The organism is Aquabacterium sp. (genome assembly GCF_016234775.1).
Lineage (GTDB): Bacteria > Pseudomonadota > Gammaproteobacteria > Burkholderiales > Burkholderiaceae_C > Aquabacterium.
This window is the reverse complement of record NZ_JACRAH010000009.1, coordinates 1-115,343: the sequence shown is the minus strand read 5'-3', so window position 1 is coordinate 115,343 and position 115,343 is coordinate 1. Positions and strand designations below refer to the sequence as shown.

Sequence of the window (115,343 nt, the reverse complement as noted above, 5' to 3'; positions counted from 1 at the left end):
CTTGGCTGGCCTGGGCCTGGCGGCTCGCCGCCGTCGCGCCCGTTAACCCAGACTGGTCTGCCTGCGGCCGCCAATGGCGGCAGGCAGACCGGGCTGAATATTCGCTGACACCGGCGACCTGAGCAGGCAAAAGCATGGCCATTCGAGCACACCATTGGCCGATAAGGTCAAGTCGCCATCCTTAGCATCACGCCATCATCCGCCCGCACCTCGACAGGACCACCATGAGCCTTGCCGCCGATACCCCCATCTCCACCCCCGCCATGAAGGGCGCCTGGCTGGTGCGCGCCATCGCCGTCGTGCTGGCGCTGGCCATGCTGCTGTATGGCGTCGTGGCCATCGACACGGGCATCGTGAACTACAAGGGCGCCGGCAACGCCGAGGTGGCGGCCAAGCGCATCGAGATGCAGCGCGCCGCCGAAGCAGGCGACAGCAGCGGATCAGCGGCCGAACACAGTGGCATCGGCTTTGACTTCCTGCGCAAGCACAGCTCACCCCAATACAGCTTTGGCAAGGACGGTCTGAGCGAGCCGGCCATCCACTACGCGCTGATGCCCAAATTCAACGGCATCACCTTGTCCATCCACAACGCGCTGGGTGGGGTCTGCATGCTCTTCGGTGCCCTGCAGTTCTGGCCGGCTTTCCGCCGCCGCTTCCCGCTGTGGCACCGTGCCTTCGGTGGGCTCTACATCCTGGCTGCGCAATCGGCCATGATCGCCGCGATGATCTACCTGTCGCGCACAGCCGTGGTGGACATCTATGACCACCTCACCTTTTACGTGGGCCTGTGGGCGCTGGCCATTGGCGTGACGGTGACCTTGTGGATGGCGATCTACTCGATGCTGCAAAAGCGCATTGCCCAGCACCAGGCCTTCATGTGCCTGAACTTCGGCCTGCTGCTGACCGCACCCATCCAGCGCTACGGCTGGCTGGCCTTCGGCATGTTCGGCCCGCAGGACATGCGCCAGCTGGAAGGCAACTACGCTGTCACCGGCGTGCTGGTGCCGCTGACGGTGATGATCGGCTACGGCCTGTTCACGATCAACCGCTGGCTGCAGGCTGACCGCTCGGCCGCCTCCGCACAGAAGGTGGCGCAGCCCTTTGGCCTGTACGCCAGCGCGGGCCGCCTGCTGGCCATGCTGAGCCCGCTGGTGCTCCTGGCTGCCGGCGCCACCACCGTTCAACACTACCTGTTGCAGCCTGGCCTGCAACACATCGAACACGCCGCGCAATGGATCCCTGCTGGCGTCATCCAGCTGGAAGACCAGGTGATCGTGGCGCAAGCCGCCACACGCCAACTGTTCACGATCGCCACCTTGCTGGGCCTGATCGCTGGTGCGCATCTGATGTGGACGGCCTTTGTGGCCAAGGCCTCACCGGCCCGCTACATGGGCCTCAGCGGCTGGGCACTGGCCGCCGCAGGCGGTGCTGTGGGCGCGGTGTTGGTGCAATGGGGCGTGCAGATGGGTCTGCCCAGCTTTGCCACCCTCGCTGGCGGTGCCATCTACCTGTTTGGCGGCAGCGTGACGCTGCTGTTGTCCGCCCTGCTGGCCTTTGCACTGGTCACAAAGCGCCATGTCTGGGTCAAGGAATGGGGCGTGTTCGTGATCGCCTGCCTGGTGGCCACACCCAGCTTCTACTGGGCCCTGCCGCTGATTGGCGCGCAGCCCATCGACCCGCAGTTCGTGCAGGAGGGCCACGTCTTCCGCATGGCCAGCTATGGCGAATGGATGCTGCTGATGGGCGCTTTCGTGTACGCCCTGTTCAGCGAAGCCACGCACAGTAAACTGGCCCGATAAACACGCATCGGCCCATGGTGAGTTCAGACCGCATACTCAAGAGCCTGACCTTCCCCATCCAGTACATGGAGATCGGGGAAGCGCTCGCCCGCGACCTGCATCAGGACGTGGAGGAGCTGTACCGCTATTGCGGCATCGAGCTGCCCCGGCCCTTCATGCCCTGGCAGACCATCAATGGCCTGCAGATGCAGCGTGCACTGGCGCACTTCCTGGCCCAGTGCCCGCCCGGTCCGCCGCCGCTGGTCACCTTCATGGCCCACTTCCCGGTGACCACACATGGCCCGGTGGGCATGCTGGCCATCACGTCGGCCAACCTGGGTGAGGCCTTGCAAGGGGCGCTCAAGTATTCGTCACTGGTGATGCCTGCGTTCGAGATGCGGCGCCAGGATGTGGGCGATGAGGCGCACGTCATCATCGAGCGCAAGTACGACTTCGGCCCCGTCAACGACTTCTTCACGGAAACCGTGGTGCTGGCACCGCTGAAGATCATGCCCTTCCTGACCCGGCCCATCTCCGGTGGCACGGTCTACCTGATGCACAGCCCCATGGGCGATCCGGCCGAGTACGAAGCCGCCTTCGGCGTGAAGTTCGTGTTCAATGCCAGGCAGAACAAGTTCGTGGTGCCCAGGCAGGATCTGAACATCCCGCTGATGGCCCCCAGCCGCGCCTCGCACCTGCTGATGAAAGCCACGCTGGAGCAGCAAAGCCAGGCTCGCCAGGACACGAAACCCACATCGCGCGAGGTCAAGCGCCGCCTGCAGACCGCCGTGCGCCAGAAGCAGTTGCTGGACGCCGATGCCCTGGCTGAAGCGCTGGCCATGTCACCCCGCACCTTGAGCCGCCGCCTGAAAGACGAAGGCACCACCTTGCCGCAACTGCGCACGGAAGTTGGCATCGAATACGCCGAGGTCTTGCTGCTGGAGACCGACAAGACCATCGCGCAAATTGCTCACGCAGCAGGCTTTGCCGATGCCGCCGCCTTCACGCGCGCTTTCAAACGCGCCACAGGCAAGACGCCATCGCAACTGCGCGGCGGCCCCGGCAACGCTGACACCCCCATCCACACAGAATCCACGCAAGGGTCCGACACATGAACAGCAAACAGACCGCCCTGTGCGTTTTCTACGGCCTGATCGCCGTGGCCGCTCTGACCGGCACGGCCGCCCAACTCAAGCCCTACCTGTCGCTGGGTATCGTGCAAGGCAATGTGCACTTCTGGCAGGATACGTTGGTCAATGCGGCCAGCCGCTTCATCACGGTGGACATCATGTTCGTGTTCGCCGTGGTGTGGCGCTGGATGCTGACCGAAGGCCGCCGCCTGAAGATGGGCGGCTACTTCTGGTACTTGCCAGCCTCCCTGCTGATCGCCTTCAGTGCCGCCCTGCCCGTGTTCATGATCCACCGCGAAATCGCCCGCAGCCGCCTGAACCCGGCCGAGGTCGATGACACCGGTGCCGCTGGCGCGCTCAGCGTGCTGCTGGTGACGGCAGTAGCTTTGGCCTACACCTGGCGCGCACTGGCTGCCATCATCTGATGGGCGCGGCGAAGCTCGGCACCAGGCTGGAGGACGCCGCACCAGCCACCTACCAGCGGCCCACCGCCATGGCACCCGCACGCACGCCCTGTGAACGCGCCATATAGGCCAGGGCCTCGGCGGTGTCGCCCTCATCCACGGGCTCATAACGTGGCTTCAGGTAACGCAACTCCTCCTTGAGGAACCAGCCGATGCCAGGCAGAAAGCCGCCCTTGCCAGCTCGGCGCCATTGCCGCCAGAACGACAGGCTGAAGGGCCCGGCCCCACGTCCCTTGAAGGCAGGATCCTGACGCACGATGTGCTCCACACCACGCGCATACACGTACAGAAACCAGGGGATCCAGATCAATTTGTGCACCCAGCGCGTGGCGTAGTGGCCACCCAGATGGCGGTACAGATCGAAGGCCACGCAGCGGTGCTCGACCTCTTCGGCGCAATGCCAACGCAGGATGTCCAGCACGGTCTCGTCAGCCCCCACCTCATCCCATCGCTGATTGCGCAGGATGTATGTGCCCACCGTGCAGGTCGTGTGCTCGATGTTGGCGATGATGCCCAGGCGGAAGATCAGCCACCGCCGAGCCAGCCACTTGGGCAAGGGCCGGCCAAAGGGCTCATCTGACAAAGGCCCCTCCTGAAACAGCCAGGTCACACGATCGATGAAGCTTTGCGTCTCGATGCCATGCGCACCCAGATAATGTTTCGACGCGCCCTGATGGGATCGCGCATGCACGGCTTCCTGGCGAATGAAGGCATTGACATCTTCAGCCAGGCGCTCGTCGCGCACCAGCGGCAAGGCCTGGTTGAACAGCTTGCAGAACCAGAACTCGCCAATGGGCAACATCATGTGCAACTGGCTCAGAAAATGGCTGGCAAAGGGCTGATCGGGGATCCAGTGCAAGGGCACGTCAGACCAGTCGAACTGCACCTTGCGAGGTGCCAGGTGGGTCGGTGAAGTGGAACCGGTAAGTGCGTTCATGGCAGGCAGGTCAAGCTGTACTTGGGGCAAGAAGTGACAGCCTTCAGCGTAAACAGCGCCCCCCTCGGCGAGAATGGCGTATGCGGCCCCAACTTGACATTTGAGGCCACACGTTTCAACCGCCATGGCCATGTCACCCAACCGCCCCCGCTGGGATTTCCCACGCAACATTGCCAGCACCCGCATCCTGTTCGGCCTGGGGCGCGAACATGGCTTGAGCGCGCGTGACTGCCTGGCCGGCACGGGCCTGAGCGAGCTGCAACTGGCCCAGCCCGAGCGCATGGTCGAGGCCATGCAGGAAATGCAAGTCGCACGCAATCTGCTCAGGCACCTGGGCCCCGACATCGGCCTGGGCCTGGACGCCGGGCTGCGCTACCACCCCACCACCTTCGGCATCTGGGGCTTCGCGCTGCAAAGCAGCCCGAGCGCGTGGAAGGCGGTGGAGGTCGGCATCCGCTACACGCGCCTGACCTGTGCGTTCTGCCAGCCCGTCATGGCCGACACGGCCGACGAGGCCCTGCTGATCTGCGAAGACAAGGACGTGCCCGAAGACGTGCGGGACTTTTTCGTTGACCGCGACAGCACCATGATCCTGCAACTGCAGCGTGACGTGCTGCCCATGCAACTGCCCTTGACGCGGCTCGAACTCAGGCGACCGCGCCCGGCTTACGCGGACCGGATCGAAGCGCTCTACGGGCATGCGCCGGTTTTCAATCAGGCCCAGAACCGGGTAGGCATCAGCCAGGCTTTGGCGCAACTGCCGCTGCCTCAAGGGGATGCGGCCGCACTCCAGCTGTGCGAGGATGAATGCCAGCGGCTGCTGACCCGGCGCAAGCTGCAAGGCGGTCTGGCCGGGCGCATCCGCGATCAGCTGATGATGCACAGCCGCGCCATGCCCACCATGCTGCAAGTGGCCGATTCAATGCAGATGAGCGTGCGCACCTTGCGGCGGCGGCTCGCCGATGAGGGCGTGGTGTTTGAAGCGCTGGCCGATGATGCGCGCCGCGTGCTGGCGGAAGAGTTGCTGCACACCACCGACATGACCGTGGAGGATATCGCCGAGCGATTGGGCTATGCGGAGCCTTCGTGTTTTTCCAGGGCGTTCAAGCGCTGGAGCGGCTTGTCACCGCGGCACTTCCGACAAGGGCGGGTGACGCGCCGGTGAGCATCAGCGCTGAACAGCGTCAGAGGCTGACGGACCGGACCCCGGCACTGCCCCGCCCCACAAGCGCCGCAATCGCGCCAGTTCGGCGTCATACAAGGCATTCACACGCGCAATCTCGGCGGTCTGCTGCGTGATGATGTCCTTTTGAGCCTGCTGCTGGGCGTCATTGGCTTCCAGCCGGGTCTTGAGCTTGAACGGCAGACGCTTGCCCTTGTAGAACTCGGCCTCATCCAGCAAGGGCTTGCGGTCAGATTGCAATTCCTTGAGATGCAATTCGGACGCATCAATGCCGCGACGCAGATCATCGATCACGGCCTCGCGCGCCTTGTTGTGCGCAGCCTCATTGGGATAGCGCAGCATCAGGTTGCGATCGCGCCGGATGGCATCCTTCTGAGCAGCATCTGCCAGCGCCTTCTGGTGCTGGCGCTCTTCAGCCAGCGCGCGCTCTTCCGCGTTCATGCGTGGCGGCACAGTCTGCTTCTGGGAACCGTCCTTGTTGAGCACGCGCTGCTCGCGATCCAGGCACTCCCGGATCGGCCGATCGGAGGTGTACTTCTTGCCGGATGAATCCACACACGAGTAAATGCCAGGCGCAGCCCAGCTTGCCGATGCCACCAGGAGCAGAACGCCACACGCCGCAGCCTGGCGCACCACCTTGCCGGTGATGGCCATGCGCTCAAGGGCTCCCAACTCAAACGTCATCGTGGCTCCGTGTGTGGCGCGCTCCAGCACGCCGCATTCTGATCAGTTCAATTGTCAATATTAGTTCTAAACGGATCAGACGCCATAACGTTGACGATAAGCCAGCACCGCAGGGTGAAATGCTGTCAAGGCAGGGTCGGACTCCGTCTGCAGATACTGCAACAAATCACCCAGCGTGGCGATGGCAACAACGGGCAAGCCGTAGTGCTGTTCCACCTGCTGCACAGCGCTCTCCGCGGCGTCCTGTCCGTTGGCCGTGGCTTTTTCCTGGCGGTCCAGGGCAATGGTGACGCCAGCCGGCTTGGCACCCGCCTTGATGATCAGGTCGATCGACTCGCGCACCGAGGTGCCGGCGGAGATCACATCGTCGATGATCAGCACGCGGCCCTGCACGGGCGCGCCCACCAGGGTGCCGCCTTCGCCGTGGTCCTTGGCTTCCTTGCGGTTGTAGGCAAAGGGCTTGTTGTGGCCCAGGCGCGCCAGTTCGATCGACACGGCCGCCGCCAGGGTGATGCCCTTGTAGGCAGGCCCGAACAACATGTCGAACTCGACGCCGGACGCGATCAGCCGACGTGCATAGAATTGCGCCAGACGGCCGAGCTTGGCGCCGTCATCGAACAAGCCGGCGTTGAAGAAATAGGGCGACAGGCGCCCCGCCTTGGTCTTGAATTCCCCGAAACGCAGCACCTTGGATTGCACTGCGAAGGCCACGAAGTCCTGGGCCAACGTGTCATTGGAAGAGGTGTTGCTCATGATTGATTGGGTATTTCGTCGTGTTTCGTCTGGTCTCACTGAACCTCAACGGCATCCGTTCTGCCGCCACCAAGGGCCTCGTGCCCTGGACTGAAACCATGTCCGCCGATTGTATGGGCGTGCAGGAGCTCAAAGTTCATGTCGACGACATGCCCGAGCCTCTGAAAGCCTTCGCCGGCATGAATGGCCATTTCCACCATGCAGAAAAGAAGGGTTACTCCGGCGTCGGGCTTTACACGAAGCACGAACCTTCTGACGTGATCATCGGCCTGGGCGGCAAGGACCCCAGCGGCGAATTCGACCCGGAAGGCCGCTACGTGGAGCTGCGCTTTGACAAACCGGGCCGCAAGCTGTCGCTGATCAGTTGCTACTTCCCCAGCGGCTCCAGCTCGGAAGAACGCCAGGAAGCCAAGTACCGCTTTCTGGACATCATCCAGCCGCATCTGGCCGCCCTGCGTGGCGAGCGCGAGTTCATCCTGATCGGCGACGTCAACATCGCCCACAAGGAAGCCGACCTGAAGAACTGGAAGGGCAACCTCAAGAACAGCGGCTTCCTGCCCGAGGAGCGCGCCTGGATGACCAAGCTGCTGGATCCGGCCGGCGAGACGCGCCTGGTGGATGTCTACCGCACGCTGCACCCCGACACCACGGACGAGTGCTACACATGGTGGAGCAACCGGGGCCAGGCGCGCGCGAAGAACGTGGGGTGGCGCATTGACTACCATTTGGCGACGCCTGGGCTGGCGGCCACGGCCAAGCACGCCAGTGTGTACAAGGACAGCTGGTTCAGCGACCATGCGCCGCTGACCATTGACTACGCCTTCAGCCTCTGACCGGCGACGAGTCCTTCACTCAGCATAGGGCTGGGGCAAGCGATTCACATGCCTCATCAGGGCTGAAGTGCCTTCTCGTCCAGCAGTTGCTGAACGATGTCCGCCTGAAGCTTGTCTCTGCGGCGTTTGCCAGGCGGCCTATTGTCGAGTTCGGCCATCCAGCGCTTGAACGCCACGAACACGGCAGGCGACACGGTGCGCATCAGCGCCATGCGGCCCGTGACCGAGAACACCACCCGCTCGTACCTCGGCGCATTGAGGAAGGCTTCCGCACGCTGCGCCTGAACGGGCCACAGATCGCCTTCGTCCTCGGTAAAACGAAAGGGGTGCGGGTCGCCCTCGGTGGCCATGCGGCGAAGGAAATCCACCATGAACCCCTTGTCGTTGACGGCCGACTCAATCTGTCCTTCCATGCGCTGAAAGGTGGGATCCGCACGCTGCAGCAGCTTGAGCAAAGAGCTGTCCAATTTGGCCATCGTGCTGACGAACTGGACGCGCTTGCGCGCATCCCACAGAAGGTCGACATCCTGTGTGGCCAGCGCACCCGCCTCGATGCGCATGGACGCCGCCGCCTCGTAGGCATACAGGGCATGGGTGCCCACCACCGTGAAGTGCGCGCCAAGCCCCGCTAGCTCCAACTCGTTGAGCACGTCCACAACCGGGTTGGGCACCCTCCCCACGCGCAAGGCTTTATTGAGCCGTTCAGATTCGCGCAGGCTCGCCCGCAAGGACCTTTGCCGGGCTTCCATCTTCTGCTTGCCTTCGGTGAAGGCTCGCAGCGTCTCCTCCGTCTTCTCGTCGCGGGGCCCCAACCTGCTTTGCCGATTGTCAGGCGAGGTCTTGACCAAGTACTCGTACGAGCCCTCTCGCTTGAAATACATCCCGCCCGCAAATTTTTTGGCTTCCTTGACCACGCGCAGCCACTCCAAGAAGATCGCCTCGGAGTCGATGGCTTGCCGCGCGGCGCTGTCAGGCAATGGGAGATGGTTCACAGCGTCATCACCTTATAAAAATACAAACGTGATTTTATACGGTGACTCTTTTAAAATCAATGACTTGCATTACACGGCATCGCGGAAAGGCGTGATTTCCGTCGGCGATGTCATCACTGGGCATTGCGAGGCACGGCTGGTTCAGCGACCATGCGCCCTTGACGGTCGATTACGACTTCCAGCTCTGAAAAGCAAAAGGGGCGACCCAGTCGCCCCTTCTTCTTCATGGCTTGCGAGCCATCCCTGCCCTATATCAGGGCGTGTACACGATCGGCGTCAGCGCGTTGCCCACGGCAATGCTGGAGCAGTTCTGCGGTGCGGCCTTGCCGGCAAAGCGGTCGTCCACCCAGGCGGTTGCCCAAGGCAGCCAGTTGGCGATGGACAGGAAGTGGCTCGAACCCCACTCCTTGTGCTGCACAGGCACGCCCTTGCCGCAGTACTGGCGCGCCAGTGTGCGAACGTCACCAGCCAGCATCACGCCGTCACCCTTGCCCCAGATCGGCGAGGTCTTGGTCAACTCCAGGGTGCCGCCGGTGCCTTGACCGATCTGCAGCGGAATGGTCGGCGTGCCGCCCGTGCCCATGATGACCTTGTTCACGGCTTCCACATACTCAGGGATCTTGGTGCGGTCCTGGAACTCGGGCTTGACGAGGTCCTTCCAGGTCACCTTGCTGTACTGACCCAGCACGTAGGCGATCGACGCCTTCTGCATCCTGTCAAAGACTTCCAGACCACGCGGGGTCAGGTACTTCTTGATGTCGATCTCGTAAGAGCGCGAAACGCCCAGCACCGCCATGGGCATCACACCACCCCAGATGGGTGCGCCTTCGACGTAGGTCAGGTTGTGCTCAGGGCTCACCAGGGTGCCGCCGAACGCCGCGCCGATCAGGTTGTCATTCAGATCAGGTGCGTAGCTTGGCGCCAGCTCGGCCGCCCACTCGGTGGCAATCGCGCCGCCCGAGTAGCCCATCATCACGACCTTGGCGCTGCTGGCCAGACCGATCTGCGAAGAGCTGAAAGCCGCACGGATCGAGTCCAGCGTGTTGTAGCCGTATTCAGGGCCGGCGGCGAAGTTGGCCTTCTGGCCTTCGGTATCAGAGATGATGACCGTGTAACCCTTCTTCACGTAGCTGCCAAACAGCACGGCTTCAACAGCAGGCAGGACCTCCGGCAGGCGGGTGCCACCAGCATAGGCGCGCGAGGGGCCATCTTCCGGGTTCAGCGAGTCATAGAACGACTGGTACGAGATCACCTTGTTCTTGTTGGCGCAACTGACCTTGCTGCAGTCGGGCGAGAAGATGGTCGTCACGTTGGCGGCAGGACGCTGCAGGGCATCAGTCGAGCGGTAAACGATCTGGGTGGCCTGGTACGACGTCTTGATGCCCGCGAGGTAAGCCGTGATCGTGCGGCTCTTGAGGATCGTGCCTGGTGCGGCGGCCGCCAGTTGAGCGCTGTCCGTGTACTGGAAGAAGGGGTCGGTTGTAGTGGCAGCGCTGGACATGGCCGGCACCATGAGTGCGGCTACTGCGACCTGGGTTGCTGTCAGCAAGTTTCGGGTGCTGGGGCGAATGGGCATCAATGTCTCCTGGGGTCTCTCTTGCGAGATGCGTTAAACCGAATGGGGCAATCTTTTTGTTTGCCTTGGCAGCGCTTGTCATGAGCTGATACGTTGCATCGTGCCCGTGCAACCCTGCCCAATATGTCCGGCACCAGACAGATCCAGGGTTTGTGATAACGGTGGTTTCCTCAATGGCGCCACGGCTGCAAGCCCAGTTTTGGCGCCATCTGCGCACCATGTGAGTGCATCAACACCCAAAATACACTGGCACACCTATTGCTTAACTATCTGCACCCGCAGGTATCGTCGCCTCGGTGCACGCTTTTTGTTCTCCGCTAACGACGGCGGAATGCAGTCAGGGCCACTTCACGGTGGCGTGATCTGGCTGTTCTTTCATTGGTTTCGGCTCGCCGGCATTGGCCGGGCAAGCGCACCTCTACCGTCGCAGGAGTTCACATGAAGATCGTCGTCGTTGGTCATGGCATGGTTGGCCACAAGTTCCTCGAAAGCCTGGCCGAATCCGGCCTGAAGGATGCCGAGGTCACGGTACTGTGCGAAGAACCCCGCCCCGCTTACGACCGGGTTCACCTCTCCGAATACTTCTCTGGCAAGACGGCTGAAGACCTCTCCCTGGTCGAGCCTGGCTTCTTCGAGCGCACCGGTTTCAAGCTGCGCCTGGCCGCCAAGGCCGTGGCCATCGAGCGGCGCACCAATACGGTGACCACGGCGGACGGTGAGGAGCTGCAGTACGACAAACTGGTGCTGGCCACCGGCTCGGTGCCTTTCGTCCCCCCTGTTCCAGGCCGTGAGCGCAACAAGTGCTTCGTCTACCGCACGATTGAAGATCTCGAAGGCATGAAGGCCGCGGGCGCCAAGGCCAAAAACGGCGTGGTGGTCGGCGGTGGCCTGCTGGGTCTGGAATGCGCCAAGGCGCTGCGCGACATGGGCCTGGACACCCACGTCATCGAGTTCGCTCCTCGCCTGATGGCAGCACAAGTGGATGACATGGGTGGCCGCGTGCTGCGCAACAAGATCGAGGCCTTGGGCTTGCACGTGCACACCAGCCGCAGCACGGTCAAGATCACCGATGGCGCAGAGCACCTGCACCGCATGGTCTTTGAAGATGGCAGCTACCTTGAAACCGACATGATCGTGTTCTCGGCCGGTATCCGCCCGCGCGACGAACTGGCCCGCCAATGTGTACTGGCCATCGGCCCACGTGGTGGCGTCGTGATCGACGATCACTGCCGCGCCAGCGACCACCACATCTACGCCATCGGCGAATGCGCATCCTGGAACGAGCAGACCTTCGGTCTGGTGGCGCCTGGTTATGACATGGCCCGCATTGCCGCCAAACACATCGCGGGTGACGCTGCCGCCAGCTTCGCGGGCGCCGACATGAGCACCAAGCTCAAGTTGATGGGTGTGGATGTCGCCTCCATTGGCGACGCTCATGCCAAGACGCCTCATTGCCACAGCTTCCAGTACATCGACGAGATCAAGCAGATCTACAAGAAGATCGTCGTCAGCCAAGACAGCAAGAAGCTGCTGGGCGCGGTGCTGGTGGGCAATGCCGATGAATACGGCACGCTGCTGCAGATGGCGCTCAATGGCATCGACCTGCCGGCCGACCCCGAGTTCCTGATCCTGCCGTCCAGCGACGGCAAGGCCAAGCCCGGCCTGGGCCCCGACGCCCTGCCCGACAGCGCCATGATCTGCTCGTGCAACAGCGTGACCAAAGGCCAGATCTGTTCGGCCGTGGGTGAAGGCGCCACGTCCATCTCGCTGCTGAAGTCCTGCACCAAGGCTGGCGCCACCTGCGGCGGTTGCGTGCCCCTGGTCACCCAGGTCATGAAGGCCGAGATGAAGAAGCAGGGTCTGGCGGTCAACAACCACATCTGCGAACACTTCGCCTACTCGCGCCAGGAGCTGTACCACCTGATCCGCGTTGGCGAGATCAAGTCTTTTGCCGACCTGCTGAGCAAGCACGGCAAGGGCCTGGGCTGCGACATCTGCAAGCCGGCTGCCGCCAACATCCTGGCATCCGTCTGGAACGAGTTCGTGCTCAAGAAGGAGCTCGCCAGCCTGCAAGACAGCAACGACTACTTCCTGGGCAACATTCAAAAAGATGGCACCTACTCCGTCGTGCCCCGCATGCCAGGTGGCGAAGTGACGCCCGAGGGCCTGATCGCTGTGGGCCAGGTTGCCAAGAAGTATGGCCTGTACACCAAGATCACTGGCGGCCAACGTGTGGACTTGTTCGGAGCCCGGGTGGAGCAACTGCCCCTGATCTGGGAAGAGTTGATCGCCGCAGGTTTCGAATCGGGACACGCCTATGGCAAGTCGCTGCGCACGGTCAAGAGCTGCGTGGGTTCGACCTGGTGCCGTTACGGTGTCGATGATTCGGTGGGCCTGGCCGTCGAGCTGGAGAACCGCTACAAGGGCCTGCGCGCGCCGCACAAGATCAAGTTCGGCGTATCCGGTTGCACGCGCGAGTGCGCCGAAGCACAGGGCAAGGACGTGGGCGTGATCGCCACGGAAAAGGGCTGGAATCTGTACGTGTGTGGCAACGGTGGCATGAAGCCCCGCCACGCCGAGCTGATTGCCTCTGATCTGAGCAAGGTCGAGTTGATCAAATTGATCGACCGCTTCCTGATGTTCTATGTGCGCACCGCAGACCGCCTGCAACGCACCAGCACCTGGCGCGACAACCTCGAAGGGGGCCTGGACTACCTCAAGGGCGTGCTGATCAATGACACGCTGGGTCTGGCCGCCGAACTGGAAGGCCAGATGCAGCATGTGGTCGATACCTACCAGTGCGAATGGAAGACGGCCGTGACCAACCCCGAAGTTCGCCAGCGCTTCCGCTCCTTCGTCAACAGCGATGCCAAGGATGAACGCATCGTCTTCGTCAAGGAACGCGGCCAGATCCGCCCGGCCCGCCCTGAAGAGCGCGACGACGCATCGACCGAGGCCACTCTGGCCTGATCCCGCTGAGAGGAATCCACCCATGAATGCTGCTGTTTTGAATTTTCCGACTGACGCCTCCGCCTGGACCTCCGTCTGCGCCGTCGATGCCATCGTGCCCAACACGGGGGTGTGCGCCCTGGTGGCGAGCCGGCACGTCGCGGTCTTCCGTGTCGGTGAAGACCAGTTCTTCGCCATTGACAACATCGACCCCAAATCCGGCGCCAGCGTGCTCTCTCGCGGTCTGGTGGGCAACCTGGGCGACCAGATCGTCGTGGCCTCGCCGCTGTACAAGAACCACTTCGATCTGCGTACCGGCGCCTGCCTGGAGTCGCCCGAGCATTCGGTGCGCGCGCACGAAGTCCGCGTGGTAGATGGGCAGGTCCTGGTGTCGGGCAACTGACCCACCCCGCATCTGACGGACAATGGGGGGCTCACTCCCAGTCCGTCAGCCCATGCAACTGTCCGTCTCACAACTTGTTCTGCGCGCCAAACAACTGGAAATCGATGCCGTCGGGCACCTGATGGGCCGCGTCGAGCTGGTGGATGTCATCGGCCAGCTTGTGCACGCGCTGCAAAGGGAGCGTGGTGCCACCAGCATCTATCTGGCCTCTGGCGGCCAGCGCTTTGAAGAAGAGCGGCAGGCTGCGCTGGCTGCAGCCCGGCCCATGGAAGCCAGTTTGCGCGACTTGCTCGCCCGGCAACTGGCGCCAGAACAGGGCGCCTCGGCGCGCATGCTGTCCCTGATGGCGTGGGTGCTGCTCGACCTCGATGCCCTGGCCGATCTGCGCGCGCGCATTGATCAGCGCCAGCCCAGTGCCCATGATGCCGTCGCGGCCTTCAGCCGCTTGATCGCGGGCATGGTCGAGCTGGTCTTTCACGTGGCCGATGCCGCAGCGCTGCCCGGCATTTCGCGGCTGCTCGTGGCCTTTGTGCACCTGGTGCAGGGCAAGGAAGCGGCCGGGCAGGAGCGCGCCGTGGGGGCGCAACTGTTTGCGTCCGGCGCCAGCGATGACGCCGAACAGCAGCGCATCGTGCACCTGATTGACGCGCAGGAGCGCAGCCTCCAGGTGTTCGACGAGTTTGCCGAGCCCAGCTTGCGCGCACGCTGGCAGCAGCATCAGCTGACGCCCCATGTCGCGCAACTGGAGCGCCTGCGGCGCACGCTGTGCACGGCCAGACCAGGTGCGAAACTTGACAGCGGCTTGAGCGATCTCTGGTTCGACATCACCAGTGAACGCATCTCCGAGATGTGGGCGCTGCAAATCGAACTGGTGCAATGCCTGCGTCAGGCCTGCCAGGCTCAATGGACGGCCACCCGCCAGGACTTGCAGGACTCTGAAGGCCTGCTGCAACGCTTGCGCGACAACCCGCCGCCGCACACCCACGCGGTGGACCGTTTCTTCAACGCAGCAGAGCAACCGGATGCGGCGCCCGTGCTGCCCAACCTGCTCGAAGCCACCGCCGCAAGCTCAACAGACCCGGCACATGAGGCCCAGGTGTCGTCGCTGGAGGATCTGCTGCAGACACAGTCCGCACGATTGGCCAGCATGGAGGTTGAACTCGACGCCGCACGGCGCGCCCTGCATGAGCGCAAGGTGATCGAACGCGCCAAGGGTGCGTTGATGTCGCGACTGGGGCTCACGGAAGAAGCGGCCTTCCGGTCTTTGCAGAAAGCCTCGATGGATCACAACCGTCGCTTGCTTGACGTGGCTGAGGCTACGTTGGCCTTGCCGGATGTCTTCTTCACAGGATCGACAAGCTCGCTCAGGAAGTGAACGCCACACTCATTCGATGACCGGCGAAAAGGCAGCAGTTCAGGTGACGACGTCACCTGCTTGATCCACACCTTTTGCCTCACATACCCTGATCGAGCGACGCCCGGACTGCTTGGCCTGGTACATGGCGGCATCGGCCCGCTTGAGGCACTCGTCTTCCGTGCCTGGCTCACCATGAAACAGCACCAGCCCGAGGCTCGCACTGCCATGGTGCTCAATGAGCTTGCTCAGGCCAGATGCCGTGGGCACGGCGAGCCGATATACCTGTGTCAACGAACTCAGGATCTTGTCAGCCACGCCTAGCCCATGCGTCATGGCATGGCTGCGATCCAGGCCCAGATCGCTGAGCACCACCACAAACTCATCCCCACCAAAGCGGGCCACGGTATCGGCCTCCCGCACGCAGTGCTTGAGGCGTTGGGCCACTTCGATCAACAGCATGTCACCCGCATCGTGTCCATGCAGGTCATTGAGCGGCTTGAAGTTGTCCAGATCGAGAAAAATCAGCGCGGCATACTGGCCGGAACGCTTGTGCCTCGCCATGGCCAGCCCCAGCCTGTCCATCAGCAAACGGCGATTAGGCAGCATGGTGAGGGCATCCTGGTAGGCCAACTGCCGAACACGCTCTTCCATCTGCTTGCGGTCGGTCACATCGGTCAGGAAATTCAGTGAGGCGGACTGCCCCTCCCAATCAATGGTGGTGCCACTCAACTCGAACCAGCGTTGCCCCTGATGACGCGTGAGAATGCGCACCAGGTAGGTGAAATCCTGCGCCCCTGCCAGCTTGCGCTTGCGCCGGTTGAGCAACAACATCTCACGGTCTTCTTCGTGGATGAACTGACCGAAAGACTGCCCGACGAGTTCCGACTCTGCCAGCCCGGCCTGTTTGCACAGCTTGGGATTGGCGAATCGGATGATGTCGCCTTGCACGACACAGATGCCTTCATTGGCCGTATCAATCAACCTGCGATAGCGCTGTTCACTGCGCCGGAGGGCCTCCGCCTCACGGCTGCGTTCAATGGCGATGCTGGCCAGGCTGGCTGACTGTTCAATCAGCGCCATATCTGCAGGGGAAGGCACATGCGGCTGCCGATGATAGATGGCGAACGTGCCCAGTATGGTGCCCAGTGAGGAGCGGATGGGCTGAGACCAGCACGCCCCCAAGCCAGACCTGGCGGCCAGCTCCTTGTAGCCAGACCAATAGGGGTGCTGGGAGATGTCTTCCACCACCACGCGCTCACCCGTATAGGCCGCCGTGCCACAGGAACCAACGCCCGGCCCGATGGCCAGGCCGTGAATGGCCGCGTTATAGGCATCAGGCAGGCTGGGCGCCACACCCTCACCGAGGTGCAGGCCTTGCCGATCCAGCAGCAACACACTGCACAGCATGCCCGGGTGCAGTTGTTCGACCCCCCTCACCATCGCAGACAGGACCTGTTGCAGCGGTACCCCAGTGGACAACTGCTCCAGGATCCGGCTGCGAAACTGATCGGCTGCGCGCTCGGCCTGCAAGGCATACTCCGCACGCTCCTGGTTCATCATGACCAGGCCCAGAGACAACCACAGCACGCCCACCAGTGCAGCCATGAAGGTCAGACCCTGAGCCGGCCCCGTGTCCGTCACCGCGGCAACCTGCATCGCCCCAACGGATATGCCCAACACCCGCACGAACATGACCAGCAGCACCGCCAGTGCGCCAGCGGACAGGATATAGGCCCCTCTCCCGGGCAACTCCGCACGGCTTTGCCACAGGGCCAACAGCAGGGTCAGACACTGAAAGCTGAACACCAGGCCAGCCAGAAGGAATCGCGCTTGCTGCGCATGTTGGAGGAAGCTGAAGGCGACCCCTACAAAGACGACCGGAGTCCACAGCCACCAACGCGGTGATGGCCGCCCGACGAACCGGAAAAATCCTTCACCAAACAGCGCAAACATGGCCGATACCGCCACATTGGCCACCACAATCGACCACACATCGGGTATCTGTCCGCGCAAACTGTAAAGCGCGTATCCCACAGCATGCAACATCAGGCCAGCCGCCCACAACAGCATATTGACATGCTGCCTGTGCGCGATGAAGGCGATGGCCGCGCCCATGACAGCGCTGGCGATCACGATCACCAGAAACAGTGTCGGTGTGTGCACGACCATGGGCAAGAAGGTGAATCCTGTTGTGGGGGAACAGCTTGCGATGTTGCGCCCGAAGCGCAGACCCATCCGATTGCAAACACACCGAAAGGAAGGTTTGTTTGGTGGATCCTTGTTCAATCGGCCATCGCCCCTGGCACCTAAAGTCTGAAAAACGCTGAAAAAGAGGCCATTGCCTGACGATCGCGTGCGACGCCCTCTGACTAAAGTCCGGGCTCTGTCGTCGACATCGCGATGCCGACGCGCCCACCTCATGAGGAGCCCGACATGATGACCTTCCGCCAAGCAGTCCAGCATATGCCCGCGACGGCCACCGCGCTGAGCGGCTTGATGGTCAGTCTGGCCGCGATGTCGGCCTATGCAGGCGAATCCTATGTGCAGGTTGGGGCGCCTGGTGTGGTGGTGGGCTACGCGGTGACGGTCAACCAGAAGCTGGGCTTGCGTGTCGATGCGGGCACCACAGGCATCGTCAACCGCACCCACAGCATCACTGGCGTGGGCTTCGACACCAAAGCACAATACAACCGCTTCGGGGCGTTTGCGGACTACTTTCCGTTCACCGGTCGCTTTCGCCTGACCGGTGGCCTGACCTTGAACAAGGCCCGCCTGGACCTGAAATCGCGATTTGACGGCGCCTCGTCCATCACGGTCAATGGCCATGACATCACGCCGTCGGCCACCGATTACTACAACGCCCAGTTCAAGTTCCCGACCGTCATGCCCTACATCGGTCTGGGCTGGGGCCACCAGGAGCGCGCCGCTGGCATGGGCTTTGTGGCCGATGTGGGTGTGTCCATCGGGCGCGCCAAATTCACGCCCGACACCAACATCGTTGGCAAGACCTACAACACCTACACCATCACCCAGGCGGACGTGGACGCCAAGACCGATGAAATCAACGACAAGATCGGTCGCATCACCTTGCTGCCCAGCGCCAGCATCGGCGTGAACTACCGCTATTGACCCTCCTGTTTTTTGGCTTGGTCGCTGCCGATGGTCGCCACGGCGGGACAATTGCAAGTCTTGGGCGCAAGCCCCGGATGCCGATACCGTTTCATCACGGTGTCGGCATTTTGTTTTGGGGCGCGGGCAAGCCCGTGAAACCCTCGGACTTGATGCGCCTCAACTACTGCGCAGTTAGGTCGTGAAGCCATCCGCCCACGTGCGCATGATGAAGACTTGTTTACCTCGTTGACCACAACATGGGCCAGGAGATCAGCGCGACGCGCTTCAATGCCGACGACATGGCGCGCTTTGCGCAATGCCTGGAGACGGAAACCAGTCTGGCCGCAGACACGTTCAAGCTCGGGGGCTTTGCACAGCAAGGCCGCGTTGCGGGTTTCGAGCTGGAAGCCTGGCTGCTGGACCGCAACTTTTACCCCGTCCCTTGCAACCAGTCCTTTCTGGCGCGCATGGCCGACCCGCAGGTGGTGGCCGAGCTCTCGCGCTTCAACATCGAACTCAACGGTGAACCTCAAGCACTCACCGGCCATGCGCTGTCGAAGCTGGAGTGGGAGCTGGCCGACACCTGGTCTCGCTGCCTGAAGACAGCGCACGAAGACGAAGCCACCGCGATCGCCATCGGCACCCTGCCTACCCTGCGTGAGTCCGACCTCAACTTGTCGACCATGACGCCGTCCAAGCGCTACGTGGCGCTCAACCAGCAGGTGCTCAAGGCCAGACAGGGACGCCCTTTGACGCTGGACATCGCTGCGCCTGCGCGCGGGGATCACCTGCGCACCACGCATGCCGATGTGATGTTGGAGGCTGCCACCACCTCCTTCCAGATCCACCTGCAAGTCCCGGCCGATCAGATCGTGCGGCACATGAACGCCTCCATGGTGCTGAGTGCCCCACTGACCGCACTGTCGGCCAACTCTCCCTTCCTGTTCGGACACCGCCTGTGGCACGAGACGCGCATCCCGCTGTTCGAACAATCAGTGGACTGTGGCAGCGATGTGCAAGCCCATGGCCAGCGCGTCAGCTTTGGTGACGCCTATCTGGGCGAGGACCCGACCAGCTACTTCACGGACAACGCCGCGCAGTTCCCTGTGCTGCTGCCCATCTGCAGCGACACACCACCAGAGGCCTTTGCGCATCTGCGCTTGCACAACGGTACCGTATGGCGCTGGAACCGGCTGCTGATCGGCTTTGATGACGCACGCCAGCCTCATCTGCGCATTGAGCAACGCGTTATGCCCGCCGGGCCCAGCGTGATCGACATGATCGCCAACGCCGCTTTCTACTACGGTGTGGTGCACATGCTCGCGGCCAACCCGACGGCACCGGAAACGTCACTGCCCTTCGCCACGGCCAAAGCCAATTTCTATCGCGCAGCTCAGGACGGCCTGGATGCCCCGCTCACGTGGCTCGATGGCCGCACACGCAGCGCCACTGACATCCTGATCGACCTGTTGCCCATGGCACGAGAAGGCCTGCAACAGCAAGGCATCGATGGCCGTGACATCGACCGCTATCTGGACGTGCTGGCCGTGCGCCTGCGCACCCGCCGTAACGGTGCGGCCTGGCAACTGGCCCATCATGCGCAATATGGTGACCTCTTCAAGCTGACCGCCGATTACCTTGAACACCAGCGCAGCGGCATGCCCGTGCACGAATGGCCGATCTGAACACCCCATGGACCACACCATGCTGACCCGACTTGATGCCCTTCCAGCAGGCTTTCTTGACACCCCGGCACGGGAACTTCACCAACTCCTGCCCGGCCCCACACTGATCCACGTCCCCGGCAGACGCACGCCAGAACTGTTCGTCTCCGTGCTGTTGCACGGCAATGAAGATGTGGGCCTGGTGGCGATCCAGCAGGTTCTCAAGGCGCACGCAGGGCGTGAGTTGCCACGCGCCATGAGCCTGTTTATCGGCAATGTAGCGGCTGCAAGCGAAGGCCTGCGCCGGCTCGATCAACAGCCCGACTACAACCGGGTCTGGCCCGGCACCGTGGTGCACGCTGGCACGCCGGAAGCCGAGGTCATGCAACAGGTGCACCAGATCATGGTCGAGCGCGGCCTGTTCGCCAGCATCGACATCCACAACAACACCGGGCTCAACCCCCATTACAGCGTGGTCTGCCAGCTTGATGCCAACACGCTGCACCTGGCCATGCTGCTGACACGCACGGTCGTGTGGTTCCGAGGCCCGGAGGGCTCGCAAACCGCGTCATTCGCGCAACACTGCCCCTCGGTGGCCGTGGAATGCGGCAAGCCAGGCTACCCGGCCAACGAAGCCGCCGCAACACGCTTCATCGAAGCCTGCCTGCATCTGGCCGCCTTTCCTGAACACGGCGTGCGCGAGTCCGACATCGACCTGTATCACACGGTCGCCCTGGTCAAGGTCGCCCCGGATGTGGACTTCGGCTTCGGCACGCCCGAGCTGCCGCTGAACTTCAAGCCGCAACTCGATCACCTGAACTTCGTGGAACTGGATGCGGGCGCCGTTTTTGGCCAGACTCAATTGAGCCGACCGCTGGACGTGCGCGACGAGCTCGGTCAGGATGTGGCTGACACCTTCTTCCGCACCCGAAACGGCGAACTTCAGTTGCAACGCCCCTCCATGCCCGCCATGCTGACACTGGATGCCAAGGTTGTTCGCCAGGACTGCCTGTGCTATCTCATGGATCGTGTGCCTTTCGAACTGCTCAATCAGCCAGATCAGCCTCCGTCACCTCGTTGAGCGAATGACACAAGTGTTGATCCTGGGGGCTTGATTCCGTCACATCTCGCTGCGACCATGGACATTGATGTGGCCTGCGCATGGCCAGCAAGATTTCAAGGAAGGTGTCATGACCCAGCAACCGCCCGCCAACGAGCCTGACAACAAGCCCGTCATGGCCGACAACGATCTGCCAGACGAAGACAGCGAAGCCACCGTGATCGTGCCGGCCTCGCAGCAGGCGCGCTACTTTGCGGCGGCTGCGGCGGCCACCCCGGGCCATACCCCCACCGCGCCGGCCACACCTTCGGCGCCGGCCTCGTCAGCGGCACCCGCCCCAACAGCCACCCTGCCCCCCAGCAGCATCCACAAGGAGCCTGGCACAGAGCCACGCACCGGCACCCTGCCCGGCAACACCGTGCACCACGGCGAGTTGACCACCCGCCAGGTCGGCCGCTACGAAGTGCGTGACTGCCTGGGCCGAGGCGGCATGGCCACGGTCTACCGCGCCCACGACCCCGACATCGGCCGCGACGTGGCCATCAAGTTCCTGCATGCCTCGCTGTGTGAGGATGCCGACTGCCGCGAGCGTTTCGTGCGGGAGGCCAAGGCCGCCGGCGGCTTGTCCCACCCCAATATCGTCATCGTGCATGACGTGGGCGAGATCGAGCATCGCCCCTACATGGCCATGGAACTGCTTGATGGCGCCTCCCTGGCCGATGTACTGGCAGAAGGCAAGCCCCTGCCCATCCGCGACACGGTCGTGATGGGCATCCAGCTGGCCCGCGCGCTCGACTATGCGCACCAGCACGGCATCGTCCACCGCGACATCAAGCCCGGCAACATCGTGCGCCTGAAGGATGGCAACACCATCAAGGTGACCGACTTCGGCATCGCCCATGTCGAGTCCAGCAAAGGCGAACAGCACACACGCTCGGGCGAAGTGCTGGGCACGCCGCAATACATGTCACCTGAACAGACTGTGGGCGGCAAGATAGATGGACGCTCCGACCTGTTCTCAGCCGGCGTGGTGCTCTATCAGATGCTCACCGGCCAGCGCCCCTTCCAGGGTGACAGCATGGTCGCCATCGCCCTGAAGATCGCCAAGGACCAGCCCACGCCGCTGGACAAGCTGCGTGACGATGTGCCAGCGGCCCTGCGTCGCGTGGTCGATCGCTGCATGGTCAAGGAGCCCGACAGCCGCTATCAGAGCGGCAAGGAACTGGCCGATGCCCTTGTCAAAGTGCTCAACGAGATCGACGAAGCAGCTCTGGCCCGCAACCGTCCGCGCATCATCCCCCTGCGGGTGAAGTGGGCGCTGACCATGGCCTTGATCGTGGCCGTCGTCATGGGGCTGACCGCCACGGTCACCACCCGTCGCCAGTACGCAGCCATGATGGACCAGGTGGCAGACAACGGCGCCGCACTGTCGCGCTTCATTGCGGCGCAGAACGCGGTGGCGGCCCTGTCGGAAGACTGGGTGGCCGTGGACGTGACGCTGCAGGAGATCATGAAGACCAAGGACTTCGACAGCGTGACCGTCATCGACCGCGGTGGCATCGTGCGCGCCGCCAGCCAGGCCGCGCTGGTCGGCCAGGCTTACCGCCCGCCACAAGGCGAGGCCTTGCCCGAACGTTCCGGGGGCATCAAGACCTGGCGCGCCATCAACACGGACAGCCAGCACGGCACGGTGCTGGGCTTTGAAGCGCCCATCACCTTTGCCGGCAAGAACGTGGGCCGCGTGGTGCTGGGCCTGCCTGAAGCCCCGCTCACCCATGTGGCGCGCTTGTCCATGAGCCTGATGGGCGTGCTGGTGCTGGTCACCGTGCTGGCCGTGGCCCTGGCCATGTACTTCGTGGCCAACTGGTTCGCCAGGCCGATCAAGCTGGTGGCAGAGTCCATGGAACAGATCGCCAAAGGCCGGCTCGACCACCGCATCCACGAGCAACGCAAGGACGAGTTCGGTGAACTGTACGTGGCCTTCGATCAGATGGCCCAGGCGCTGCAGGATCGGGCCTCCGGCGCCGGCGCCACCACGCCTCCTCCCACGCAGAAGCTGGCGGCCTGAACACCGCGCAAGCATCATGAGGAGACACGCGCGCCCCCTGCTGGCCCTGCTCATCGCCAGCGCGTTGGCCGCCTGCTCGGTGACGCCCTTGCGACCCGGCACAGGCCAGGATCGCCAGGGAACTGGCGCCACGGGCAGCCCCAGTTCCATGCTCAAAGGCCAGGTGCTCGGTCGCAACGAACGCCTGCTCATCTACCAGCCGGCCCCGGGCGACACGCTGGCAGAAATGGCCCGGCACTTTCTGGGCTCGGCCGATCTGGCCTGGCGCATCACCGATTTCAACCAGACAGCCCCAGGCACCACAGACCAGGCCACTCGACCCTTGGTCATCCCGCTCACCGAACACAACCCGCTGGGCATCTACAGCGACCGCTACCAGACCATTCCCATCCTCTGCTACCACCGCTTCGGTCGGGCCAACGGCGGCGGCGCCAGCAGCAAGATGACGGTGTCAGCCACGGCCTTTGCAGCGCAGCTCGCCTGGCTCAAACGCAACGGCTACCACGTGCTCAAGCTGGCCGATCTGCGCGCCTGGCTGGATGGTCAGCGCGCCCTGCCGCTCAAGTCTGTGGTCATCACGGCGGACGATGGCTACGCCTCTTTCTACCACCAGGCCTACCCCTTGCTGCAGCAATACGGCGCGCCCGCCACCCTGTTCGTCTACACCGACTTCATCGGCGCAGGCGATGCGGTGGACTGGTCAGAACTGCAGGAAATGACACGCTCCGGCCTGATCGACGTGCAATCCCATTCACGCACTCACCGCAATCTGATCGAACACCCCAATGGTGAGAGCGAAGGCGTCTACCAACAGGCCCTGTTCAATGAAATCAAGCTGCCACGCGAGTTGCTGGCGCAAAAGCTGGGCACAGAACAAAGCAGTTATGCCTATCCATACGGCGATGCCAATGAGGCCGTACTGGCCATGCTGGGCAAGCAGAACGTCCACCTTGCCGTAACCGTCAACGCCGGTGGCAACGCCTTCTTCGCCCAGCCCTTGATGCTCCGCCGCACCATGATCTTCGGTGACATGAGCCTGGAGGATTTCAAGGCCAGGCTGCAGATCAGCCGGCCCACGGGGGGCCATGCGCCATGATGCAACACCGCGCGCGCGCGCCGGGCATCGCACTGATGTGCGCCTTGCTTGCGGCCTGTACAGCCATGCCCTCTGGCGAACGCGGCCGCGCCCTCTCGCCCGCAGCCGAGGCCTTCGAGCAGGCCACCCTCGCCAACGCGCAGGCCCAGATGCAGCAAGGGCATCTGGCCGAGGCTGCCGTGAACTGGGAGGTCCTCAGTGTGCTGCGCCCGGACAAGCCAAACTACGCCCAACAACTGGCGCAGACCCGCGCGCAGATCACGCAAAAAGTGAATGAACAGCTGCCCGCCGCACGCCAGGCCCGACAACGCGGGGCGCTGGATGAGGCCACTCAACGCAATCTGGCCATCCTCGCCCTGCAGCCCGACAACACCACAGCAGCACAGGCCCTGCGCGACATCGAACAACAACGCAACAAACAGCTCTACCTGGGGCGCTACTCGCGCCTGACGCTGGCCAAAGCGACATCCGGCAAGCAGACCGCACTGGGCACACATGGCCATCAAGCCGCCAACACGACCTTGTCAGTCGAGCGCAATGCGCTGGAACACGCCGCCTTGCTGGCCGGCCAGGGCGAGTTCGATGACGCCATCGCCTTGTTGAAACAGGATCTGGCGGCCCATCCCAAGGACGCCGCCACCCGCTCGCTGCTGGCCGATGTGTACTACCGGCAGGCCGCCTCCCTGGAAAGCAAGGACAAGCCCGCCGCACTGGCAGCGCTGCGCCTGTGCCTGCGGCTGGAGCCCGGGCACACCCAGGCGCGCCACAAGCTGGCTCAACTCACTTCAAGGCCTTGACCTTCTCCTTGAGCGTCAGGGCCTTCTGCTTTTCCAGTCGGGCCATGTCGTTGCCAGGATCGAGCTCCAGCACGCGGTTCCAGTTGGCAATGGCGCCATCCAGATCCTGCCGGGCCATGGCGGCGCGCGCTTTCTGAACATGGCGATCAACCAGTTGCTTGCGCACGGCCTCGGCCTTGTTCGCCGAACCAGACTGCCCCAGCGAGGCGGCCAGGCGGTAGTCGGCCAGCGCCTTGTCCAGATTGCCTGCCCGCTCGGCCGCCTGGGCCGCCTGCATGGCCTTGGCACCTGGGCTCAGTTCAGTGGACTGAGCCGGTGCGGAGGGCGCAGGTGCCGGCGACGGCTCGGCGGCGGGCGGCGCCACAGGCGTGGGGGCGCTCACCGCAGCAGGTGCAGGGGCCGGAGGTGGTGCAGGCGGTTCACTCTTGCCGCCGCCCTTGGCCCCGGTCTTGCCACTTGATTTGGTGGGTTTGGGGGGCTCACGGTCTTCCACCGGTGGCGCCTTGCCAGGCACCCGGATCACCTGCCCGCCAGCCACCTGCTTGGGCACCTTGATGTCGTTGTAGCGGGCCAGCCCGTAGAACAGGTAGATGTCCCCGAGAAGATGCCCAGCAATGCGCGACAGGGACTCCCCCGCCTTGACCGTGTAGCTGAACGACTCCTTGCCCAGCAACATGACGGGGTCGGTCGTCAGCTGACGCATCAGGCTCAAGGCCAGCTTGTTGTTCGGGTCCAGCGTCAACGCACGCCGCAAAATCACGCGGGCGTCGTCCTCGTGACCATCTTCCAGCTCGTCCACCGCCGACTGGGCCTCCTTCTGGGCCTGCTGCATCGCTGCCTGGGTAGGCGGCGCGCCAGGAGGGGGTGGCACAGGGGGCCCCACCAAGGGCGGCTGCGCAGACGAAGCAGCCTGGTCACTGGCCTGCTGAGGCGAAGCACAGGCGGCGACCAGCCAGGCGCATGCCATGGCGGCGGCCCGCATCCCCCAGACTCGCCCGATTGTTTGATTTGCGTGCATAGTGATGTCCATTTTGCAGCGTTTCAGCGATGCGCACCTTCTGCGCTTCATATACGATTTGCGCAGCGTCAGCCCCGTCAGGTAAAAATCACTTGACCTTGCCCCCATGTCAAGGTTCATAGTGCAAGATCAGACATCTTTGAGATCCTGTACCGCCATGCCCTTTCGCACCAGCTCCACCACCTTGCGCCGTCTCTGCGGCCTGGTGCTGCTGGCGTGGTTGTTCGGGGTACTGAGCGGAACGGTCAACGCCTGCATGCTGGCGGACCAGGCGCCAGAAGCGCCTGCCACGCACCATCACCACGACGAGCCGTCCGCCGAGCACGAACACGCTCATGCCCCATCGACCATGCATGCGCATGCCGATGAACAAGCCCAAGCGGCCCATCACAAGGCAGACGAACATGTCCTGTGTCACAAGTTCTGCAAGGATCAAAGCCTTACCCTGCCCCACCACAAGGGCGCAGATGAGCGGGATTTCAGCCCCACGCTGATCGCCTTGAGCGGCCCCTTGTTGCCGCCCACCCCTGCCCTCCCTCCCACCACGCGCTGGATGGAGGGCCCGCAAGCCCAAGGGCCGCCATTGGTCATTCGCCTGCTGCGACTGACCCTATGACCTCACCTGGCGACTGACCGGCCCGGGCTTGCACGCCCAGGCTGGCGGTCGCTTTTGCATGGCTCCTCGTGGCACTTCGCCACGACCGGGGCCATTCGCCGTGGCCTCTCAGGCCACCCTGGCCACAGGCCCCTTCTCTTGACGTCTTTCCGCCATGAGCACATTGCAATTGCAATTGCGCGCGCTGGCTTGCGTGCCCGCCTACCTCCTCACGCTGTGGAGCGGCCCTGCCCAGGCCGCCCTCGACCCACCAGCCACGGATCTGGCCGGCGCCCTGCAGGCCGCCACCGCGCGCGACCCCGAAACCGCCCAACTGCGCCTTCGCCAAGCCGCCGCCGAAGCAGGCGTGCAGGTGGCGCAGGGCCTCACCCCGGCGCCAGCGGCCGTGTCACTCCATCACCTCAGTGACCGCCTGAACCAGAATCTCGGCAGGCGCGAGTGGGAGGTGGAGCTTGGCGCACCGTTGTGGCTGCCAGGGCAACGCCAGGCCAGCCTCGACACCGCCCGGCATGCCCTCGCCGAATCACAGGCCCGCTTGAACTGGCGCCGACTGCAACTCAGCGGCGAACTGCGCGAGGCCTGGTGGCTGGTGGCCCAAGCGCGCGCCGCCAACACCCTGGCGCAGCAGCGCCTGCAAACCGCGCAAGCGCTGCAGGCAGAGGTGCTGCGCCGCTATCAGCACGGCGACCTGGCCCGCGTCGACGCCAACCTCGCGCGCACCGAAGCGCTGTCGGCCCAGGCCGAACTGATGGAAGCGGGCCAGAAGGCGCGCCAGTCCGAACAAGCCTATGCGAATCTGACTGGCGCAGAACCGCCCGCCAAGCTGCCGCCCGAAACCATCCCTGCCACGGGCACCTCAGCCGATCTCGATCACCCTCAATGGCAAGCCTTGCAAGCCACGACAGCGCTCGCCAGTGACAAGTTGGCCCTACAGGATGCCAGTGACCGCGCCCCACCCGAACTGGCCGTGCGCTGGACCCAGCAACGCAGTGACGCCTTGAACCCATACGACCAGGCCATCGGCGTCAAGCTGACCCTGCCTTTGTCGTCCGGCCCACGCGTGCGACAAGACAGCGCACTCGCCCGCGCCGAGCTGACGCAAGCCGAGATGGCGCTGGCCCGCGCACGTGAGCACATCGACCGAGGTATCGCGCAAGCCCGAAGCGAGCTCGACATGGCCGCGCAGCAACTGACGCTGGCGCAAGAGCGCAGCCAGCTCACCGCCGACAACCTGCAACTCGCCCAGAAGGCCTTCAGCCTGGGCGAACAGGACCTGAACGCCTTGCTGCGCGCGCGCCTGGCCGACCACGAAGCGCAATCCGCCCTCATCCAGCAAACGTTGGCCCGCGACGCCGCCATCTCCCGACTCCGACAAGCCCTGGGCCTGCTGCCCGAGGAGACCCAGCCATGACATCGCCCCGCCCCCCTCGCGCCTTGTTGGCGCTTGCCCTTGCCGCCATCGTCGTGGCCCTGACACCGCATGCTGCCTGGTCGCATGACGGCGAAGACCACGGCGAGGCCACGCCCGCCGCCGTCACCCCGCCCACACCACAAGCACCGCGCGCCACCGCACAGACCGACAGCTTCGAACTGGTTGCCGTGCTGCAAACCGGCGACACGCCCACCCTCACCCTGTACCTGGACCGTGCCGACACCAATGCCCCTGTTGCGGGCGCCAGCATCGAGATCGAAAGCGGCGCCTTCAAAGGCACGGCCAAGGCGATGGAGCCTGGCGTGTACACGTTGCCTGCGCCGGCTTTGGCCAAACCAGGCCACTACCCCTTGGCCATCACCGTTCAAAGCGGAGACACCGCTGACCTGCTTGATGCCACGCTGAACGTCGAAGCCCCGTCAGACCACGAGCCCGATCACACCGCCAGCACAGGCTCTCGCTGGCCCTGGTTCACCGCCGCCGCCCTGCTGATCACGATCACCTCGGCGTGGCTGCTGCAGCGCCGCACCACCGCGCGCAAGGAGCCCGCATGAAATCCCCACTGATGACCATCCTGCACGGGCTGACGGCCCTGCTGTTCACGCAAGCTGTCTGGGCCCACGGCGGTGAAGACCATGGCGACCACGCCCCTGCCGCGCCCGCAGTAGCGACCGGGCAAACCGCATCCCCGCAGCGCTTGCCCGATGGCAGCATCTGGGCCCCCAAACCCGCCCAATACAGGCTGGGCTTGCGCACGATCCGCGCCCTCGCCCAGGACCATGCGCAAGCCATCGAACTCAACGGCAAGGTGCTGCCCGACCCCAATGCCGGTGGGCGCGTGCAGACCACCCAGACCGGCCGCATCGAAGCCGGCCCGCAAGGCCTGCCTGTGCTGGGCCAGCGCGTGAACAAAGGCCAGGTGCTGGCCTACCTGCATCCCGCCGCCAGCAGCCTGGAACGCGGCAACCAGCAAGCCACCCTGGCCGATCTTGACGCGCAGTACGCCGTGGCCGAACGCAAGTTGACGCGCTATGCCCAACTCGAAGGTGCCATCGCCCAGAAAGACATCGAGACCGCCCGCATCGAGCGCGATGCCCTGAAAAGACGGCGTGATGCCATTCGCGGCAGCCTCACCGCGCCTGAGCCTTTACTGGCTCCGGCGAGCGGCGTCATCGCCAGCAGCAGCGCCAGCTTGGGCCAGGTCATCGAAGCGCACGACGTGGTGTTCGAAATCATGGATCCGAGCCGATTGATGGTCGAAGCCCTGGCCTATGACGCCAGTCAACTCGATGGCCTGACAGATGCCAGCGCCAGCACCCCGACGGGCACCGTCACCTTGCGCTTTGCGGGCGCGGGCAGGCAACTGCGCGACCAGGCCATGCCCGTGCTGTTTCGTGTCGTGCGGGCTCAGGCGCCACTGGCCATCGGCCAGACACTCAAGATCACCGCGCAAACCGCACGGACGGTACGCGGCATGGCCGTGCCACGCGCTGCCCTGCAGCGCCTGCCCAGTGGCGACACCATGGTCTGGCTGCACGAACAAGCCGAGCGCTTCACGCCGCACATCGTCAGCACCATGCCTTTGAGCGACAGCACCGTGATCGTGCTCAAGGGCCTCCAGGCAGGCGACCGCGTGGTCACCGAAGGCGCCAACCTGCTGAGCCAGGTGCGCTGAGCCCACAAGGATGAACCATGTTTGACGCCCTCATCCATACCAGCCTGCGCCAGCGACTGATCGTGCTGGCGGTGGCCGCGCTGCTGGTGCTTTATGGCGCCTTCACCGTGCGCCAGATGCCCATCGACGTCTTTCCGGACCTGAACAAGCCCACCGTCACCTTGATGACGGAGGCCGGCGGCATGGCGCCCGAAGAAGTCGAACAGCAGATCAGCATCCCGATTGAATCCAGCCTGAACGGCATGCCCGGTGTGAGCCGGGTGCGCTCGGTCTCCGGCATCGGCCTGTCCGTCATCAACGTCGAGTTCGACTGGGGCAGCGACATCCACCTCAACCGCCAGCAGGTCAACGAACGGCTGAGCCTGGTGCGCGAACAACTGCCGGCAGGCATCACACCGCAACTGGGCCCCATCTCGTCCATCATGGGCGAGATCCTGCTGATCGCGCTGCCAGCCGATCCCGCCAAGGTCAGCCCCATGCAAGTGCGCGACTATGCGGACTGGGTCATGCGCCCACGCTTGTTGACGATACCCGGCATCGCCCAGGTGATCCCGATCGGTGGCGAAGTCAGCCAATACCGCATCGAGATCCAGCCCGAGCGCCTGCAGGCACTGGGCATCGAACGCGAGCAGGTGGCACGGGCTCTGAGGGACTTCGGCAGCAACACCAGCGGCGGCTTCCTGCAAGCTAATGGCCGCGAATACCTGGTGCGCCAGATAGGCCGCACCAACCGCATCGATGACCTCAAGCAGGTGGTGGTGGGCACGGTGCATGGTCAGCCCATACCGCTCATGCAGGTCGCGCAGGTCAGCCTGGCACCCGCCAACAAACGGGGTGACGCCAGCTACCAGGCCAAACCAGCCGTGATCCTGTCGGTGCAAAAGCAACCGGGCACGGACAGCGTCAAGGTCACCCGCGCAGTCGAGCAGGCCGTGGCCGAACTGGCCCGCTCACGCCCTGGCGGCATGGCCTCGCCCCAATTCCTGTTCAGGCAGGCCGACTTCATCGAACACTCCGTGCGCAATGTCGAAGAGGCCTTGCGTGATGGCGCCGTGCTCGTGGCCGTGGTGCTCTTCCTCTTCCTGCTCAATGTGCGCACCACGCTCATCTCCTTGACGGCCATCCCCTTGTCCTTGCTGGCAACGGCGCTGGTATTTCACTACATGGGCCTGTCCATCAACACCATGACACTGGGCGGCCTGGCCATTGCCATTGGCGAACTGGTGGACGACGCCGTGGTGGGCGTGGAGAACGTGCTGCGGCGACTGCAACTCAATCGCCTGCTGGCGGCGCCCAAGCCCGTCATCGAAGTGATCGCCGCCGCCACCCTGGAGGTGCGCTCGGCCATCGTGTACGCCACCTTCATCATCGTGCTGGTGTTTGTGCCGCTGTTCGCGCTGCCCGGCATCGAGGGGCGCCTGTTCACGCCATTGGGCCTGGCTTACATCGTGTCCATCCTGGCCAGCATGATTGTGTCGATCACCGTGACGCCCGTGCTGGCCCACTACCTGCTGCCCGGACTGATACAGCGCATGCCCTCCCAGCATCGGGACACGCCCGTGGTCCGCCATCTCAAACGACTCGACACCCGCTTGCTGAACTGGTCCTTCCAGCACGGCCGCGCCCTGCTGGCCCTCGCGGCACTCGCTACCGTCGTGGCTGCCGCCTCACTGGCCTGGATGCCCCGCGCCTTCCTGCCCCCCTTCAACGAAGGCACCTTGACGCTGAGCCTGCAACTCAACCCGGGCACCTCACTGGCCGAGTCCGATCGCATCGGGCGCCTGGCCGAGCAACTGATCGCCAGCGTGCCAGAGGTGACCCAGGTCGGGCGACGCACCGGGCGGGCCGAACTGGACGAACACGCCGAAGGTGTGCATGCCTCCGAGATCGATGTGGACCTGCGCGCCTCCGATCGTTCACGCGACCAGGTCCTGGGTGACCTGCGTGAGCGCCTGGCTGTGTTGCCTGCAGTGATCAGCATCGGGCAACCCATCTCCCATCGGCTTGATCATTTGCTGTCTGGGGTGCGTGCCCAGATCGCCCTGAAGATCTATGGGGATGATCTGGATACCCTGCGTGGCCTGGCCTCCGATCTGCAAGGCCGCTTGAAAGCCGTTCCGGGCCTGACCGATCTGCAGATCGAAAAGCAGGTGCTCATCCCGCAACTCAAGATCCACCTGGACTACGAAGCCGCTTCACGCCTGGGTGTGCCACCTGGCCAGGTCCTGCGCGCCCTGCAGGAGCTGATCGAAGGCGAAAAGTTGGGCCAGGTGCTGGAAGGCCACCGACGCTTCGACATGGTCATGCGCCTGCCTGAAGCGCAGCGCCAGGCGACCCAACTGGCATCCGTGCTGATTGAAACACCCAACGGCCGGGTGCCCCTGTCGCAACTCGCGCGCATCGAAGATGGCGACGGCCCCAACCAGATCAGTCGCGAGAACGCCCGCCGGCGCATCGTGATCTCGGCCAACACGGCAGGCCGCGACCAGGCCGCCGTGATCAAGGACATCCGTGCCGCGTTGACTGCTCAAGCGTTGCCGCAAGGCTATTTCACCGCACTGGAAGGCCAGTTCCAGGCACAGGAACAAGCCGCACAACGCATGGCCTGGCTGAGTGCCATCTCGATGCTGCTGATCTTCATGGTGCTGTACAGCCGCTATCGATCGGCCGTGCTGAGCGCCATCATCATGTGCAACATCCCACTGGCGCTGGTGGGCAGTGTGGCGGCCTTGTGGTGGTCAGGGCAGCCCTTGTCGATCGCGGCCCTGGTGGGTTTCATCACGCTCACGGGCATCGCCACCCGCAACGGCATCCTCAAGATCAGCCACTACATCAACCTGTGCCTGCATGAGGGCGAGACCTTCAGCCAGAGCATGATCGTGCGCGGCTCGCTGGAGCGCCTCACGCCCGTGCTGATGACCGCGCTGGTGGCCGTCTTCGCGCTGCTGCCCTTGCTCATGTCGGCATCCGCGCCGGGCAAGGAGGTGCTGCATCCGGTGGCTGTCGTCATCTTCGGCGGGCTGATCAGCGCCACGCTGCTCGACACCCTGTTGACGCCGGTGATGTTCTGGCTGTGGGGTAAGGCGCCACTGGCGCGGCTTCAGGCCGAAGCCGAGGCTACGCAGGCTGCCTCGGCCACGCCATCGACCTCATCCACCACGCCGAGTTTCTGAGCCCCGATCCATCCAAGGAGAAACACATGACCCGCACCTTCATGCACCGCCGCCACATCCTGCAAGCCCTCACTGCATCACTGGTTGGCATGCTGGCATCAGCACCTGCATGGGCCCATGACGACGCCTACCTCGATACGGTAAAAGCACCGCATGGTGGCCAACTGCGCATGGCCGGCCCTGTGCACCTGGAACTGGTGCTGGTCAAGACGCCTCTCGAAGCGAGGGACAAGGCCATCGCCGTGTACGTGACGGACCACGCCGGCAAGCCGCAAACCACGGCGGGCGCCAGCGGCACCATCACCATCCTGTCTGGCAAGACCAAGGTCAGCGTTGCACTCAAGCCCGATGGCGACAACAAGCTGAGCGCACAGGCCACTTATGCCTCCACACCAGACCTCAAGGCCATCGTGAGCGTGACGATGGCGGGGCAGCCTGCGCAACAGGCGCGCTTCACGCCCATGCACCCATGATGGTCGGCAACTGGCTCAGGCCTTTCTGACCCAGGGCCTCACCATGCCTTCCTGCATCACCGACGCCACCAGCTTGCCATCGCGTGTGAAGAAGCGCCCCTGGCACAGGCCTCGCGCGCCACTCGCGCTGGGTGAATCAAACACATAGAGCAGCCAGTCATCCAGGCGGAAATCACGGTGGAACCACATGGCGTGGTCCAGGCTGGCCATGCGCACCTCACCGCGGAACAGGCTCAAGCCATGCGGTGCAATGGCGGCCAGCAACAAGCCGTGATCAGAGGCATAGGCCAGCAAGGCGCGGTGCAGGGCGGCGTCATCGGGCAAGGTGTCCATGGCGCGCACCCACAGCGCGATCTGACCTTCGCGCTTGGGTGGGTTCATGAGGTCGACAGGCTCGACCGGGCGGTACTCCAGGCCCCGCGGTGCCAGGGTCTTGTCATGGAAGTACGGTGGCAGATGCGGGATGATGGCCTGGCGCAAGGCATGCTCGCTTTGCAGGCCTTCAGGGCCCGCCACCTGCGGCATGGCTGCCTGATGCTCGACACCATCGGACGCTGTCTGAAAAGACGCATTCATCTCGAAGATGATGTTGTCACCCTGGCGGGCCACCACGCGTCGCATGCTGAAGCTGCGGCCATCACGCACGCGGGTGACCTCGTAGTCGATGGGCGCATGCTCGCCTGGCAACAGGAAGTAGGCATGCAGGGAGTGCACGGCCCGGTCCGCTTCAACTGTGAGCTGGGCGGCCTGCAAGGACTGCCCCAGCACCTGCCCACCAAACACGGCGGGCGTGCCAATGTTGTCGCTCTGAGCGAGGAAGTGATCGTGGCCTGCGGCATGCAGCTCCATCAACTGCCGCAATTGGTCAAGCTGCTGACGGGCGTAGGTGGAATCGGTCATGGGTACAAAAACAATGGACAAACAGGTGAGGACAGTATGCAGGCATTGCCATGCATTCACTTGGGCACAATACGGCCTGCCGCGTTTCGCCCCATGCCATGAAGTCTTCCATCTACATCGTCGACGTTGACCGCACCGACACCTGGACCCGTTACCGCAATGGTCTGTGTGACAACTGCGTGGCCAATTGCTGCACCATGCCGGTGGAGGTGAAGCTGCCCGATCTGGTTCGCCTGGAACTGGTCGACCCCTTCGAGGCTGAACACGAAGCGCCCAAGCAGATTGCCAAGCGCCTGATGAAGGCCGGCCTGGTTCAGCACTTCAACTTCAAGTACGAGATCTTCACCCTGGCTCGCCGCGCCAACGGCGACTGCCATTTTCTGGACGCCACCACGCGCCGCTGCAAGGTCTACGACAAGCGCCCCAACACCTGCCGCAAACATCCGCAGGTTGGGCCACGGCCGAACTACTGCCCTTTTGGCGCCAAGACGGCACCCGGACGCTGATCAGGACGCCAGCAGCGCGGACAAGGCCGTCAGCCCGACGGGCGCTTGAGGCAACCAAGGCACGGCAAAGGTCTTGTGCGCCAGCCCACCGCTCAATCGCGCCATCTGCCGGCGCTCGCCTGCCAGCCTGGCTTGCAGCAAAGGATCATGCGTGCCAGCGGCCAGGATGGATTTGTTGACCACCCAGGCATAGGGCTCGATGTGCGCGCGCCGCAAGTCATCCTGCAAGGCCGCGGCTTGCGAGACTGGCGTCACCTCCGGCAAGGTAACCAGGATGATGCGGGTGTAACTCGCGTCCTGCAGGCGCATCAGGGGCGTGACCATGTGCACAGCGGCCTTGCCTTCAAACTCGCGTGTCATCTGCCGGTGATAAGCCCCGGTGGCATCCATCAACAAGAGCGAATGCCCGGTGGGCGCGGTATCCAGCACCACGAAGGCACTGCGCGCTTCGCTGACCGTGCGCGAGAACGCATGAAACACCGCCACCTCTTCCGTGCAAGGCGACTGCAGATCCTCCAGCAGCAGCGCACGTTCCTGAGCATCCAGACGAGGCCCACGCGCGGCCATGATCTTGTCGATATAGCGCTGCGTTTCCACCTTGGGATCAATGCGACCCAGTTGCAGGCCGGGCAACTCGCCTTCCAGCGTCATGGCCAGATGCGCAGCGGGATCGGTGGTGCTCAGATGCACCGCATGGCCCTTCTTCACGAGACCGATCGCCAGTGCCGCGGCGATGGTGGTCTTGCCGACCCCGCCCTTGCCCATCACCATGATCAGGCCTCGCCCCGCAGCGGCCAGTTCATCCACGAGTTTGTCGATGTGATCGGATGGCAGGTGCGCCTCTTCACCCGCCGTGGTGAGGGTTGCGGGCTGCGCTGCGGTCGGGTTCAACAGCGCACGCAAGGCGGGCAGGCCCACGGTATCAAATGCACGCAATGGCACGATGGATTGGGGCAAGGCACGCAAGGCATCGGGCATGGCATCCAGCGCATGCTGTCCCAGGGCCTCGATGGCTTTGGCTACTTCATCGTGTGGATCGCTCGCCTTGAACAGCCCGTTGATCACCAGTTGCTGCTGGTTCAATCCCAGCACGCGCAACTCGTCGGACGTTCGCGCCGCCTCGGACAGCGCGCTGCGGTCGGCGCGCGCCACCAGCACGATCGTCGTAAGGGTCTCGTCGCACAAGGCCTTCAAGGCCGCATTGAAGCGGGTCTCCTGCATCTTCAAGCCCGAGTGGGGGCCCAGGCAGGACGCGCCTCGATCGTTGCCCTTGAGGAAGCCGCTCCAGGCCTTGGGCAAGCTCAGCAGCCGCAAGGTGTGCCCGGTAGGCGCCGTGTCAAACACGATGTGATCGTAGTCAGCCGCGGCACCCGCCAGCAGGTTGGAGAACTCGTCAAACGACGCGATCTCGGTGGTGCAGGAACCGGACAATTGCTCTCGCACCGTGGCCCGCTCGGCCTCCGTGGTGTGATCGGCCATCTGCGCCAACACGCGCTGCCGGTAAGTCTCTGCCGCCACGTCAGGATCGATGTTGAGAACCGACAGGCCCGGGGCACCAGGCACCGCTACCGGCACATTGCGCAGCTCGATGCCCAGCATCTCGTCCAGATTGGAAGCGGCATCGGTGCTGACCAGCAGCACCTTCTTGCCGGTATCGGCCAGTGTCAAGGCCGTGGCCGTCGACAAAGAGGTTTTGCCCACGCCGCCCTTGCCCGTGAAAAACAGGTGCCTGGTCGGTTCGCGCAGAAAACCCAGCAACGGAGGTGCCAGCCAGCTCTGCACTTTTTCATGAGCAGGCAGGCCGCCACTGTGAACGATCTGCCCTCCGATCATCACGGCGGGCGTGGCTTTCACGCCCAGACGCATGATCTCTTCGGGTGCCTCGATCTTGACCACCTCAACGGCCACACCCATCGCTTTCGCTTCTCGCTCGATCATCTCGACCGTCAGGTGGCATTTGCTACACCCCCGGCCTAGAACCGTGACCTTCATGCGGAACCTCCATCGCTTGACCCAAACTTGCCTGACTCACACCTTGGCGGCCGCCGCCTGTGACGGCGTCACCCAGGAAGCCAAAGCCCAACCCACCAAGCCACCCAGCAGTTGAGCCCAGATGAAGCCGGGCACGCTGCTGGGCGCAATGCCTGCGAACGTGTCGGTCATCATGCGCCCAAAAGCGGCTGCTGGGTTGGCAAACGACGTCGATGCGGTGAACCAGTACGCCGCACCGATGTAGGCGGCCACCATGGCGCTGGCCTTGCCTGCGGGCGCACGCAAAATCACCAGCAACAGGCCTGCTGTGGCCACGGCCTCCGCGATCCATTGCCCCTGCCCCGTTCGCAGCTTGGTCGATATCTGCTGCAGTGGCAGATCAAACATGGCATGGGCCAACATCGCCCCCAGCACGGCAGCCGCCAGTTGAACAGGCACATAGGCCATCGCGTGTGAGCGAGGCAAAGTGCCGCGCAACATCATCACCAGGGAGACCACCGGGTTGAAATGCGCACCACTGACAGGGCCGAACACCTCAATCAGGATATAGAGCCCGCCAACCGTGGCGGCCGTGTTAGCCAGCAAGGCAACGGCGGTGTTGCCTGCTGACAGGCGATCAGCCATGATGCCCGAGCCGATGACGATGGCCAGCAGGAGCATGGTGCCCAGTGCCTCAGCCAGAAGTGCGCGCCCCAATGCTGGCGAGCTGGCGTTGACTTGATCAGGCACGACCGATCTCCTCCAGAGCAGAACGCAGGGCGTCCTGGCTCATGGTCTCGAGTGGCAGCGCCAGGAGTTGCAGCATCTTGTAGCCTATGGCTTGACGCGTCAGCTCGAACGCGCGGCGCTTGCCCTCATCGCCGCCTTCGGCATTGGAGGGATCCGGATAGCCCCAATGCACTTTGACGGGCTGCCCCTTGCCACCGAAGAACACGGGGCAGGCTTCGGCGGCGGCGCTGTCACACACGGTGATGACGATGGACAAAGGCGGCGCGCCATCGACACTGAACTCATCCCAGCTCTTGCTGCGATAGGCGGACGTGTCGATGCCTGCGTTGTTGAGCGCCTCAATGGCAAAGGGGTTCAGCCGCCCGCTGGGTGCGCTGCCGGCGCTGTGCGCCTTGACGTCCTTGCCCAGCCTGGCGGCCAGATGGTTGAGCATGCCTTCAGAGAGCACGCTGCGGGCGGAGTTGTGTGTGCACAGAATCAGAACGTGAGTGGTCATGACGGACTTCAAGTTTTGCCGATGGCGTTGAGTTGGGACTGAATGGACAAGGAATGGAGGCTCTCGGGCGGCAAGGCCAGCATCAGTTCAATGCGGCGCTTGAGAATATGCGCAACCTCATGGAAGGCCCGGCGCTGCTTGGCTTCCTCGCCATCGACCCCTGCTGGGTCGTACACCCCCCAGTGAGCGGTCAGAGGCTGGCCGGGCCATATGGGGCAGACCTCGCCAGCGGCGTTGTCGCAGACAGTGAAGACGAAGCTCAGGGCTGGTGAGGTGGGCTTCGCAAACTCGTCCCAGCTTTTGCTGCGATAGCCTTCTTGGGCCATAGCCAGATGCTGCAGCACATCCAGCGCCATAGGGTGAACCTCGCCTTTGGGATGGCTGCCCGCCGAATACGCCTTGAAGCGGTTAGCCCCCAATGCGTTGAGGATGCCCTCAGCCAGAATCGACCGCGCCGAGTTGCCGGTACAAACAAACAGCACGTTCATCAACTGCTCGCTCATGATCCACCTCAGCAGCAGGAAGATTTGACAGGAATGCCGATGGGCTTGCCCGTAACCTTGGGCGCGACCGTGGGGGTGCAGCAGGCACCCGCCTCATCGCCTTGTGCAGGCTCGCCTTCACGGAAGACAGGAATGTTGCCCAGCGTCTGGAAGTGCTCCCAAGGCAAGCCTTGTGGATCGACCACCCAATGCTTGTCGCTACGCGCATAGCAGCAGGTGGTGGCCCCTTCGTCGATCAAGGACAAGTCAGCCGCCTGGGCTTGCGCCTTCATGGCCTGCAGATCTGCCTCGTTGTCAACCTGGATGCCCAGGTGATCGACGCCTGTATGGCCATGACCACGCGTAGAGATGGCGAAGTTCACCGCGGGCTCGTCCAGCATCCACTTGGCGTAGTCAGCTTCAAGGCGGCTTGGCTGCACGCCAAACATCTTCGAATAGAAGTCAACGTTCTGGGCCAGATCGGTGACATGCACATGGACATGGAAACGCTTCATGGTGAGCTCCTTCAGCAGGTGGAGCAAGCCCGCTTGCGCGCAGGCTTGCCAGAGGATGGGTCGACGGTTGGCGCACAAGGCTGCCCCTGGCAGCAGTGCTCGGTCAGATAGCCCAACAGGCCATCCATGTGCTCGAACGCGGCGCGGTAGATCAAATGGCGACCATCCCGCTCCTGGGTGACCAGGCCGGCATGGGTGAGTTCCTTGAGATGAAAAGACAGCGTGGTGGCTGCGGCGTCCAGCGCGACCGCCAGATCACCCGGGGTCAAGCCTTGCGGCCCCGCCACCACCAGGGCTCGAAAAATCCGCAAACGCAAGGGCTGAGCCAGCGCGGCGAGCGATGTGACGACAGTGTTTTCTTCCATAATTCAATTATTGTTGAACTATTGGATGATGTCAAGGGGCCTGGCCTCGATGCGCTCAGGTAAAGTCCCGCCAGAATCGCTTCACACCAAACCAGGCCATGACCAGACTGCAATCCCAATGGTGCCGCCTGTATGCCCCACAGGCAACCGACAACCAGGTAGGCACCGATACCGATGCACCCATGGCGTTGGCCGATGCCCAGGGCCAGGTTCGCGCCATGGTGCTGGAACTGTGTCGCCCAGCGGAATGGCCCCCCCTGGCCGTCCTGTGGCAAGGCGTACAGGCCGATTGGGGCTGGCCTGCGCCGGCGATCGCCATCAATGGGCATGACGGCTATCAGTTGTGGTTCTCACTGCAAACCCCTGTCGGGGCGGCTCAGGCGGCCATGGTGCTCCACGCCCTGCGCGTGCGCTATCTGCCAGATGTGGCGCCGCATCGCCTGCGCCTGATGCCCCATGCACACAACGCATCACCCGCGGCCGGTGAACAAGCCATCCGGATGCCGGGCTTGCCCGTACACACCGAGCAGTGGTCTGCCTTTGTCGCGCAAGATCTCGCCCCCGTGTTTGCCGAGACCCCATGGTTGGACATGCAACCCAGCGTGGAGGGGCAAGCTGAGCTGCTGTCTCGACTGCGCAGCATCTCGGATGAGGCTTTTCAGGCGGCCCTGGATGCCTGCCAGAAAGATGCCCACACCTGCGCCAAACGGAACGAGGCCGCGCAGCAACGGACCGACTCAGGCGCCAGCGTCATTCGAGCCGACGACGGCGATGACCCTAAGCGCTTTCTGCTGAACATCATGAACGACACCGCCGTGGCACTGGCTCTGCGCATTGAGGCTGCCAAAGCACTGCTGCTGCATGACAAGCCGCGTCGCCACGACTGATCATGGCAGGCAGGCTCACAGCGACATGGATGGCCGCAAGGCCATGGCCGCCCGCCAGCGTTGCAGGTGCGGGTGTTGCTCGCCGGGCTTGACCTTCACCACGCGCGCAAAATCAACGGCCACCACGGCTGTGATGTCGGCCACGCTGAAGCGCCCGGCGGCGATGAACTCGCGCCCGGCCAGTCGCTCATCGAGATCGACGAAGAACTGTTGCACACGGGCCTGCCCGCGTTGCGACAGCTCTGGGATCTGCGGGTAGTTCACGGGCCCGGGCAAAGCCCGGTTGGCCATGGCGGGCGTGCTGTTGCGCAAAGCCTCGGCAATGGCCAGCAGGCCTTCGAACTCCACGCGCCAGTTCCAGCTGGCAATCTCGGCCTTCTCTTCGGGTGTCTCACCCAGCAGCGCCGGCTGAGGGTAGCGGGCCTCCACATAGGCCGTGATCGCGGCGTTGTCCGTCAACACCAGCCCATCCTCTGTGCGCAAGGCGGGCACCGTACATTGCGGGTTCACGCGTCGGTAAGCCTCGCTGAGCTGTTCGCCGGTGCGCAGGTCCACCTGCACGGTCTCGTGAGCGAGGCCCTTCTCGGCCAGCAGAATGCGGGCTCGGCGTGGGCTCGGGGCGGTGGCGCAATCGTAGAGCGTGATCATTTGGCAGGCACCTTGTCGAAGTCACTGGCGTCATGGCGTTCAGGCAACTGGCTCGATGCGTCGCCCCAGTTGCGGTTGACGATGCGCCCTCGTCGGGCAGCCGGGCGTTGTGCGATCTTGTCTGCCCACGCCACGACATGGGTGTATTCGTGCACCTGCAGGAACTCGCCTGCGCCATACAGCTGGCCTTTGACCAGGGCGCCATACCAGGGCCACACGGCGATGTCGGCGATGGAGTAGTCATCACCCGCGAGATAAGGGCTCTCGGCCAGACGGCGGTTGAGCACATCCAGCTGACGCTTGACTTCCATGGCGTAGCGGTCAATCGCGTATTCGATCTTGATGGGCGCATACGCGTAGAAGTGGCCGAAGCCGCCACCCAGGAAGGGCGCACTGCCCATCTGCCAGAACAACCACGACAGACACTCGGCACGCTGCGGCATGGTGGTGGGCAACAAGGCGCCGAACTTCTCTGCCAGGTACAGCAGGATCGCACCGGATTCGAAAACGCGAATGGGCTCAGGGCCGCTGCGGTCCATCAAGGCCGGGATCTTGGCGTTCGGATTCACGTCAACGAAGCCGCTACCGAACTGAGCGCCTTCCTTGATCGGAATCAGCCAGGCGTCATACTCGGCGCCCGCATGGCCAAGCGCCAGGAGCTCCTCCAGCATCACCGTGACCTTGACCCCATTGGGCGTGGCCAGTGAGTAGAGCTGCAACGGATGCTGGCCAACCGGCAAGACCTTCTCATGCGTGGGGCCGGCTACGGGCCGGTTGATGTTGGCAAACTGGCCGCCGTTTTCTTTCTGCCAGGTCCAGATGGCGGGTGGCGTGTAATCAGAAGTGTCGGTCATCTAGGGGGCTCCTCTGGCGCCAAAGGCTGCAAAACAGTCTACCTGCCCGCCCGGATCTTTGCCTGGGTTGGCTCGGTTGACGCTGATTCTGGCTTCATGGCAAACTGATCCGCTCAATCCACAAAGCCATCACAGGGATACCCACACATGTTCCGGCTACGTCGTCGCACTGCCTTGCTAGCCGGTGCCGGCCTGGCCTCCCTGTCCGCTTTCCCACGAGCCGCAAACGCCCAGAGCAGTGAGCTCATGGACCTGGTGCTGGCCACCCCTGGCCCGGGCAGTTCCGTCTCCACCATTCCCGAACTGGCCGTCAAGATTGGCGCCGACCGGGCCGAAGGCGTGTCACTGCGCCTGAAGTTCGTCGGTGGAGGCGGCATCGCCATCCGCGAGGTGCTGAACGGCAATGCCCACTTCGGCGTGTTCGGCGCCACGGCCGCCATGAACGAAAACCTGCGCGAGCCGCGGCTGCTTGCCTTGTCGGCGGTCGAGAACCGCGCGCCCTTGTCCCTCATGGTTCGATCTGGCCTGGCAGGCCAGGTCAAGCGTGTGCAAGACCTGCGCGGCCGCGTCGTCGGCATCCACAGCAACTCTCTGAGCACCACAACCAATGGCCAGCAGTTCCTGAACCTCCTGCTTCGCCAGCATGGCCTCCCGGCAGACAGCGTGAAGCTGGTAGCGGCCGGCCAGTCATGGGACACCCAATCCAGCGCGCTGCGTGGCCAGGTGGTGGATGCCGTGGTATCGGAAGAGCCCTTTGGCCTGCGCATGGAGCAGGAAGGCCTGGCCTACCCCCTGGTTCGACTGGGGCTGGCTGACAGCCGCGAGCCCCTGCCGGGAGAGGGCTTCCTGCGCGGGACGCTCATTGCGCAACGCAGCCTGGTGGAAGCCCAAGCGCAAGCGGCGCAACGCATGGTCAAGGTGATCCAGCGCACGCTGGCCTGGCGCAAGACGCACTCCGCCCAGGAAACCGTGACCGCACTGGGCCTGAGCGGTGCAGAGGCATCCGCCTTCATGGCCATGCTCAAACAGTACCCGAACCAGTTCAGCGAAGATGGCCGCTTCTCTGAAGCACAGATTCAGCAGACCGATGCTTTCTTCCGCGAAAGCGCTGGTGCGTCGCCACAGGCCATGGGCTATCGCTTCAACAACATGATCGATGCCCGGTGGGCCGGACGCAAGCCGTGATGGCGCAGGATCAGGCCGACGCGGCATCGTATCGATCAGGCGCGGCGCTGACCTTCAGGTTGCTGGCCATCCTGCTGCTGATTTTCGTGGTGGTGGCCGCGGGCTTTGCCTTCGTGGCCCGTGCAGGGATCGAGCGTGAACGCACGCAGCAACTGAGCGATACCCGCGCGCACTTTTCAGCCCGCTTGGCGGCACTGGATCAGAGTTGGCACAACAATGCTTACGCGCTGGCACAGCAAATCGAGCTGTGGCAATCCAGCGCACAGGCGACCGCTCGAGACGTGCATGACGCACGCATGCGCACCCTGCTGATCACACTGCTGGATCAAAGCGACTTCACGCATGTCGCCATTCAGGACCGGCAAGGCCACACCCTTTTTCGCTTTGGTTCTCGCTCACAGGATACGCCCGACGCCGGCCCCGCACCAGGCGCCAGCACACAGGCGATCGATGGGCTGAGATGGGCTTACAGCGAACTCGATCGAACGGTTTATCGCGTCATTGAAGGGTCCGTCCGCTACCGTGATGAGCCAGCTCGGCTGCTGGTGTATGTGCCGCTGGACAACGCGCTGCTGGGGCGATTGACCTATCCCAGCACGTCGCTGATCTTGCGCCACCACAACGCGGCGACGGCCAGCTCATCCCCCATTGCCTCACTGGCGCAAACGTCCGGTGAGATCTTGCAGGCGCAGCAATTGCTGCCGTGGGACACCCTGCCCAACGCGCCTCAGTTGCAGATCAACCGCCAGTTCGAAGCGCCCTTGTCGCCGGCCCACTGGCTACGGGCCTTGGCCGTGTGCGGCACCAGCTACATCCTGTTGGGCTGGTTCGTGCTGGGCCGCTGGATCCGGTTGCAGGCGCAACGCCTGCATGCCCTGCGCAAGGCGGCATCCGCCTTTGCCGATGCGCCGGCACAGGCCGACGGATCCAAGGACCAGGCTGCCTGGTTGGCGCTGGCGTCAAGCTCGCACGACGACATCGGCATGCTGGCCAACAGCCTGGCTGACATGATGCAACGCATCGAGCAGGCCAGGCAGGATCAGGCCCGTGTACAGGCCAACCTGGCCGAACTCAACGTAGATCTGGAAGCCCGCGTGGCCACGCGCACCCGGCAGCTGGAAAGCGTCAATGCCACTTTGGCCGAACAAGAGCGCTTCATCCGCACGGTGACGGACAGCATGCCCGGCATGATTGCCTATTGGGATGCGAACCTGAGCTGCCGCTTTGCCAATGCCGCCCACCTGACCTGGTTCGGGCAGCAGCCCCAAGACATGCTGGGCAAACACCTGCGAGACGTCCTGGGGCCGGACCTGTACGCCATCGAAGAACCCCGCATCCAGCAGGTGCTTTTGGGGCGCAGACAGGACACGGTGCAGACACTGTCCAAGGCTGATGGCAGCCAGGGCCACGTGCTGGCCAGCTTCATCCCCGATGTGGTCAACGGCGAGGTGCAAGGTTTCAACGTCGTGGTCTCCGATGTCACAGCGCTGCGGCAGGCCGAGCTGCGACTGTCGGCGCTGAACGAGGAACTGGCCACACGCGCAGAGCAAGCCGAAGCAGCCAATCTGGCCAAGAGCTCCTTCCTGGCCAATATGAGCCACGAGATCCGCACGCCCATGAACGCCATCATCGGGCTGACCTACCTGATGGCACGCGACACCCGTGATGCCCTGCTGCGCGAGCGCCTCGACAAGATCGATCAGGCCGCCAAGCACCTGCTGCACGTGATCAACGACATCCTGGACCTGTCCAAGATCGAGGCCGGCAAGATGGAACTGGAGGACATCGAGTTCTCGCTGGACGATCTGCTCACCCGCGTGTTCGAACTCGTGCGCGTGCCTGCGCATGACAAAGGTCTGGAGTTGATTGTGGACACCGATCACCTGCCGGCACGCATGCGCGGTGACCCAACCCGCCTGGCACAGTCCCTGATCAACTTGCTGGGCAACGCGGTGAAGTTCACCGCCCAAGGCTGGGTTCGCTTGCGTGGCGAGTTGCTGGCGCGGGAAGGTGGCCAACTGCATGTGCGCTTTGAGGTGCAGGACACCGGCGAAGGCATCGCCCCTGATCGGCAGGCCAGCTTGTTCCAGGCATTCGAACAGGCAGACAGCTCGCTGACCCGACGACACGGCGGCACTGGCCTGGGCCTGGCGCTGACCAAACGCCTGGCCGAGATGATGGGCGGCGAGATCGGCCTGCACAGCACGCCGGGCACTGGCAGCACATTCTGGTTCACAGCCCGGCTGGGTCGAGCTCAGAGCGCCAGCGAGATGGCGGCCCCCATCGCACTGGATGGGCTCAGGGCTTTGCTCGTGGATGACCTGGCCGAAGCGCGCAAGGCACTGGATGACCGGCTGCAGATGCTGGGCCTGAAGGTCGACACGCTGGAAAGCGGCCAGGCCGCACTGGACAAGGTGGACGCCGAGATGGCGGCCGGGCGCCCCTACGACGTCATGCTCATCGACTGGCGCATGGCGCCCATGGACGGCATCGACACACTGCGCCGACTGTCTGCGCGACTGGGTGCCGGCATGCCACCCAGCATCCTGGTGACCGCGTTCGATGAGCCCGAGATGCGACAGCAGGCGCGCATGATCCGTTGCGACACGGTGCTGGTCAAGCCCATCACGGCATCGGCGCTTCAAGATGCCCTGGCCCGTGTACTGCGGCAACAGGCCAGCAGTCAGAACACCTCGCTGCCAGACCCCAGCGATGCACAGGCACAGCTCCAAAGCCGCTATGCAGGCCAACGCATCCTGCTCGCTGAAGACAACCCCATTAACCAGGAAGTGGCCTGCGAGTTGCTCACCAAGGCCGGCCTGGTGGTAGAGACAGCATCAGATGGCGCCACGGCCATCGAGCTGGTACTGTCGCGCGCCTACGACCTGGTGTTGATGGATGTGCAGATGCCCGTGATGGACGGCCTGAGCGCCACAAGACAGATACGCGCTCGCCTGGGCGAGCAGTTGCCCATCGTGGCCATGACTGCCAATGCGTTCGTGGAAGATCGCCGCAGTTGCCTGGATGCCGGCATGAATGACCACGTGAGCAAGCCGGTGGACCCTCGCGCGCTTTACGCGACTTTGTTGCGCTGGCTGCCCATGCGTCGGCAGGAACCGGACAGTCCAGACCCGGCTGACCTGATCGCGCACCAGGGTTTGAGCAACGATCAGCGTCTGGCGCAAAGCCTCGGCAACATCGCCGGGCTGGACCTTCAGGTTGCACTGCTCAACGTGGGAGGCAGCTGGACCTTGCTCGCACGCGTGATGCGCAACTTCGTACAGGTCTATGCACGAGGCGAACCGACCTTCATGCAGGCGCCAGGTGATGGCACCACGGCGGCATGGCGTCAGGCTTGTCACTCGCTGCGCGGCGCGGCATCGACGGTGGGTGCACAAGCACTGGCCGATCGCCTGCACGCCTTTGAGCGGGAACTGGGCGAGGCCACACCACCCTCGGCCGCGCACCAGGCTACCGCCTTGCGGCTGCACGAAGAACTGCTGACACTCGTGGCCCACCTGTCCGCTGCACTGCAGGCCTGAACGCCCGATACCAAGGCCCAATACCAAGGTCAATACCGTTCAATTTCCACGAACACGGCGGCGGCTTGCGCCCATACTCGTGACAGCAGGTGTGCGCCCTCGCGCGCAAGGAGCACCCATATGTCCATGCCACGCGTATCCAAGCCATGCCAGGCCCGACAGCCATGATCCAGTCGGCCCGCATTGACAAGACCCGGCCCCACAAGCTGGCCATGCCGCCAGGCCTGGACGCGAGCCAGTCGCCCACGCTGGTCTACCAGTATCTGGACGATGGCGAGTGTGTGGAAGTCCCCAACAACCTCAGCAACCAGACTCCCGGTGTGCTCGCGCAGGAAATGCGCAACCGCCAGGCCCAGTTCCTGAAGATGGCGCAAGACGCCCTGCAGGCCAAAGGCAACCCCGACTGGCAGCGCCAGTTCGAGCACGACAACGCCCTTAGGCAGGCGCAGGAGATGACCGAACGCGCCCAGGTCTACGATGATCTGGAGCAAGCCATGTGCTGCGGCTATCACAGCAGCGGCCTGCCCTTGCCCGATCGCGTGCACTTCGCGCGCACCCGGGAAGCCCTGGCCGAGTACATCGCCACCAAGCCAGAGCGTGACGCCATGCGGGATACCATCTCGGACCCGCCGTCATGCCGCGCCTGGGAGATCGTCGAGCAGCAAGCCGAAGTCAGCCTGCAGTACGCCTACTTCTTTGACACCAGCGACATCCACGACCGCGAACAATGCCGGCGCATCAGCGCGCTGGACATCTTCCAGCAGATGAGCGCTGACTAGGCAGGACGACGCGCCGTACACGCTGCGCGATCCTTTGCAGGTAAGCTGTCATCTGACGGCCACCACGCACAGGCCGGCGACGACGGAGATCAGGTCAACATGCAAGTCATCATTGCGGGAACCGGCAAGCTGGCGACCGAATTGCGCCATGCCTTGAGCAAGGACGCCACCTTTCAAATCCAATCCTGGGCCGAACTGAGCAACAAGACAGACAAGGCCATCGTGGTGCACGCGGGCTCCGGGCGGGAGCTGGAGGCCATTGCAGCTTTTTGTGCCGCCACCCACTCGCCCTTGATCGAGCTGGCGACCGGGTCACAGATCGAGGCCATGCCTCTGACCTTCCCCGTGGTGCTGTGTCCCAACACGAACATCCTCATGCTCAAGTTCATGGCCATGCTGGAACGTTGCGGCCCGCTGTTTCGCACCTACGACGTCAAGGTGCTTGAATCGCACCAGGCATCGAAAACGTCCGTGCCGGGCACGGCCGTCAACATCGCCCATTCACTCGGGGTGGGCAGCAGCGAGATCGAATCCGTGCGTGATGTCGGCATACAGCGAACGCTCACAGGGTTTGCTGATGCCGACCTGGCTCGCCATGCCTTCCACCAGATCCGGATCGAGGATGGCAGCTGCAGTGTGCTGCTTGAGACGCGCGTCTGCGGGGATGCACCGTATGCGAAGGGTGTGGAACAGATCGTTGCCGCCGTGATGGCGCATGAACTGCAGGATCGTTGCTACAACGTGATGGAGTTTGTTCACAATGGGTGGATCTAGCAACCTCAAGCGTGAGCACACAAGGGAGACCCACCGTGCCGATATTCGAACGTGCATCAGCATCAGACATCGCGGCGCTCAGCGAGTTGCTGACGGTTCTGTTCACACAAGAAGTTGAATTCCAGCCCGATACCGCAGCGCAATGCAAAGGGTTGGCAGCGATCATCAACAACCCCGACATGGGCATCATCCTGGTTGCGAGGGAGGGCAAAGCCATCCAGGCCATGGTCAGCCTGTTGTTCACCATATCGACAGCCATCGGTGAACGCGTAGCGCTGCTTGAAGACATGATCGTGGCACCCACTGCACGCGGCTCGGGTGTGGGATCGGCGCTCCTGAATCACGCCATCGACGTTGCTCGGCGCAGTGGCGCCAAACGCGTGACGCTGCTCACTGATCGCGAGAACACCGCTGCACAGCGGTTCTATGCCAGGCATGGCTTCACCTTGTCCACCATGGTGCCGATGCGTCGAACGCTCGGGGCCTTCGACGTCGAACTGGGAACACGACGCGACGAACCGCCGACGTGACCTGCAAACAAATATCGAAACGGGATAAGGTCGTCACGCATACCCGCACGCGCTCACCATGACAAGCCCGTATGGCTGAGCCCGGGAGCGCCCCCCATACTGCAGCCTCGTCACCCACCCAGCCAGATGCCGCTCGCCCAGCAATCCACGCACTCGCACGCGAGTGGCAGCACCCGCGCCAGCTACGCGGTCGCCGTCATCGAATGCCTGCAGCAACAGGGCCTGGACCCGAACCAGGTATTGGGTGCAACACGGGTAGGAGGCATCTTGCAAGGCAGGAGCGATGACCGGATCGCGCTGGCCGAGTGGCTGGACATCATCGACAGTGCCTGCCGATTCACCGGCAACCCACTGTTCACGCTCAAGGTGGCCGAGGCCATTCGCCTGCGCCACATCGGCGTGTTGGGTTTCCTGCTGAGCACCTGCGGCAACCTCGCACAAGCGGGCCAGATCCTGCTGCGTTACGAGCCCCTGCTCGATGGCGTCAACACCGTCGACCTGCACATCACAGAGCGAGCATGCACCCTGGTGTGGCTTCCGTTGATCGACCACCCGCCACCCTCGCTCGCCATGCTGGCCATGGCCATCTGGGCGCACCAGATCCGCTGGCTGACCGACCGGCCCGACCTCACCTTCGGTGCCGACTTCACCTTCGCCCCGCCCACCCGGGCAGAAGACCTGCGCGCCTTGCAGGCCACCTTCGGCGGTCCACTGAAATTCAACGCGCCGCGCTCGGCACTCATCGCATCACGCGCCGCGCTCGACCTGCCCATTGCGCAGCGTGACCCTGTCGTGCACAACTTGCTCAAACAACGCGCCGACGCCGAACTCGAATCGCTCAGCAGCACCATCCCCGGCCTACCGCAGGACATCGAAGCCCTGCTCATGCGCGAGCTGCTCAAGGGCGACGCCACGCTGCCGCACATCAGCCAGTTGCTGGGCATGCCGCCCCGCACCTTGCAAAGCCGCCTGACCTGCGCCGGCCTCAATTACCGCGACCTGATCGAACGCGTCAGACTCAAGCTCGCACTGCAGCATCTGAGCGACCACCAAACGCCACTGATCCAGATCGCCAACCTGCTGGGCTACGCCAACCAAACGGGTTTTCAGAGTGCGTTCAAGAAATGGACCGGGCTGACGCCGGGCGAGTTTCGCCGCCAGCAGTACGCCATCACCCAGAACTGACGCCCACGCCTAGGGTTTGACCCGCCCCGGCAAACCCGCTGTCCTGCGGGATCCCGCTATCGCTTGCGCATTTGCGAAAGACGCCATCGACAGGGGCTCCAAAGAATGACGTCATCGACAACTCATTCACCAACGGAGTCCCCACATGCAGCGCCATTCCAAGCCGTCCCGCGCCCATCAACACCGCCGCCATCGCATCACACGCCCCCTGGCCAGCGCCTGCGTCGCCGGGGCCCTGTTGTGCGGGCTGGCCACACCGGCCCACGCCGGCCTGTTCGACTTCTTGTCGCAACCGAAGAACGACACCGCCACGCAGTACCCCATCGTCATGGTTCACGGCCTGTTTGGCTTCGGCAATGCGTTGGGAGTAGTGGACTACTTCTGGGGCATCCCCGGCGACCTGCGCAAAGGCGGCGCCAAGGTCTACATCGCCGAGGTCTCATCCGTGAGCTCCAACGAGGTCCGCGGTGAACAGTTGCTCGCACAGATCAACCACATCATGGCCGTCACCGGCGCCAGAAAGGTCAACATCATTGCCCACTCCCAAGGTGGCACCACCGCCCGCTATGTCACGGCCGTGGCGCCAGAGAAGGTGGCCTCGCTGACCACCGTCGGGGCGCCGCACAAGGGCTCCCCGCTTGGCGACCTGGTGACGCAGGTCACCGATGGGCTGGCGCCCGAAGGCTCGCCCCTGCGCGGCATCGTCGTGCAAATCGTGAGCGCCATCGGCCGCGTGATGGACACCGTCGTCGGCAAGCCCGGCCCCGCGACCTCCGACCCGCTGGGCGCGCTGCGCGACAACGCCACGCCCGCCCAACTGGTCTTCAATGCCAAGTTCCCAGAAGGCCTGCCGCCAACCCGCTGTGGCACAAACGGCGCAGCCCAAGCCAAGGGCGTTCGCTACTACTCGTGGGTAGGCAACAAGGCCGTCACCAACATTGTTGACCCGTTCGACTGGCTGACCAGCGTCGTTCAACTCATCTACAAGGAGCCCAACGACGGCATCAATGACGCCTGCACGCAGCGTCTGGGCACCGTGGTGGGCGAGTACGCCTGGAACCACTTCGACGAGATCAACCAGCTCGCCGGCCTTCGCGGGCTGTTCACGCCTGACCCGGTGGGGGTGTACCACGCGCACGTGGCCCGTCTGAAGCAGGCAGGCTTGTGATGCGCCGAGCCTGGTTGGTGATGACAGGCGCCCTGACCGTCGCTGGGCTGGGCGGTGCTGCCATGCTGTGGGAAGACGGTGGGGCCTCTGTGGCAGGCCCCAATGCCCGAGCAGGCCTGGCCCTGCCCTGGATCACGGCCACGGCCGGCCCTCAGCCCGCAACGGCACCGGCTGGATCAAGCCTGGACGCGGTCACGCGTCAGGCCCTGCTGAGCCCCGAGATGATGCGCATGGTCAAGGATGCGCTCGGCCACGCCAAAGGCGACGACCGCGCCGCTCTGTTGGCGCACGCTCGCCAGACCTTGCTGCAACGCTTCCCGACGCTCTCGCACCCACTGGTGCTGAACCTGTTCGAGCGTTACGTGGCGTACCAGGATGCGTTGCTGGCAAGCGCGGTGCCCCGCGAAGGCGACCTGGACGCCTGGCGGCAGCACCTGGGTCAGCGCGACCGGTTGCGCCGAGCGCACTTCTCGACGCAAGAGATCGAAGCCTTCTGGTCAGATGAAGCGCGTGCCGAAACGCACCTGCTCAAGCGTATGACCGTGCTGGCCGCCCCCGGCTTGACTGACGCCGAACGCGACGCCGCATTGCAACAGGTCGAAGCGCAGAGCTTCGCGCCCGAGGAGGTGGCGGCGAGGCGCGCGAGCGTGCTGCCACTTTCGGCGTTGAAGCAAACGGAGTCCTTCCATGTGCAGCAAGTGCCCGATGCCGAGCGCCTTGCGCAACGCGCGCAGTTGGTGGGCGCCGATGCCGCTGAGCGCTTGGCGTTGCTGGATCGGCAAGAAGCAGACTGGCAGCGCAGGTTGGATCTGTATGCGCAGGCGCCTGACGCAGAGCGGGCAACGTTGGTGAACGTGTTGTTCAGCGAAGGCGAGCGACGGCGACTGGAGGGCGCGATGGGGCTGAGGGCACAGCGGTGACGCACGGCACACGGCATCACACGCGTCACAGCATGACGTCAAGATACAGCAGGCCTCGGGCGTGAACTTGCTGGCAGCTTATTGAACCCGCAGCACCTCAAACTGCTGTCGGATTGGCGCGCCCTGTATCGACACTGTTGAATCATCAGAAAGAGCACTTCGCGCAAAGAGGCATCAGCTTTCGTTCGTTCATCGACGAGTTGCGACAGGCCCTGGCGCTAGGCTACATGCGGGATCCGAACCTCAGCCTGGTGGACATTGCTTACCTGCTGGGCTTCTCTGAACAAAGTGCGTTTCAAAGGGCCTTCAAACGCTGGACAGGGCAGACACCTGGAGACTATCGAAGAAAACCTGCCCCTCCGGCAAGTTGAGGTGCCAACCGTTCAACTCACATGCACGGGGTCAATTACATGCGACTGCAACCAACCAGGTACTGACATCAATGACCGGGGGCCAAAGAGTGCGCCACCGTCAGTGGAAATCTTCTTCGCGCTGGTGGCGCGCGCCGATGACGAGGACCAACTCAGGGGTGCGTATGTCGAAGCGAAGGACGTACCCGGTGGAGCCGAACGGGATGATAAGTTCACGCAAGGTTGGACGTTGACCGACCCGGCGATAGCTGTAGGGCGTGGTCGCGAGATGACTATTGGCAGCGGTGCGAATGGACTCGACAGCCTCATAGGCACGCGTGGCTTCTTCGACGGTCTCGGCGCGATCCAGCAGGAAGTCGAACAATCGATCCAGATCGGCTTCGGCCTCAGGCGTGAACTCGACTCTGAACGTCATTTGCGCAGTTGCTTCACTCGCGCGGCGACCTTCGCCTCAAGCTTCGACAGGACAACGTCCGACGCAATGGAAACCCCGGTGCGCTCGTACGCAGCCAATGAGGCATCGCACCGCGCGGCGAAGTCCGTTTGCACGCGGCGAAATTCGACGGCGCGACGCACCGATGCCTCGACAAATTCAGTCAGCGTCTCGCCGGGCAGCAGCACCGAATCGAGATCAGCGCGCAACTCAGGTTCGACACGGACTTGGGGGATGACGGCAGTTTTCATGGCTTCATTGTAGTGCGTTTGCACTACAGCATCAAGCGCCGGGCTGGATCTCAGACGGCCTTGACGCCACACCAGCGCGAGTGGCGTCAATCTGGCGAGCCCGTTCGGTGTGCCTAGGATGTTTGGTTGCCGAAGCCAATGCTGGCGGGGCGAGAAGCAATGTCAGCAAGGCGGTAGCCAAATCGTTTGAAAGTCTGGGGCCGCATTAATCGACGTTTTAGGCTGAAACCAGGCGCCGGCGTAGCACCACCGACCCCGATCCAAAGCAGGCACTCAGTTCTGGTCGAACCAGACCAGCCTTTGGGCTGCTCCCGGCCACTTGCTGTCTTTCGTGTTCGAGCTGCGTGTGGGCCACGGACGCCGGGTGGACAACTCCGCTCGTGTCCCCCGGGGCGGACTGCGTCCACCCCTCCTCCTTTACCTCGCTGCGTTGTCCACCCGACGTCCGCAGCTTGAGACATGGGTGGCGTGCGACCGTTTAACAGCCTCAGCGTCTCAGGATCAGGCTGGTGGGGCGTTCTGCGTAGCGAGGTAAAGGAGGAGGAATGGGCTGCAAGCCCGTTCCGGAGGACACGAGCGGAGCAGAGTGCCCCACCGGCCTGATCTCGCACCAATGCGCTATGGCGTAGCGCCCGCGACTAACCGGCATGACCGACTGCTCTGGGTCTATAGCTGTCGGCCACAGTGCCCAGGACGGATAACCTCACCCAGCCTAAAGCAGCCGCAAACCCACCACCCCGAGACACCCCACTCACGTGCTGGTCGCCGCCTGATACCTCACTACCCTCGCCAATCCTGCCGCTTGATGCGCCAGGCTGAACTCCCCCCCACAGGTAGTGCTACGCTTCCCGCAGTCGCATCAGTTCAAAGTGTTTCGAGACCATGTTCCAACGCATCACCATCCCCGTCACCCAGTTTGAACAGAACTGCTCATTGGTTTTTTGCTCAGACACCAAGGAAGCCGCCCTGATCGATCCGGGTGGTGATGTCGGCACGCTGCTCGAAGCCGTGGAAGCACGCGGCCTCACGCTCAAGGCCTTGTGGCTCACCCACGCGCACATCGACCACGCCGGGGCCACGGGCCATCTGGCCAACACGCTGAGCCTGCCCATCATCGGGCCGCATCTGGGTGACAAGTTCTGGATCGATGCCTTGCCCCAGCAAAGCCAGATGTTCGGCTTCCCGCTGGCTGAAGATTTCACGCCCACGCAATGGCTCAATGAGGGTGATACGGTTCAGATCGGCCACTGCAAGCTCAATGTGCTGCACTGCCCTGGCCACACGCCCGGCCACGTGGTGTTCTTCGAGCCCACCACGCGCCATGCCTTTGTAGGCGATGTGCTGTTTGCGGGCAGCATCGGCCGCACGGACTTCCCTGGCGGCAACCACGCGGATCTGATCAACGCAATCAAGACCAAGCTGCTGCCACTGGGTGAAGACGTCACCTTCACGCCCGGCCACGGCCCCGAGAGCACCTTCGGCGAAGAGCGTATCGGCAATCCTTATTTGTGAGCCGCGCCCCAGTAGGCCAAGGCAGGCGCGTCGTCCAGATAGGCGGCGCCGGTCTTGCGGGGCGCATCGAAACGCTGTACTGGCTTGGCTGCGCGATCGTAAACAGGTAGCACCTTGCCCAACTGGGCTTGCATGTCGGCAATGCGGGTGGTGCTGGCGGGGTGGGTTGACATCCACTGCGGTGGCGCGCCCTTGTTGGCCGCGCTCATCTTGCGCCACAGGCTGATGCCGGCGCGGGGGTCATAGCCGGCGTGCGCGGCCAGGTCCATGCCGACCAGATCGGCCTCGGTTTCGTCTTCGCGGCTGAACTTCAGCGTAAGCAACTGGCTGCCTACATTGAGCAAGGCGTCGCCCGTATTGCCCAGGCCCAGGATGCTGGAGAGGATGCCCGCACCCAGTGAGGTCGCGCGCGTCTTGCCCGTCTGTGCGCGGGCGTGTTCGCGCAAGGCGTGCGCCATCTCGTGCCCCATCACCATCGCCACTTCGTCGTCCGTCAACTGCAGTTCGGTGACGATGCCCGAGAAGAAAGCGATCTTGCCGCCCGGCATGCAAAATGCGTTGAGCTCCTTGGCGTTCAGGGCCATGACCTGCCAGCGCCACTGCTGGGCGCGCGGGTTCCATTCGTAGGTATGGGGGATGAGGCGCGTCGCGATCGTCTTGAGGCGGATCGACAGAGGATGGTTGTCCGGCAGCAGCGCATTTTGCTGGCGAGCCTTCTCGGCCAGTTGCATGTAATTGCGTTGCGCGGCCGTTTCCAGATCGTCGGCACTGACCATGTACGCAAAGCGGGAGCGCGGGCCCACTTCCACACCATCACGGGCCATGGCCACCGGCGCCAGCGCGGCCAGCGACAGCACCGCAGCACTGGCCACGCGCGCTGCCCAACGATTCAACTGCAAACCACCCATCACACGGAGCCTCTTCTCAACATCTTGTTGTTTCACTGCCTGATCCTGCCTGATCCCACCTGATCCTGCTTAACGCACGTCGGCCCTGTGCAGCATACGTCGCACGGCGGGCAGCAGCAAATAAGCGGGGAAGGACAACCAGAAAGTCAGGAAGAAGAAGGTGGCATAGCCCATTTGCTCCACACCCAGGCCCCCGGCCCAGCCCGCCACCGCGCGCGAAAACGCGAAGATCGACGAGAGGATGGCGTACTCGGTGGTGGCGCGCTCCTTGCTGGTTATGCCCATCAGGAAAGCCATGAAGGCACCGCTGCCCAGGCCACTGGTGAAGCTTTCCAGCCCGCTGGCGCCATAAACCGCCAACTGATAGTGTGCGCTCACTTGCAAGCCAGGCTCCGTGTGCGGTACATACCAGGCTGCCAGGGCGTAACCCAGATTGGACGCGGCCTGCGCCAGGCCCAGCACCCACAGGCCCTTGAAGATGCCGACACGGTCTACATACCAGCCGCCCGCCAGCCCACCGGCAATCGACAGCCCCAGGCCCACGTTGACGCTGACCAGGCCGATCTGGGCGGGCGTGAAACCGGCATCCACCCAGAAGGGTTTGACCATGAAGCCCATGGCCGCATCGCCCAGTTTGAACAGGAGGATGAAGAGCAGCACGGCCAGCATGCCCGGGCGCGCCAGCAGCTCCACCCAGGCACCGAAGATGGGGCCGTCGGCCATGGCGTGGGCCTGTGGGCCGCGCGCGGCGGTCACCATCAGGCTGGCGCCGGCGAACATCAGGCCCACCGGCACGGCGCCCTTGAACCACCAGGTGCCGCTCACAGCCTGAATGGCCGACCACTGCGCGGCCTTGGCTATCGGGCCGAGCACCGGCCACAGCAAGCCGGCCATGACCAGGCCCAGCGCCAGCAGCCACAGCGGTTGTTCGCGCACCGCCGCCCACTCACGGGCAGAAGCGCCTTCATCGCGTGCGGCACGCGGTGGCTGCGCGGGCGCAAACAGAATGGACAACCCGTTGATCAGCATGAGCACCGCGCCCAGGCCGTAGGCGGCCGTCCAGTTGGGCTGCCCCGGCTCGCCCATGGCACCGGCCACCACCAGCATGCCCCCGGCTGCCAGCATCCCCACGCGGTAGAAACCGATGCGCAGGCCGTTGGCCACGCCGTATTGCCCCTTGGACAAGAGCTCGATCGTGTAGCCATCGGTGGCGATGTCATTGGTGGCCGACAGCATCGTGAAGGCCGCCAGCAAGGCCCAGGGCCAGGTGGCGCCCTGCCCCAACGCCTGCGGGTGCAGGGCCAGTGCCACCAGCACCAGGGCCATGCCCGCATTGGCGCCGGCAATCCACCAGCGGTGGCCGCGCCAGGCGTCGATCAACGGCGCCCACAGGAACTTCACCGTCCAGGCCAGGCCCAGCAGGCTCAGCAGGCCGATTTCCGCCGGGCCAACACCCGCTTGCCGCAGATTGACCGGAAACAGGTCATAAAACAGGCCCAGCGGCAGTCCCTCTGAAAAGTACAGCAGCGCCACCCAGGCCATCAAGGCCTTCGGGCTGTGCAAGGGAGACAAGGGGGATGAAGCCGCGCTGGAAGGCGGCGTTGGCGGCGATTGCATCCGGGGATTGTAGGAACAGCGAGCACCAGGGCCGAAAAACGGCCGGGAATGGCCCTGGTAAAGCGGACTTTTCAAGGCTTCCCATTTCAGCGAAAGCGGGAAGATGCCGATAGGGTCGATGCGGCGTTTGCTGCCATCGCTTGCTTGACGCGGCCCGGCCCAGGAGGCTTACATGAACTTTCGCACCAAAATCCGGATGCTGCCCATCAGTGCAGCGGCTGTCTTCGTCATCGGCGTGGCCGTCAGCTTCTTTGTGGGTGAGCGCACCTCCAGCGTCCTGACGCACCTGCACGAAGTCGACAACCCGCACATGAGTTACGTGACGGCGGTGGACCGCAGCGTCGAACAATTGCGCCTCACCCTGCAGACGGCCGCTGCCGAAGGCGACACCGAGCGCCTGAAGGAAGCCGACGCCATGGTGGCCAGCGCCAAGGATGCGCTGGGCGGCATGCAGAAACTGCCCGAGAAAACGGCCATCGCCCGAGAGTTGAGCGATGCGTTCGAGGCCTACCAGTCGTCTGCCATCGGGGCGACCCGGGCCCTGGTCAGCAAGAAGGATCCTGGCGAGCAGTTGGGCAAGATGCAAAGCTCACAGGTGGCACTGCAAAAGCTGCTGGAGCAGAACAAGAAGGCCGCCCGCGCCGCCATCGATGATGTCCAAGCCTCCGCCACGCAAGGCGTGAGCACCAATTTGTGGGTCACCTTGCTGACTGGCGTGATCGTGTTGAGCGTGCTGGGCATCGCCTCGCAAGCCATCGTGACCTCCGTATGGCATGACCTGGGCGGCGAGCCCGCCGATCTGCGCGATCTGGTGGGCCGCATCGCCGAAGGTGATCTGGACATGGACCTGCAGCACAACCCCAAGGACAGCAGATCCTTGAAGGCGTCTGTCATCACCATGAAGCACAAGCTGCACGACACCATCGGCGTGATCCGCCACGCCACGGATTCGATCGGCACGGCCTCGTCCGAAATAGCCTCGGGCAACCAGGACCTGTCCAACCGCACGGAACACACCGCCTCGAACCTGCAGCAAACCGCCAGCTCGATGGACGACCTGACCAACACCGTGCGCCAGAGCGCCGATGCCGCGCGCCAGGCCAACCAGATGGCCACGGGCGCGGCCACGGCAGCCCAGCGTGGTGAAAGCATCGTGACGCAGGTGGTGGCCAACATGGCCGAGATCAACGACGCCAGCCGCAAGATCACCGACATCATCACCGTGATCGACGGCATCGCCTTCCAGACCAACATCCTGGCGCTGAATGCTGCCGTGGAAGCGGCACGAGCCGGCGAGCAAGGCCGCGGTTTTGCCGTGGTGGCCGGTGAAGTGCGCACGCTGGCCCAGCGCAGTGCGCAGGCCGCCAAGGAAATCAAGACGCTGATCAACTCGTCGAGCGAGAAGGTCGAATCCGGTTCGAAGCTGGTGCAAGACGCCGGCCACTCCATGACCGAGATCCTGGGCAGCGTGCAGCGCGTATCGGACATCATCGGCGAGATCACGGCAGCGGCTGGCGAACAAAGCCAGGGCATCAGCCACGTGAACCAGTCGGTCAACCAGCTTGACCAGATGACGCAACAAAACGCCGCCCTGGTGGAGCAATCTGCCGCTGCAGCCGAAAGCCTGAAGGACCAGGCGCACAAGCTGGCCGATGCCGTGGCCGCCTTCAAGCTGGGCCGACAAACGGGCACCAGCTCGTTCAGCACGAGCACGGTGACGACCAAGTTCCCGACCAGCTCGTCAAGCAGCTATACACCGGTCACCCCGATGCTCAAGGCCGAGCCGGCCTACAAACCGGCGCCCTCGGCCGCAGCCAAGCCTGCGCCACTGTTGCGCCCCAGCCTGCCCCAGCCCGAAGCCACCCCGGCCCCCGCCGCCACAGCCAAGTCGGACGACGAATGGGAAACCTTCTGATCGCCTGAGCGCACCGCTTCACCGCCGCGCTACACCACGCCGACCGGCCCCGCGCCCGTCGGCGGTCGGTTTTTCAGGGGGGTGGCGGCACACGCTTTTGGGCTACGCTTGCGGCTTCTTGCAGTTGTGCTGCAAGAATCTTGCTGCCCCATCCAAGCCCATGCCTGCCCCCACAACGTCCTGCACACTGAAATTCGCCGCCAACTTATCCTGGCTCTACACCGATCTGCCCTTTCTGGATCGATTCGAGGCGGCTGCGCGCGATGGCTTTCAGGGTGTGGAGTGCCTGTTCCCACATGAACACCCCAGCGCCGAGGTGGCAGCCCGCCTGCGTGACAACGGCCTGCAACTCGTGCTGTTCAACGCGGCCCCAGGCAACTGGGCACAAGGCGAACGCGGCCTGGCCAGCCTGGGTGGCCGCGAGGCGGATTTCCAGGCCAGCATCCACGCAGCCCTGCAACTGGCAGGCGAACTGGATTGCCCACGTGTTCATGTGATGGCGGGGCTGTGCATCGAAGCCGGCCGTGACGCTGCCTGGGCCCGCTACGGCCAACGCCTGCAATGGGCCGCCGAACAGGCGCGGGCCCATGGGCGCACGCTGATGATCGAACCCATCAATGGCCGCGACATGCCCGGCTACCTGCTGACGCACCAGGCGCAGGCCCACGAACTGGTTCAAACCATCGGTTCGCCGCATCTGCAGGTGCAGATGGACCTGTATCACTGCCAGATCGTGGAAGGCGATGTGAGCATGCGCCTGCGCCAGTACCTGCCCACAGGCCGCGTGGGCCATCTGCAGATTGCCGCCGTGCCGGATCGAGGCGAGCCCGATCAAGGCGAGCTGAACTACGACTGGGTGTTCAAGGAACTACACGCGCTGAACTGGCAAGGCTGGATCGGCTGCGAATACAAGCCGCGCGCCGGCACTTCGGCCGGCCTGGGGTGGTTGCGCGCACCAAGTCTGGCCTGATCGCCCCTTCGCACGCTCCGCCCACCACACCCCAACAGCCCCGCCCCAGGAACACGCACCATGAGCCCCACACCGAACTTCCCCGCCACCGTCCGCACCCGTGATGGCCTGGCGCTGGTCACCCAGCACTGGCCTGTGGCGGCCGGCCAGGCACCGCGTGGCGTGGCCGTGATCGTGCACGGCCTGGGCGAACACTGCCTGCGCTATGCCCATGTGGCAGCCTACCTGAACCAGCAAGGCTGGGCGGCCATCGGCTACGACCACCGTGGGCACGGCAACTCGCCCGGCAAGCGTGGCGGCCTGAACACCGACGACGACTTCCTGCATGACCTGGCCAGCGTGGTGGACGCCGCCCGCGCCGCCTACCCCGGCCAGCGCCTGCTGGTGGTGGGGCACAGCCTGGGTGGCGCGATTGCAGGCCGCTTTGTATCGGCCCTGGCCACACCGAAGGAAGCCGCGCCCTGGTCTCGCCCGGTGGACGCGCTGGTGCTGTCATCCCCCGCGCTGGACGTGCCCACAAGCGCCATCCAGAAGGTCCTGCTGGCCACGATCGGCAAGCTCACGCCCGATGTACCCGTGGGCAACGGCCTCAAGCCCGAGTGGGTGTGCAACAACCCCGCCACGGTCAAAGCCTATATGGCCGACCCGCTGGTGCACGACCGCATCACCGGCCGCATGACCATGTTCATCATCGCCGCCGGTGAAAACGTGCGCGCCCGCGCCCCGCAGTGGACGGTGCCCACCCTCATCATGTGGGGCGGCCAGGATCGCTGCGTCAAGCCTGAAGGCTCGGCAGCCTTCGCCGCCACGGCGCCCACCTCGCTGGTCAGCAGCCGCCCCTTCCCCGCTTTGTCACACGAAATCTTCAACGAAGTCGAGCAAGGCGAGGTGCTCAAGACCATGGGCGATTGGTTGAACCGCGTTTTTGGAGGATGATCGCAGTCTTTGCTGTTTTCCGTTAGATCGACATCATGGCGCTCAAAGCCACCATCTTCAAAGCCCAGCTGCAGCTGGCCGACATGGACCGCAACGTCTATGCCGATCCATCCATGACCATCGCCCGGCACCCGTCCGAGGCCGATGAGCGCATGATGATCCGCGTGCTGGCGCTGGCCCTGAACTGGCCGGCCGACACCAAGGAAGGCACGCTGGAGCTGGCCAAGGACATGTGGGAGCCTGACGAGCCCGCGCTGTGGCACAAGAGCTTCTCCGACGAGATCATGCACTGGGTGGAAGTGGGCCAGCCTGATGACAAGCGCATCATGAAGGCCTGTGGCCGCGCCCGCAAGGTCAGCGTCTACGCCTTCCAGAGCAGCACCAACGTCTGGTGGGACAACATCGCCAACAAGCTCACACGCCCTCAGAACCTGACCGTGTGGCAGATCCCCACCGAGCAGAGCCAGGCCCTGGCCACGCTGGCCAAGCGCACCATGCAGCTGCAGTTCACCGTGCAGGATGGCACCGCGTGGATCAACGATGGCGAGCAGACCATCGAGGTCACCCCCGTCAAGCTCATGGGGCCTCAGTAAGCGCCTGTTCGGCCTGCCGTGCACTGGCCTCGGCCACCACGGCGGGCTCCGCATCGCGCAAGGCCCGGCGCAGCACCTTGCCGATGGGCGTCTTGGGCAGATCCTGCCTGAACGCCACCACCTTGGGGCGCTTGTAGCCCGTCAGCACTTGTGCGCAATGATCTCGCACGGCCTGCTCGCTCAAGTCAGCCCGATCCCGCACCACGAACAGCTTGACGGCCTCGCCCGAACGTTCATCGGGGATGCCGATGGCCGCACACTCCTTGACCCCGGGCAGCAAGGCCACCGCGTCTTCGATCTCGTTGGGGTAGACATTGAAGCCCGACACCAGGATCATGTCCTTCTTGCGGTCGATGAGCTTGATGTAGCCGCGCTCGTCCATCACGCAGATGTCGCCCGTGCGCATGAAGCCATCGAGCGTCATCACCTTGGCCGTTTCATCCGGACGCTGCCAGTAGCCTGACATGACCTGGGGGCCACGCACGGCCAGCTCACCGGGTGAGCCTGTTGGCAACTCTCGCCCATCTTCATCGAGGATCACCACCTCGGTGGAAGGCAAGGGCAAACCGATGCCGCCGGTGAAGGCCTGCTGCTGGCCTGGGTTGCAGGTGACCCCGGCTGTGGTCTCGGACAAGCCATAGCCTTCACAGATGACCAGGCCGGTCTTGTCCTTCCACAACTTGGCCGTGGCCTGATGCACGGCCATGCCACCGCCCACGGACTGTCTGAGTGCGCTCCAGTCCACGCTGCGGAAATCAGGGTGGCGCGCCATGGCGGCAAACAGGGTGTTGACCGCCGGGAAGCTGTGAAAGCGGTAGCGTGACAGCTCCTTGAACATGGCCGGCAGATCACGTGGATTGGGAATGAGGATGTTGCAGGCGCCCAGGTGCATGCCCAGCATCATGTTCACCGCAAAACCGAAGATGTGATAGAGCGGCAAAGCCGCCACCATGGTGAACTGCTCCTGGCGCGCGATGGGGTCGATCACCGCCTTGTTCCAGGCCTCGGACAGGAGCATGCTGGCCACCACATTGCGATGCGTGAGCGTGGCGCCCTTGCTCACGCCCGTGGTGCCGCCGGTGTACTGCAGCACGGCCACATCATCGGGCCCGGGTCTGGCCGGCGTGAAGGCCTGGCCTCGTCCAATACGCAAAGCCTTGTTGAAGCGAACCGCACTTGGCAAATCGAAAGGCGGCACCAGCTTGCGCACACGGCGCACCACCATATTGACCACCGCGCCTTTGACCAGGCCGAGCATGTCCCCCAGGCTGGTGAGCACCACATGCCGCACGGGCGTGGCACCGATCACCTCCTGCAGGGTGTGCGCGAAGTTCTCCAGGATGAAGATGGCCGCGCTGCCCGAATCCTTCAACTGATGTTCCAGCTCGCGCGGCGTGTACAGCGGGTTCACATTGACCACCACCATGCCGGCGCGCAAGATGGCCGCCACCACCACCGGGTACTGCGGCACGTTGGGCAGCATCACGGCCACACGGTCACCCGGCTTGAGGCCCAGGCCGTGGAGATACGCCGCCATGCGTCGCGAGGCCGCATCAATGTCCGAAAACAACCAGGCACGCCCCATGAAGCGATAGGCCGGCAAGGGGGCATGCCGCGTCAGGCCTTCATCCAGCAACTCGACCAGAGAGTTGTAAGCCGCAGGGTCAACCGAATGCGGGACACCTGGCGGATAGTGCTTCAGCCAGATCTTTTCCATAGGGGCTCCTCAGCGATGAGCCGGATGGCTCAGGCACGTGTCCGATTCTTCTACGGATGGCACTGAATGCGTGCACGGGATGCCCCCTATGGCGCAGCGCGTTAAGCGTCAGTTTGCACCCTCATTTCTTCGCAACGCGTCAAAGGCCTTTCGCGCAACATCGGTTTGCTGGATGAGCGTTTGCCATCCAGGCGCCGTCCGGAGTCGCATTGCTTCGCAGGCGGAAATGCGATCCCGGTTGGCGTGACCAGCAGTCAACATCACCAACGGATTTCAACATGTTCAATTGGTTCAGACAATTCAGTGTCGCCTCACGGCTGAGGGCGCTCGCCTTGCTCGCTGGGGTCGCAGTCGTCGGCGTGGCCTGCGCGCTGATGTGGTCCAGCTATCAGCAGCAACTGGGTGCACGGCAAGACGCGGTTCGCCAAACCGTGGAGGTGGCGCACGCCACCGTGCAGTGGGTCCACGCCCGACAACAGTCAGGCGAACTCAGCGAGGCACAGGCACAAAAAATGGCGCTGTCCGCGCTCGACAAGCTGCGTTACAGCGGCAACGAGTACTTCTGGGTCAATGACCTGAACCACCGCATGGTGCACCACCCCATCAAGCCCCAACTGGATGGTCAGGATGTGGCCGAGATGAAGGACCCCAACGGCGTTTTTCTGTTCAAACACTTTGTGAGCACCGTGAAGGAAAAGGGCCAGGGTTTTGTGAACTATCAATGGCCCAAACCCGGCATGGACCAACCGCAGGACAAGGTCTCCTACGTCAAGGGCTTCGAGCCCTGGGGCTGGGTGCTGGGTTCGGGCCTCTACATCGATGATGTGCAGGCGGCCTTCCACCAGCAGTTGACCAAGGCCTTGATCGTGGTGACCTTGACTGCCCTCGCGATGGCTGTGTTCATTGAAGTCACGGCTCGCGATCTGAGCCAAGGTGTGAAGGTGGCGGTTCAGCGCGCCGAGGCCATTGCAGAAGGCGATCTGGCCACTGGGCAAGCCCCCCACCCTTTGACACAAGGCGACGACGAAATCGCCCGCCTGCTACAAGCCATGCAGCTGATGTGTGCCGGCCTGGCCAGCACAGTCGCTGAAGTGCGCAACAGCGTGGACAGTGTGGCCATGGCCAGCCAGCAGATTGCCGCTGGCAACCTGGATTTGAGCCAGCGCACGGAGAACACAGCCGCACGGTTGCAGTACACCGCCTCATCCATGGATGAGTTGTCGGGCACGGTGAGCCACAACGCGCAATCGTCTACATCCGCACAGGAGATGGCGGCAGAAGCCTCCAGCCAGGCACAACGTGGCGGCGAGGTGGTATCGCAGGTGGTGCACACGATGGAGGCGATCCATGCGAGCGCGCGCAAGATCACGGACATCATCACCGTGATCGATGGCATCGCCTTCCAGACCAACATCCTCGCTTTGAACGCTGCAGTGGAAGCGGCACGAGCTGGCGAGCAAGGCCGTGGTTTCGCCGTGGTGGCCGGTGAGGTTCGCACCTTGGCACAACGCAGCGCCCAGGCCGCGCGCGAGATCAAGACCTTGATTCAGACATCGACCGAGCATGTCGAATCAGGCGCCACACTGGTTCAGAACGCGGGGCAGACCATGCAGTCCATCGTCGCATCGGTGGACAAGGTGGCGTCGTTGATCCATGAGATCGCGCATGCCACAACGGAGCAGACGCAAGGCGTGGGTGCCATCCACTCAGCCGTGTCGGAGCTCGATCAGATGACGCAGCAAAACGCGGCGTTGGTGGAAGAGTCAGCCGCCGCTGCGGCCAGCCTGAAGGATCAGGCCGATTCACTGGCCGTGGTGGTCAGCCGCTTCAGGGTGGCGGGCGCCTTCTGACGCCCTCGCCTCCCTGGCTGCTCAGATCACGGCGGCCAACGCCTCGGCCACACGGTCCACGTTGTGGCTGTTGAGGCCCGCCACGCACATGCGGCCGGAGCGCAGCAGGTACACCCCGTGCTGCTCACGCAGTGCATCAGCCTGCTCGGCACTCAGGCCGGTGTAACTGAACATGCCGCGCTGGGTGATGAAGTAGCTGAAGTCACGCCCCGGCACACGCTGCACCAGGCCGTCATGCAAGCGACGGCGCATCAGCTGGATGCGCTCGCGCATGCCACCCAGCTCATCGGCCCACAGCTTGTGCAGGGCGGGCGTCTGCAACACACGCGCCACGATCTGGCCACCGTGGGTGGGCGGGCTGGAGTAGTTGCGGCGCACGGCCGACATCAGCTGGCCAAACACGCGCCCGGCCTGGTCCTTGTCAGGGCAGACCACGCTCAGGCCACCCACGCGCTCGCCATACAGCGAGAAGCTCTTGGAAAACGAGTTGGCCACGAAGAAGGGCACGCCGGCATCGGCCAAGGCGCGGATGGCATGCGCGTCTTCATCGATGCCATCGCCAAAGCCCTGGTAGGCGATGTCCAGGTAGGGCAGCAACTGGCGCTCACGCATCACGGGAATCAGCTCGCCCCATTGCGCCACGCTCAGGTCCACACCCGTGGGGTTGTGGCAGCAGGCATGCAGCAGCACGATGCTGTGCCTGGGCAGCGATTTGATCGTGTCCAGCATGGCATCGAACTTCAGGCCGCCCGTGGCCGGGTCGTAATACGGGTAGGTGTTGACCTGGAAGCCCGCGCCTTCGAACATCGCGCGGTGGTTGTCCCACGTCGGGTCGCTCACCCACACCTGCGAATCAGGGAAGTAGCGCTTGAGGAAGTCGCCACCCACCTTGAGGCCGCCTGAGCCGCCCAGGGTCTGCAAGGTGGCGATGCGGCCGCTCCTGACGGCTTCGTGATCGGCACCGAACAGCAGGTGCTGCACGGCCTCACGGTAGTTGGGGGCGCCGGCCATGGGCAGATAGGGCTTGGGGCCGATGTGGGCCAGCATGGCGCTTTCGGCCTCACGCACGGCGGCCATCACGGGCAGGCGGCCCTGTTCGTCGAAGTAGATGCCGATGCTCAGGTTGATCTTGCCCTGACGCGGGTCTTTCTGGAAATCCTCGTTGAGCGTGAGGATGGGGTCGCCGGGATAGGCATAAACGTGCTGAAACATGGGGCTCCTCCAAGGGTTCGGATCGCATTATCGCAAGGGGCACACCGCACCCGAAAACTTGAGGGTGAAAAAGGCGCCCAAACGCCCTTGTTCATGCGCGATTACCCGGGGGGGCTTCGCGGCATTGTGTGCGTTGCCACTGGCTTGCGCCTGGAGCCCTCATATGCACACATCAGCCCCCTCTTCCCTCACCCCACTGGCGCGTTCCGCCCGAGCCGCTCGCCTGCGCGCCCTTCGACTGACCACCACCTTGATGATGGCCGGCCTGCTGCAAGCCTGCGGCGGTGGCGGCGGCGGTGGCGGCAGCACCAGCGAGACGGCCGGCGTGCCGAATGCCGGCGTCGCCCCCACGTCGACCTGGCCATTCCCGTTCGGGATGTCCGTGGCATCGCCCACAGCGCTGGCCCCCGCCAGCGACGTGATCCCGGGCGCACTGGGCATCGACAACCTGGGCTTGAGTACCGCCATGGCCACGCAGCAAGCGGTGTCATCCAGCCAGGTCGATGCCCTGGCCACCGGCCGTCTGAGCTTGTCTGGCAGCGCCCTGCTGGACGTGAGCGCCCTGTTTGACACCGACCCGCGCAGCCACGCCGCGTGCTACGGTCAAAGCGTGGCTTACACCCACCACGACAACGCCACGAACGCCAGCGGCACCTTGCCCGCCGGCGAGGTGGGGATCTGGCGAGCCACCGATGACAGCAGCACACCGCAGGCCTGTGCGGTCGCAGAAGTGGCCGCGCAATCGCAGGCCCTGAGTGCGCGGGCGCATCAGGCCATCTTGCTGCTGGCGGCCATGCGTGATCAGATCGCCAACAACAGCGGCAACAGTATCGCCTTGCCCGCAGCGGGCGCCACAACGGATGTCACCAGCCTGGCCAGCAACCTGCTGACCTCGCAACTGCAGGGCGCGTCGATCCAGGCCGCCAGCGTGACACTCAATGCTGGTGGCAGCGAATACACCTACCGCCTCTTGCTGACCCGAGGCAGCGGCACCAGTGCCCAGTCTCTGGAAATCAGCCTGCTGCACACCCCCGCCGATACCGATGCCCACTACGCTGGCACCTTGCGCATGGCCCTGGCCTACCTGAGCCCCGATGCCAGCATCGGCTGCGCGGACCAGGTAGACAGCGGCTCCGGCCGCTACAAGGTGGCTCGCATGATGTCGGTCGGCTACAACCGCCAGGATCAATGGCTGAGCCTGCGCCTGCGCGCCGGACAGTACTGCGGCAAGCCCGGCAGCACCAACCATTTCGACGAGCTGGCGGCCACAGCCATGTCGGGCGAGCTCGATCCCGCCGTGTACCTGCCAGGCACTGTGCGCGGCAGCACCCTGGGGTGGCGCCAGGGCTTTGTCCGCATGGGCAACGATGTGCTCGTGTCTGCACAGACCAGCGACTTCATCCTCGCCTGGCAGGATCAGCCCTTGAACGGCACCAGCAACGCGCGCCTGTTTGCCGGCCACAGCAGCCTCGACACCAACGCGCAGACACGCACGCTGGCCCTGTTCCATGGCTACACCAACGACATCAGCCACACCGATGGCACGATGCTGGGCATGGCTTGCAACTGGAGCGGCCCCGGCAGCACCCAAACCCTTCACAACGCCTACCAATATCAGGCCGTCAGCCTGAGCCAAAGCGCCACGAGCTGGAGCCTGAGCAGCTCCCGCATCGCCTACGCCCCGACCAACAGCTGCCAATCCAGCAGCGCCATGAGCTTTGACGCCAATGGCGACGGCGCGCTCGACAGTGCCGAAGGCCAGAGCTTCAACTCAGGGCTGGCTGTGCCAACGGGCAGCAACGATGTGCAGGATGAACTGCAGCAGCAAGGCTTCCTGGCCCCGGTTTTGTTGCTGTAAGACAGTTCGCTCCGACCGGGCCACCTTCGGGTGGCCTTTTTCATGGGTGGCGCATGGTGGCTTCCAAGCTGTGGAATAGTGGCGGATTGATAGCAAAACCTTCGCGCCTAGGAGCCCACCGATGAAGACCAAAGCCGCCGTCGCCTGGAAAGCTGGCGCCCCCCTGACCATTGAAGAACTGGATCTGCAAGGCCCCCGCGAAGGCGAGGTTCTCGTCGAGATCAAGGCCACTGGCATCTGCCACACCGATTACTACACGCTCTCCGGCGCCGACCCGGAAGGGCTGTTTCCCGCCATCTTGGGCCATGAAGGCGCCGGCGTGGTGGTGGACGTGGGCCCGGGCGTCAAGAGCCTGCGCAAGAACGACCACGTCATCCCGCTCTACACACCGGAATGCCGCGAGTGCAAGTTCTGCCTGAGCCGCAAGACCAATCTGTGCCAGAAGATCCGCGCCACGCAGGGCAAAGGCCTGATGCCTGACGGCACCTCGCGCTTTTCGCTCAATGGCCAGCCCATCCTGCACTACATGGGCACCTCCACCTTCAGCAACTACATCGTGGTGCCCGAGATCGCCCTGGCCAAGATCCGGGAAGACGCGCCCTTCGAGACCGTCTGCTACATCGGCTGCGGTGTGACCACCGGCGTGGGCGCCGTACTGTTCACGGCCCAGGTGGAAGCCGGCGCCAACGTGGTCGTGTTCGGCCTGGGCGGCATCGGCCTGAACGTGATCCAGGGCGCCAAGATGGTGGGCGCCGACAAGATCATCGGCATCGACATCAACCCGAACCGCGAAGCCATGGCGCGCCAGTTCGGCATGACCCACTTCCTCAACCCCAAGGACATCGAAGCCGCAGGCGGCAACATCGTGGATGCCATCGTGCAACTGACGGATGGCGGCGCCGACTACAGCTTCGAGTGCATCGGCAGCACCAGGACCATGCGCCAGGCACTGGAGTGCTGTCACAAGGGCTGGGGCCGCTCCATCATCATCGGCGTGGCCGAAGCCGGCGCCGAAATCAGCACCCGCCCCTTCCAGCTGGTGACCGGCCGCAAGTGGGAAGGCTCGGCTTTCGGCGGCGCGCGCGGCCGCACCGATGTGCCCAAAATTGTGGACTGGTACATGGACGGCAAGCTCAACATCGACAGCCTGATCACGCACAAGCTTCGCCTGGATCAAATCAATGAAGGTTTTGATTTGATGAAACGCGGGGAGTCGATCCGCTCCGTGGTGATCTACTGAGGCTTTCACATACCAGGGAACCAGCCGATGGGCACACTTCAATTGCTGACGGAGCACGCCTGCTTTGGCGGCGTGCAGCGCTTTTACCGCCACGCCTCGGGCGCCACAGGCGTCCCCATGCAGTTCGGCCTGTACCTGCCACCGCAGGCCCTGCAAGGCCAGAAGGTGCCCGTGGTGTTCTACCTGGCGGGCCTGACCTGCTCGGAAGAAACCTTCGCCATCAAGGCCGGAGCCCAGCAGCATGCCGCGCGCCTGGGCCTGGCCCTCATCACGCCGGACACCAGCCCGCGTGACACCGATCTGGACGAAGCCAATGAAGCCTGGGATTTCGGCGAGGCCGCCAGCTTCTACCTGGATGCCACCGAGCGCCCCTGGTCGGCCGCCTGGCAGATGGAAACCTACATCACGCAGGAACTGCCCACGCTGCTGAGCCACCACCTGCCGGTGGACACCGATCGCATGGGCATCTTCGGGCACTCGATGGGCGGGCATGGGGCCTTGACGCTGGCCCTGCGCAACCCGGGCCTGTTCAAGAGCCTGTCAGCGCTGGCACCGATCTGCGCGCCCACGCAGTGCCCCTGGGGTGAAAAAGCCTTCAGCGGCTACCTGGGGCCGGATCGCAGCGCATGGCCAGCCCACGACGCCAGCGCCCTGATGGCCGAGTACCCCATGCCGCCCTACCCGGATGGCATCCTCATCGACCAGGGTCTGGCCGACAAGTTTCTGCCCACGCAACTGCACCCTGAAAAGTTCGAAGAGGCTTGCACGAAGATCGGGCAGCCTCTTGCATTGCGTCGCCATGAAGGTTATGACCACGGTTACTACTTCATCCAGAGCTTCGTGGCAGACCATCTGGCCCACCATGCGCAGGCGCTGGGTAGCCAGCAGTCCTGATCGGCATCAGTTCATTTTGAACACCGATACGGCCTGAACCAGTTGCTGCGCCTGCTGCTTCAGGCTCTCCGCAGCGGCTGCGCTTTCTTCCACCAATGCTGCATTTTGCTGGGTGGCCTGGTCCATCTGGCTCACGGCCTCGCTCACCTGTGACACGCCGGAGCTTTGCTCTGCGCTGGCGCTGGTGATCTCGCCCACGATGTCATTGACACGGCGGATGGCATTAACCACTTCCTGCATGGTCGAGCCAGCCTGGTCCACCAGATTGGAGCCACGCTCCACGCGCTCCACGCTGGCCCCGATCAGGGACTTGATCTCCTTGGCGGCCTCGGCAGAGCGTTGCGCCAGGTTGCGCACCTCGCCGGCCACCACGGCAAAGCCACGGCCTTGCTCACCGGCACGGGCGGCTTCCACGGCGGCGTTCAAGGCCAGAATATTGGTCTGGAAGGCGATGCCGTCGATCACGGTGATGATGTCGGAGATCTTGCGCGAGCTCTCGTTGATCTCGCGCATGGTCTCCACCACCTGGCTGACCACTTCGCCGCCCTGAATGGCCACCGTCGAGGCGCCATTGGCCAGTTGATTGGCCTGACGGGCGCTGTCGGCGTTCTGGGTCACGGTAGAGCCCAGCTCCTCCATGGAAGCCGCCGTTTGTTGCAAGGCCGAAGCCTGCTCTTCCGTGCGCTGACTCAGATCCTGGTTGCCTTGGGCGATCTGCGAGCTGGCTGTGGCCACGCTTTCGGCCCCCATGCGCACACCGCCCACCATTTGCACCAGGTTCTCTTTCATGTCCACCAGGGACTGGATCAGGTTGCCGATTTCATCGCGGCCCGTCACCTTGAGCCGCCCGGTCAGGTCACCATCGGCGATGCGACGCGCCACCGCGGCTGCCTCGTTGACCGGCACCGTCACCATGCGGGTGATCCACAAGGCCAGGAAGGAGGCCAGACCAACCGCCCCGATCAGCAAGGCCAACACCCAACCACGCGCTTGCCCATACGTGGCTTGCGCGTGCTCGAAGGCCTGATCAGCACCCTTCTTGTTCAAAGCGATGTCCTGCTCCAGCGTGGCCCGCATGCCACGAAATGCCACGCGAGACGCGCCCTTGTAGATCTGATGGACCTCGGTCTCACCGGCTTCGCCTTTTCTGGCAGCCTCGATCAAGCGGTTGTTGGCCTCGTAATAGGCGCCGAGTTGTTGCTTGAACTGATCGGCCAACTGACGCTCTTCGGGCGTGGTCACCGTCGGTTCATACACAGCCAGCAGGTCGGCAATCTGCTGCTTGGCCTTGACAATCCGCGCCTCCTCGCCAAGCCGCTCCTGATCGCTGTCGAGCACCATCATCAGGGATTCGGCACGGCGGATCTCGGCCACCGCGTCGCGCAGGTCACCCAGTGCACGCACACCCACCATCCAGTTGGTCGCAATCTCTTCGGTGTCGCTGTGAAGGCGGGACAACTGCGTCACTGCAAAGCCCCCCACAACCAGATTCAACAACACGACAAATCCAAAAGCTGCGCCCAGCTTCTTGCCCAGCTTGATGTCTGAAAAATTCATGGGTACACCTGTCATCGACGCCTGCGTCGTCACTTTGTATTGGCGGCCTTGGCGAAGGGTGCCTCCCAACGACCGCCATGAAACGACTTTTTCGGCCAGAATCGCCAATACTTGAGTCGTCAAGGCCTTATACGAGGCGCAAGCGCCTGCGCATCCAACGTGTCACCAGCGTCGCCAGACCCAGGTAGCACAGCAAGATGCCGCACAAGGCCAGCCAGTACGGCCACGGCAGGGCGACCAAGCCCAAAGCACCTGCCAGGGGCGAGAATGGCAGGTACGCGCCCACCGCGCACACCGCCAGCGTGGTGCCGGTCAAGGCCCGACTGGCCCGGCTCTGGATGAAGGGCAGGCGCCCCGTGCGGATCACATGGATGATCAACGTTTGAGACAGCAGTGACTCCACGAACCAGCCCGTGTGGAAAAGCGCCCCCTGCTCTGGCGTCTGGGCCTTGAAGTAGAAATACATCAGCGCAAAGGTGGCGTAATCGAACAGCGAACTGATCGGCCCGACCATCAGGATGTAATGCGCGATGTGGCTGATGTCCCAGTGCCGCGGCTGAGACAACTCTTCCTCGTCCACCTCGTCGGATGGAATCGCGGTCTGCGAGATGTCATACAGCAGGTTGTTGGTCAGCACCTGGATCGGCGCCATGGGCAAGAAAGGCAACCAGGCACTGGCCCCCAGCACACTGAACATGTTGCCGAAGTTCGAACTGGCACCCATGCGGATGTACTTGAGCAAGTTGCCGAAGACCTTTCGGCCCTCGATCACGCCATCATCCAGCACCAGCAGGCTCTTTTTGAGCAGGATGATGTCGGCAGACTCCTTGGCGATGTCCACAGCCGTGTCCACCGAGACGCCTACATCCGCCGCCTGCAACGCCGGCCCATCGTTGATGCCATCACCCAGATAGCCGACTACATGGCCTTTTGCACGGAGTGCCTGGATCACACGGGACTTCTGTCCGGGCGACAACTTGGCAAACACCTGCGTCTGTTCGACGACCTCGCCCAGCGCCACATCGCTCATGGCCTCGATGTCCCGGCCCAGCAAAATGCGGTCGATGTGCAAATCCACATCGCGGCAGATCTTGCGTGTAACCACCTCGTTGTCACCGGTCAGGATCTTCACGGCCACGCCGTGGCGAGCCAGGGCCGACAAGGCCTCGCGCACGCCTTCCTTGGGTGGATCGAGAAACGCGATGAAGCCCAGCAGCACGAGATCGCGCTCATCAGCCACGGTCACGGGAGGCTGGCCTTCCGCCAGAGGCTTGTAGGCGATGGCGATCACGCGAAAGCCATCTTCATTGAGCGCACGGCTGGTGGCTTGCACCGTCTCCAGGTGGCTCGCATCCAGCGCGAAACGCCGCCCGCCAGACTCTGCCTGTGAGCAGGCCGCAAAGACCTCTTCGACGGCGCCTTTGCAGATCAACAGGCGCTGCCCCTGCCCCTCCACCACCACCGACATGCGACGACGCTGGAAGTCAAACGGGATTTCGTCGACCTTCTCGTATTGGCCGCGCGCGTGCAGCTTGTCGTGCACCTCGGTGTACTTGAGCACGGCCTGATCCAGCTGGCTCTTGAGGCCGGACTGGTAGTAGCTGTTGAGGTAGGCGAAATCCAGCACCCAGTCACTGGGCTGGCCATCCAGATCCACATACTTTTCCAGGATGATGCGGTCCTGCGTGAGCGTGCCGGTCTTGTCGGTGCACAGCACATCCATGGCGCCGAAGTTCTGGATCGCCTGCAGGCGTTTGACGATGACCTGCTTGCGTGACATGGTCAGCGCGCCCTTGGCCAGGTTCACCGTGACCAGCATGGGCAACATCTCGGGCGTCAGGCCCACCGCCACCGCCGTGGCAAACAAGAGCGCTTCCAACCAGTCGCCCTTGGTCAGGCCATTGATCAGGAACACCAGTGGCACCATGACCATCATGAAGCGCAGCATCAACCACGTGAAGCGGTTGAGGCCCTGATCAAAACTGCTGGGGCCACGTTCGCCCGTCATGGCCTGTGCGATGCCGCCAAATACCGCCCTGGGCCCGGTGTTCACCACCACGGCGGTGGCCGAGCCACTGGCCACATGCGTGCCCATGAAGCAGGCATTGCGCAAGGCCATGGTGTCCACGCCTGCGGCCTCCACCAAGGCATGCTTTTCAACCGGCATGGACTCGCCCGTCAAGGCGGCCTCGTTGACAAAGAAGTCTCGTGCGCTGAGCACAAGCACATCCGCAGGGATCAGGTCGCCCACCGACAGGTGCACCACATCGCCCGGCACCAATTGCGCGATGGGCACCTCCCGGACATCTGGTGCGGCACTGGGCGCGGCAGGCGCCGCACTTCGGGCACCAGCCGTACCGCGCCGTACCACGGCCGCGGTGGTATGAACCATGGCACGCAAAGCCACAGCAGCCTTGTCGGAGCGACGCTCCTGCACAAAGCCCAGGGTGATGCTCAGCACCACCATCAGCAAGATCAGAACAGCGGATTCGGCATTGCCCGTCAGCAAGGAAACCAGTGACAGCCCGACCAACAGGAAGTTCAAAGGATTGGCCACCCGTTGCACCAACTGAACCAGCAACTTGCGCGTTCCGGGTGGTGACACCTGATTGGGGCCGAACTGCTTCAGGCGCTGACGGGCCTGAGCCGCATCCAGTCCATCGACACGCGCATCCAGCGCCTTCAGGATCTGGTCGACAGGCTTGGTAGCCAGATCAACCAGACGCTGGCCCGGCTGCACAGGTGTCGTGGTGGGGCGATTCATGCATGGCATCATCGCCCCATTTTTCGACCGGATCATGACACCCGGGCGAATCAGATCAACGAGACATCAGTTGATCGTCAGGCGCTTCCCGTTGGACGCGGCCTTCTTGGGCAAGGTCAAACTCGTTCGGCCTCACGGTAGCGCGATGGCACCTGTGCGACGTTCTGAAAGCCCATCCACCGGGCACTTTTCTGGCGTTTGCCCCCCATCTGACGGCGCTATGGTCACTGGATGCAAATGCCAAAGTGGACCGCAGGCTTGTCCCTACCCGGTATGGGTGGTGCCTTGATGCTGTCCGTCGTGGCGCATGCGCTGGCGGTAGCAGGGTGGCTGTATGGGCATCAACCACCCGGGGCCACGGTCAGCGTCGCTCAAAAGCGCGGGGGGCTCACCGTGCAGTTGATGCCTGCGACCCCGGCCCCCGTCCGCCAGACAGCCCCAAAGCCCCCCAAGGTCGTCTCGGCGTCAGTTCCACTGCATCGCCCTCCTGCGCCCACGGCGCAGAAGCCCACCACCCAGCCGCCCATCGAGCCGGCCCCCGCCACACCGCCGGTGACGGGCGAGCCGCCAGCGCCAGCCACGGCGACCGCATCGGCACCCATGGCCGCCCCGCCGCCTGCAGTCCGCCCCGGCGCACGGTTCGCCAGCCTGTTTGCCCCCATCGTGAGCCAGCCCTTGGGGCGAGGGCGCTGGGGCGGTGCGGCTGCACCATCACCTCAATGGCAGGACGATGCCCAGGCCGCCATGCGCCGCGAGCAAGCCATTGCCGCGACCCGGCGCCAACTGCAGCTGGGCACCGATCAAATCCAGGCTCAATTGCAGGCACAAGCTCTGAATGGTGTTTGCGATGCGCGCCTGTCACTGGAGCGCCAGACGGCGCAGGTGCAATGCGCGGATCCCGCCGATCAAGCTCGCCTGAGCGCCGCCTTGAGTGCCTTCGTGCGCGTGCTGCCCCCCGATGTCGCCGCTGCCGCGGAAACCTGCCTGCACATTGAAGGGCAAACACTGGGCTGGCCCAGCTGTTCAGCCGCGCAACCATGAAAAACGGCCCCGCAGGGCCGCTGGTTCAATCCGCCGAGGAGGGCATCACTGAACGATGCCGTCAATCACCGATGGCTTGGTGCTTGTAGGCGTGGGCTCTACAGTGAGCACCCCCATCACGGCGGCCTTGGCATTCACATCCACCAGACTCGCGTCAGGCAGCGCCAGGGCACTGGCCGCCGTCAGGCTGAGTGAGCCCGACACCACACCGCAGCTGACCTTGCTCAAGCGCATTTCACGCTCCAGGAACTTGACGTAGTAGTTCTGCGAACCATCCGTCACGGCACTGCCATCAACGATATCAAAGGCGGGCACCCAACGGGCCATGGCACCACCTTGCAGTTGACCGCACTGCACAGCTTCATTGGTGTCCGGGTCCACGCAACCACCAGGAATGCCTTGCAGTTCACCAAAGCCGCTGAACTGCAACTGCACCTTGTTGCCGTGATAGCGGGTGAGCTGGTTCTCAGAGCCACCGCGAATGTTGTTGCCGTTGTTGGGGTTGCCGCTGGTGAAGGTGGCCACCGCATCCAGGCTCAGCGTTTTGGGCGGGCTGATGGTCACACCGGAAGCGCCGAAGTACTTGTTCCACTGGTTCGGGCCGGTCTCCCATTGGTAGATCGTGGTCAACCGGTCAGCCAGGGACGAGCAGTAGTGGTCACCACTGGTATTGGCCACGCCGTTGCTGTTGCAACGGATGCTGGCCAGGTCGGCATCGGCCACCATGAAACCACTGGTCAAGCCCCACTGGTTGCCGCCCATGCCGTTCTTGCTGGCGCCGGATGCATCCGCATCCGCGCTGCCGTCATTGATCATGCCGGCTTGGAAGGTGTAGGCATAGTTGGTGCTGCTGGGGCCCCAGACGCCACCGTCCTTGAATGGCGATCCGTTCAAGCTGCCGCTGCTGACCAGGTTCGTCCCTGTCTTGGGGCACATGCTCACACAGTTGAGCCCGATAGCGGAGCCAGAGGGGGCCACCACCTCACGGGTGCGGTAAGACACCTCGGTATCAGCCCCAAACGCACCGGTAGCCGGCACGACGATGGCGCCATTGCCACCACCGGACGGGAAGAACACCGGCAACGCATTCGTATAGTTGCTGCGCAAAGTGGCCGCGCTCAGCGGGACGCTGGCGTGCAGCGGATTGGGCGTACAGCCATTGTCACCGCATTGCTGGTAGCCCACCACATTCAGCGTGCTGCCATCCCACTGCACCTCGTAGTTCGTGTCTGTTGGGGCCGGCGTGGAGCCGTCGGTGGTGCCGATCGCTGCATGCGACCAGTACATCATCGACACGTTCTTCAACTCATCCAGGGTTGAGGTGTCGCGGGTGAGGCGCCAGAGCTTGCCGCCCTTGCTGATCGGTGTCAGCGTCACGTCCGACGAGCCCACGCGGCGTGTCAGCGTGCCATTGCCCAGTGCAATATCGTCCAGGGCCGAGTCAGGCAACCACAAACCCCAGAAACTCCAGAAGCCATAGTAGGTATTGCCGCCGTTGACATACTTGACAGAAAAACCCGGGTTGTCGATGTCCAGTCGCTCGCCAGAACTGCCATAGGTGCCGTAGCGCCAGGTCGAGGTTTCACCTTGCGACTGCCGACGGTCGAAGCACGCATTGGCGTTCGCACCTTCCTTGCGGATGAAGTGGTTCCCGTCATAGGTGAACGTGTAATCATAGGGCGAGCCGCCTTCAGTCCCGCTGATCTTGCCGGAGCCGGTATCCAGGCTGGGGTTGTTGATCAGCTTTAGCTGCGTGATGTAGCTGCCGCCACCTCCGCCGCCACCGCCACCACCACCTATCTCATCCTGGTAGAAGCTCAACCCCGTTTCGTCAGACTGCAGGGAGCCGCTGAAGCCGCAGGTGCCTGGCTGAGCGTCATCCTCCCCACAGAAGTACATGCGGAATCGTCCGTTCGGGTAGGTCTCGGATTTGCCTTCAAACGCCTCCACATAGACATAGATGGTCGACTTCATGGCGCCACCACCATCGTCTTGCTCTTCATGCAGCCAGGACTTGATGATCAGCGGCGCAGATTCGGATGCTTGCGTAGCCTGCACCACCGCCGTCATGTAGTTGGTTGCATTGGACGCACCCGCACTGGTGCTGGTGGACTTGCTGCTGTCACCCCGCCCTTTGCACTTGTTCTGATCGATCAAGGCCACATAGGTGCCCTGGTTGACCATCGCATCGCCGCGCATGCTGCCGATGATGCACATGATCATGTTGACGGTGCCTACCCTATCGCCAACGCGATCCTGCACCCAGGTGTTCTGAGCGTCGGTGACATAAGCACCACTGGTGGGGGGCGTGGCCATGGCCATCTGGGCAGCGCCGAGCGACAGCGCACTCAAGGCAAACGGGACTCCTCTGCGAAGCAGTGTCATGTCGGCCTCCGTCTCAGTTGGCAGAGACCACCTGCACCGACGAGGGCAGGGTGATGTTGGACGACGTGACGGTTGAACCGCCACCACCGCCGCCGCCCGAAGAGGCGCTCGAATCCCCGCCACCGCCGCAGGCCGACAGCAGCAAAGCCGTCAGTGCAACACCCATCACACCCATCCAACGACGCATAAGACCTCCAGACAAGGACACGCGGTCAATCCGCAACCTATGCGCTTTCGACCTGGCCAATGTCCGCTTTAGCGGGGTTTTCTGGAATAAAACGACCGTTCGTGATTTACGGTCGTTCCATGGGCTTTGCCACGTAGCTACGCATCGCCCAGGCAAACAACAAGCCGCCGATGTACATCATCACGCCGTAGAGAGCGCCAGGAATGGCCATGTATTCTTCAGTACCGAACTGGCGATCACCAGGGAGAGCGCCGCATTTTGAACCGCCGTCTCGATGCCCAGGGTGATGGACTGACTCCGTGAAAGACGTGCCAACCAGGCCACGGTAAAGCCCAAGCAGAGCATGCTCAAGTTGAGGGCCAGGGACAAGGGTGCCAGCAACATGAAATGGCTTTGCACAACGCCCCAGTTCCTGAACATGGCCATCACAAGGATGAGTACGAACAACACCGTGGCAATGCGCGTGGCAGTCGGCTCGAACCGCTTGGCCCAAGCCGCCCATCGGTGGCGTGCCACCATGCCAAATGACACAGGTAACCCCATGAGACCGGCCACCTGCATCATCATGAAACCAACAGGGACATCAACCGGACGCTCGGCGCCCATGAAGTGAGCCAACGCCGCCGTCACGATCACAGGCAAGGTGAAGATGGTCAGCACGCTGGCCAGCGCCGTGAAACTCAGCGCCAGGGCCACATCCCCTCGAGCCAGGTAGGTCAGCAAGTTGGAGGTGGCGCCGGTGGGGCACGCCGCCAGGATCATGAACCCAACCGCAAAAGCCCCCCCATGCCCATCAGCTTGAGCATGCCGAAACAGGCCAGCGGCAGCAGCACGAAGTGGCAAAGCACACCTACCACCAAGGCACGGGGCTGCATCAGGATGCGCTTAAAGTCGCCCAGCGTGAGCCCCAGGCCAAGCGAAAACATGATGAAAGCGAGAATCAACGGCAACAGCACGCTGGAAACGACGTCACCTTGCACCAGAGCCCTCCTTAAGTGAACAGACCCATGTCAGGGCCAAGTCTCCCTGGCCGCGCGGGCCTCGATTCTGGCCGCGCCAAAGGCTGCGTGACGGGCGAGAAAGCCCTTGATGACCCACCCTGTCCGGGTCAATCTCACCCGACGGCCAAGGCCTTTTCGATGTCGGCCAGCAAGCCCTTGGGCGTATCGGTAGGGGCATAGCGCCCCAGCACGCGGCCATCACGGCCGATGAGGAACTTGGTGAAGTTCCACTTGATGGACTTGGTGCCCAGGATGCCGGGCGCCTCCTTGACCAGCCACTGGTACAGCGGGTGGGCCTTGGGGCCATTGACGTCGATCTTGGCCATCATCGGGAAGCTCACACCATAGTTGAGCTGGCAGAACGAGGCGATGTCGCTGTCGGCACCCGGATCCTGCGAGCCGAACTGGTTGCACGGGAAGCCCACCACCGCCAGGCCCTTGGCGCCATGGTCTTTCCACAGCTTCTCCAGCCCCTCAAACTGAGGCGTGAAGCCGCACTTGCTGGCCGTATTGACGATCAGGAGCACCTTGCCCCGGTACTGGTCCAGCTTGACGGATTCACCGGTGATGGTTTGCGCTTCAAAATCGTAAACAGACGTCATGTTGGCACCGTGGCTGAAAGTGGCGGAAGGTTGAATCCGGCCAGCAGATTACCGCAAGGTCGCAGCCCGATGGGTTGAAGGGTCAAGTCGTCGCGTGGCTCAACGTTTGATCAGGGCGCCAGCGGCTTCGCCAGCAGGCTGCAGAGGCCCCAGCGGATTGGAGTGGCGCTCCGTCTGCTTGATCTGAGGCTCGCCACCATGGTTGCGAAACAGCACCACGCCATCCCTGGCCACGATCAGTCCCTGGAACTTCCAGCCGCTGATCTCCGTGCGGCGACGAAAGTTGAGGAAATCGGCCCAGAAGCTGCCCTCGCGGTGGCTGTTCTGGCGACCAAAACTGAATTCATAGGCACGACACAGTTGCCGCGCCTCGATGCAATCGCGGATACCGGGATCCAGCATGGCCAGCGGCACACTGGGATTGGGCGCCAGGCGGGCCACCACTTCCGGATAAGGAATCAGACGCACATTGGCCGAGGCCAGCACATCAAAGCCCAGTTCCTTGAGCTGCGCCACGGTGGTTTCGTAGGGTTTGACGCGCTCAATGGCATCGCGCGCCTCCTCAAAAGTGCCAAAGCCGGACTGGCTCTCCGTGCTGCCGCGCGGCAAGAGGCTGCTGCAGCCCGTGAGCAACAGCATCAGCGCTGACAAAAAGTAAATGCGCGAGAGACCCATGACCTCATCACAAATGACTGCTGCAGCGATATCCGCCGCGATTGGTCGAATGTAGCGCATGCCCCAGGCATTGGCCGGCCGGTTAATGCGTCGTGCAGTTCACAACGACATCGTAAACACTAGGCCCTCTACATGGTCAAAGCTGTCAGAAGTGCCTACACTGCACATTCCCAGGCGCTGAAACCGAGCTTGTATCTGGTCGTCGGCGCAGGCTTGCTTCAAGCCCGAAAGCGAACAAGACGATGGGTCACGACGTGAGGAGAATCGCCATGCCTGACATCCGCTCAGCCTCTTCTGAAGACACCCCCCTCTTCCCTCCCGCCGGACTGGCCGACACGGCCACATGGCGCCCCGCCAACGTACGCCGCTCACTACCCGTGGGCGTTTCCGACACCATGGCAGACGACGCACAACGCCTTCTCGACGAACTCCAGCTCCGCCACGACGCTTTCGAGCAGCAAGGGCAGGTCATGCGCCAGCTGCAGGCTGCCTTGCAACGCTCACAGGCCACCAACCAGGAGCTGGCGCTGGTGGCAGACCGGGTCACCGATGCGATCCTGATCTGCGATGCCCAGCGCTGCATCAGCTGGGTCAACCCGGCCTTCACCCGCCTGACGGGTTTTTCGCTGACCGAGTGCCACGGCCAGTTGCCGGAGGAGCTGCTCAGCGGCCCGCACACCGACCCCGCCACCATCACCCGCATCAACCAGGTGCTGGCCCAAGGCGGCAGCGTCGAACGGCTGGAGGTCTGCCACCACCGCAAGGATGGCGAGCCCTTCTGGGTTTCGCGCTCGGTGCAACCTGTGCACGGGCCCGACGGCCAGATCAACCGCTACATCGAGGTCCTGACCGACATCAGCGATCGCCGCCGCGCGGACAACGAACACGCCAAGCGCCTGGAAGCCGAAGTGGCCCTGGCCACCAAGGTCGAGTTCCTCTCCCGCATGAGCCACAGCATGCGCTCGCCGCTCAACGCCATCCTGGGCTTCACGCAGCTGCTGGACATGGCCAACGACACGCAGTTGCCCGAAGCGCAACGCCGCCAGATCGGCCACATCCACACGGCTGGGCAGCAGTTGCTGTCGCTGCTGGATCAGGCCCTGGAATACGCCAAGCTGGACGACAAGCCGCTGGGCATTCGCCCGCAACGTGTGGAGCTGTCGGTGCTGCTGCGCGAAGTGCGGGCCGCCCTGGAAGACGACGCCCTGGCGCAGGACATCACCGTGGTGGTGGACAGCCAGTGCCCCGCTGTCTGGGCCGACCCGCAACACACCCGCGCCATCCTCCTGAACCTGATGAGCAATGCCATCAAGTTCAGTCCGCAGGGATCGACCATCTGGCTGCAAGGCAAGATCTCGCAGGATGACCGCGTGGGCATCATCGAAGTGCGCGACCAGGGCTTCGGCATCGAGCAGAACGACCTGCCCCGCCTGTTCCAGCCCTTCATGCGCTTTGACACGGCACCCGGCAAACCCTCCGGCAACGGACTGGGTCTGGCGGTGTCGCAACGCCTGGCCGAACTGATGCACGGCCGCATCGATGTCACCAGTACCCTGGGCAAGGGCAGCGTGTTTGCCCTGAGGCTGCCACTGGCTGAAGGCCCCGGCAACCTGCGCTCCACCGTGAACCGCGGCAGCAACGAGCCCGCCGTGTCGCTGCCACCGCTGCGCGTGGTGCACATCGAGGACAACGCGCTGAACCGCAGCCTGGTGGAAGCCATGTTTGCAGCCTATCCGCAAGTCAGGCTCTACTCGGCCGAAACGGCGGCGGAAGGCATGGCCAGCATCGAAGCCACCCACCCCGACGTGGCCCTGGTGGACATCAACCTGCCCGATGGCTCCGGCCTCGATCTCTGCCGCCGCCTGCGTGCCCAGCCTGACTTCAAGAAGCTGCCACTGATTGCACTGAGTGCGGACGCCCTGCCCGATCACATCGCCAAGGCGCTGCAAACGGGCTTCAGCCATTACCTGGTCAAGCCGCTGCAGATCAACCGGCTGCTGCAGATCCTGGCGGCCCTGCCCAGCGCACAAGCGGCACCGCCCACGCGCTGATCGCCGCCCTGAGGCTCAACCGGCGCCCAGGCGCTCGGCGGTCCAGCGCAGCAGATCCAGCCACATCTGGCGGATCTCTGCCTCCTGAGGGGTGCGCAATGCGCTGGGCAGCTCGATGGTCACCACCGGCACCTTCTTGTGCACCCCGCCATAGTTGCCCAGGCTGCCAGGAAAGATGCCGACCTGATCCAGATACAGCCGCCCCAGCCGCTGAGGCGGCGAGGTGGGACCGTCAAAGTCCAGCACACCATAGGGCGCATGCACTGACACGATCAGATTGGGCTTCCAGCGCTCCATCTCGTCAAACAGCCACTTGGATTCGGGCTCGGACAACGCCTTCGGCCCAGGGTAGCGGCGTGGGTCTTTCTGCGTGCGCTGGTTCCAGTACATCGGCGCTTCCTTGTCCCAGTTCGGGGTCGGGAAGTTACGATTGAGGTCGACCCCGCGCGAGTTGGTGCGCGTGGGCTTGTCCAGCAACATGCCGTCCGGGTTCATCAGCGGGATGAAACGCCAATGGATGTTGGAAGGCGTCTCACCTGCGGCCGCAATCCAGTGCATGACCAATGAAGTCGACGAGAGTTCATCACCATGGATGCCGCCGATGACCAGCACGCGCAGGTGGGCATTGCTGGAAATCACATCACGCTGGAACAAGGGGCGCCCTTGCGCCGAACGCGCAGCAATGGGCATCAACTGGGCCTTGGCGCACACGGCGAGGGGCAGATTGGGCAAACGCCTGGCCATGTCCTGACAAAACGCTTGCGCCGTGTCATGCACAGGCACCGCCTTGGCTGCGGGCTTGGGCGGGGGCTTGACCGAGGTCATCGCCATCAGGGATCCCCCCCCGAAAAGCCCCATCGCCAACAGCGCTGTTTGTTGCAGGGCGCGTCGACCAGCGCCGTCGAAAAGCCAGGAAGTCATGCCGTTCAGATCAGGAAAATTGCAAGGCCACTCAAGCCGCCTATGATGCCCTGAATCGGGGGGCCCACCAGGCTCAGCGAGCCAGGGATTTCAGGGCTTGCTTGATGCCCTCGCTGACCGACACGTCGGGCGGCAAGGCTTTCAAGGCAGCCTGCGCTTCCTTGTCGGAATAACCCAGGGCGATCAGGGCCTGCAGGATGTCAGCCTGGCTATCGCTCACGGCGGCAAAACCGGGAGTGGCCAGCGCGGGCGCCAACTTACCCTTGAGTTCGAGCAACAAGCGCTCGGCCGTCTTCTTGCCGATGCCCGGCACCTTGACCAGGCGCGTGGTGTCTTGTGCGGCCACCGCCTGCGCCAGTTCGCTGGAACTCAAGCCCGACAACAGTGCCAAGGCGATGCGCGGGCCCACGCCGCTGATCTTGATCAGCTCACGGAAGGATTCGCGCTCGGCAGCCGTCAGGAAGCCAAACAGCAGTTGCGCATCTTCACGCACGATGAACTGGGTCAGCAAGGTAACCTTGGCGCCCAGTTCAGGCAAGTTGTAGAAGGTGCTCATGGGCACCTGCACTTCGTAGCCGACGCCATTGACGTCGACCAGTACAAAGGGCGGCTGCTTTTCGGCCAGCAGCCCGGTCAGGCGAGCAATCATCTACAAGACTTAACGGCGGAACAAACCCAGACGCTGGGCTTCCAGCGCGGCCTCGGCACGCGAGGACACATTGAGCTTGCGGTAGATCTGCTTGACGTAGTCGGCGATCGTGTGGCGCGACAGGTTCAGCTGCTGGCCGATTTCGGGCAGCGTGAAGCCCTTGGCCACGCGCAACAGCACTTCGTTTTCGCGATCGGTGAGCTGCACGTGCGGCGTCACGGTATCGGGCTGGATGGGCTGCTGACGTGCTTGTGCGGTGAAGTACTGGATCACGCGACGGGCAATCGAGGGCGACAGCGGGGGCTCACCCTGGCTGATGCGGTGCAACTGCTCGGCCAGTTGCTCGCGCGACTGCTCTTTGAGCAGGTAGCCGAAGGCGCCGGCCTGCAGGGCGGGGAAGAGGTGATCGTCGTCATCGTGAATGGTCACGACCACGGACTGCACATCGGGCTGCTTTTCGCGCAAGGCCTGCACCACCTCGACGCCGGAGCCGTCTGGCAGACCCAGGTCGACCATGGCGACGTCAAAGCGCACCGCGTTGACCAACTCCAGCGCGTCATGAATACGCGAGGCCTCGCTGATCTGGGCACCGGGGAACACCTGAAGCGCGAGGGTCTTGAGCCACACGCGGATTTCGGGCAGGTCTTCAAGTAAAAGGATTTGCTTCATGGTGGACGGGCCTCACTTCAAACTAGGAACGCTGGGATCAGTGTCCACGCGCAATATTTCGCATGCTAGCAGCGCCGGGGCTTCCCGAGAGCGATGTTGGCAAGACTTGTTGCATGGTGGCGATTTCCAATGGCAGGGTCAAACGGATCACGGTGCCAAAACCCGGCCCCGATTCGACCAGACACTGGCCGCTCAACTGCTTGGCACGGTGCTTCATGCTGGTCATGCCGTGGCCACGGTCCAGGCGACCGTCCAACTCCATCGGAATGCCCTTGCCGTTGTCCTGAATGACCAGCACGAAATCGTGGTGCTCCAGGTGCACCTCGGCCGAGATCACCACATGCGAGGCACCACTGTGCTTGATCACATTGCTGACCGCCTCCCTCAGGATACGCGTGGTCTGCACATAAGTACGTGACGAAAGTGGCTCTTCGATGATGTCATTGGGGTTGCGCCACTCGCATTCGATGCCCGCCTGCCCCAGACGGGACACCACTTCGGCCCGCCAGTCGGCCAGGGCGTCGGACAGCACCATGGGCTTGCCGGTCAGGCCACGCACGGACAGGCGCATTTCTTCCAGCGCTTCACGCGCCAGGGTGGAGATGCGGTCGTTGTCACTGGTGTGCACGATGGTCAGCAGTTTGGCGCCCAGGTCATCGTGCAGGTCGGCCGCGATGCGCTTGCGCTCCTTCTCGGCGATCTGCTCGACGCGCAGTTCGGCTATCTGGTTGAAGTTGCGCTCGATCTCGCCACTGATTTCCTGCACGCGGCGCTCCAGTTGCTTGCGGGCACCCTCAGCGGTCTGCAGCGCGCGGGCGTAAACCTGAATCAAACGCACCGCCACCGCCGCATACAGCAGCGGCATCACGAAGTGGGTGATGTGTACGCCCCACAACTTGACCAAGCCGCTCTGGAATGTCAGCTCGATGCCCAGCACTGCGGCCACCACACCCAGGGCGGCGCTCATCAGCCAGAACTCGGTGCGGCGCTTCTTGCCTGCCACCCACAGGAAGAAGCCGATCGTCACGAACAGCTCCAGCGCAAACAGCACGTACCAGATGCGGGCACCCATGAAGAGACGGTCCGTGCCCATGGCCAACAGGCTGATGGGAAACAGCACGCACTGGGCCCACAGCACGGCGTTGAGCTGGCGCTTGCGTGCGCCACGGTTGACCGCCCCCATGCTCTGCCCGGCATAGCCCAGCAGGAATTTAATGGCAAAGGCCGTCATGGGCGCGAACATCATGGCAATCAGCACCTCGACGCCCGCATTGGGCACCGCCACATCGCTGAGCCACATCCGCCCGGTCATCATCGACCAGCCGATGGTCAGGAACCCGAAGTACAGCAGGTAATCGAGCCGGCGCACCCAGGCCAGGCCCAGGGCAAACACGCCCAGCACAGCCAGGATGCCGCCCAGCACCTGAGACACGGTGGTCGTCCAGAACTCCTGTTGCTCATACAGTTCGCGGATTTCCTGCAGCGGCCCGATGCTCACGGCGGCCAGCCCGCCGGCACGTTGCCGCGCCGTCACGCGGTTGATGGGATAACCCGCCACCTTGATGTCCAACTGGTTGTGTGCCTCGCGCAGCAGGAAGGTCGGCAACGGGATGACGTGCGAGCGATAGCAGTTGCGCGCATAAGGTTCGGTCATGCGGCCACCACGGTAGAGCAACTGGCCATTGAGATGCGCCTCCACGTTGGAGCAGGCACGCTCGATGTAGACCGCCATGACCTGATCCGGCGCGGGCAGCTTGTTGGCATCAAAGTTGAAGCGATACCAGACGGCGCCCTGGTAGCCAATCTGCGTCTTGGCCCACTCGTCAGGCAGGCTCTGCAAATGCCCAGTCTGCCCGGCGGGAAACTGGTTGGCGTTGCTGCGCACTGACCAAGCCTGATCGAGTGACTGGACTGAGCTTTCTGCCGCCATGGCTGCCACGATGGTGGATGGACGGCTCAGTCGAACGGTTTCCCGGTTCAGGGCGACCATGACGTAGGCCACCACCAAGGCCAGGATCAGGCCCAGCCCCAACAACAGCCACAAACGACGAACCTGGGCAGGCGAGCGCCCGACCGTACCCGATGGACCACCTTCGCCGTCGGTATCCGAATCGGCAGACGATGACCTTTGGGCCCAGGACTGCCACCAACGATGCAATTTGCTCAAGGAAGACTCCAAAGCCCGTCGCACACACCATGTGTGCGAAGACTCTCCGATTTTCGCAATATATGTCACATGGTGAAGCCTCGGGCAGGCGACAATTTGCATGCTTTCTCTCCCTACCGGGGCTTTCATGCAACTGCGGCACAGCTTTTCCCCCCCTGACAACACCCGACTGGCCCACTTGTGCGGTCCGCTGGATGAACACCTGCGCACCATCGAGGCCGCTTTTGGCGTGACGATGACGCGGCGCGGCGAGCAATTCCGCGTCGAAGGGGCCCGGGGCGTCCCCCAACAGGTGGTCGAATTGCTGGATGCGCTGTACGCGCGCAGCGCCAAGCCCATCAGCGCCGAAATGGTGCAACTGGCCATCACCTCCAGCCTGGCCAGTCAGCAGCGGGCCCGCCAGCCCAAATCGGCCGACGAGGTGCAGGCGCTGCCCGACGAAGAAGCCGACGGCCCCACCCTGCACACCCGCCGCGCCGACCTGCACGGCCGCACGCCCAACCAGGTCCAGTACCTGCGCAACATCCTGTCGCACGACCTGAGCTTCGGCATCGGCCCGGCCGGCACGGGCAAAACCTTTCTGGCGGTGGCCTGCGCGGTGGATGCCCTGGAGCGCAGTGCCGTGCAGCGCATCGTGCTGACCCGCCCCGCAGTAGAAGCCGGTGAGCGCCTGGGCTTCCTGCCTGGCGACCTGACGCAAAAGGTCGACCCCTACTTGCGCCCGCTGTATGACGCCCTGTACGACCTGATGGGTTTTGACCGCGTCACCAAGGCTTTCGAGAAGGGCCTGATCGAGATCGCACCGTTGGCTTTCATGCGCGGGCGCACGCTCAACCACGCTTTCGTGATCCTGGACGAGGCGCAGAACACCACGCCCGAGCAGATGAAGATGTTCCTCACCCGCATCGGCTTTGGTGCCCGCGCCGTGGTCACGGGCGATGTCAGCCAGATCGACCTGCCCAAAGGGGCCAAGAGCGGCTTGATCGAGGCAGAGCGCATCCTCAAACGGGTCAAGGGCGTGGCCTTCACCCGCTTTACGTCCGCAGACGTCGTGCGCCATCCGCTGGTCGCCCGCATCGTAGAGGCCTACGACGCAGCCCAGGCCAGCGAGATCGAACCCCGTCAGGCCACGCGCGGCAACAAGACAACCGACACATCACGGCAAGACGCATGAAACCGACCCTCAGCCTGAGCCTGCAGTTCGCAGACAAAAGCCACCGCGACACCCTGGCCCGCCACAAGGTGGCCCGCTGGCTGAAAGCCGCGCTCGACACCGATGCCGAATTCGCGGTGCGCATCGTCGGTGAAGAAGAAGGCCGCGCGCTGAACAAGGACTTCCGCAAGAAGAACTACGCCACCAATGTGCTGACCTTCGACTATGCGATCGAACCGGTGGTCATGGCCGACCTGATCATCTGCGCCCCTGTCATTGAGCGCGAAGCCCGAGAGCAGGGCAAGACACTGGAAGCCCACTACGCGCATATGCTGGTGCACGGTGCCTTGCACGCGCAAGGTTGGGATCACATGAAAAAGAAGGACGCCGAAGCCATGGAAGCGCAAGAACGCGAGATCATGGCCGCGCTGGGCTTCGAGGATCCTTACGCGGACTGAGCATGCGCAACAACAGCCCAAGTCAAAGCAGCGACATCAGCTACTACATGCGCCGCCTGGTGGACCACGTACCCTCCATGCTGGCCTACTGGGACAAGGATCTGCGCTGCCGCTTTGCCAACAAGGCCTACAAGGTCTGGTTCGGCCGCACGCCCGAGCAGATCATCGGCATCCGCATGGAGGATCTGCTGGGGGCCAAGCTGTTCGCACTCAACGAGGCCTATATAAGGGGCGCCCTGGCGGGCCAGGAGCAGCAGTTCGAGCGCATCGTGCCGGGCCCGGACGGCGTGCAAAGGCACAGCCTGGCCAGCTACCTGCCCGACATCGTCGATGGACAAGTGCAAGGCTTTCTGGTCCAGGTCACAGAGGTCACCAAACTCAAGGAAACCGAGGCTGCCTTGCGTGCCAGCGAGGCCTTTCTGGACCAGACCGGGCGCATGGCCAGTGTGGGTGGCTGGGAAGTGGACCTGCGCACCAATGCCGTGAAATGGTCGGATCAGGTGTGTCGCATCTACGATCTGCCACCAGGCTATCAACCCACGCGCGAAGAAGCGCGCCAGTTTGTCGATCCGGAAGCCCGCGACTGGCTCAACGCCATGGTGGCCTCAGGCACGCAGAGCGGCAAGCCGTGGGAAGCCGAGTTCCCCGTCATCACAGCCACGGGGCGTCGAGCCTGGGTGCGCTGTTTCTGCGAGGTGGCCTTCGAAGGCGGGCTGCCGGTGCGCATGTTCGGGGCCGTACAGGACATCACCGAACAACGCACCAAGGAGGCCGAACTGCGACAGGAGCAGTCCATGCGGCAGCGCATCGAGCAGCAGGTGGCGGAGCTCGATCGCCTGCTCAAGGAACGCAGCGAAATGCTGGACGTGCTCGCGCATGAAGTGAGGCAACCCCTCAACAATGCATCGGCCGCGCTGCAAAGCGCCAAAGCCAGCCTCTCAAGCCTCAATGACGTGGCTGCCACACAAAGGGTGGCACGCGCCCAGAAGGTCATGAATCAGGTCATGGCCAACATCGACAACACCCTGGCCGTCGCCGCCTTGCTGGCCCAGTCGGCCCCCATCGCGCGGCAGGATGCGGATGTCGACACACTGATCGGCGTTGCCGTGGCCGACATGCCGGCGGAAGAACAGGCCCGCATCCACATCGAGCGGCTGACCTCCACCCGCACCGTCTCCATGGACATGAGCTTGATGCGACTGGCGCTGCGCAACCTGCTGTCCAATGCCCTGAAATTCAGCCCGCCGGATGCCCCCATTACCATCCGGGTCAGCGACTCGGATGCGCCGCTGGCACTCGTCATCGACGTGATCGATGAAGGCCCGGGCGTAGCGCCGGACGTGCTGCCGCACCTGTTTGAGCGGGGCGCGCACGACCACCACCACAGCCAGCCTGGCCATGGGCTGGGGCTCTACATCGTTCGACGGGTGATGGAACTCCACGGCGGGCAGGTGAACCTGCTCGTCCAGGGGCAATCAGGCACCACAATGCGACTGACCATGGTTCAGGCACCCAGCCACTGACCAACCTGTCAGGCTTGATCGATCAAGCCGCCGTCAAAGGCGCACGGAACACATAGCCCACCCTGGACTTGGACTGCAAGGGCACCAGCAAGGGCGTCGCACGCTCAATGCAGCGACGCAAGCGGTAGATGGTCGCATTGAGCCCATCCGTGGTCTCGTTGTCATCGCTTTTGCCAATGCGTTGGCGCAGGGTGTCCCGGCTGACCACCTCACCGCCGGCCTCCACGAAACACTCCATCAGCGTCTGGTCGATGTCGCTCAGGTCCACCCGTGCGCCGTCTGGTGCCACCAACTGGCCAGTGCGCCGCTCAAGTCGCCACTCCGCGGATATCTGCCCGTTGCTGTTGATCCGGCGATGAACCGCCTTGATGGCCAAGGCGACCTGTTCGAACTGCACCGGCTTGGTCAGGTACATGTCCGCACCGGCACTGATGACGTCCTTGAAGACATCGGGTGCCAGGCGACCGGACACCACCACCAGACCAGCCGTGGTCCGTCGGCGCAACAGCTTGATCAGATCGACGCCATCGATGCCAGGCAGCATGAGGTCAACCAGATAGAACTGGTAGCCGTAAGGGTCTGCATGCACCAACAGATCATTGCTGTCAGAGAACACAACCACACGCACGCCCTGCTCCTGCAGATACTGCGCCAGGAACTCCGCGTACTCTTTGTCGTCATCAATGAGCGCTAGTGATTTGGGAAGCATAACCGCATGGGAAAAACAATGATCAGCAGATTAAAGCACAGGCAGCATCCTCAGCAAAATGCGCCATTCATCACATATACCTGCACGAAACGCCACCGATCACATAAATGACTTAACAAAACATTTGTGTGATCCGATAAGCTGTCATAAGCACATATATGGAGTTATCACTCTAGAAATCAAGCCCCACTCACTTGCTGCCACCCATGATGGAGTTGTCACACGTGCAATCGTCAACTTGAGACGTGCATGCTGATGACTCCATGAAATATTGCTCAAAAGCACGTTGCGCCTCATCAAGGTGCATGCGCTTTTGGACGAATAGCTGCCTACGCCTATTCGCAGGAGCAAAACCATGGAACTGGCAGCTGGGGTGATTTCCCCCACCGATGAAGGCTCGACGCCCTCATCACCCTTGTGGCAGGGGCTGTCTGTTGCCACGCTGGGTACCTTGTGCATTCACATCAGTTTGGCCGCGCCGGCATGGGTTTGGCCAATCTGTTTGGCATTCGCCACACTGGCCACGCTGATTTGTGGCCCGCTGAGTTCGTGGTTGACACGCCGACAGCAGCAAGTGAAGCCCGCGAGCCACGCCCACCAGCCCCAGGACCATCTGCCATCCCTGTGTGGTGCGGTGCTGCCCATCTGGTCAAGGCATCTGCACGCCGCCAGGCAACAACTCTCACACGCCATGGACGTGCTGACGCAGCGTTTTGCGGGCATGTCCCAACGGCTGTGCGACACCATGGACCGTGCCTCTCAAGGCGGCCAGGACGGCGGACTGCATCACGCCCTCACGGATGCGCAATCACAACTCACGGGCCTGCTGCATGACTTGCGCGACGCCCTGGAGGTACGCAGCCAGTTGCTCAATGAGGTCGTGACCGTCACCCAGTTCGTGGGGCAACTCCAGAGCATGGCCGCAGAAGTGGGCGCCATCGCCAGGCAAACCAACCTGCTGTCCATCAACGCGGCCATTGAAGCGGCACGCGCAGGTGAAAGCGGCCGGGGCTTTGCGGTGGTGGCCAAGGAAGTGCGACTCCTGTCGCTGGAATCCGGCCAGACGGGTGAGCGCATCACCTCGGTCATCGCCCAGGTCAGCGAGGCCATCGACCGCGCACGCCACAGCTACGAATCGTTCACCAAGCACGACAAGGCGCTGATGGACCAGGCCTCGCAAACCATCGAAGGTGTCGTGCAACGCATTCACAGCACGGCCACCGACGTGATGAGCAACACGCAAAGCCTGCTGACCGAGAGCCAGGCCATCCGAAACGAAATTGACCAGGTGCTCGTGGCCGTGCAGGCCCAGGATCGCATCAGCCAGATCCTGCAGCACACCAGCGACAACCAGGAGCAGTTGCTGCGCACCCTGGGCGTGAACGACAGCGCGCCCCCGGCGGCCAGCGCCTCAGCCGAGCAATGGCTGGCACAGCTGCGTAGCACCTACACCACGCCAGAAGAACAGGCCGCGCACGAGGGGCGTCCGATCGAGCTGGCGGACTTGATCCCGGCGACCAGTTCGGCCGACGACGGCGACACCACTTTTTTCTGACAAGGGAGCTGCACCATCATGAGCAAAACCATTCTGGTCGTCGATGACTCGTCTTCACTGCGAACCGCTGTTCGCATTGCCCTCAGTGGCGCAGGCTTTGACGTGATTGAAGCCGAAGACGGCAAACAGGCGCTGACCAAGCTGGATGGCCGCAAGTACCACCTGGTCATCAGCGATGTGAACATGCCCAACCTGGATGGTTTCGGCTTCGTCACCGCCATGAAGCAGATGCCCGCCTACAAGTACACGCCGGTGGTCATGCTGACCACGGAAGCCGGTGATGACAAGAAGGAAAAGGGCAAGGCCGCTGGTGCCAAAGCCTGGATCGTCAAGCCCTTCCTGCCACCTCAATTGCTGAGCGTGGTGTCCAAGCTGGTGATGCCATGAGCACGCCCGTAAAGGTCGAGGGCGAGCTCACGGTGTATGCCGTGCACGACTTGAAAGCCCGCCTGCTGGCCGCCTTGAGCGACGGCAGCCCGCTGCAGATCGACCTCAGCGAGGTGTCCGAGATCGATGGTGCAGGCATCCAGCTCCTGCTGGCCACACAGCGAGAAGCCCGCCAGAACGGCACAAGCATCAGCCTGAACTCGATGGCACCGCAGGTGGCGCACGCGCTGGCCCTGATGGATCTCACCCACGAATTTGCCACCGTTCCTGACGGGCACCCGGAGCAGACCGCATGAAACTTGACGAAGCACTTCAGGCCTTCATCACGGAGAGCAAGGAACTGCTCGACCGCATGGAAGAGGCCCTGCTGTTCATCGAGCAGCAACCGGACGATGCCGAGACCATCAACGCCATCTTCCGTGCGGCCCACACGATCAAAGGCTCCGCCGGCATCTTCGGCCTCAACGACATCGTGGCCTTCACGCACGTGGCAGAGAACGTGCTGGACGATGTTCGCCGAGGCTTGATCCGGTTCGACGGCGCGCTGGCCAACCTGTTTCTGTCGGTGGGTGACCACATTCACTCGCTGGTCGAACTCATCGCCAAAGGCCATGAGCCTGACGAGGCCTGCGCCCAACGCGGCGCAGCGCTGACAGTCAAGCTCGAAGCGGTGCTGCAGGCAGGCGGCAGCGCATCGGGCAAGGCCGAGCCCCCCACCGCATCACGGACTGACGAACAGACAGAACGCAGCGAATCGCCCGGCGCCATGGTCGATACCGACAACTGGCACATCTCGCTGCGATTCGGCAGGGACACCATGCGCGAGGGATTCGACCCTTTGAGCTTCGTGCGCTTTCTCACCACCCTGGGCGAGATCGTGCACATCGTCACGCTCACCGAAAACGTGCCCGCGCTGTCAGACCTGGATCCCGATGAGTGCCATCTGGGTTTCGAGATCAGCTTGCGCAGCCAGGCGGACAAGGCCGCCATTGAAGGCGCATTCGAGTTCGTGCGGGATGACAGCCAGATCCGCATACTGCCGCCACGCAGCAAGATCAGCGAATACACCGACCTGATCGCCGCCCTGCCCGAATCGGAACTGCGCCTGGGCGAGATCCTGATTCGCTGCGGCACCCTGACGCGCGCCGAACTGGATGCCGCACTGGACGAGCAGACCGTATCGGGGCATGAAGGCCGCCCCGTCGAGCCCCTGGGGCAAATATTGATCGACCGTGCCCAGGTGCACCCGTCAGTCGTGGATGCCGCACTGGTCAAGCAAAGCAAGGCACGCGAGTCCACGCGACAGGGCGACACCAATCTGTTGCGCGTAGATGCCAGCAAGCTGGACCACCTGATCGACCTGGTCGGTGAGTTGATCATCGCGGGCGCCGGGGCCCACCTGATCGCCCGCAAGCACAAGATCAAGGACCTCACCCAAGCCACCTCGGCCGTGAGCCGGCTGATGGAAGAGGTGCGGGACTCGGCCCTGAACCTGCGCATGGTCCAGATCGCGGGCACCTTCAACCGCTTTCAACGGGTGGTGCGCGACGTCAGCCAGGAACTGGGCAAGGACATCGCCCTGAAGATCACGGGTGCCGAGACGGAGCTCGACAAGACCGTCGTGGAGAAACTGGCCGATCCCCTGACCCACCTGGTGCGCAACGCCATGGATCACGGCATCGAATCCGCCGAACGCCGCGCCCAGTCCGGCAAACCCGTTCAAGGTACGGTCAGCCTGCACGCCAAACACGAAGCGGGCCAGGTGGTGATCGAAGTCAGCGACGATGGAGGCGGCCTGAGCAAGGACCGCATCCTGCGCAAAGGCATCGAACGCGGCCTGGTGGCCCCCGATGCCGCACTGAGCGACAAGGACATCTACGACCTGGTCTTCCAGCCCGGGTTCTCGACGGCCGAGCAGGTCAGCAACCTCTCCGGGCGCGGCGTGGGCATGGATGTGGTCAAGCGCAGCATTCTGGCGCTGCGCGGCTCGATCGACCTGCGCAGCACCGAAGGCGTGGGCACCACCGTGTGCATCCGTTTGCCGCTGACGCTGGCCATCATCGACGGCTTCCTGCTGGGTGTGGGCAAGTCGTCCTATGTGGTGCCGCTGAGCATGGTGGTGGAGTGCATCGAGATGTCTCGCCAGCAGACTGCGGGCAGCGACTGGCTGGATCTGCGTGGCGAGGTGCTGCCCCTGGTGCGCCTGCGCGAACTGTATGACATCGAAGGAGAACCTGGCCGCCGCCAGAACGTGGTGGTGGTCAAGGGCGGCGGCAAGCGCGTCGGCCTGGTCGTCGATCAGTTGATGGGCGAATTGCAGACGGTCATCAAGCCACTTGGAAAGGTCTTCCAGCACGTCCGCGGCGTCGGCGGCTTCACGATCCTGGGCAACGGGGCCGTGGCCCTGCTGCTGGATGTTCCCAACCTGGTCACGCAAGTGACCCAAGAGAGCGAGGCGGGCTTCCAGCCCAGGCATTTCCACGCTCGACACCCTGCGCTGCACGAAGCCCATTGAGCTCGCAGCGCCACTCACAACGTCAAGCACCTGGAAAGGTCACTCACATCATGAACAACCTGTCACTGAAGGCCAAGCTGATCAGCTTGCTCGCCGTCGCCTTGCTGGCCCTGGCCATGGTCGGCGCCGTCGGCTGGAGCGGTCTGGTCAAAACCGCGGGCTCCCTGTCGGAGGTGGGCAAAGTGCGCCTGCCCTCCGTGCTGGGCCTTGAAATGATCAACGAGGCCCAGACGGCCATCACGGCGGCCAACCGGCTGGTGGCCTTCTATGAAAACGACAATCAGGCTCAAGCCAAGTTTGCCGAAAGCTTGAAAGAAAAGGACACCGTGTGGAAGCGCGCCGAGGATGGCTGGAAGCTCTACGCACCTCTGCCTCAAACGCCCGAAGAGGAGGTGCTGTGGAAGCAGTTTGTCAAAGATTGGACTGACTGGAAGGCCGCCGACGCGAAGATCACCGAAACCATCGCGACGCTGAGCGCCAACACAGATGCCGCACGCCAGAAGGCCCTGTTCACCGAGTTCTACCAGCGCAGCGCCCATGCCGAGCCCTTGTTCGACAAGGCGGAAGTCACCCTGGACAAGATCGTCGACCTGAACGTCAAGGTGGGCGACGAAGCGGTCAAGGAAGGCGACGCCCAGGTGGCCTCCGCGAAGATGTTCATGCTGACATGTGCCGCTGTGGCGCTGGTCATCCTCGGCCTGATCGGCGCCTGGATCACCCGCAGCATCCTGCGCCAGCTGGGTGGTGAGCCCGCCTACGTCAGCGAGATCGTGAACAAGGTGTCCAACGGTGACTTGACGGTGGACGTGCAGCTGGCGCCGGGCGACAACAGCAGCATGCTGGCGGCCGTCAAGGCGATGGCCGTCAAACTCTCCCAGATCATTGGTGAGGTTCGCACAGCGTCTGACGCTCTGTCGGTCGCGGCAGAGCAGGTGTCGGCCACCGCCCAAAGCATCAGCCAGGGCGCCAGCGAGCAAGCCTCCAGTGTGGAAGAAACCTCCGCCTCGATCGAGCAGATGACCAGCTCGGTGCAACAAAACGCCGACAACGCCAAGGTGACCGAAGGCATGTCGGGCAAGGCCTCCAAGGAAGCCACGGAAGGCGGCCAGGCGGTGAAAGACACCGTGGTGGCCATGAAGACCATTGCCGACAAGATCAGCATCGTGGACGACATCGCCTACCAGACCAACCTGCTGGCCCTGAATGCCGCCATCGAAGCCGCCCGTGCAGGTGAGCACGGCAAGGGCTTTGCCGTGGTGGCCGACGAGGTCCGCAAGCTGGCCGAGCGCAGCCAGGAGGCCGCACAGGAAATCGGCGAAGTGGCCAAGTCCAGCGTGGCCCTGGCCGAACGGGCAGGAGACCTGCTGGATGCCATCGTGCCCACGATCGCCAAGACATCCGATCTGGTGCAGGAAATTGCCTCCGCGTCCGACGAACAGTCGTCGGGCATCGGGCAGATCAATACCGCCGTGACGCAACTGTCGCAGCTCACGCAGGAGAACTCCAGCTCGTCTGAAGAGCTCGCGGCCACCGCCGAGGAAATGAGCAGCCAGGCAGAGCAATTGCAGGAGCTGATGAACTTCTTCAAGACAGAAGCGCAGCCAGGCCCGGCCGTCAGCGCCTCACAGGCCATCAACCGCATTGCGCGCTCGGCCAGGTCTTCAGGATCGCCTGCACGCCAGCCTCAAATCGGCAAACGCAAGCACGACAACACCCCGGTGAACACGCAAGAGTTCGTCAAGTTCGAGGACTAATCCATGAGCACAGCCACATCGACCGCACCCTTGAAGTCTCAAGCTGACGGCAAGCCCGGCATGATCAGCCAGTACCTCATCTTCAGCCTGGGCAAAGAGCTGTTCGCAGTGGGCACCTTGCGAGTGAGGGAGATCATCGAATACGGCAACCTCACCTCGGTGCCGATGATGCCGTCCTTCATACGCGGCGTCATCAACCTGCGCGGCGCCGTCGTGCCGGTGATCGATCTCAATGCCCGTTTCGGACGGGCCCGCACCGAGATCTCTCGCCGAACCTGCATCGTGATCCTGGAAGTCCAGTCCGATGAGGACACGCATGTGCTGGGTATCGTCGTGGACGCGGTCAGCGCGGTGCGCCAGATCGACAGCGCGAGCATCGAGCCCCCACCGAGCTTCGGCACCCGCATCCGCGCCGACTTCATCGATGGCATGGCCAAGATCAACAACAACTTCGTGATCCTGCTGGATCTGGGCAAGGTCTTGTCTGTGGATGAGATCTCGGTGCTCAACGGCATCACCACGAGCAACGAAGCTCAAGTCACAGCGGGGTAGATCAGGATGATGCCCACGTTGACCGACAAGGAGTTCAAGAGCTTTCGTGAGCTGATGTTCGACCTGGCAGGCATCAACCTCACCGAAGCCAAAAAACCGCTGGTGAGCGGGCGACTGGCCAAGCGCCTCGGGCAGCATGCACTGGACAGCTATGGCGACTACTTCAAGCTGATTCAGAGCGACCAGGCCGAACGTCAGATGGCGCTCGACCTGCTGACCACCAACGAAACCTATTTCTTTCGCGAGCCCAAGCACTTCGATTTTCTGGCCAACACCATCGCGCCAACCTTGCGCAACCAGGGACCCGTTCGCATCTGGTGCGGCGCCAGCTCCACAGGTGAGGAGCCCTACACGATCGCCATGACGCTGGCTGAGTCTCTTGGGCACATGCGGTTTGACATCCTGGCCTCCGACATCAGCTCCCGCGTGCTGCACACGGCCCAGCAGGCGCTCTACCCGATGGAAGATGCCGGCGACATCCCCAAGCCACTGCGCGCGAAGTACTGCCTCAAGGGCATCGGCAGCCAGGAAGGTCGCTTCCTGATTGACCGCCCCTTGCGCGAGCGGGTTCGCTTCGAATCGATCAACCTGTGTGCGCCCCTGCCCGACATGCCGCGCTTCGACGTGATCTTTCTGCGCAACGTGATGATCTACTTTTCGATGGAGACCAAGCGCGAGGTGGTGGCACGCATGCTGCCGCTGCTGCGCCCGGGCGGCCATTTCATCATCAGCCACTCCGAGAGCCTGCATGGCGTGACGGACCAGCTTCAGCTGATCAAGCCGTCCATTTATTTCAAACGCCCGAACTGACACGCGAAACCTCTCCCCGCCCACCACAAGGCGCACCCTGCGCCATCAAGCCAAAACCGAGGACGTCAACATGAAATCACTGACCGTTGCACAGAAGTTCAGCCTGCTGGTGTTGTCAGCCGTGATCGGCATCACCGTTCTGGCCGGCGTAGCCCGCGTCCAGATGAGCAAGGTGTATGACGGCGCCAACTTCGCCAACGTCAACGTGGTGCCCAGCTTGCTGCTGATCGCCGAAGCGTCCGACGCCGCAGCGAATATCCGCGTGAGAACCTGGCGACGCATTGCCGACAACGACAAGGCGCATAACCTCGACAACGACAAAGTGGTGGCCGACAGCATGGCCAAGCTGGAAGATGCCCTGAAGCGGTACGAACCCCTGGTCACGGACGAGAAGGACAAGGCCATGCTGGTCGCAGACCGGGCAGCCGTGGCCGATTTCATGTCCATGCGGGCGGTAGCGACCAGGTACGACGACGAAGGCAAGCAAGATGCAGCTGTCGAGCACATGAATGCCAATCAGGCGCTGATCGCCAGGATGATCACCGTGTTCAATGAACACCGCCAGTACAACATGGAAATAGGCCAACATGGTGCCGATGAAGCCACGACCATCCAGCAAACCGCCAATACCATCTCCTTGATCGTGTCCGGGGTGACGCTGATCACGATCAGCCTGATTGGCTGGGCCATCGCGCGCAGCCTGATCAAGCAGCTCGGCGGTGAACCTGCTTACGCCGCCGAGGTGGTCAGCCGCGTGGCGCAAGGTGACCTGACCGTCCAGGTCGAGGTCAAGCCTGGTGACAACACGAGCATGCTGGCCGCCATCAAGGGCATGACCGACCGCCTGTCACACATCATCGGCGACGTACGCAGTTCGTCGAACGCCTTGTCTGCGGCGGCCGAGCAGGTTTCGGCCACGGCACAAAGCATCAGCCAGGGCGCCGCCGAGCAAGCCTCCAGTGTGGAAGAAACCTCCGCAACGATTGAGCAGGCCGCCAGCTCCGTTCAGCAAAATGCCGATAACGCCAAGGTCACGGAGAGCCTGTCGACCAAGGCAGCCAAGGAAGCGCTGGAAGGCGGGCAGGCGGTGAAGGACACGGTCACCGCCATGAAGACCATTGCCGACAAGATCGGTATCGTCGATGACATCGCCTATCAGACCAATCTGCTGGCTCTGAACGCGGCCATCGAAGCAGCCCGCGCCGGAGAACATGGCAAGGGCTTTGCCGTGGTGGCTGATGAAGTGCGCAAACTGGCCGAGCGCAGCCAGGAAGCCGCACAGGAGATCGGTGAAGTGGCCAAAGCCAGCGTGTCACTGGCAGAGCGTGCGGGGCACTTGCTCGATACCATCGTGCCCTCGATCTCCAAGACCTCGGACCTGGTGCAGGAGATCGCTTCGGCATCCAATGAACAAGCCGCCGGCATTGGCCAGATCAACACCGCCGTGACCCAATTGTCGCAACTCACGCAAGAAAGTTCCAGCTCGTCGGAAGAACTGGCCGCCACAGCCGAGGAAATGAGCGGACAGGCAGAGCAGCTTCAGGAGCTGATGAACTTCTTCATCACGGAGGGGCACCACGTGTCCGCGCCAAAAGCCACAGCCACCACTCGCGCCACCCACCGCACGGCCCGCGCCGCCACGCACGCAGGCGCCTCACGCACGCCAGCGTCATCCAGACCCGCACCAAGCCAGCGCAAGCATGACGAGTCCACCTCGGTGAGGATGCATGACTTCTCCAACTTTGAAGCCTGACCGATGAGCAAACCCATACGCGTCCTGATCGTGGACGACTCTGCGGTTGTCAGGCAGGTGATGACACAACGCCTGTCGGCCGATCGCGCCATCAACGTGATCGGGGCCGCAGCGGATCCTGTCTTTGCGATGGACCGCATGGCCAAGGAATGGCCGGACGTGATCGTGCTGGATGTGGAGATGCCCCGCATGGATGGGCTGACCTTCCTGCGCAAGATCATGGCGGAACGCCCGACCCCGGTGGTCATCTGCTCGACCCTGACCACGCAAGGCGCAGAAACCACCATGCAGGCCATGGCCGCCGGTGCGGTGAGCATCGTGGCCAAGCCCAAAGCCAACCTGAAGCAATACCTGCTGGAAGAATCCGACGATCTGGTCGCCGTCGTCAAGGCAGCGGCACATGCCCGTGTCAGGCGCATGACGGGCGGAGCCCGCCTGGCCCCCGCGCCGGCCAAGCTGTCAGCCGATGCCGTGCTCCCCTCGCAGGTCGGCAGCCCGACACGCGCCATGAGCGAAACCACAGACCGGGTGGTGGCCCTGGGCACATCCACCGGCGGCACGCAGGCGCTGGAGCAAGTGCTGAGCGCCCTGCCGGTGGACAGCCCCGGCATGGTCATCGTGCAGCACATGCCGGAGGCCTTCACGGCGGCCTTCGCGCAGCGGCTCAACAAGGTATGCGACATCGAAGTACGCGAAGCCGTGCATGGCGACCGCGTTCACACCGGCCTGGCCTTGATCGCCCCTGGCGGGCGCCATCTCGTGCTGGAGCGCAACGGCGCGCAGTACCGCGTGGCCGTGGTGGACGGCCCCCCGGTCAGCCGCCACCGCCCCTCTGTCGACGTGTTGTTCCGATCCGTGGCCCGCTCAGCCGGCCGTAACGCGCTGGGCGTGATCATGACCGGCATGGGCGACGATGGTGCGCGCGGCCTCAAGGAGATGCGCGAGGCTGGTGCGCGCACCCTGGGCCAGGATGAAGACAGCTGCGTGGTCTACGGCATGCCCAGGGAGGCCATGAAGCTGGGCGGCGTGGAGCGTGAGCTGCCACTTGACGCCATTCCTGCCGCCATCGTGTCGGGCCGCTGACCCACCAGCGATCGTCAGGCGGCCTTCAGCTCGCTCAGAAAGCCTGTGTTGCCCTCATGCAGGCAACGGGGCTTGTAGGCGCTCACACGCTTGGCAATCGCCGCGATATGGCCCGGCGTCGTGCCGCAGCAACCGCCCGCGATGTTGAGAAAGCCCGCCTTGGCAAACTCTTCCACCAGGCCGCCGGTGATCTCGGGGGTTTCGTCGAAACCCGTGTCGCTCATCGGGTTGGGCAGGCCAGCGTTGGGGTAGCAGCTGATGAAGGTGTCGCCCGCGATCTTGGACAGCTCTTCGATATAGGGGCGCATCAGCGTGGCACCCAGCGCGCAGTTCAAGCCGATGGCCAGTGGATGCGCGTGACGCACCGAGTGCCAGAAGGCGCTCACCGTCTGCCCCGACAGTATGCGGCCGGAGGCGTCCGTCACCGTACCCGAGATGATGATGGGCAAACGCTCGCCGGTGTCTTCAAACAACTGGTCAACGGCAAAGATGGCGGCCTTGGCATTGAGCGTGTCGAAAATGGTTTCGATCAGGAAGACGTCGCAACCGCCTTCCATCAAGGCCTTGGCCTGGTCGTAATACGCCTGGCGCAGGGTGTCGAAATCCACGTTGCGGGCGCCGGGATCATTCACATCGGGGCTGATGCTGGCAGTCTTGGGCGTCGGGCCGATGGCGCCGGCAGCAAAACGGGGTTTGTCAGGCGTGCTGTACTTGTCGCAGCATTCGCGCGCCAGGCGGGCTGCGGCCACATTCATCTCGTAGGCCAGTTCGGGCAGATCGTAATCATCCTGGGCCACCGTGGTCGCCCCGAAGGTATTGGTCTCGATCAGATCGGCACCGGCGGCCAGGTACTGCTCATGGATCTCACGGATGACTTCAGGCTTGGTGAGCTGCAGCAGCTCGTTGTTGCCCTTGAGGTCCTTGGCGTGATCAGCAAAACGGGCGCCGCGGTAATCGGCCTCACCCAGCTTGTAGCGCTGGATCATGGTGCCCATGGCGCCGTCGAGCACGACGATGCGCTGGCGCATGATCTCCGGCAACTGGGCTGCACGGGTGTAGGGGCGGCGGGCGACGGGCGCGAGGGTGACGGGCGTGTTCATTCCGCCATTTTAGTGAGAAGCCGCAAAGCCCCCCGAGCCTGACGTATAACCACCCCATGAACAAGGATCTGGACAAACCACTGGAAGGCTGGCGGCTGCGCCTCTACACCATCATTTTCGAGGCCGACACCCTGGCGGGCAGGCGCTTCGATCAAACCTTGATCGCCCTGATCCTGCTGAGCGTGAGCGTGGTCACCCTCGACAGCGTGACCAGCATCCAGGCCCGTTGGGGCGGGCAGTTCGACGCCCTTGAGTGGGTCTTCACCGGCCTTTTCACGCTCGAATACCTGCTGCGCCTTCTTTGCGTACGGCGCCCGCTGGCCTACGCCACCAGCTTTTTCGGCGTCATCGATCTGCTGTCGATCCTGCCCACCTACTTTGCACTGCTGATACCCGAGGCCAGCGTGTTCATGGACGTGCGCATCCTGCGCTTGATGCGTGTTTTCAGGATATTCAAACTGGGCAGCTACGTCACTGAATACACCGGGCTGGCCGCCGCGCTGAGCGCGAGTCGCCGCAAGATCATGGTCTTTCTGGGCTTCGTGATGATGGTCGTGCTCATCATGGGCACGGTCATGTACGTGGTGGAAGGCCCCGCCAACGGATTCACCAGCATTCCCACGTCGATGTACTGGGCCGTGACCACGATGACGACCGTCGGGTTCGGTGACATCACCCCCAAGACGGATCTTGGGCGCCTGATCTCGGCCCTGATGATGATGCTGGGCTGGGGCGTGCTGGCCGTGCCGACCGGCATCGTGAGCGCCGAAATCAGCGCTCAGCGCGGACGCCCGACCACGCGAACCTGTCAGCATTGCCTCACGGAGGGCCACGCGGCGCAAGCGCGCTTCTGCTTTCATTGCGGCGCAGTATTGCCACCTTACCAACATGACTGACCCCCGCCATGCCGCATGACGTCAGCCTGATCTCTACCATCGCAGCGGGCTTCGGCCTGGCGCTGCTATTGGGACTCGGGGCATCTTGGCTGCGCATGCCGCCGCTGGTCGGCTACCTGGTGGCCGGCGTACTCATCGGGCCTGGAACGCCCGGCTTCGTAGCGGATGTCGGCCTGGCGGGGCAATTGGCCGAAATCGGGGTGATGCTCCTCATGTTCGGTGTTGGCCTGCACTTTTCCATGTCCGATCTCATGGCTGTGAAGCGCATCGCCATTCCCGGTGCATTGGTGCAGATCGCTGCAGCGGTGGCCATGGGCATGGGGGCGGCGAGCTGGTGGGGGTGGTCCGTCGGCGCAGCCTTGGTGTTTGGACTGTGCCTGTCGGTGGCCAGTACCGTGGTGCTGCTCAAAGCGCTGGAGGCGCGCGGCCAACTCGATACGGTCAATGGTCGCATCGCCGTGGGCTGGCTGATTGTAGAAGACCTGGTCATGGTCCTCGTGCTGGTGCTCCTGCCCGCGTTTGCCAGCTTGCTGCCCCAGAGCAACACACCCACATCGACCCAGCCCTTGTGGCTCTCCGTCTCACTCACCTTGGCCAAGGTCGTCGCCTTTGTGGCGACCATGCTGGTGTTGGGCCGCCGACTGTTACCTCGCATGCTGTGGTGGGTAGCCCGATCCGGATCGCGTGAGTTGTTCACGCTGTGCGTGGTGGCCGTCGCCGTGGGCGTGGCGTTTGGTGCTGCCAAACTGTTCGATGTGTCCTTTGCCTTGGGCGCATTCTTCGCAGGCATGATGATGCGCGAATCGGAGTTCAGTCACCGTGCAGCAGCCGAGTCGCTGCCACTGCGTGATGCGTTCGCCGTGCTCTTTTTCGTATCGGTCGGCATGCTGTTCGATCCGTCCATCTTGTGGCAATCGCCAGGCAAGTTGCTGCTGACGGCCACCATCATTTTGCTGGGCAAGACCGTTGCGGCCATCGCCCTGGTCCTTCTTTTCCGCTACCCACTCAATACGGCACTCACGGTCGGCGCAGGCCTGGCACAGATCGGCGAGTTTTCCTTCATCCTGGCCGGGCTGGGTAGCGCGCTGGGTCTGCTACCTCAAGAAGGACGCGATCTGATCCTGGCAGGTGCACTGGTGTCAATTGCAGCCAACTCTGCGCTGTTCGCCGCACTGGATCCGCTACTTGGCTGGCTTCAGACCAGGTCATCGTTGGCCCAAAGCCTGGCTTCCAGAGACGATCCGCTTGCGCAACTGCCCAACACGGTAGACCCGGCCCACCTGACAGGGCAGGTGGTGCTGGTAGGCTACGGAGCCCTGGGGCAAGGCGTCGCAACGCTTCTGGACACAGCCAATGTTCGCTACGTGGTTGCCGAGGAAAACCGCGCGATCGTCGAGCGCTTGCGCCAGAACCAGGTTCCAGCCGTGTCTGGCGATCTGGCGGATCCTGCCACCCTGATCCAGGCACACATCGCTCGCGCCAAGGCCTTGGTCATCACCACAGGCGACAGCATCCTCACGCAACAACTCATCGACATGGCGCGACAACTCAATGAATCCGCCGCCATTTATCTGGTCGCGCACAATCAGAGTGAAGCGAGCTTGTTATTGAATCAACCAGGTCTGACCGTGATCACCCCTGACTCCGCGATGGCCGAAGTTCTGACCAAACATACGCTGGCACACTTGTCTGCCCAGTGATTCTCAACGATGGACCACAGTTCCTCCTTGCCCTTTCTCAGAGAGACTCTGCTCTTTCTCGCACTCGCCGGGGTTCTGATCCCCCTGCTGCAGCGCATGCGCGTCAACCAGGTCCTGGGGTTTCTTGGCGTGGGCGTGGTGGTCGGCCCCTTTGGTACAGGCAGCCTCGTGAGCGAATGGCCCAGCCTGTCGTGGGTGAGCATTCCTCGCCACCAGGGTGTGCACGCCCTGGCCGAACTGGGTGTGATCTTTCTGATGTTCCTCATCGGACTGGAGCTGTCGCTTCAACGAGTCTGGGCGCTGCGCAAATGGGTGTTCGGCACGGGCAGTGCCCAGATCCTCGTGAGCGCGCTGGTGATCGGTGCAGCAGCATCCTGGTTTGGCAACCCATTGGAGGTGGCACTGATCCTCGGCCTGGTGCTGTCCTTGTCATCTACGGCCGTGGTCATGCAATTGATGTCCCAGGATCGGACCCTGGCCACACCCATGGGGCAAGTGTGCTTTTCAGTGCTGATGATGCAGGATTTTGCCGTTGTGCCGCTGCTGATCGTGATCGACCTGCTGGCCACCGACAGTCGCCACGGCATGCTGGGGCAGTTGCTCGGTACCGCAGCTTTGTCCATCGGCGTCGTCGGCGTGATATTGGTCATGGGCCGCCTGGCGATCGGCCCCTTGTTCCGGTTCTTCGCGAAAGACCGCCAGCCAGAGGTGTTCATGGCCCTGACCCTGCTTGTGGCCCTGGGTACGGCGGGCGCAACGGCACTGGCAGGCCTGTCGATGGCTTTGGGCGCCTTTCTGGCAGGCTTGCTGCTCGCTGAAACCGCCTATCGGCACGAGGTCGAAGTCAGCGTCGAGCCCTTCAAGGGTCTGCTCATGGGACTGTTTTTCATGTCGGTCGGCATGGGCATTGACCTGCGGGAAGTGCTGCGTGATCCACTGTGGATCATCTCCTCCGTGCTGGGACTGCTCCTGATCAAAAGCCTCATCACGGGCATCTTGCTGCGCCTCAGTGGCCTCACTGCAGGCCAGGCCTTGGAGGGCGGCACCCTGCTGGGTCAGGGTGGCGAGTTCGCCTTCATCGTGATTGGCTCAGCTTTGAGCAGCCACCTGCTGACACCCGAAACTGGGCAGTTCATGCTGTTGGTGGTCAGCCTCAGCCTGGTGGTCACCCCCGGCCTCGCCCGCCTGGGCCAGTATTGGGGCAGGCGCTGGGATGCGCTCCAGCAAGGCAGCGACAGCCAGCAAAGCTCCGCCGAGTTACCCGCGCCAGGCGGCAAGGTCGTCGTGATCGGCATGGGCCGTGTAGGGCAACAACTGGCTGCCGTTTTCGATGAACGGCATGTGCCGTATATGGGGATCGAACACGATGTGGAGCGTGTGGCCAGCCTCAGCGCGCGGGGTATGCCGGTCTACTTTGGGCGGGCCACTCGCCCGGAGCTTTTGCAGAAGCTGAGCCTCGCACGAGCCACCTGCCTCGTTGTCACCATGGATCAGCCGGCCGCAGCCGACCGAGTGGTGCGGTACGCCAGAACGCTCTATCCGGATCTATCCATCTTTGTGCGCTCGCACGACGACTCCCACGCGCAGGCACTGCGCGAGGCCGGTGCCACCATGGTGGTACCCGAGATGCTGGAGGCAGGACTGGTCCTGACCACGCATGCATTGCAAGCGGTGGGCCTGCCTGATGGCGAGGTGCGTGCGATCGTCGCAACCGAGCGAGATCGCCGAGGCGGCTATTCGCTCTGAACTGGCCCGGGCCGACCTGCAGATGGCTCATCCATGTTGAACGCTGACAAACGAAATCCTGGCCTGTCGCCAGCATCGCCTGATTTGTCCAGGCTTACCCACCTATTCAAATGGGCAGCAGGCATCGGTTTGGCGAACAAGTACCCTTGCATTTCATCACACCCGAGGTGACGAAGTATGCCTTGCTGCGCCTGCGTCTCGACGCCCTCGGCCACTACCGTTAGCCCAAGCGCATGGGCGAGCTTGATCACAGCGCGCACAATGGCCTTGGCGTCTTCTTCCTGGTCTACGTCCTGAACGAAGCTGCGGTCGATCTTGAGCTGGGTGGCCGGCAGCTTGCGCAGATGGCTCAGGCTGGAGTAACCCGTTCCGAAGTCGTCGATGGACAAGTGAACGCCGATGCTGGAGAGACGTTCAAATATGCGCATGGACGCTTTGGCGTCCTCCATGGCGGCAGACTCGGTGACCTCGAAGGTGATGAGCTCGGCCGGCACCTTGTGGCGAGTCAGGGCCTCCTGGATCTTGTCCACCAGATCCGACTGGCGCAACTGGTGCACCGACAGGTTGATGGCCACATGCATGCGCAAGCCCTGATCCAACCAGACATGCACTTGCCTGCAGGCTTCATCGGTGACCCATTGGCCCAGGGCACCGATCAGGCCGAACCGCTCGGCGATCGGGATGAACACTGCGGGGCTGACCATGCCGCGTTCCGGGTGATGCCAGCGCAGCAGCGCTTCAGCCCCGGTGATGTCGCCCGTGCGGCCATCAATCTTGGGTTGATAGTGCAGCTCCAGGCCCGTGCGGGTTTCGATGGCCCGGCGCAGATCGCGCTGCAGGTCGATGGTGTTTTCCGAGTCGTGGTCCATGCTGGCATCGAAGAAGCAATGCATGTTGCCGCCCGCATGTTTGGCCGCCAGCATGGCTGCATCGGCGCGGGCAATCAGCTTGGCGCGCGGGCCATGTTCGGGGTACATCACGATGCCGATGGAACACGACAGGCGTACCTCGCGACCGGCCACCACGTAGGGGATCTGCAGCTTGTGGCGCACGCGGTCGGCCACCAGCGCGGCCGATGCGCTGTCCGGATCGCCGTCGAGCAGCATGATGAACTCGTCGGAGCCCATGCGGGCAATGGTGTCCGTACCCCGCCCCATGCTCGCCAGCCGGTGGCCCACTTCGCGCAACAAGGCGTCACCACTGGCATAGCCAAAGGAATCATTGACCGGTTTGAATCCGTCCATATCCACGTAGAGCAAGGCCAGGCGCCGCTGGCGTGCTTCCGCGCGCATCACGGCGGCGGCAAGCTGATCTTCCAGCCACAGTCGTGTGGCCAGGCCAGTCAAAGGATCCTGAACTTGTGTGGCAGGCTTTTCTGGGGACGCCACGGGCGGTGGCGCACGGTGCAGGCCCTGCTCGGCGTGTGCCGCTCGCTGACGTGCTGCCAGCCAGGCGCGCAGAATCGACATCAACACACCCACACCAACAAGGGCGGCAAGCATCCACCACCATTGCAACGATGACGGGTGATCAGGGCTCATGGACCAGCAGCCTCCAGTTCCGACCAGCAACGCCGGTCCTCTTCCTCCAGGCCCGCGTGAACCTGCGCCGACTGACTCACAGAAGGCACGCTCGTTCCACGCTGAACCAACCAGGCCAGCAGGGCACTTTCAGGCATGGGCTTGGCAAAGAGGAACCCTTGAAGCTCATCACACTGAAGATGCGCCAATATCTGCGCCTGCTCTTGCGTTTCGACGCCTTCGGCCACCACCTTGAGGCCCAGCGCGTGTGAAAGCCTCACAACGGCCTCCACAATCGCCTGCGCATCCAGGCTGGATGCCAGATCCTTCACGAAACTGCGGTCGATCTTGAGCTGACGTGCGGGCAGTCGGCGCAAGTAGCTCAGGCTGGAATAGCCCGTACCAAAGTCGTCGATCGACAGGCGCACACCGATGTCATCGAGCATGTCAAACACCCGCAGTGAAGCATCGATGTCGTCCATCGCGGCGCTTTCGGTGATCTCCATGATCAGCATCCGCGCGGGCACGCGGTGGCGCTTCAAGGCATCGCGCACACGCAACTCCAGGTCCGGCTGGCGCAACTGATGGGCGGACAAGTTGATGGCGACAGGCACATTGAGCCCGGCGTCGTGCCACATGCGGATATGGCGGCAGGCCTCGTTGAGCACCCACAGACCCAGTTCGCCAATCAAGCCGAAGCGCTCGGCCACCGGAATGAACTGAACAGGGCTGACGGAGCCCCGAACCGGGTGCGTCCAGCGCAGCAAGGCCTCCACGCCGGCCAGCGCGTTGTCGCTGGCGCGCAGCTTGGGCTGGAAGTGCAAGGTCAACTCATTGCGCTCGATCGCATGGCGCAGATCGCGCTGCATTTCCACTTGATCGAGGCCCATGTGGTCCATGCCGCGCTCGTAGACGCAGTACACGCCGCCGCCCGCCTTGCGCGCCGTCAGCATGGCATCGCGCGAGTGGTGCAACAACTGCTCGGCGTTCGCGCTGGCCGGGAAGCTGGCGATGCCGATGGAGCAACTCAGGATGATGTCCTGGTCCTTGATCAGACAGGGCTCATGAACGGCGTCTCCCAGGCGCTGAGCCAATTGGGCCACCTGGTGTTCATCACTCAAGCCGTGGCACAGCAAGAGGTATTCGTCGGTGTCGGAGCGAGCGAGCACATCGCCGTCTCTGACCAGGCCGCGCAGGCGCCCCGCCAGAAAGCTCACGATGGTGTCCCCCATGTCCGGCCCGTAGGTCTCCACATGGCTCTTGAAGCCATCCAGGTTCAGGCGAAACACGCTCAGTGCCTGATCGCCGCTGCCCTCGCCATCGAGCTGGAGGCGCAAGGCTTTTTCAAAGCCCAGGCGGTTGAGCATGCCGGTTGATGCATCCTGCTGGGCCGCTTCCTCCAGCGCGGCCTGAGCCTGTGCCAGGGAGGCCGTCAGTACTTCCTGCTTGCGCATGGCGCGATCGTCCAGCACGGTTCCCAGGTGCACCAACCCAAGCAGGATAAGCACCGGCGCCGTCAGCAGGAACTGCAAGGAATCCACCGAGACCTGATCGGCACTCAGGCACACCACCGCAGATGACACGTTCATGCCCATCAGAATCAGCATCTGCCCGCCCCGGAACAGCGTGGCCACGACAGCGGCTACCGCCAGCGTGCGCAGATGGCTCAATCGTCCTTGCAAAGCCCATCGAATGAAAATCGAGGCGAAGACGCAAGTTGCCAGCATGAGCGCAATGGCGCCGGCCACATAGGTCCCATCCCATTCGATCGCGGGTTGCAAGACGATCGCAGAAGCATTGACGAAGGTCAGCAGACACAGGGCACCCGTGACCAGCAGCCCCCCCATGATCCGCATCCCTACAGCCAGTTGACGGTAGCAATGCATCCAGATCGTGCCCGCACTCAGCACCATGGCCGGCAACCACGAGGCCAGCAAGATCGCCTGCACGTAGCCGACTTGAATGGGCAGTTGCATCGCGATCAGCCCCAAGAGGCCTTCCGCCCAGATGCCTGTGCCGACGCCTACCGCGCCGCCCAGAACCCAGGCAAATCCCGTATCCCTGTCATGGGCTCGCACGCGGCGAACCACCAGGCTTTGTAAGTAAAGAGCGTACACCGCGACGACCCACGCTGCGAGCAGCGAAGTGGCGTCGTAGTGGGGCTCCATCCACTGTTGTGACATGCGCATTTCCCCTGAAAGGCCCCACCTCCCAGGAGGGCCTCGCGCTTTACCCGATCATTTGCTTTTATCCGTGATCGGTTATCGGCAGGGAATGGCTGTCACTTGAGCCCTCACGGGCTCATCAATCACAGCTTTGTGTTCAATGCATCACAACTGGTTGCTGCGCCATGCCGGCGAAGCGCTCCAGATAGGCGTCGAATTCCTCGACGCTGGGCGAGGTCTCGATCAAGGCCTCGACACCTTCCTTGAAGGATTCGGCCAATGCACCCTCGATGAACAGTTCCTTGCGGGCGAACTTGTCCACGATCTCGTAGCCGCCCCGTGTCAGGCTGTTGGCGTGGTGCTCCACGGCCAGCGTGACATCGGATGTGGGCAGCTCGATCTGTACGACCGCATAACTGTCCGAGTTGTAAAGCATGTGCATGAACGATACTCCGTGGTCCTTCAGGCTTGCCTTGTAGGTAAGGTCGGTCTGTCAGACCTCAAGCCCATCATGACGTGTCCATCGGTGTCGTCATCCCCCAACTTGAGGGTCGAGCAGACCGCCCTCCTTCAACGCGTGGCTTTGTGCACAAGCACCCCCCTGTTTAAGTGGTCATCCCACCGCGCCATCTCACTCCCCCAGGGGGATTGACGCTTGCTATGCCCTTGACGCAAACAGCACCCCTCTAGAGGGGGATACGCGCCTTGTCGGAACCCTCTACATTTTTAATACGTGCTGTCACACGGTTCCAGGGAGAACACAGAACAAGAGGGTTTGCGCCAGTCGGCGACACACCGATACCGGCTCCAGACAGGTCAGAGTTCAACAACAAGTACAGGGTTTGCGCAGCCCCGCCTTTGTGGCGGGGTTTTTTTTGCCCATTGAAATCAGAGTTGCATGCTCGGATGCCGCCATAGCGGCACTGGGTCGATCACTTATTCGTGCTCAACTGCTTTTCAATGTCCTCGATGAGCTCGCGGTCATCCGGTGAGGTCATGCTGCTGTAGGCCTTGACGGCCCGCCCGTCTCGCCCGATGAGGTACTTGTAGAAATTCCACTTAGGGCGCGTACCCGTGGCCTTGCGCAGTTCGGCGTGCAGGGGGTTGGCCTCATCGCCCACCACATGGCTCTTGGCAAACATCGGGAACTTCACGCCGTAGGTGTTGGCACAGAACTCGGCGATTTCCTTGGCTGAACCGGGCTCCTGGCTGCCAAAATCGTTGGACGGGAAGCCCAGCACGACCAAGCCCTTGTCCTTGTACTGGCTGTAGAGCGTCTCCAGGCCTTTGAACTGCTTGGTAAAGCCGCAATAGCTGGCGGTGTTGACAACCAAAATGACCTGCCCGCTGTATTGGCACAAAGACTGTGGCTTTTCATCCTGCAATCGAGGGAAGGTCTTGTTCAGCAAGGCTGGGCACGCCGAATCAGATGCTGCGGCCGTGACGACCACAGCAGGTGCGGCCGAGGCCACGTCCGGTTGGCTGACTGCGCCCAAAACGAACAGGCTCAACAGGGTCAAAGCGCAAGGGGAAGACAGGTTGGCACGTTTCATGAGAGAAGCGCTCTGGGCAAGAACGCAAAAGCAATATCGAACGCACAGTGTGCACCGAAGTGTCATATCCAGACCAAGGGCATGGCTGTTGCATGACAAGGGCTTGTCACGGCATTGTCCACATTTGTTCTTCTGCCCGTCACGAATCTGATTTAGCCTGCTGCCGCGCACCTCATGGAGAACGTCATGCTTTACCCCGAACTGTTCAAGCAACTCGAATCCGTCCGCTGGAACATGGATACCGACATTCCATGGGACCGCTTTGACGCCAGCCAGCTCAGCGACGAACAAGCGCAGACCATCAAGATGAACGCGATCACAGAGTGGGCCGCCTTGCCAGCGACGGAAATGTTCTTGCGTGACAACCGCGACGACAGCGACTTTTGCGCCTTCATGAGCGTGTGGTTCTTCGAAGAGCAGAAGCACTCCCTGGTGATGATGGAGTACCTGCGCCGCTTCCGCCCCGACCTGGTCCCGACCGAGAAGGAACTGGACGAAGTGCGCTTCGAGTTTGATCCGGCGCCAGCTCTGGAAACGCTGATGCTGCACTTCTGCGGCGAGGTGCGCCTGCACCACTGGTATCGCCGCGCGGCCGAATGGCACACCGAGCCGGTGATCAAGGCCATCTATGAAACCTTGTCACGTGACGAAGCACGCCATGGCGGCGCCTACCTGCGCTACATGAAGAAGGCCCTCAACCGCTTTGGTGACGAGGCCCGTGCGGCCTTCAGCAAGGTGGGTGTGCTGATGGCCAGTGCGCGCCGCACGGCACAAGCTCTGCACCCCACCAATCTGCATGTGAACGCCAAACTGTTCCCCCGTGACACCATTCAGTCGCGCCTGCCTGATCCGGCCTGGCTGGAGCACTGGCTGGACAAGCAGATCCAGTTTGACGCGGTCTGGGAGGGCAAGGTGGCCGAGCGCATCCTGCACAACCTGGGCTCACTGATGGACCGCAGCTTTGCGAGCGTGCAGGAGCTCAATCGTTTTCGCAAAGAGATGGCGCGGGCGTTGGAAGCCCAGGTTCATCCTGCAGAGGACGCGCCGCAAGCACGTGCAGCCTGAAAAAAATACGGGCCTGGCGCCAAAACTCACCAGGCCCGTACCAGTCTGACCCCCCGGTCAGTCTTGCAAAACGTCGATCAAACCTTCAAGCAACCTGCGTCCAAGGCTGCACCTGGGCCTGGCCTTCAAACAGCGGGTGAGCTTGCGCTTCCGCCAAAGTCAGCACAGGTGTGACACAGGCATCGGCCTGCTCGAAGCGTTCGGCCCAATACGCCATCGGCTGGGATGCCACCAAGGCAGCCACATCCTGGCGCAATTCGGCGCAATCGGCCGAACCCGGCATCTGGCCACGCTGCCAGTGACGGTTCACCCAATCAGGGCGCTCGAACACCTCACAGGCGGCTTTCCAGAACTTGAACTCCAGGGAGCCCACAGCCAGGTGGCGGCCGTCAGCCGTGCCATACAGGTTGTAGCAAGGCAGCACCCCATTGAGCATGTCCTGCCCGGCACCCGGCATGCGACCACCCAGCATCGGCGCCAACAAGGCCCCGGTGGATTTGGGCATCACCAGATGCGTGTGCAGGCCATGGGTCATGCTCACATCGATGTGACGGCCCTTGCCGCGCTTGCCGGCGTCGTACACGCCAGACAGGATGGCGATGCAGGCCATGGAAGAGCCTGCGGCCAGGTCACCCCATTGCACATTGGACATCGCCAGCTCGCCCGTCGTGGCACGCACCTGATCGAGCACGCCCGAGATCGCCATGAAGTTGATGTCATGGCCGGCACGCTGGGCCCAAGGTCCTTGCTGCCCATAGCCCGTGATCGAGACCATGACCAGCTTCGGATTGAGGCCCTTGAGCGCCTCCCAGTCCAGGCCCATGGCCTTGAGCACACCGGGGCGGAAGCTGTCGACCATCACGTCTGCGGTGGCGATCCAGTCGCGCAACTGAGTGAGTTCAGCCGCGTTCTTGAAATCGATCTTGCGGCATTCCTTGCCGTGATTGAGCGCCTCGAACAAGGTGCCCAGGGGGCGAGCGGGGTCGCCTTCCGGCGGCTCCACCTTGATGATCTCGGCGCCCAGATCGGCCAGCATGCGCGTGCCGAAAGGCCCTGGCAGGTTGCGCGTGAGGTCGATCACGCGCAGGCCTGACAGGAGGCCGGACAGGGGTCCAGCCTCAGTGCTCACAGCTTGTCCTCGAAGCGACCACCTTCCGCCGCTTGCTTGACGACGATGGCAGCGGGCTCGAAGCGCGGGCCGTAGGCCTTGGCCAGCTCACGCGAACGCTCGACGAACTGCTTCGCACCCACGGCGTTGATGAACTGCAGTGCACCACCCTGGTTGGGTGCGAAGCCCCAGCCGAAGATCGAGCCGATGTTGGTATCGGCCACCGAGCGCACCACGTTTTCCTCGTAGCAACGCGCGGCTTCATTGGCCTGGGCGTAGAGCATGCGGTCCACCAGCTCTTGCTGCGAAGGCTGCACGGCCTTGGGGGGATAGACCTCGGTCAGGCCAGACCACAGGGTCTTTTCCTTGCCGTTGTAATCGTAGAAGCCCTTGGACGCCTTCTTGCCGATACGGTTGTGCTCGCCACCGATCTTCTGCACCACGGCGAAACCAGGGTGCACGGGCAAGCTCAGGCCTTCGGCTTCCAGATCCTTGCGGGTCTGCTCGGCGATGTGCAACGACAGGCTCAGCGAGACTTCATCTTGCAGCGCCAGAGGCGGCATGGGCATGCCCGCCTTCATGCCGGCGACTTCCACCGAGCGGGGGTGCACGCCCTCGCCCAGCATGGCCATGCCTTCCATGATGTAGGTCGTGAACACACGCGAGGTGTAGAAGCCGCGCTTGTCATTGACCACGATCGGGGTCTTGCCGATCTGCAGCACGTAGTCGAAACCACGGGCCAGCGTTTCATCCGAGGTTTCCTTGCCCACGATGATCTCGACCAGGGGCATCTTGTCCACGGGCGAGAAGAAGTGCAGGCCCAGGAAGTTGGCCGGACGCGAACTGGCCTTGGCCAGGCCGGTGATGGGCAGCGTCGAGGTGTTCGAGGCGTAAACGGCGGTGGCAGGGATCACGGCCTCGGACTTCTGCGTGCAGACAGCCTTGATGTCGCGGTCTTCGAACACGGCCTCGATCACCAGATCGCAGCCTTCCAGATCGTCATACGAGGTGGTGGGCTTGATGCGGGCCAGCAGGGCATCACGCTTGTCAGGCGTGCTGCGGCCACGGGCCACGGCCTTGTCCAGGATGCCTTGCGAGTAGGCCTTGCCCTTTTCGGCGTTGTCCAGGCTGGTGTCCAGCAAGACGACATTGATGCCGACCTTGGCCGACACGTAGGCGATGCCCGCACCCATCATGCCGGCGCCCAGCACGCCCAGCTTCTTGACCTTGGATTCAGCCGGGCCCTTGGGACGCGACTGGCCCTTCTTGATGGCGTTCAATTGATGCCACAAGGTGTTGATCATGTTCTTGCTGGTCTGCGACACGACGCAGGCAGCGAAGTAACGCGACTCCACTTGCGAGGCGGCATCGAAGTCCAGCAGGCAGCCTTCGAACAGGCAGGACATGATGTGCGTGAGCGCGGGGTAGTTGCCATGCGCCTTGGCATTGGCCATCGACGGGGCAATGGCCAGCACCTGAACCACAGCGGGGCTCTTGCTGTCGCCACCGGGGATGCGGAAGCCCTTGGTGTCCCAGGGTGCCGAGGGCTTGGGGTTGGCCGCGCACCAGGCCTTGGCCTTGGCCAGCAGCTCGTCGCGGTTGGCGGCCAGGTC

General features: G+C 63.3%; 101 protein-coding genes (1 of these 101 running past the window's edge). 59 read left to right on the top strand and 42 right to left on the bottom strand.

Going from position 1 to position 115,343, the window contains the following annotated elements; genetic code table 11:
- The 4 genes from HY836_RS04195 to HY836_RS04180 form a co-directional block, all read left to right on the top strand.
- On the top strand, positions 1-46 hold the end of the coding sequence (locus HY836_RS04195; protein ID WP_290673873.1) for a PEP-CTERM sorting domain-containing protein. Its footprint begins 776 nt before the window's first position; the window shows 46 of its 822 coding nt (coding positions 777-822); the start codon falls outside the window, past its left edge; it ends in the stop codon at positions 44-46.
- Positions 47-224: 178 nt separating this feature from the next.
- Positions 225-1,799: a DUF2306 domain-containing protein gene (locus tag HY836_RS04190; RefSeq protein ID WP_290673871.1), complete on the top strand. Its 1,575-nt coding sequence runs from the start codon at positions 225-227 to the stop codon at positions 1,797-1,799.
- Between the two features lie 14 nt (positions 1,800-1,813).
- Positions 1,814-2,893: an AraC family transcriptional regulator ligand-binding domain-containing protein gene (locus tag HY836_RS04185; protein ID WP_290673869.1), complete on the top strand. Its 1,080-nt coding sequence runs from the start codon at positions 1,814-1,816 to the stop codon at positions 2,891-2,893.
- Positions 2,890-3,333 (top strand): DUF2834 domain-containing protein, encoded by a 444-nt coding sequence (locus HY836_RS04180; protein WP_290673867.1) that lies wholly within the window; start codon positions 2,890-2,892, stop codon positions 3,331-3,333. Before HY836_RS04185 ends, HY836_RS04180 begins: the two co-directional genes overlap by 4 nt.
- A 49-nt stretch (positions 3,334-3,382) precedes the next feature.
- Here the strand turns inward: HY836_RS04180 and HY836_RS04175 are convergent, their stop codons facing one another.
- Positions 3,383-4,309: a metal-dependent hydrolase gene (locus tag HY836_RS04175; RefSeq protein ID WP_290673865.1), complete on the bottom strand. Its 927-nt coding sequence runs from the start codon at positions 4,307-4,309 to the stop codon at positions 3,383-3,385.
- 124 nt (positions 4,310-4,433) lie between these two features.
- On the opposite strand from HY836_RS04175, the gene HY836_RS04170 reads away from it, so the two are divergent.
- Positions 4,434-5,474 (top strand): AraC family transcriptional regulator, encoded by a 1,041-nt coding sequence (locus tag HY836_RS04170; RefSeq protein ID WP_290673862.1) that lies wholly within the window; start codon positions 4,434-4,436, stop codon positions 5,472-5,474.
- Positions 5,475-5,477: 3 nt separating this feature from the next.
- On the opposite strand, the gene HY836_RS04165 is transcribed toward HY836_RS04170, so the two are convergent.
- Positions 5,478-6,176, bottom strand: a complete 699-nt coding sequence (locus HY836_RS04165; RefSeq protein ID WP_290673860.1) for a DUF4124 domain-containing protein — start codon at positions 6,174-6,176, stop codon at positions 5,478-5,480.
- A 75-nt stretch (positions 6,177-6,251) separates the two neighbouring features.
- Entirely contained in the window at positions 6,252-6,929 is a 678-nt protein-coding gene (gene pyrE / locus HY836_RS04160; RefSeq protein ID WP_290673858.1) for an orotate phosphoribosyltransferase, read from the bottom strand.
- A gap of 20 nt (positions 6,930-6,949) precedes the next feature.
- Here pyrE and HY836_RS04155 point away from each other — a divergent pair, with 20 nt between their 5' ends.
- Complete coding sequence (locus HY836_RS04155; protein WP_290673856.1) at positions 6,950-7,762, top strand: exodeoxyribonuclease III; 813 nt, start codon at positions 6,950-6,952, stop codon at positions 7,760-7,762.
- 56 nt (positions 7,763-7,818) lie between these two features.
- Here HY836_RS04155 and HY836_RS04150 read toward each other — a convergent pair whose 3' ends face one another.
- Together HY836_RS04150 and HY836_RS04145 are read right to left on the bottom strand one after the other, a co-directional pair.
- Positions 7,819-8,754: a GSU2403 family nucleotidyltransferase fold protein gene (locus HY836_RS04150; protein WP_290673854.1), complete on the bottom strand. Its 936-nt coding sequence runs from the start codon at positions 8,752-8,754 to the stop codon at positions 7,819-7,821.
- A gap of 253 nt (positions 8,755-9,007) precedes the next feature.
- Entirely contained in the window at positions 9,008-10,330 is a 1,323-nt protein-coding gene (locus HY836_RS04145) for a lipase family protein (protein ID WP_290673852.1), read from the bottom strand.
- Positions 10,331-10,768: 438 nt separating this feature from the next.
- Here HY836_RS04145 and nirB point away from each other — a divergent pair, with 438 nt between their 5' ends.
- The 3 genes from nirB to HY836_RS04130 are packed head-to-tail and all read left to right on the top strand — an operon-like array spanning position 10,769 to position 15,057.
- The gene (gene nirB / locus HY836_RS04140; RefSeq protein WP_290673851.1) at positions 10,769-13,300 is read left to right on the top strand and encodes a nitrite reductase large subunit NirB; all 2,532 of its coding nucleotides are present in this window, start codon (positions 10,769-10,771) and stop codon (positions 13,298-13,300) included.
- A gap of 22 nt (positions 13,301-13,322) precedes the next feature.
- Complete coding sequence (gene nirD / locus HY836_RS04135) at positions 13,323-13,682, top strand: nitrite reductase small subunit NirD (protein WP_290673850.1); 360 nt, start codon at positions 13,323-13,325, stop codon at positions 13,680-13,682.
- Positions 13,683-13,734: 52 nt separating this feature from the next.
- Positions 13,735-15,057: a nitrate- and nitrite sensing domain-containing protein gene (locus tag HY836_RS04130; protein WP_290673844.1), complete on the top strand. Its 1,323-nt coding sequence runs from the start codon at positions 13,735-13,737 to the stop codon at positions 15,055-15,057.
- Between the two features lie 39 nt (positions 15,058-15,096).
- On the opposite strand, the gene HY836_RS04125 is transcribed toward HY836_RS04130, so the two are convergent.
- Complete coding sequence (locus tag HY836_RS04125) at positions 15,097-17,208, bottom strand: diguanylate cyclase (protein ID WP_290673843.1); 2,112 nt, start codon at positions 17,206-17,208, stop codon at positions 15,097-15,099.
- A gap of 264 nt (positions 17,209-17,472) precedes the next feature.
- Between HY836_RS04125 and HY836_RS04120 the strand changes: the two genes are divergently transcribed.
- The 6 genes from HY836_RS04120 (at position 17,473) to HY836_RS04095 (ending at position 24,835) form a co-directional block, all read left to right on the top strand.
- A complete protein-coding gene (locus HY836_RS04120; protein WP_290673842.1) occupies positions 17,473-18,168 on the top strand; it encodes a hypothetical protein in 696 nt (231 codons plus the stop codon).
- A gap of 239 nt (positions 18,169-18,407) precedes the next feature.
- The gene (locus HY836_RS04115; protein WP_290673841.1) at positions 18,408-19,835 is read left to right on the top strand and encodes a glutamate-cysteine ligase family protein; all 1,428 of its coding nucleotides are present in this window, start codon (positions 18,408-18,410) and stop codon (positions 19,833-19,835) included.
- Positions 19,836-19,854: 19 nt separating this feature from the next.
- Entirely contained in the window at positions 19,855-20,895 is a 1,041-nt protein-coding gene (locus HY836_RS04110; RefSeq protein WP_290673840.1) for a M14 family metallopeptidase, read from the top strand.
- Positions 20,896-21,004: 109 nt separating this feature from the next.
- Positions 21,005-22,942: a protein kinase gene (locus HY836_RS04105; protein ID WP_290673838.1), complete on the top strand. Its 1,938-nt coding sequence runs from the start codon at positions 21,005-21,007 to the stop codon at positions 22,940-22,942.
- A gap of 16 nt (positions 22,943-22,958) precedes the next feature.
- Positions 22,959-24,038, top strand: coding sequence for a polysaccharide deacetylase family protein (locus HY836_RS04100; RefSeq protein WP_290673836.1), 1,080 nt, complete (start codon positions 22,959-22,961; stop codon positions 24,036-24,038).
- The gene (locus tag HY836_RS04095) at positions 24,035-24,835 is read left to right on the top strand and encodes a hypothetical protein (RefSeq protein WP_290673834.1); all 801 of its coding nucleotides are present in this window, start codon (positions 24,035-24,037) and stop codon (positions 24,833-24,835) included. The genes HY836_RS04100 and HY836_RS04095 overlap by 4 nt, the downstream gene beginning before the upstream one ends.
- On the opposite strand, the gene HY836_RS04090 is transcribed toward HY836_RS04095, so the two are convergent.
- A complete protein-coding gene (locus HY836_RS04090) occupies positions 24,819-25,817 on the bottom strand; it encodes a LysM domain-containing protein (RefSeq protein ID WP_290673832.1) in 999 nt (332 codons plus the stop codon). The two genes, HY836_RS04095 and HY836_RS04090, sit on opposite strands and share 17 nt — an antisense overlap.
- A gap of 193 nt (positions 25,818-26,010) precedes the next feature.
- Between HY836_RS04090 and HY836_RS04085 the strand changes: the two genes are divergently transcribed.
- The 6 genes from HY836_RS04085 (at position 26,011) to HY836_RS04060 (ending at position 33,222) form a co-directional block, all read left to right on the top strand.
- Positions 26,011-26,469 (top strand): hypothetical protein, encoded by a 459-nt coding sequence (locus tag HY836_RS04085; RefSeq protein ID WP_290673830.1) that lies wholly within the window; start codon positions 26,011-26,013, stop codon positions 26,467-26,469.
- Between the two features lie 154 nt (positions 26,470-26,623).
- On the top strand, positions 26,624-27,880 hold the full coding sequence (locus HY836_RS04080) for a TolC family protein (RefSeq protein ID WP_290673828.1): 1,257 nt from the start codon (positions 26,624-26,626) through the stop codon (positions 27,878-27,880).
- Positions 27,877-28,455, top strand: coding sequence for a hypothetical protein (locus HY836_RS04075; RefSeq protein ID WP_290673826.1), 579 nt, complete (start codon positions 27,877-27,879; stop codon positions 28,453-28,455). Before HY836_RS04080 ends, HY836_RS04075 begins: the two co-directional genes overlap by 4 nt.
- Positions 28,452-29,576 (top strand): efflux RND transporter periplasmic adaptor subunit, encoded by a 1,125-nt coding sequence (locus tag HY836_RS04070; RefSeq protein ID WP_290673825.1) that lies wholly within the window; start codon positions 28,452-28,454, stop codon positions 29,574-29,576. Before HY836_RS04075 ends, HY836_RS04070 begins: the two co-directional genes overlap by 4 nt.
- Before the next feature lie 17 nt (positions 29,577-29,593).
- Positions 29,594-32,749: an efflux RND transporter permease subunit gene (locus HY836_RS04065; protein ID WP_290673824.1), complete on the top strand. Its 3,156-nt coding sequence runs from the start codon at positions 29,594-29,596 to the stop codon at positions 32,747-32,749.
- Positions 32,750-32,775: 26 nt separating this feature from the next.
- Positions 32,776-33,222, top strand: coding sequence for a hypothetical protein (locus HY836_RS04060; RefSeq protein WP_290673822.1), 447 nt, complete (start codon positions 32,776-32,778; stop codon positions 33,220-33,222).
- A gap of 15 nt (positions 33,223-33,237) precedes the next feature.
- On the opposite strand, the gene HY836_RS04055 is transcribed toward HY836_RS04060, so the two are convergent.
- Entirely contained in the window at positions 33,238-34,122 is an 885-nt protein-coding gene (locus HY836_RS04055; RefSeq protein ID WP_290673820.1) for an acyl-CoA thioesterase II, read from the bottom strand.
- A 98-nt stretch (positions 34,123-34,220) separates the two neighbouring features.
- Between HY836_RS04055 and HY836_RS04050 the strand changes: the two genes are divergently transcribed.
- Positions 34,221-34,628 carry a YkgJ family cysteine cluster protein gene (locus HY836_RS04050; protein WP_290673818.1) on the top strand — a complete coding sequence of 136 codons (408 nt, stop codon included), beginning with the start codon at positions 34,221-34,223 and terminating at the stop codon, positions 34,626-34,628.
- Here the strand turns inward: HY836_RS04050 and arsA are convergent, their stop codons facing one another.
- From arsA to HY836_RS04020, 6 genes are read right to left on the bottom strand one after another with little or no spacing between them, the layout of a single operon-like run.
- Positions 34,629-36,620 carry an arsenical pump-driving ATPase gene (gene arsA / locus HY836_RS04045; RefSeq protein WP_290673816.1) on the bottom strand — a complete coding sequence of 664 codons (1,992 nt, stop codon included), beginning with the start codon at positions 36,618-36,620 and terminating at the stop codon, positions 34,629-34,631.
- A gap of 36 nt (positions 36,621-36,656) precedes the next feature.
- Positions 36,657-37,349, bottom strand: coding sequence for an MIP/aquaporin family protein (locus HY836_RS04040; protein WP_290673814.1), 693 nt, complete (start codon positions 37,347-37,349; stop codon positions 36,657-36,659).
- Positions 37,342-37,845, bottom strand: a complete 504-nt coding sequence (locus tag HY836_RS04035) for an arsenate reductase ArsC (RefSeq protein ID WP_290673812.1) — start codon at positions 37,843-37,845, stop codon at positions 37,342-37,344. Before HY836_RS04035 ends, HY836_RS04040 begins: the two co-directional genes overlap by 8 nt.
- Before the next feature lie 8 nt (positions 37,846-37,853).
- Positions 37,854-38,348 carry an arsenate reductase ArsC gene (locus HY836_RS04030; RefSeq protein WP_290673810.1) on the bottom strand — a complete coding sequence of 165 codons (495 nt, stop codon included), beginning with the start codon at positions 38,346-38,348 and terminating at the stop codon, positions 37,854-37,856.
- Positions 38,349-38,356: 8 nt separating this feature from the next.
- Positions 38,357-38,842 carry an ArsI/CadI family heavy metal resistance metalloenzyme gene (locus HY836_RS04025; RefSeq protein WP_290673808.1) on the bottom strand — a complete coding sequence of 162 codons (486 nt, stop codon included), beginning with the start codon at positions 38,840-38,842 and terminating at the stop codon, positions 38,357-38,359.
- A gap of 11 nt (positions 38,843-38,853) precedes the next feature.
- Positions 38,854-39,207, bottom strand: coding sequence for a helix-turn-helix transcriptional regulator (locus tag HY836_RS04020; protein WP_290673806.1), 354 nt, complete (start codon positions 39,205-39,207; stop codon positions 38,854-38,856).
- Between the two features lie 98 nt (positions 39,208-39,305).
- On the opposite strand from HY836_RS04020, the gene HY836_RS04015 reads away from it, so the two are divergent.
- Entirely contained in the window at positions 39,306-40,094 is a 789-nt protein-coding gene (locus HY836_RS04015; protein ID WP_290673804.1) for a hypothetical protein, read from the top strand.
- A gap of 15 nt (positions 40,095-40,109) precedes the next feature.
- On the opposite strand, the gene HY836_RS04010 is transcribed toward HY836_RS04015, so the two are convergent.
- Positions 40,110-40,742, bottom strand: a complete 633-nt coding sequence (locus HY836_RS04010) for a glutathione S-transferase (RefSeq protein ID WP_290673802.1) — start codon at positions 40,740-40,742, stop codon at positions 40,110-40,112.
- Positions 40,739-41,596, bottom strand: a complete 858-nt coding sequence (gene yghU, locus HY836_RS04005; protein ID WP_290673800.1) for a glutathione-dependent disulfide-bond oxidoreductase — start codon at positions 41,594-41,596, stop codon at positions 40,739-40,741. The genes HY836_RS04010 and yghU overlap by 4 nt, the downstream gene beginning before the upstream one ends.
- Before the next feature lie 147 nt (positions 41,597-41,743).
- Between yghU and HY836_RS04000 the strand changes: the two genes are divergently transcribed.
- From HY836_RS04000 to HY836_RS18960, 9 genes are all read left to right on the top strand, one after another.
- A complete protein-coding gene (locus tag HY836_RS04000) occupies positions 41,744-42,781 on the top strand; it encodes an ABC transporter substrate-binding protein (RefSeq protein WP_290673798.1) in 1,038 nt (345 codons plus the stop codon).
- Positions 42,760-46,323, top strand: a complete 3,564-nt coding sequence (locus tag HY836_RS03995; RefSeq protein WP_290673796.1) for a response regulator — start codon at positions 42,760-42,762, stop codon at positions 46,321-46,323. The genes HY836_RS04000 and HY836_RS03995 overlap by 22 nt, the downstream gene beginning before the upstream one ends.
- 146 nt (positions 46,324-46,469) lie before the next feature.
- Positions 46,470-47,102, top strand: a complete 633-nt coding sequence (locus HY836_RS03990) for a hypothetical protein (RefSeq protein ID WP_290673794.1) — start codon at positions 46,470-46,472, stop codon at positions 47,100-47,102.
- A 99-nt stretch (positions 47,103-47,201) separates the two neighbouring features.
- Complete coding sequence (locus HY836_RS03985; protein WP_290673792.1) at positions 47,202-47,876, top strand: dihydrodipicolinate reductase C-terminal domain-containing protein; 675 nt, start codon at positions 47,202-47,204, stop codon at positions 47,874-47,876.
- A 35-nt stretch (positions 47,877-47,911) separates the two neighbouring features.
- Entirely contained in the window at positions 47,912-48,406 is a 495-nt protein-coding gene (locus HY836_RS03980) for a GNAT family N-acetyltransferase (protein WP_290673790.1), read from the top strand.
- A gap of 126 nt (positions 48,407-48,532) precedes the next feature.
- Positions 48,533-49,591: an AraC family transcriptional regulator gene (locus tag HY836_RS03975; protein ID WP_290673789.1), complete on the top strand. Its 1,059-nt coding sequence runs from the start codon at positions 48,533-48,535 to the stop codon at positions 49,589-49,591.
- Positions 49,592-49,736: 145 nt separating this feature from the next.
- Complete coding sequence (locus tag HY836_RS03970) at positions 49,737-50,759, top strand: triacylglycerol lipase (protein WP_290673788.1); 1,023 nt, start codon at positions 49,737-49,739, stop codon at positions 50,757-50,759.
- The gene (locus HY836_RS03965; protein WP_290673787.1) at positions 50,759-51,679 is read left to right on the top strand and encodes a lipase secretion chaperone; all 921 of its coding nucleotides are present in this window, start codon (positions 50,759-50,761) and stop codon (positions 51,677-51,679) included. The genes HY836_RS03970 and HY836_RS03965 overlap by 1 nt, the downstream gene beginning before the upstream one ends.
- Positions 51,680-51,792: 113 nt before the next feature.
- Positions 51,793-52,050, top strand: coding sequence for a helix-turn-helix transcriptional regulator (locus HY836_RS18960; RefSeq protein ID WP_367114619.1), 258 nt, complete (start codon positions 51,793-51,795; stop codon positions 52,048-52,050).
- A 100-nt stretch (positions 52,051-52,150) separates the two neighbouring features.
- Here the strand turns inward: HY836_RS18960 and HY836_RS03960 are convergent, their stop codons facing one another.
- Positions 52,151-52,465 carry a type II toxin-antitoxin system RelE/ParE family toxin gene (locus HY836_RS03960; RefSeq protein WP_290673785.1) on the bottom strand — a complete coding sequence of 105 codons (315 nt, stop codon included), beginning with the start codon at positions 52,463-52,465 and terminating at the stop codon, positions 52,151-52,153.
- Positions 52,462-52,734: a YlcI/YnfO family protein gene (locus tag HY836_RS03955; RefSeq protein ID WP_290673783.1), complete on the bottom strand. Its 273-nt coding sequence runs from the start codon at positions 52,732-52,734 to the stop codon at positions 52,462-52,464. Before HY836_RS03955 ends, HY836_RS03960 begins: the two co-directional genes overlap by 4 nt.
- An 882-nt stretch (positions 52,735-53,616) precedes the next feature.
- Between HY836_RS03955 and HY836_RS03950 the strand changes: the two genes are divergently transcribed.
- The gene (locus tag HY836_RS03950) at positions 53,617-54,246 is read left to right on the top strand and encodes an MBL fold metallo-hydrolase (protein ID WP_290673781.1); all 630 of its coding nucleotides are present in this window, start codon (positions 53,617-53,619) and stop codon (positions 54,244-54,246) included.
- Here the strand turns inward: HY836_RS03950 and HY836_RS03945 are convergent.
- Together HY836_RS03945 and HY836_RS03940 are read right to left on the bottom strand one after the other, a co-directional pair.
- Positions 54,237-55,154, bottom strand: coding sequence for a M48 family metallopeptidase (locus HY836_RS03945; RefSeq protein ID WP_290673780.1), 918 nt, complete (start codon positions 55,152-55,154; stop codon positions 54,237-54,239). The two genes, HY836_RS03950 and HY836_RS03945, sit on opposite strands and share 10 nt — an antisense overlap.
- Before the next feature lie 69 nt (positions 55,155-55,223).
- A complete protein-coding gene (locus tag HY836_RS03940; protein ID WP_290673779.1) occupies positions 55,224-56,771 on the bottom strand; it encodes an MFS transporter in 1,548 nt (515 codons plus the stop codon).
- 172 nt (positions 56,772-56,943) lie between these two features.
- On the opposite strand from HY836_RS03940, the gene HY836_RS03935 reads away from it, so the two are divergent.
- The 4 genes from HY836_RS03935 (at position 56,944) to HY836_RS03920 (ending at position 61,185) form a co-directional block, all read left to right on the top strand.
- Positions 56,944-58,686, top strand: a complete 1,743-nt coding sequence (locus HY836_RS03935) for a methyl-accepting chemotaxis protein (protein ID WP_290673778.1) — start codon at positions 56,944-56,946, stop codon at positions 58,684-58,686.
- Between the two features lie 160 nt (positions 58,687-58,846).
- On the top strand, positions 58,847-59,656 hold the full coding sequence (gene otnI / locus HY836_RS03930; protein WP_290673777.1) for a 2-oxo-tetronate isomerase: 810 nt from the start codon (positions 58,847-58,849) through the stop codon (positions 59,654-59,656).
- 60 nt (positions 59,657-59,716) lie between these two features.
- On the top strand, positions 59,717-60,592 hold the full coding sequence (locus HY836_RS03925) for an alpha/beta hydrolase (protein ID WP_290673776.1): 876 nt from the start codon (positions 59,717-59,719) through the stop codon (positions 60,590-60,592).
- Between the two features lie 35 nt (positions 60,593-60,627).
- Complete coding sequence (locus tag HY836_RS03920; RefSeq protein ID WP_290673775.1) at positions 60,628-61,185, top strand: YaeQ family protein; 558 nt, start codon at positions 60,628-60,630, stop codon at positions 61,183-61,185.
- Here the strand turns inward: HY836_RS03920 and HY836_RS03915 are convergent.
- Positions 61,169-62,902, bottom strand: a complete 1,734-nt coding sequence (locus tag HY836_RS03915) for an AMP-binding protein (protein ID WP_290673774.1) — start codon at positions 62,900-62,902, stop codon at positions 61,169-61,171. The two genes, HY836_RS03920 and HY836_RS03915, sit on opposite strands and share 17 nt — an antisense overlap.
- Positions 62,903-63,180: 278 nt before the next feature.
- On the opposite strand from HY836_RS03915, the gene HY836_RS03910 reads away from it, so the two are divergent.
- Positions 63,181-64,752, top strand: a complete 1,572-nt coding sequence (locus HY836_RS03910; protein ID WP_290673773.1) for a methyl-accepting chemotaxis protein — start codon at positions 63,181-63,183, stop codon at positions 64,750-64,752.
- 21 nt (positions 64,753-64,773) lie between these two features.
- On the opposite strand, the gene HY836_RS03905 is transcribed toward HY836_RS03910, so the two are convergent.
- Complete coding sequence (locus HY836_RS03905; protein ID WP_290673772.1) at positions 64,774-65,964, bottom strand: amino acid aminotransferase; 1,191 nt, start codon at positions 65,962-65,964, stop codon at positions 64,774-64,776.
- Positions 65,965-66,127: 163 nt separating this feature from the next.
- On the opposite strand from HY836_RS03905, the gene HY836_RS03900 reads away from it, so the two are divergent.
- The 3 genes from HY836_RS03900 (at position 66,128) to fghA (ending at position 69,956) form a co-directional block, all read left to right on the top strand.
- The gene (locus HY836_RS03900) at positions 66,128-67,822 is read left to right on the top strand and encodes a hypothetical protein (protein WP_290673771.1); all 1,695 of its coding nucleotides are present in this window, start codon (positions 66,128-66,130) and stop codon (positions 67,820-67,822) included.
- A gap of 121 nt (positions 67,823-67,943) precedes the next feature.
- Positions 67,944-69,062 carry an S-(hydroxymethyl)glutathione dehydrogenase/class III alcohol dehydrogenase gene (locus HY836_RS03895; RefSeq protein ID WP_290673770.1) on the top strand — a complete coding sequence of 373 codons (1,119 nt, stop codon included), beginning with the start codon at positions 67,944-67,946 and terminating at the stop codon, positions 69,060-69,062.
- Between the two features lie 27 nt (positions 69,063-69,089).
- On the top strand, positions 69,090-69,956 hold the full coding sequence (fghA, locus tag HY836_RS03890) for an S-formylglutathione hydrolase (protein WP_290673769.1): 867 nt from the start codon (positions 69,090-69,092) through the stop codon (positions 69,954-69,956).
- A gap of 6 nt (positions 69,957-69,962) precedes the next feature.
- Here fghA and HY836_RS03885 read toward each other — a convergent pair whose 3' ends face one another.
- Both HY836_RS03885 and mgtA read right to left on the bottom strand, forming a co-directional pair.
- Complete coding sequence (locus tag HY836_RS03885; protein WP_290673768.1) at positions 69,963-71,513, bottom strand: methyl-accepting chemotaxis protein; 1,551 nt, start codon at positions 71,511-71,513, stop codon at positions 69,963-69,965.
- A gap of 127 nt (positions 71,514-71,640) precedes the next feature.
- Positions 71,641-74,277 (bottom strand): magnesium-translocating P-type ATPase, encoded by a 2,637-nt coding sequence (gene mgtA / locus HY836_RS03880; RefSeq protein ID WP_290673767.1) that lies wholly within the window; start codon positions 74,275-74,277, stop codon positions 71,641-71,643.
- Between the two features lie 237 nt (positions 74,278-74,514).
- Here mgtA and HY836_RS03875 point away from each other — a divergent pair, with 237 nt between their 5' ends.
- Entirely contained in the window at positions 74,515-75,318 is an 804-nt protein-coding gene (locus tag HY836_RS03875; RefSeq protein ID WP_290673766.1) for a hypothetical protein, read from the top strand.
- A gap of 45 nt (positions 75,319-75,363) precedes the next feature.
- Here HY836_RS03875 and HY836_RS03870 read toward each other — a convergent pair whose 3' ends face one another.
- The 6 genes from HY836_RS03870 to HY836_RS03845 form a co-directional block, all read right to left on the bottom strand.
- Entirely contained in the window at positions 75,364-77,703 is a 2,340-nt protein-coding gene (locus HY836_RS03870) for a hypothetical protein (RefSeq protein ID WP_290673765.1), read from the bottom strand.
- A 13-nt stretch (positions 77,704-77,716) separates the two neighbouring features.
- Entirely contained in the window at positions 77,717-77,890 is a 174-nt protein-coding gene (locus tag HY836_RS03865) for a hypothetical protein (RefSeq protein ID WP_290673764.1), read from the bottom strand.
- Between the two features lie 180 nt (positions 77,891-78,070).
- A complete protein-coding gene (locus HY836_RS03860) occupies positions 78,071-78,652 on the bottom strand; it encodes a bile acid:sodium symporter (RefSeq protein ID WP_290673763.1) in 582 nt (193 codons plus the stop codon).
- On the bottom strand, positions 78,649-78,870 hold the full coding sequence (locus HY836_RS03855; RefSeq protein ID WP_290673762.1) for a hypothetical protein: 222 nt from the start codon (positions 78,868-78,870) through the stop codon (positions 78,649-78,651). Before HY836_RS03855 ends, HY836_RS03860 begins: the two co-directional genes overlap by 4 nt.
- Positions 78,871-79,004: 134 nt before the next feature.
- On the bottom strand, positions 79,005-79,493 hold the full coding sequence (locus HY836_RS03850; protein ID WP_290673761.1) for a glutathione peroxidase: 489 nt from the start codon (positions 79,491-79,493) through the stop codon (positions 79,005-79,007).
- 99 nt (positions 79,494-79,592) lie between these two features.
- Entirely contained in the window at positions 79,593-80,168 is a 576-nt protein-coding gene (locus HY836_RS03845) for a hypothetical protein (RefSeq protein WP_290673760.1), read from the bottom strand.
- A gap of 269 nt (positions 80,169-80,437) precedes the next feature.
- Between HY836_RS03845 and HY836_RS03840 the strand changes: the two genes are divergently transcribed.
- Positions 80,438-82,219: an ATP-binding protein gene (locus tag HY836_RS03840; RefSeq protein WP_290673759.1), complete on the top strand. Its 1,782-nt coding sequence runs from the start codon at positions 80,438-80,440 to the stop codon at positions 82,217-82,219.
- 15 nt (positions 82,220-82,234) lie between these two features.
- Here the strand turns inward: HY836_RS03840 and HY836_RS03835 are convergent, their stop codons facing one another.
- The 4 genes from HY836_RS03835 to HY836_RS03820 form a co-directional block, all read right to left on the bottom strand.
- Positions 82,235-83,140 (bottom strand): M14 family zinc carboxypeptidase, encoded by a 906-nt coding sequence (locus HY836_RS03835; RefSeq protein WP_290673758.1) that lies wholly within the window; start codon positions 83,138-83,140, stop codon positions 82,235-82,237.
- Positions 83,141-83,213: 73 nt separating this feature from the next.
- On the bottom strand, positions 83,214-83,789 hold the full coding sequence (gene ruvA / locus HY836_RS03830; RefSeq protein WP_290673757.1) for a Holliday junction branch migration protein RuvA: 576 nt from the start codon (positions 83,787-83,789) through the stop codon (positions 83,214-83,216).
- A gap of 9 nt (positions 83,790-83,798) precedes the next feature.
- Positions 83,799-84,458 carry a response regulator transcription factor gene (locus tag HY836_RS03825; protein WP_035037001.1) on the bottom strand — a complete coding sequence of 220 codons (660 nt, stop codon included), beginning with the start codon at positions 84,456-84,458 and terminating at the stop codon, positions 83,799-83,801.
- 37 nt (positions 84,459-84,495) lie between these two features.
- Positions 84,496-86,625, bottom strand: coding sequence for a sensor histidine kinase (locus tag HY836_RS03820; RefSeq protein WP_290673755.1), 2,130 nt, complete (start codon positions 86,623-86,625; stop codon positions 84,496-84,498).
- A gap of 127 nt (positions 86,626-86,752) precedes the next feature.
- Here HY836_RS03820 and HY836_RS03815 point away from each other — a divergent pair, with 127 nt between their 5' ends.
- Genes HY836_RS03815 through HY836_RS03805 form a run of 3 tightly spaced genes read left to right on the top strand, consistent with a single transcriptional unit; the run spans position 86,753 to position 89,759 of the window.
- A complete protein-coding gene (locus HY836_RS03815) occupies positions 86,753-87,799 on the top strand; it encodes a PhoH family protein (protein ID WP_290673754.1) in 1,047 nt (348 codons plus the stop codon).
- Positions 87,796-88,236 (top strand): rRNA maturation RNase YbeY, encoded by a 441-nt coding sequence (gene ybeY, locus HY836_RS03810; RefSeq protein WP_290673753.1) that lies wholly within the window; start codon positions 87,796-87,798, stop codon positions 88,234-88,236. The genes HY836_RS03815 and ybeY overlap by 4 nt, the downstream gene beginning before the upstream one ends.
- Positions 88,237-88,238: 2 nt before the next feature.
- Positions 88,239-89,759 carry an ATP-binding protein gene (locus HY836_RS03805; RefSeq protein ID WP_290673752.1) on the top strand — a complete coding sequence of 507 codons (1,521 nt, stop codon included), beginning with the start codon at positions 88,239-88,241 and terminating at the stop codon, positions 89,757-89,759.
- Positions 89,760-89,781: 22 nt separating this feature from the next.
- Here HY836_RS03805 and HY836_RS03800 read toward each other — a convergent pair whose 3' ends face one another.
- Entirely contained in the window at positions 89,782-90,468 is a 687-nt protein-coding gene (locus tag HY836_RS03800) for a response regulator transcription factor (protein WP_290673750.1), read from the bottom strand.
- 355 nt (positions 90,469-90,823) lie between these two features.
- Between HY836_RS03800 and HY836_RS03795 the strand changes: the two genes are divergently transcribed.
- The 9 genes from HY836_RS03795 (at position 90,824) to HY836_RS03755 (ending at position 100,877) form a co-directional block, all read left to right on the top strand.
- Positions 90,824-92,023 carry a methyl-accepting chemotaxis protein gene (locus HY836_RS03795; protein WP_290673748.1) on the top strand — a complete coding sequence of 400 codons (1,200 nt, stop codon included), beginning with the start codon at positions 90,824-90,826 and terminating at the stop codon, positions 92,021-92,023.
- Positions 92,024-92,041: 18 nt separating this feature from the next.
- Positions 92,042-92,410: a response regulator gene (locus HY836_RS03790; RefSeq protein ID WP_290673746.1), complete on the top strand. Its 369-nt coding sequence runs from the start codon at positions 92,042-92,044 to the stop codon at positions 92,408-92,410.
- Entirely contained in the window at positions 92,407-92,706 is a 300-nt protein-coding gene (locus HY836_RS03785) for an STAS domain-containing protein (RefSeq protein ID WP_290673744.1), read from the top strand. Before HY836_RS03790 ends, HY836_RS03785 begins: the two co-directional genes overlap by 4 nt.
- Positions 92,703-94,925, top strand: coding sequence for a chemotaxis protein CheA (locus HY836_RS03780; RefSeq protein WP_290673742.1), 2,223 nt, complete (start codon positions 92,703-92,705; stop codon positions 94,923-94,925). The genes HY836_RS03785 and HY836_RS03780 overlap by 4 nt, the downstream gene beginning before the upstream one ends.
- A gap of 50 nt (positions 94,926-94,975) precedes the next feature.
- Entirely contained in the window at positions 94,976-96,679 is a 1,704-nt protein-coding gene (locus HY836_RS03775; RefSeq protein WP_290673740.1) for a methyl-accepting chemotaxis protein, read from the top strand.
- A gap of 3 nt (positions 96,680-96,682) precedes the next feature.
- Positions 96,683-97,231 (top strand): chemotaxis protein CheW, encoded by a 549-nt coding sequence (locus HY836_RS03770; protein ID WP_290673738.1) that lies wholly within the window; start codon positions 96,683-96,685, stop codon positions 97,229-97,231.
- Between the two features lie 9 nt (positions 97,232-97,240).
- A complete protein-coding gene (locus HY836_RS03765; RefSeq protein WP_290673736.1) occupies positions 97,241-98,041 on the top strand; it encodes a CheR family methyltransferase in 801 nt (266 codons plus the stop codon).
- Between the two features lie 70 nt (positions 98,042-98,111).
- Entirely contained in the window at positions 98,112-99,794 is a 1,683-nt protein-coding gene (locus tag HY836_RS03760) for a methyl-accepting chemotaxis protein (RefSeq protein ID WP_290673734.1), read from the top strand.
- A gap of 3 nt (positions 99,795-99,797) precedes the next feature.
- Complete coding sequence (locus HY836_RS03755) at positions 99,798-100,877, top strand: chemotaxis response regulator protein-glutamate methylesterase (RefSeq protein ID WP_290673732.1); 1,080 nt, start codon at positions 99,798-99,800, stop codon at positions 100,875-100,877.
- A 14-nt stretch (positions 100,878-100,891) separates the two neighbouring features.
- Here the strand turns inward: HY836_RS03755 and HY836_RS03750 are convergent, their stop codons facing one another.
- On the bottom strand, positions 100,892-101,977 hold the full coding sequence (locus HY836_RS03750) for a homocysteine S-methyltransferase family protein (protein ID WP_290673730.1): 1,086 nt from the start codon (positions 101,975-101,977) through the stop codon (positions 100,892-100,894).
- A gap of 56 nt (positions 101,978-102,033) precedes the next feature.
- Here HY836_RS03750 and HY836_RS03745 point away from each other — a divergent pair, with 56 nt between their 5' ends.
- From HY836_RS03745 to HY836_RS03735, 3 genes are read left to right on the top strand one after another with little or no spacing between them, the layout of a single operon-like run.
- Positions 102,034-102,873 (top strand): ion transporter, encoded by an 840-nt coding sequence (locus HY836_RS03745; RefSeq protein WP_290673728.1) that lies wholly within the window; start codon positions 102,034-102,036, stop codon positions 102,871-102,873.
- 8 nt (positions 102,874-102,881) lie between these two features.
- Positions 102,882-104,573 carry a cation:proton antiporter gene (locus tag HY836_RS03740; protein WP_290673726.1) on the top strand — a complete coding sequence of 564 codons (1,692 nt, stop codon included), beginning with the start codon at positions 102,882-102,884 and terminating at the stop codon, positions 104,571-104,573.
- A gap of 9 nt (positions 104,574-104,582) precedes the next feature.
- On the top strand, positions 104,583-106,319 hold the full coding sequence (locus HY836_RS03735) for a cation:proton antiporter (RefSeq protein WP_290673724.1): 1,737 nt from the start codon (positions 104,583-104,585) through the stop codon (positions 106,317-106,319).
- Here the strand turns inward: HY836_RS03735 and HY836_RS03730 are convergent.
- The 4 genes from HY836_RS03730 to HY836_RS03715 all read right to left on the bottom strand — a co-directional run bounded on the left by HY836_RS03730 (position 106,307) and on the right by HY836_RS03715 (position 111,557).
- Positions 106,307-107,860: a bifunctional diguanylate cyclase/phosphodiesterase gene (locus HY836_RS03730; RefSeq protein ID WP_290673722.1), complete on the bottom strand. Its 1,554-nt coding sequence runs from the start codon at positions 107,858-107,860 to the stop codon at positions 106,307-106,309. The genes HY836_RS03735 and HY836_RS03730 overlap by 13 nt on opposite strands.
- The gene (locus HY836_RS03725) at positions 107,857-110,022 is read right to left on the bottom strand and encodes an EAL domain-containing protein (protein WP_290673720.1); all 2,166 of its coding nucleotides are present in this window, start codon (positions 110,020-110,022) and stop codon (positions 107,857-107,859) included. Before HY836_RS03725 ends, HY836_RS03730 begins: the two co-directional genes overlap by 4 nt.
- Before the next feature lie 139 nt (positions 110,023-110,161).
- A complete protein-coding gene (locus tag HY836_RS03720; RefSeq protein ID WP_290673718.1) occupies positions 110,162-110,446 on the bottom strand; it encodes a DUF3567 domain-containing protein in 285 nt (94 codons plus the stop codon).
- A gap of 490 nt (positions 110,447-110,936) precedes the next feature.
- Entirely contained in the window at positions 110,937-111,557 is a 621-nt protein-coding gene (locus tag HY836_RS03715) for a glutathione peroxidase (RefSeq protein ID WP_290673716.1), read from the bottom strand.
- Between the two features lie 186 nt (positions 111,558-111,743).
- Here HY836_RS03715 and HY836_RS03710 point away from each other — a divergent pair, with 186 nt between their 5' ends.
- Entirely contained in the window at positions 111,744-112,622 is an 879-nt protein-coding gene (locus HY836_RS03710) for a ferritin-like domain-containing protein (protein ID WP_290673714.1), read from the top strand.
- An 85-nt stretch (positions 112,623-112,707) separates the two neighbouring features.
- Here the strand turns inward: HY836_RS03710 and HY836_RS03705 are convergent, their stop codons facing one another.
- Both HY836_RS03705 and HY836_RS03700 read right to left on the bottom strand, forming a co-directional pair.
- Positions 112,708-113,751 (bottom strand): CaiB/BaiF CoA-transferase family protein, encoded by a 1,044-nt coding sequence (locus tag HY836_RS03705; RefSeq protein WP_290673712.1) that lies wholly within the window; start codon positions 113,749-113,751, stop codon positions 112,708-112,710.
- A partial coding sequence (locus tag HY836_RS03700) for a 3-hydroxyacyl-CoA dehydrogenase NAD-binding domain-containing protein (protein WP_290673710.1) occupies positions 113,748-115,343 on the bottom strand: 1,596 nt, incomplete at its 5' end. The genes HY836_RS03700 and HY836_RS03705, both read right to left, overlap by 4 nt.

Coding starts and splice junctions, on each gene's coding strand:
- HY836_RS03845 (WP_290673760.1), bottom strand. CDS start 80,168: ATGGGTCTCTCGCGCATTTACTTTTTGTCAGCGCTGATGCTGTTGCTC.
- HY836_RS04120 (WP_290673842.1), top strand. CDS start 17,473: ATGATGACCTTCCGCCAAGCAGTCCAGCATATGCCCGCGACGGCCACC.
- HY836_RS03775 (WP_290673740.1), top strand. CDS start 94,976: ATGAACAACCTGTCACTGAAGGCCAAGCTGATCAGCTTGCTCGCCGTC.
- HY836_RS03770 (WP_290673738.1), top strand. CDS start 96,683: ATGAGCACAGCCACATCGACCGCACCCTTGAAGTCTCAAGCTGACGGC.
- HY836_RS03960 (WP_290673785.1), bottom strand. CDS start 52,465: ATGACGTTCAGAGTCGAGTTCACGCCTGAGGCCGAAGCCGATCTGGAT.
- mgtA (WP_290673767.1), bottom strand. CDS start 74,277: ATGAATCGCCCCACCACGACACCTGTGCAGCCGGGCCAGCGTCTGGTT.
- HY836_RS04025 (WP_290673808.1), bottom strand. CDS start 38,842: ATGAAGCGTTTCCATGTCCATGTGCATGTCACCGATCTGGCCCAGAAC.
- HY836_RS04105 (WP_290673838.1), top strand. CDS start 21,005: ATGACCCAGCAACCGCCCGCCAACGAGCCTGACAACAAGCCCGTCATG.
- HY836_RS03835 (WP_290673758.1), bottom strand. CDS start 83,140: ATGACTTCCTGGCTTTTCGACGGCGCTGGTCGACGCGCCCTGCAACAA.
- HY836_RS04065 (WP_290673824.1), top strand. CDS start 29,594: ATGTTTGACGCCCTCATCCATACCAGCCTGCGCCAGCGACTGATCGTG.
- nirD (WP_290673850.1), top strand. CDS start 13,323: ATGAATGCTGCTGTTTTGAATTTTCCGACTGACGCCTCCGCCTGGACC.
- HY836_RS03925 (WP_290673776.1), top strand. CDS start 59,717: ATGAGCCCCACACCGAACTTCCCCGCCACCGTCCGCACCCGTGATGGC.
- HY836_RS04115 (WP_290673841.1), top strand. CDS start 18,408: ATGGGCCAGGAGATCAGCGCGACGCGCTTCAATGCCGACGACATGGCG.
- HY836_RS03795 (WP_290673748.1), top strand. CDS start 90,824: ATGGAACTGGCAGCTGGGGTGATTTCCCCCACCGATGAAGGCTCGACG.
- HY836_RS04000 (WP_290673798.1), top strand. CDS start 41,744: ATGTTCCGGCTACGTCGTCGCACTGCCTTGCTAGCCGGTGCCGGCCTG.
- HY836_RS04170 (WP_290673862.1), top strand. CDS start 4,434: ATGGCCATGTCACCCAACCGCCCCCGCTGGGATTTCCCACGCAACATT.
- HY836_RS03730 (WP_290673722.1), bottom strand. CDS start 107,860: ATGAGCCCTGATCACCCGTCATCGTTGCAATGGTGGTGGATGCTTGCC.
- HY836_RS03955 (WP_290673783.1), bottom strand. CDS start 52,734: ATGAAAACTGCCGTCATCCCCCAAGTCCGTGTCGAACCTGAGTTGCGC.
- otnI (WP_290673777.1), top strand. CDS start 58,847: ATGCCTGCCCCCACAACGTCCTGCACACTGAAATTCGCCGCCAACTTA.
- HY836_RS04090 (WP_290673832.1), bottom strand. CDS start 25,817: ATGCGGGCCGCCGCCATGGCATGCGCCTGGCTGGTCGCCGCCTGTGCT.
- HY836_RS03965 (WP_290673787.1), top strand. CDS start 50,759: ATGCGCCGAGCCTGGTTGGTGATGACAGGCGCCCTGACCGTCGCTGGG.
- HY836_RS03970 (WP_290673788.1), top strand. CDS start 49,737: ATGCAGCGCCATTCCAAGCCGTCCCGCGCCCATCAACACCGCCGCCAT.
- HY836_RS03715 (WP_290673716.1), bottom strand. CDS start 111,557: ATGAAACGTGCCAACCTGTCTTCCCCTTGCGCTTTGACCCTGTTGAGC.
- HY836_RS03885 (WP_290673768.1), bottom strand. CDS start 71,513: ATGAATTTTTCAGACATCAAGCTGGGCAAGAAGCTGGGCGCAGCTTTT.
- HY836_RS04145 (WP_290673852.1), bottom strand. CDS start 10,330: ATGCCCATTCGCCCCAGCACCCGAAACTTGCTGACAGCAACCCAGGTC.
- HY836_RS04165 (WP_290673860.1), bottom strand. CDS start 6,176: ATGACGTTTGAGTTGGGAGCCCTTGAGCGCATGGCCATCACCGGCAAG.
- HY836_RS03865 (WP_290673764.1), bottom strand. CDS start 77,890: ATGCGTCGTTGGATGGGTGTGATGGGTGTTGCACTGACGGCTTTGCTG.
- HY836_RS03950 (WP_290673781.1), top strand. CDS start 53,617: ATGTTCCAACGCATCACCATCCCCGTCACCCAGTTTGAACAGAACTGC.
- HY836_RS04110 (WP_290673840.1), top strand. CDS start 19,855: ATGCTGACCCGACTTGATGCCCTTCCAGCAGGCTTTCTTGACACCCCG.
- HY836_RS03815 (WP_290673754.1), top strand. CDS start 86,753: ATGCAACTGCGGCACAGCTTTTCCCCCCCTGACAACACCCGACTGGCC.
- nirB (WP_290673851.1), top strand. CDS start 10,769: ATGAAGATCGTCGTCGTTGGTCATGGCATGGTTGGCCACAAGTTCCTC.
- HY836_RS04180 (WP_290673867.1), top strand. CDS start 2,890: ATGAACAGCAAACAGACCGCCCTGTGCGTTTTCTACGGCCTGATCGCC.
- HY836_RS04075 (WP_290673826.1), top strand. CDS start 27,877: ATGACATCGCCCCGCCCCCCTCGCGCCTTGTTGGCGCTTGCCCTTGCC.
- HY836_RS04130 (WP_290673844.1), top strand. CDS start 13,735: ATGCAACTGTCCGTCTCACAACTTGTTCTGCGCGCCAAACAACTGGAA.
- HY836_RS03920 (WP_290673775.1), top strand. CDS start 60,628: ATGGCGCTCAAAGCCACCATCTTCAAAGCCCAGCTGCAGCTGGCCGAC.
- HY836_RS03735 (WP_290673724.1), top strand. CDS start 104,583: ATGGACCACAGTTCCTCCTTGCCCTTTCTCAGAGAGACTCTGCTCTTT.
- HY836_RS04125 (WP_290673843.1), bottom strand. CDS start 17,208: ATGGTCGTGCACACACCGACACTGTTTCTGGTGATCGTGATCGCCAGC.
- HY836_RS04050 (WP_290673818.1), top strand. CDS start 34,221: ATGAAGTCTTCCATCTACATCGTCGACGTTGACCGCACCGACACCTGG.
- HY836_RS03850 (WP_290673761.1), bottom strand. CDS start 79,493: ATGACGTCTGTTTACGATTTTGAAGCGCAAACCATCACCGGTGAATCC.
- HY836_RS04010 (WP_290673802.1), bottom strand. CDS start 40,742: ATGATCACGCTCTACGATTGCGCCACCGCCCCGAGCCCACGCCGAGCC.
- HY836_RS04015 (WP_290673804.1), top strand. CDS start 39,306: ATGACCAGACTGCAATCCCAATGGTGCCGCCTGTATGCCCCACAGGCA.
- HY836_RS03780 (WP_290673742.1), top strand. CDS start 92,703: ATGAAACTTGACGAAGCACTTCAGGCCTTCATCACGGAGAGCAAGGAA.
- HY836_RS03895 (WP_290673770.1), top strand. CDS start 67,944: ATGAAGACCAAAGCCGCCGTCGCCTGGAAAGCTGGCGCCCCCCTGACC.
- HY836_RS04035 (WP_290673812.1), bottom strand. CDS start 37,845: ATGACCACTCACGTTCTGATTCTGTGCACACACAACTCCGCCCGCAGC.
- HY836_RS03945 (WP_290673780.1), bottom strand. CDS start 55,154: ATGGGTGGTTTGCAGTTGAATCGTTGGGCAGCGCGCGTGGCCAGTGCT.
- HY836_RS03875 (WP_290673766.1), top strand. CDS start 74,515: ATGCCAAAGTGGACCGCAGGCTTGTCCCTACCCGGTATGGGTGGTGCC.
- HY836_RS04055 (WP_290673820.1), bottom strand. CDS start 34,122: ATGACCGATTCCACCTACGCCCGTCAGCAGCTTGACCAATTGCGGCAG.
- HY836_RS04030 (WP_290673810.1), bottom strand. CDS start 38,348: ATGAGCGAGCAGTTGATGAACGTGCTGTTTGTTTGTACCGGCAACTCG.
- HY836_RS03725 (WP_290673720.1), bottom strand. CDS start 110,022: ATGTCACAACAGTGGATGGAGCCCCACTACGACGCCACTTCGCTGCTC.
- HY836_RS03790 (WP_290673746.1), top strand. CDS start 92,042: ATGAGCAAAACCATTCTGGTCGTCGATGACTCGTCTTCACTGCGAACC.
- HY836_RS04060 (WP_290673822.1), top strand. CDS start 32,776: ATGACCCGCACCTTCATGCACCGCCGCCACATCCTGCAAGCCCTCACT.
- HY836_RS03905 (WP_290673772.1), bottom strand. CDS start 65,964: ATGTTTCAGCACGTTTATGCCTATCCCGGCGACCCCATCCTCACGCTC.
- yghU (WP_290673800.1), bottom strand. CDS start 41,596: ATGACCGACACTTCTGATTACACGCCACCCGCCATCTGGACCTGGCAG.
- HY836_RS03805 (WP_290673752.1), top strand. CDS start 88,239: ATGCGCAACAACAGCCCAAGTCAAAGCAGCGACATCAGCTACTACATG.
- HY836_RS03785 (WP_290673744.1), top strand. CDS start 92,407: ATGAGCACGCCCGTAAAGGTCGAGGGCGAGCTCACGGTGTATGCCGTG.
- HY836_RS04185 (WP_290673869.1), top strand. CDS start 1,814: ATGGTGAGTTCAGACCGCATACTCAAGAGCCTGACCTTCCCCATCCAG.
- HY836_RS03910 (WP_290673773.1), top strand. CDS start 63,181: ATGTTCAATTGGTTCAGACAATTCAGTGTCGCCTCACGGCTGAGGGCG.
- HY836_RS03990 (WP_290673794.1), top strand. CDS start 46,470: ATGCCAGGCCCGACAGCCATGATCCAGTCGGCCCGCATTGACAAGACC.
- pyrE (WP_290673858.1), bottom strand. CDS start 6,929: ATGAGCAACACCTCTTCCAATGACACGTTGGCCCAGGACTTCGTGGCC.
- HY836_RS04100 (WP_290673836.1), top strand. CDS start 22,959: ATGAGGAGACACGCGCGCCCCCTGCTGGCCCTGCTCATCGCCAGCGCG.
- HY836_RS04095 (WP_290673834.1), top strand. CDS start 24,035: ATGATGCAACACCGCGCGCGCGCGCCGGGCATCGCACTGATGTGCGCC.
- HY836_RS04080 (WP_290673828.1), top strand. CDS start 26,624: ATGAGCACATTGCAATTGCAATTGCGCGCGCTGGCTTGCGTGCCCGCC.
- HY836_RS03755 (WP_290673732.1), top strand. CDS start 99,798: ATGAGCAAACCCATACGCGTCCTGATCGTGGACGACTCTGCGGTTGTC.
- HY836_RS03840 (WP_290673759.1), top strand. CDS start 80,438: ATGCCTGACATCCGCTCAGCCTCTTCTGAAGACACCCCCCTCTTCCCT.
- HY836_RS03710 (WP_290673714.1), top strand. CDS start 111,744: ATGCTTTACCCCGAACTGTTCAAGCAACTCGAATCCGTCCGCTGGAAC.
- HY836_RS03860 (WP_290673763.1), bottom strand. CDS start 78,652: ATGATCCTGGCGGCGTGCCCCACCGGCGCCACCTCCAACTTGCTGACC.
- HY836_RS03760 (WP_290673734.1), top strand. CDS start 98,112: ATGAAATCACTGACCGTTGCACAGAAGTTCAGCCTGCTGGTGTTGTCA.
- HY836_RS03935 (WP_290673778.1), top strand. CDS start 56,944: ATGAACTTTCGCACCAAAATCCGGATGCTGCCCATCAGTGCAGCGGCT.
- HY836_RS03985 (WP_290673792.1), top strand. CDS start 47,202: ATGCAAGTCATCATTGCGGGAACCGGCAAGCTGGCGACCGAATTGCGC.
- HY836_RS03900 (WP_290673771.1), top strand. CDS start 66,128: ATGCACACATCAGCCCCCTCTTCCCTCACCCCACTGGCGCGTTCCGCC.
- HY836_RS03915 (WP_290673774.1), bottom strand. CDS start 62,902: ATGGAAAAGATCTGGCTGAAGCACTATCCGCCAGGTGTCCCGCATTCG.
- HY836_RS04175 (WP_290673865.1), bottom strand. CDS start 4,309: ATGAACGCACTTACCGGTTCCACTTCACCGACCCACCTGGCACCTCGC.
- HY836_RS03745 (WP_290673728.1), top strand. CDS start 102,034: ATGAACAAGGATCTGGACAAACCACTGGAAGGCTGGCGGCTGCGCCTC.
- fghA (WP_290673769.1), top strand. CDS start 69,090: ATGGGCACACTTCAATTGCTGACGGAGCACGCCTGCTTTGGCGGCGTG.
- HY836_RS04085 (WP_290673830.1), top strand. CDS start 26,011: ATGCCCTTTCGCACCAGCTCCACCACCTTGCGCCGTCTCTGCGGCCTG.
- HY836_RS03870 (WP_290673765.1), bottom strand. CDS start 77,703: ATGACACTGCTTCGCAGAGGAGTCCCGTTTGCCTTGAGTGCGCTGTCG.
- ruvA (WP_290673757.1), bottom strand. CDS start 83,789: ATGATTGCTCGCCTGACCGGGCTGCTGGCCGAAAAGCAGCCGCCCTTT.
- HY836_RS04190 (WP_290673871.1), top strand. CDS start 225: ATGAGCCTTGCCGCCGATACCCCCATCTCCACCCCCGCCATGAAGGGC.
- HY836_RS03825 (WP_035037001.1), bottom strand. CDS start 84,458: ATGAAGCAAATCCTTTTACTTGAAGACCTGCCCGAAATCCGCGTGTGG.
- HY836_RS03740 (WP_290673726.1), top strand. CDS start 102,882: ATGCCGCATGACGTCAGCCTGATCTCTACCATCGCAGCGGGCTTCGGC.
- HY836_RS03800 (WP_290673750.1), bottom strand. CDS start 90,468: ATGCTTCCCAAATCACTAGCGCTCATTGATGACGACAAAGAGTACGCG.
- HY836_RS03750 (WP_290673730.1), bottom strand. CDS start 101,977: ATGAACACGCCCGTCACCCTCGCGCCCGTCGCCCGCCGCCCCTACACC.
- HY836_RS03765 (WP_290673736.1), top strand. CDS start 97,241: ATGCCCACGTTGACCGACAAGGAGTTCAAGAGCTTTCGTGAGCTGATG.
- HY836_RS04070 (WP_290673825.1), top strand. CDS start 28,452: ATGAAATCCCCACTGATGACCATCCTGCACGGGCTGACGGCCCTGCTG.
- ybeY (WP_290673753.1), top strand. CDS start 87,796: ATGAAACCGACCCTCAGCCTGAGCCTGCAGTTCGCAGACAAAAGCCAC.
- HY836_RS03975 (WP_290673789.1), top strand. CDS start 48,533: ATGCCGCTCGCCCAGCAATCCACGCACTCGCACGCGAGTGGCAGCACC.
- arsA (WP_290673816.1), bottom strand. CDS start 36,620: ATGAAGGTCACGGTTCTAGGCCGGGGGTGTAGCAAATGCCACCTGACG.
- HY836_RS03940 (WP_290673779.1), bottom strand. CDS start 56,771: ATGCAATCGCCGCCAACGCCGCCTTCCAGCGCGGCTTCATCCCCCTTG.
- HY836_RS03720 (WP_290673718.1), bottom strand. CDS start 110,446: ATGCACATGCTTTACAACTCGGACAGTTATGCGGTCGTACAGATCGAG.
- HY836_RS04020 (WP_290673806.1), bottom strand. CDS start 39,207: ATGGAAGAAAACACTGTCGTCACATCGCTCGCCGCGCTGGCTCAGCCC.